78 protein-coding genes and 1 pseudogene are annotated in these 84,031 nt (G+C 61.5%); 38 read left to right on the top strand and 41 right to left on the bottom strand.

Annotated features, from left to right (window positions below):
* Positions 1-511: 511 nt before the first annotated feature.
* The 9 genes from Q7C33_RS25650 to Q7C33_RS25610 all read left to right on the top strand — a co-directional run bounded on the left by Q7C33_RS25650 (position 512) and on the right by Q7C33_RS25610 (position 11,665).
* Positions 512-994 carry a sigma-70 family RNA polymerase sigma factor gene (locus Q7C33_RS25650; protein WP_269807987.1) on the top strand — a complete coding sequence of 161 codons (483 nt, stop codon included), beginning with the start codon at positions 512-514 and terminating at the stop codon, positions 992-994.
* 144 nt (positions 995-1,138) lie between these two features.
* Positions 1,139-2,473 (top strand): lysine N(6)-hydroxylase/L-ornithine N(5)-oxygenase family protein, encoded by a 1,335-nt coding sequence (locus Q7C33_RS25645; protein ID WP_407684344.1) that lies wholly within the window; start codon positions 1,139-1,141, stop codon positions 2,471-2,473.
* A 261-nt stretch (positions 2,474-2,734) separates the two neighbouring features.
* Complete coding sequence (locus Q7C33_RS25640) at positions 2,735-6,016, top strand: transporter substrate-binding domain-containing protein (RefSeq protein WP_407684343.1); 3,282 nt, start codon at positions 2,735-2,737, stop codon at positions 6,014-6,016.
* A 140-nt stretch (positions 6,017-6,156) separates the two neighbouring features.
* Positions 6,157-6,591 carry a response regulator gene (locus tag Q7C33_RS25635; protein WP_217861595.1) on the top strand — a complete coding sequence of 145 codons (435 nt, stop codon included), beginning with the start codon at positions 6,157-6,159 and terminating at the stop codon, positions 6,589-6,591.
* A gap of 113 nt (positions 6,592-6,704) precedes the next feature.
* Entirely contained in the window at positions 6,705-7,319 is a 615-nt protein-coding gene (locus Q7C33_RS25630; RefSeq protein WP_407684342.1) for a response regulator, read from the top strand.
* 127 nt (positions 7,320-7,446) lie between these two features.
* Positions 7,447-8,313, top strand: coding sequence for a pirin family protein (locus Q7C33_RS25625; RefSeq protein WP_407684341.1), 867 nt, complete (start codon positions 7,447-7,449; stop codon positions 8,311-8,313).
* A 100-nt stretch (positions 8,314-8,413) separates the two neighbouring features.
* Complete coding sequence (locus Q7C33_RS25620) at positions 8,414-9,856, top strand: mechanosensitive ion channel domain-containing protein (RefSeq protein WP_407684340.1); 1,443 nt, start codon at positions 8,414-8,416, stop codon at positions 9,854-9,856.
* 286 nt (positions 9,857-10,142) lie between these two features.
* Positions 10,143-10,583, top strand: coding sequence for a carboxymuconolactone decarboxylase family protein (locus tag Q7C33_RS25615; protein ID WP_407684339.1), 441 nt, complete (start codon positions 10,143-10,145; stop codon positions 10,581-10,583).
* A gap of 173 nt (positions 10,584-10,756) precedes the next feature.
* Positions 10,757-11,665 carry a 1-aminocyclopropane-1-carboxylate deaminase/D-cysteine desulfhydrase gene (locus Q7C33_RS25610; RefSeq protein WP_030140048.1) on the top strand — a complete coding sequence of 303 codons (909 nt, stop codon included), beginning with the start codon at positions 10,757-10,759 and terminating at the stop codon, positions 11,663-11,665.
* A 6-nt stretch (positions 11,666-11,671) separates the two neighbouring features.
* Here the strand turns inward: Q7C33_RS25610 and Q7C33_RS25605 are convergent, their stop codons facing one another.
* Together Q7C33_RS25605 and Q7C33_RS25600 are read right to left on the bottom strand one after the other, a co-directional pair.
* The gene (locus Q7C33_RS25605; RefSeq protein WP_030140049.1) at positions 11,672-12,220 is read right to left on the bottom strand and encodes a cytochrome b; all 549 of its coding nucleotides are present in this window, start codon (positions 12,218-12,220) and stop codon (positions 11,672-11,674) included.
* 186 nt (positions 12,221-12,406) lie between these two features.
* On the bottom strand, positions 12,407-13,807 hold the full coding sequence (locus Q7C33_RS25600) for a type VI secretion system Vgr family protein (protein WP_198798266.1): 1,401 nt from the start codon (positions 13,805-13,807) through the stop codon (positions 12,407-12,409).
* Between the two features lie 219 nt (positions 13,808-14,026).
* Here Q7C33_RS25600 and Q7C33_RS25595 point away from each other — a divergent pair, with 219 nt between their 5' ends.
* On the top strand, positions 14,027-14,731 hold the full coding sequence (locus Q7C33_RS25595; protein WP_030140051.1) for a YebC/PmpR family DNA-binding transcriptional regulator: 705 nt from the start codon (positions 14,027-14,029) through the stop codon (positions 14,729-14,731).
* A gap of 135 nt (positions 14,732-14,866) precedes the next feature.
* On the opposite strand, the gene Q7C33_RS25590 is transcribed toward Q7C33_RS25595, so the two are convergent.
* From Q7C33_RS25590 to Q7C33_RS25555, 8 genes are all read right to left on the bottom strand, one after another.
* Positions 14,867-16,219, bottom strand: coding sequence for a leucine-rich repeat-containing protein kinase family protein (locus Q7C33_RS25590; protein WP_407684338.1), 1,353 nt, complete (start codon positions 16,217-16,219; stop codon positions 14,867-14,869).
* Between the two features lie 90 nt (positions 16,220-16,309).
* Complete coding sequence (locus tag Q7C33_RS25585; RefSeq protein WP_030140053.1) at positions 16,310-17,371, bottom strand: ABC transporter substrate-binding protein; 1,062 nt, start codon at positions 17,369-17,371, stop codon at positions 16,310-16,312.
* An 18-nt stretch (positions 17,372-17,389) separates the two neighbouring features.
* Positions 17,390-18,505, bottom strand: coding sequence for an NAD(P)/FAD-dependent oxidoreductase (locus Q7C33_RS25580; RefSeq protein ID WP_030140054.1), 1,116 nt, complete (start codon positions 18,503-18,505; stop codon positions 17,390-17,392).
* Positions 18,502-19,857: an FAD/NAD(P)-dependent oxidoreductase gene (locus Q7C33_RS25575; protein ID WP_407684337.1), complete on the bottom strand. Its 1,356-nt coding sequence runs from the start codon at positions 19,855-19,857 to the stop codon at positions 18,502-18,504. Before Q7C33_RS25575 ends, Q7C33_RS25580 begins: the two co-directional genes overlap by 4 nt.
* 160 nt (positions 19,858-20,017) lie before the next feature.
* Positions 20,018-20,308, bottom strand: coding sequence for a (2Fe-2S)-binding protein (locus tag Q7C33_RS25570; RefSeq protein ID WP_030140056.1), 291 nt, complete (start codon positions 20,306-20,308; stop codon positions 20,018-20,020).
* Positions 20,309-20,315: 7 nt separating this feature from the next.
* The gene (locus Q7C33_RS25565; RefSeq protein ID WP_030140057.1) at positions 20,316-21,110 is read right to left on the bottom strand and encodes an ABC transporter permease; all 795 of its coding nucleotides are present in this window, start codon (positions 21,108-21,110) and stop codon (positions 20,316-20,318) included.
* A 6-nt stretch (positions 21,111-21,116) separates the two neighbouring features.
* The gene (locus Q7C33_RS25560; protein ID WP_030140058.1) at positions 21,117-21,986 is read right to left on the bottom strand and encodes an ABC transporter permease; all 870 of its coding nucleotides are present in this window, start codon (positions 21,984-21,986) and stop codon (positions 21,117-21,119) included.
* The gene (locus tag Q7C33_RS25555; RefSeq protein ID WP_030140059.1) at positions 21,983-23,008 is read right to left on the bottom strand and encodes an ABC transporter ATP-binding protein; all 1,026 of its coding nucleotides are present in this window, start codon (positions 23,006-23,008) and stop codon (positions 21,983-21,985) included. Before Q7C33_RS25555 ends, Q7C33_RS25560 begins: the two co-directional genes overlap by 4 nt.
* Positions 23,009-23,252: 244 nt before the next feature.
* Between Q7C33_RS25555 and Q7C33_RS25550 the strand changes: the two genes are divergently transcribed.
* Positions 23,253-24,089: an IclR family transcriptional regulator gene (locus tag Q7C33_RS25550; RefSeq protein ID WP_198798262.1), complete on the top strand. Its 837-nt coding sequence runs from the start codon at positions 23,253-23,255 to the stop codon at positions 24,087-24,089.
* Between the two features lie 112 nt (positions 24,090-24,201).
* On the opposite strand, the gene Q7C33_RS25545 is transcribed toward Q7C33_RS25550, so the two are convergent.
* Both Q7C33_RS25545 and Q7C33_RS25540 read right to left on the bottom strand, forming a co-directional pair.
* On the bottom strand, positions 24,202-24,954 hold the full coding sequence (locus tag Q7C33_RS25545; RefSeq protein WP_198798261.1) for an anti-sigma factor family protein: 753 nt from the start codon (positions 24,952-24,954) through the stop codon (positions 24,202-24,204).
* Positions 24,951-25,457 carry a sigma-70 family RNA polymerase sigma factor gene (locus tag Q7C33_RS25540; RefSeq protein WP_030140063.1) on the bottom strand — a complete coding sequence of 169 codons (507 nt, stop codon included), beginning with the start codon at positions 25,455-25,457 and terminating at the stop codon, positions 24,951-24,953. Before Q7C33_RS25540 ends, Q7C33_RS25545 begins: the two co-directional genes overlap by 4 nt.
* Before the next feature lie 165 nt (positions 25,458-25,622).
* Here Q7C33_RS25540 and Q7C33_RS25535 point away from each other — a divergent pair, with 165 nt between their 5' ends.
* Both Q7C33_RS25535 and Q7C33_RS25530 read left to right on the top strand, forming a co-directional pair.
* The gene (locus Q7C33_RS25535; protein ID WP_407684336.1) at positions 25,623-26,702 is read left to right on the top strand and encodes a catalase family peroxidase; all 1,080 of its coding nucleotides are present in this window, start codon (positions 25,623-25,625) and stop codon (positions 26,700-26,702) included.
* Positions 26,699-27,235 carry a cytochrome b gene (locus Q7C33_RS25530; protein ID WP_030140065.1) on the top strand — a complete coding sequence of 179 codons (537 nt, stop codon included), beginning with the start codon at positions 26,699-26,701 and terminating at the stop codon, positions 27,233-27,235. Before Q7C33_RS25535 ends, Q7C33_RS25530 begins: the two co-directional genes overlap by 4 nt.
* A gap of 70 nt (positions 27,236-27,305) precedes the next feature.
* Here the strand turns inward: Q7C33_RS25530 and Q7C33_RS25525 are convergent, their stop codons facing one another.
* Positions 27,306-28,457 (bottom strand): M14 family metallopeptidase, encoded by a 1,152-nt coding sequence (locus Q7C33_RS25525; RefSeq protein ID WP_407684335.1) that lies wholly within the window; start codon positions 28,455-28,457, stop codon positions 27,306-27,308.
* Positions 28,458-28,952: 495 nt separating this feature from the next.
* Positions 28,953-29,294, bottom strand: coding sequence for a DUF6124 family protein (locus Q7C33_RS25520; protein WP_030140067.1), 342 nt, complete (start codon positions 29,292-29,294; stop codon positions 28,953-28,955).
* Between the two features lie 128 nt (positions 29,295-29,422).
* On the opposite strand from Q7C33_RS25520, the gene Q7C33_RS25515 reads away from it, so the two are divergent.
* A complete protein-coding gene (locus Q7C33_RS25515; RefSeq protein ID WP_407684334.1) occupies positions 29,423-30,070 on the top strand; it encodes a LexA family protein in 648 nt (215 codons plus the stop codon).
* Positions 30,071-30,100: 30 nt separating this feature from the next.
* Here Q7C33_RS25515 and Q7C33_RS25510 read toward each other — a convergent pair whose 3' ends face one another.
* The 4 genes from Q7C33_RS25510 to Q7C33_RS25495 are packed head-to-tail and all read right to left on the bottom strand — an operon-like array spanning position 30,101 to position 35,662.
* On the bottom strand, positions 30,101-32,050 hold the full coding sequence (locus Q7C33_RS25510; protein WP_407684333.1) for an acetyl-CoA carboxylase biotin carboxylase subunit: 1,950 nt from the start codon (positions 32,048-32,050) through the stop codon (positions 30,101-30,103).
* Complete coding sequence (locus Q7C33_RS25505) at positions 32,047-32,865, bottom strand: gamma-carboxygeranoyl-CoA hydratase (protein ID WP_407684332.1); 819 nt, start codon at positions 32,863-32,865, stop codon at positions 32,047-32,049. The genes Q7C33_RS25510 and Q7C33_RS25505 overlap by 4 nt, the downstream gene beginning before the upstream one ends.
* Before the next feature lie 14 nt (positions 32,866-32,879).
* Positions 32,880-34,487, bottom strand: a complete 1,608-nt coding sequence (locus tag Q7C33_RS25500) for a carboxyl transferase domain-containing protein (RefSeq protein WP_030140071.1) — start codon at positions 34,485-34,487, stop codon at positions 32,880-32,882.
* An 11-nt stretch (positions 34,488-34,498) separates the two neighbouring features.
* Positions 34,499-35,662, bottom strand: a complete 1,164-nt coding sequence (locus Q7C33_RS25495) for an isovaleryl-CoA dehydrogenase (protein WP_030140072.1) — start codon at positions 35,660-35,662, stop codon at positions 34,499-34,501.
* Positions 35,663-35,852: 190 nt separating this feature from the next.
* Here Q7C33_RS25495 and Q7C33_RS25490 point away from each other — a divergent pair, with 190 nt between their 5' ends.
* A complete protein-coding gene (locus tag Q7C33_RS25490) occupies positions 35,853-37,550 on the top strand; it encodes an AMP-binding protein (protein ID WP_407684331.1) in 1,698 nt (565 codons plus the stop codon).
* Positions 37,551-37,621: 71 nt separating this feature from the next.
* On the top strand, positions 37,622-37,846 hold the full coding sequence (locus tag Q7C33_RS25485; RefSeq protein ID WP_148289965.1) for a hypothetical protein: 225 nt from the start codon (positions 37,622-37,624) through the stop codon (positions 37,844-37,846).
* Between the two features lie 369 nt (positions 37,847-38,215).
* Here the strand turns inward: Q7C33_RS25485 and Q7C33_RS25480 are convergent, their stop codons facing one another.
* The 3 genes from Q7C33_RS25480 to Q7C33_RS25470 all read right to left on the bottom strand — a co-directional run bounded on the left by Q7C33_RS25480 (position 38,216) and on the right by Q7C33_RS25470 (position 40,813).
* Entirely contained in the window at positions 38,216-39,115 is a 900-nt protein-coding gene (locus tag Q7C33_RS25480) for a hydroxymethylglutaryl-CoA lyase (RefSeq protein ID WP_217861607.1), read from the bottom strand.
* Between the two features lie 157 nt (positions 39,116-39,272).
* Positions 39,273-39,674: a MerR family transcriptional regulator gene (locus tag Q7C33_RS25475; RefSeq protein WP_407684330.1), complete on the bottom strand. Its 402-nt coding sequence runs from the start codon at positions 39,672-39,674 to the stop codon at positions 39,273-39,275.
* 206 nt (positions 39,675-39,880) lie between these two features.
* Positions 39,881-40,813 carry a LysR family transcriptional regulator gene (locus Q7C33_RS25470; protein WP_030140076.1) on the bottom strand — a complete coding sequence of 311 codons (933 nt, stop codon included), beginning with the start codon at positions 40,811-40,813 and terminating at the stop codon, positions 39,881-39,883.
* Between the two features lie 176 nt (positions 40,814-40,989).
* Here Q7C33_RS25470 and Q7C33_RS25465 point away from each other — a divergent pair, with 176 nt between their 5' ends.
* Positions 40,990-42,219 carry an acyl-CoA dehydrogenase gene (locus Q7C33_RS25465; protein ID WP_030140077.1) on the top strand — a complete coding sequence of 410 codons (1,230 nt, stop codon included), beginning with the start codon at positions 40,990-40,992 and terminating at the stop codon, positions 42,217-42,219.
* A 169-nt stretch (positions 42,220-42,388) separates the two neighbouring features.
* Here Q7C33_RS25465 and Q7C33_RS25460 read toward each other — a convergent pair whose 3' ends face one another.
* The 5 genes from Q7C33_RS25460 to Q7C33_RS25440 form a co-directional block, all read right to left on the bottom strand.
* Positions 42,389-43,258 (bottom strand): isocitrate lyase/PEP mutase family protein, encoded by an 870-nt coding sequence (locus Q7C33_RS25460; RefSeq protein WP_030140078.1) that lies wholly within the window; start codon positions 43,256-43,258, stop codon positions 42,389-42,391.
* A 164-nt stretch (positions 43,259-43,422) separates the two neighbouring features.
* A complete protein-coding gene (gene astA / locus Q7C33_RS25455) occupies positions 43,423-44,457 on the bottom strand; it encodes an arginine N-succinyltransferase (RefSeq protein ID WP_030140079.1) in 1,035 nt (344 codons plus the stop codon).
* 61 nt (positions 44,458-44,518) lie between these two features.
* The gene (locus Q7C33_RS25450) at positions 44,519-45,535 is read right to left on the bottom strand and encodes an arginine N-succinyltransferase (protein WP_323155071.1); all 1,017 of its coding nucleotides are present in this window, start codon (positions 45,533-45,535) and stop codon (positions 44,519-44,521) included.
* Positions 45,536-45,638: 103 nt separating this feature from the next.
* The gene (locus Q7C33_RS25445) at positions 45,639-46,391 is read right to left on the bottom strand and encodes an N-formylglutamate amidohydrolase (RefSeq protein ID WP_217861608.1); all 753 of its coding nucleotides are present in this window, start codon (positions 46,389-46,391) and stop codon (positions 45,639-45,641) included.
* Positions 46,384-46,587, bottom strand: coding sequence for a hypothetical protein (locus Q7C33_RS25440; RefSeq protein WP_407684329.1), 204 nt, complete (start codon positions 46,585-46,587; stop codon positions 46,384-46,386). The genes Q7C33_RS25445 and Q7C33_RS25440 overlap by 8 nt, the downstream gene beginning before the upstream one ends.
* A 295-nt stretch (positions 46,588-46,882) precedes the next feature.
* Here Q7C33_RS25440 and Q7C33_RS25435 point away from each other — a divergent pair, with 295 nt between their 5' ends.
* Both Q7C33_RS25435 and cobF read left to right on the top strand, forming a co-directional pair.
* The gene (locus Q7C33_RS25435; RefSeq protein ID WP_334597331.1) at positions 46,883-47,446 is read left to right on the top strand and encodes a histidine phosphatase family protein; all 564 of its coding nucleotides are present in this window, start codon (positions 46,883-46,885) and stop codon (positions 47,444-47,446) included.
* A complete protein-coding gene (gene cobF / locus Q7C33_RS25430) occupies positions 47,447-48,202 on the top strand; it encodes a precorrin-6A synthase (deacetylating) (RefSeq protein ID WP_030140084.1) in 756 nt (251 codons plus the stop codon).
* Positions 48,203-48,362: 160 nt separating this feature from the next.
* Here cobF and ftrA read toward each other — a convergent pair whose 3' ends face one another.
* Complete coding sequence (gene ftrA / locus Q7C33_RS25425; protein ID WP_030140085.1) at positions 48,363-49,322, bottom strand: transcriptional regulator FtrA; 960 nt, start codon at positions 49,320-49,322, stop codon at positions 48,363-48,365.
* A gap of 102 nt (positions 49,323-49,424) precedes the next feature.
* Between ftrA and Q7C33_RS25420 the strand changes: the two genes are divergently transcribed.
* The 4 genes from Q7C33_RS25420 to Q7C33_RS25405 all read left to right on the top strand — a co-directional run bounded on the left by Q7C33_RS25420 (position 49,425) and on the right by Q7C33_RS25405 (position 52,901).
* Positions 49,425-49,859, top strand: coding sequence for a rhodanese-like domain-containing protein (locus Q7C33_RS25420; RefSeq protein ID WP_217861611.1), 435 nt, complete (start codon positions 49,425-49,427; stop codon positions 49,857-49,859).
* Positions 49,860-50,123: 264 nt separating this feature from the next.
* The gene (locus Q7C33_RS25415) at positions 50,124-50,903 is read left to right on the top strand and encodes an ABC transporter substrate-binding protein (protein ID WP_030140087.1); all 780 of its coding nucleotides are present in this window, start codon (positions 50,124-50,126) and stop codon (positions 50,901-50,903) included.
* Positions 50,904-51,007: 104 nt separating this feature from the next.
* A complete protein-coding gene (locus Q7C33_RS25410) occupies positions 51,008-52,120 on the top strand; it encodes a succinylglutamate desuccinylase/aspartoacylase family protein (RefSeq protein ID WP_198798050.1) in 1,113 nt (370 codons plus the stop codon).
* Between the two features lie 64 nt (positions 52,121-52,184).
* Positions 52,185-52,901 (top strand): alpha/beta hydrolase, encoded by a 717-nt coding sequence (locus Q7C33_RS25405; RefSeq protein ID WP_030140089.1) that lies wholly within the window; start codon positions 52,185-52,187, stop codon positions 52,899-52,901.
* A 123-nt stretch (positions 52,902-53,024) separates the two neighbouring features.
* Here the strand turns inward: Q7C33_RS25405 and Q7C33_RS25400 are convergent, their stop codons facing one another.
* Together Q7C33_RS25400 and Q7C33_RS25395 are read right to left on the bottom strand one after the other, a co-directional pair.
* Positions 53,025-53,612 (bottom strand): hypothetical protein, encoded by a 588-nt coding sequence (locus Q7C33_RS25400; protein WP_030140090.1) that lies wholly within the window; start codon positions 53,610-53,612, stop codon positions 53,025-53,027.
* Between the two features lie 129 nt (positions 53,613-53,741).
* Positions 53,742-54,020 (bottom strand): hypothetical protein, encoded by a 279-nt coding sequence (locus tag Q7C33_RS25395; protein ID WP_030140091.1) that lies wholly within the window; start codon positions 54,018-54,020, stop codon positions 53,742-53,744.
* A gap of 152 nt (positions 54,021-54,172) precedes the next feature.
* Between Q7C33_RS25395 and selD the strand changes: the two genes are divergently transcribed.
* Both selD and mnmH read left to right on the top strand, forming a co-directional pair.
* The gene (gene selD / locus Q7C33_RS25390) at positions 54,173-55,207 is read left to right on the top strand and encodes a selenide, water dikinase SelD (protein WP_030140092.1); all 1,035 of its coding nucleotides are present in this window, start codon (positions 54,173-54,175) and stop codon (positions 55,205-55,207) included.
* On the top strand, positions 55,207-56,310 hold the full coding sequence (gene mnmH, locus Q7C33_RS25385) for a tRNA 2-selenouridine(34) synthase MnmH (protein ID WP_323155063.1): 1,104 nt from the start codon (positions 55,207-55,209) through the stop codon (positions 56,308-56,310). The genes selD and mnmH overlap by 1 nt, the downstream gene beginning before the upstream one ends.
* A gap of 154 nt (positions 56,311-56,464) precedes the next feature.
* Here the strand turns inward: mnmH and Q7C33_RS25380 are convergent, their stop codons facing one another.
* Positions 56,465-57,139: a histidine phosphatase family protein gene (locus Q7C33_RS25380; RefSeq protein ID WP_407684345.1), complete on the bottom strand. Its 675-nt coding sequence runs from the start codon at positions 57,137-57,139 to the stop codon at positions 56,465-56,467.
* A 286-nt stretch (positions 57,140-57,425) separates the two neighbouring features.
* Here Q7C33_RS25380 and Q7C33_RS25375 point away from each other — a divergent pair, with 286 nt between their 5' ends.
* The 4 genes from Q7C33_RS25375 (at position 57,426) to Q7C33_RS25360 (ending at position 61,368) form a co-directional block, all read left to right on the top strand.
* Complete coding sequence (locus tag Q7C33_RS25375; RefSeq protein WP_198798052.1) at positions 57,426-58,124, top strand: glutathione binding-like protein; 699 nt, start codon at positions 57,426-57,428, stop codon at positions 58,122-58,124.
* Entirely contained in the window at positions 58,121-58,972 is an 852-nt protein-coding gene (locus Q7C33_RS25370) for a PhzF family phenazine biosynthesis protein (RefSeq protein ID WP_030140096.1), read from the top strand. The genes Q7C33_RS25375 and Q7C33_RS25370 overlap by 4 nt, the downstream gene beginning before the upstream one ends.
* A 116-nt stretch (positions 58,973-59,088) precedes the next feature.
* Positions 59,089-60,063 carry a porphobilinogen synthase gene (hemB, locus tag Q7C33_RS25365; protein WP_198798054.1) on the top strand — a complete coding sequence of 325 codons (975 nt, stop codon included), beginning with the start codon at positions 59,089-59,091 and terminating at the stop codon, positions 60,061-60,063.
* 210 nt (positions 60,064-60,273) lie between these two features.
* Complete coding sequence (locus Q7C33_RS25360) at positions 60,274-61,368, top strand: DUF1615 domain-containing protein (protein ID WP_030140098.1); 1,095 nt, start codon at positions 60,274-60,276, stop codon at positions 61,366-61,368.
* Between the two features lie 235 nt (positions 61,369-61,603).
* Here Q7C33_RS25360 and Q7C33_RS25355 read toward each other — a convergent pair whose 3' ends face one another.
* On the bottom strand, positions 61,604-62,038 hold the full coding sequence (locus Q7C33_RS25355; protein WP_407684328.1) for a phage infection protein: 435 nt from the start codon (positions 62,036-62,038) through the stop codon (positions 61,604-61,606).
* 193 nt (positions 62,039-62,231) lie between these two features.
* Between Q7C33_RS25355 and Q7C33_RS25350 the strand changes: the two genes are divergently transcribed.
* A complete protein-coding gene (locus tag Q7C33_RS25350; RefSeq protein ID WP_198798056.1) occupies positions 62,232-62,861 on the top strand; it encodes a glutathione S-transferase family protein in 630 nt (209 codons plus the stop codon).
* 1 nt (position 62,862) lies between these two features.
* Here Q7C33_RS25350 and Q7C33_RS25345 read toward each other — a convergent pair whose 3' ends face one another.
* The 5 genes from Q7C33_RS25345 to Q7C33_RS25325 all read right to left on the bottom strand — a co-directional run bounded on the left by Q7C33_RS25345 (position 62,863) and on the right by Q7C33_RS25325 (position 66,817).
* Entirely contained in the window at positions 62,863-63,399 is a 537-nt protein-coding gene (locus Q7C33_RS25345) for a PqiC family protein (protein ID WP_030138499.1), read from the bottom strand.
* A gap of 17 nt (positions 63,400-63,416) precedes the next feature.
* Positions 63,417-65,072, bottom strand: coding sequence for a PqiB family protein (locus tag Q7C33_RS25340; RefSeq protein ID WP_030138500.1), 1,656 nt, complete (start codon positions 65,070-65,072; stop codon positions 63,417-63,419).
* Positions 65,053-65,697: a paraquat-inducible protein A gene (locus Q7C33_RS25335; RefSeq protein WP_085987035.1), complete on the bottom strand. Its 645-nt coding sequence runs from the start codon at positions 65,695-65,697 to the stop codon at positions 65,053-65,055. The genes Q7C33_RS25340 and Q7C33_RS25335 overlap by 20 nt, the downstream gene beginning before the upstream one ends.
* Before the next feature lie 11 nt (positions 65,698-65,708).
* Positions 65,709-66,305, bottom strand: a complete 597-nt coding sequence (locus Q7C33_RS25330) for a paraquat-inducible protein A (RefSeq protein ID WP_030138502.1) — start codon at positions 66,303-66,305, stop codon at positions 65,709-65,711.
* 71 nt (positions 66,306-66,376) lie between these two features.
* Positions 66,377-66,817 carry a CBS domain-containing protein gene (locus Q7C33_RS25325; RefSeq protein WP_030138503.1) on the bottom strand — a complete coding sequence of 147 codons (441 nt, stop codon included), beginning with the start codon at positions 66,815-66,817 and terminating at the stop codon, positions 66,377-66,379.
* A gap of 302 nt (positions 66,818-67,119) precedes the next feature.
* Between Q7C33_RS25325 and Q7C33_RS25320 the strand changes: the two genes are divergently transcribed.
* Positions 67,120-69,483: a DNA polymerase II gene (locus Q7C33_RS25320; protein WP_198798057.1), complete on the top strand. Its 2,364-nt coding sequence runs from the start codon at positions 67,120-67,122 to the stop codon at positions 69,481-69,483.
* A 148-nt stretch (positions 69,484-69,631) separates the two neighbouring features.
* Here Q7C33_RS25320 and Q7C33_RS25315 read toward each other — a convergent pair whose 3' ends face one another.
* Both Q7C33_RS25315 and Q7C33_RS25310 read right to left on the bottom strand, forming a co-directional pair.
* Positions 69,632-70,453: an aldo/keto reductase gene (locus Q7C33_RS25315; protein ID WP_030138505.1), complete on the bottom strand. Its 822-nt coding sequence runs from the start codon at positions 70,451-70,453 to the stop codon at positions 69,632-69,634.
* A gap of 172 nt (positions 70,454-70,625) precedes the next feature.
* A complete protein-coding gene (locus tag Q7C33_RS25310; protein WP_030138506.1) occupies positions 70,626-71,774 on the bottom strand; it encodes an aldose epimerase family protein in 1,149 nt (382 codons plus the stop codon).
* Positions 71,775-72,073: 299 nt separating this feature from the next.
* On the opposite strand from Q7C33_RS25310, the gene Q7C33_RS25305 reads away from it, so the two are divergent.
* The 4 genes and pseudogenes from Q7C33_RS25305 to Q7C33_RS25290 all read left to right on the top strand — a co-directional run bounded on the left by Q7C33_RS25305 (position 72,074) and on the right by Q7C33_RS25290 (position 75,830).
* Complete coding sequence (locus Q7C33_RS25305) at positions 72,074-72,823, top strand: hypothetical protein (RefSeq protein WP_030138507.1); 750 nt, start codon at positions 72,074-72,076, stop codon at positions 72,821-72,823.
* A 108-nt stretch (positions 72,824-72,931) separates the two neighbouring features.
* Complete coding sequence (locus Q7C33_RS25300) at positions 72,932-73,717, top strand: sulfite exporter TauE/SafE family protein (protein WP_198798058.1); 786 nt, start codon at positions 72,932-72,934, stop codon at positions 73,715-73,717.
* 69 nt (positions 73,718-73,786) lie between these two features.
* Positions 73,787-75,145 (top strand): annotated as a pseudogene (locus Q7C33_RS25295) (erythromycin esterase family protein).
* A 136-nt stretch (positions 75,146-75,281) separates the two neighbouring features.
* The gene (locus Q7C33_RS25290) at positions 75,282-75,830 is read left to right on the top strand and encodes a DUF4174 domain-containing protein (RefSeq protein ID WP_030138510.1); all 549 of its coding nucleotides are present in this window, start codon (positions 75,282-75,284) and stop codon (positions 75,828-75,830) included.
* 63 nt (positions 75,831-75,893) lie between these two features.
* Here Q7C33_RS25290 and ampC read toward each other — a convergent pair whose 3' ends face one another.
* Positions 75,894-77,042: a class C beta-lactamase gene (gene ampC / locus Q7C33_RS25285; RefSeq protein ID WP_407684327.1), complete on the bottom strand. Its 1,149-nt coding sequence runs from the start codon at positions 77,040-77,042 to the stop codon at positions 75,894-75,896.
* A 226-nt stretch (positions 77,043-77,268) separates the two neighbouring features.
* Between ampC and Q7C33_RS25280 the strand changes: the two genes are divergently transcribed.
* Positions 77,269-78,147 carry a Dyp-type peroxidase gene (locus Q7C33_RS25280; protein ID WP_407684326.1) on the top strand — a complete coding sequence of 293 codons (879 nt, stop codon included), beginning with the start codon at positions 77,269-77,271 and terminating at the stop codon, positions 78,145-78,147.
* A gap of 98 nt (positions 78,148-78,245) precedes the next feature.
* The gene (locus tag Q7C33_RS25275) at positions 78,246-78,992 is read left to right on the top strand and encodes an SDR family oxidoreductase (RefSeq protein ID WP_030138513.1); all 747 of its coding nucleotides are present in this window, start codon (positions 78,246-78,248) and stop codon (positions 78,990-78,992) included.
* A gap of 115 nt (positions 78,993-79,107) precedes the next feature.
* Here the strand turns inward: Q7C33_RS25275 and mapR are convergent, their stop codons facing one another.
* Positions 79,108-80,517 carry a GntR family transcriptional regulator MpaR gene (gene mapR, locus Q7C33_RS25270; protein WP_030138514.1) on the bottom strand — a complete coding sequence of 470 codons (1,410 nt, stop codon included), beginning with the start codon at positions 80,515-80,517 and terminating at the stop codon, positions 79,108-79,110.
* Between the two features lie 66 nt (positions 80,518-80,583).
* Complete coding sequence (ccoG, locus tag Q7C33_RS25265) at positions 80,584-81,996, bottom strand: cytochrome c oxidase accessory protein CcoG (RefSeq protein WP_198798063.1); 1,413 nt, start codon at positions 81,994-81,996, stop codon at positions 80,584-80,586.
* 441 nt (positions 81,997-82,437) lie between these two features.
* Here ccoG and Q7C33_RS25260 point away from each other — a divergent pair, with 441 nt between their 5' ends.
* Positions 82,438-83,868: an IS1182 family transposase gene (locus Q7C33_RS25260; RefSeq protein WP_407684325.1), complete on the top strand. Its 1,431-nt coding sequence runs from the start codon at positions 82,438-82,440 to the stop codon at positions 83,866-83,868.
* Positions 83,869-84,031 lie beyond the last annotated feature (163 nt).

The raw sequence follows: 84,031 nt of genomic DNA, 5'->3' as shown, positions 1-84,031 counted from the left end.
CGCGGCGAAGTCCACGGCCGGCGGCAGGGCAAAAGTCAGGAGGCAGGCGGGGCGGGGGAGGCGGGGACGTTTCATGCAGGGTTCCTGCCGGTGATGTCGGGCCCGTCGCACGGAGGGGCGGGACGGGAGGCTGTTCTGGTAGACGAGTGTTCGGGGCGGGAATTTAATGAGTTGAGACTGGGCAGTCCTTGAAACGACACCGATCCCGTGGCGAGGGAGCTTGCTCCCGCTGGGCCGCGAAGCGGCCCCAAGACCTGGGCTCCCGATCTCGAGCATGTGTCGCCTGCCTTGGGCCTGCTGCGCAGGCCAGCGGGAGCAAGCTCCCTCGCCACGAAAGCGGGTTCTGCTGCCCCATCAACTGAACGATTGAGGCCTGATGCAAACCAAAGCTTTAAATCTATATGAGAATTACTATAAATTACGCGATTGAATCTGCCACCATCGTGCCATGCGTTTTCCGGCATGCCGAGGGGCCCAGGGAAAGCTGTCGCAGTCACTGCGCACGGGAGTCATGTTGGAAAACTACTATCGCGAGCTGGTGTGTTTCCTGAACGCCAGGCTAGGCAACCGCCAGGCGGCCGAAGATGTGGTGCATGACGCTTATGTGCGGGTGCTGGAGCGCGCCAGCGATACGCCCATCGAGCAGCCGCGGGCGTTCTTGTATCGCACCGCACTGAACCTGGTGATCGATGGGCATCGGCGCAACACGCTGCGCCAATCCGAATCCCTCGACGTGCTCGACACAGAAGAACGCTTCTTCACCCCGTCGCCCCATACCAGCCTCGACCACGGCCAACGCCTGGACATGCTGCAACGCGCCCTGGCCGAGTTGCCACCGCTGTGCCGCGAAAGCTTCCTGCTGCGCAAGCTCGAAGGCCTGTCCCATTCGCAGATTGCCGAGCGCCTGGGCATTTCCCGCGCGCTGGTGGAAAAACACATCGTCAACGCCATGAAGCATTGCCGCGTTCGCGTACGGCAGTGGGACGCGACCTGATTCACCCGGCGTGAATCCTGCGGCGGTAAATTTTCTGACATCCTCTTCGTTCCTCTCAACAGACGATCTGGCGGCCCGATGCGCGCCGAACAGGTCACCCGGCTTTCGTGCCCTGTTGAGGGGCTTTTCCAGAGGACACTGGACATGACTCAGGCAATTGCAGCGCCCCACGTTCACGACTTGATCGGCATTGGCTTCGGCCCCTCGAACCTGGCGCTGGCCATCGCGCTGCAGGAGCGTGGCCCGGTGCAGGGCGAACTGGACGTGCTGTTCCTCGACAAACAGGCTGACTATCGCTGGCACGGCAACACGCTGGTGACCCAGAGCGAGCTGCAGATTTCCTTCCTCAAGGACCTGGTGACCCTGCGCAACCCCACCAGCCCTTACTCGTTCGTCAATTACCTCAAGCACCATGGCCGCCTGGTGGATTTCATCAACCTCGGGACGTTCTACCCGTGCCGCATGGAGTACAACGACTACCTGCGCTGGGTGGCGGCGCAATTCGCCGGGCAGAGCCGCTACGGCGAGGAAGTGCTGCGCATCGAACCGGTGCTGCATTACCAGCAGGTCGAAGCCTTGCGGGTGATTTCCCGCACCCGCGAAGGGGAAGAGTGCGTGCGCATCAGCCGTTCAGTGGTGGTCAGTGCCGGTGGCACGCCGCGCATTCCCGAGGCGTTCAAGACGTTCAAGGATGACGCTCGGGTGTTCCATCACTCGCAGTACCTGGAGCGCATGGCAAGCCAACCGTGCACGAGCGGCCAGCCAATGAACGTTGCGATCATCGGCGGCGGGCAGAGCGCGGCGGAAGCGTTCATTGACCTCAACGACAGCTTCCCGTCGGTGCAGGTCGACATGATCCTGCGCGGCTCGGCCCTCAAGCCGGCGGATGACAGCCCGTTCGTCAACGAAGTGTTCTCGCCGGAATTCACCGACCTGGTGTTCCAGCAGCCCCACAGCGAACGCGAGCGCCTGGTCAACGAGTACCACAACACCAATTATTCGGTGGTGGACATCGACCTGATCGAGCGCATCTACGGGATTTTCTATCGTCAGAAAGTCTCGGGCATCGCCCGTCATGGGTTCCGCACCCTGACCACGGTGGAGAAAGCCACCGCGACGAAGGATGGCGTGGAGCTGGCGGTGCGCAACAACGCCACTGGCGAGTTGTCGGTGCGCCGATACGACGCGGTGGTGCTCGCCACCGGCTACGAACGCCAGATGCACCGCACCTTGCTCGAACCGTTGGCGCAATACCTCGGGGATTTCGAGGTGGATCGCAACTACAAGTTGATCACCGACGAGCGCTGCAAGGCGGCGATCTACATGCAGGGTTTCTGCCAGGCCAGCCACGGGCTGAGCGACACCTTGCTGTCGATCCTGCCGGTGCGCGCCGATGAGATCGCCGGCTCGCTCTATGAGCATGGAAACAATCGCGGGCAGGCTCGGCCGGAGCGCGATTTGCGATTGGCCGCTGTGTGAGCTGCCGAGCGAAGCGAGGCTGCGATCTTTTCCCGACACCTGAGTTCCAAGAGAAAGATCGCAGGCTTCGCCAGCTCCTACAGAACAATCGCAAGCCCGCCAGGAAATTCCTCAGAAACTTCCTACACTCACCTCACGCTCCTCCTGGTTTTCCGGGAGGTACGTGGACGGTTCACTGTTCCCTCGCATTGGCAGTTTGAACCGATCAGCCGGTCGCTGATGTAGCGTCCGGGCCGATTTCGCCAAGCGAAACCTGATCGAATGATGCTGTTCCTGCGCACAGGCCTGGCGGCGATATGGCTGGGTCTATCAAGTGTGGCGCCCCAGGTGGGCGCGGCACCCGAGTCGCTGCATGTGCTCGGGCGTTCTGCTGTGAACGACTATTCGGTGACCCTGGACGAGGCTGACCGGACCTGGCTGCGACGCAAGGGCACGTTGCTCCTGGGTGCCTCGGCACCGGATTACCCGCCGTTCAGCATCACCGGCAATGGCAGCGATTATGAAGGCCTGACGGCTGACTATGCGCAGTTGCTGGGTCAGCTGTTGCACATCGACATACAAGTGCGGCGGTACGCGTCGCGGGATGCATCACTCCAGGCCCTGCATGGCGGGGAAATCGATCTGCTCGGCACCGCCAACGGTTTCGAGGCCGGCGACCCCGCATTGGCGATGTCACGGGCATATGCCGATGACGTGCCGACGCTGGTGACCCGTGTCGACGATAGCGAAGAGCTGCCGGCGGACCTGGCGGGCAAACGGCTGGCCATGCTTTATCACTACTTGCCACCGGAAACGGTCGAAGCTTTTTATCCGGACGCCACGTTGCAGCTGTTCCCCTCGACCTTGAGCGCCATCGGCGCCGTGGCGTTCGGCCAGGCCGACGTTTACCTGGGGGATTCGATCAGCGCCCATTACCTGATCAGCAAGAACTACCTGAACAACGTACAACTGGCGGATTTCTCCCGCATGGAAGTGCAGCCGTTCGCCTTTGCGGTCAGCCGCGAGAACGGGCGCCTGTTGCGCGTCGTCAATGCCGCGCTGCAGGCCATTCCCGTCGGCGAACGCATGGGCATCCTGCGGCGTTGGAGCGCCGGTGGGGCGAGCGTGCCGGGCCGGCAAGCGTTGCATTTCAGCGTCAATGAACAGCGCTGGCTCGATGCTCATCCGCGTATCAACGTAGCCGTCAGCGCGGATTTCCTGCCGTTGACCTTCTTCGATGAGCAAGGCCAATTGCGCGGCATCGGTGCCGATGTGCTGGCCAGGATCAGCTTGCGCACCGGGCTGAAATTCGACATCCAGCGTGGCGACTCGGTGGACGACCTGATCGCCCGGATCGCCACTGGCAAGGCCGATGTCCTGGCTACCGCGATCCCCAGCGCCGAGCTTGAAAATGAACTGCGCTTCACCCGCCCGTACCTGACAAGCCCTTTCGTGCTGGTGGTGCCGGCCAAAGCCTCGGACGCCCTGACCGTGGACCGGATGGCCGGCAAGCGGCTGGCGCTGGTGCGTGGCAACGTGTTGCGTGAGTACCTGTCGGAGCAGTTCCCCGGCGTGCAACGGGTGCCGGCGCAAAACATGGCCGATGCCATGGCCATGGTCGCCGCAGGTCGGGCGGATGGTGCGATCAATTCGCTGATCAGTGCCCGCTACATGATCTCGCGCCAGTACCGCGACACATTGCAAGTCACCAGCACCGTGGGCACGGTGCCCATCCGCGTTGCCTTGGCGACGAGCCGCAACGCGACCGAGCTCTACTCGATCCTGGACAAGGCACTGCTGAGCATTTCCCCAGAGGAAATGGACGAGCTCACCAACCGCTGGCGCAGTGAGGTGGTGATCAACGACAGCTACTGGCTGCGCCATCGCACTGCGATTGTCCAAGGGTTTGCCATCGCCGCGCTGCTCCTGCTGCTGGTGTTGGGCTGGGTTGTCTACCTGCGACGGCTGTTGGAACAGTTGCGCGTGGCCAAGGCCAGCGCCGACGACGCCAACCGGGCCAAGACCACGTTCTTGGCGACGATGAGCCATGAAATCCGCACGCCAATGAACGCCGTGATCGGCATGCTGGAACTGGCCCTGAAAAAAGCCGACCAGGGCGTCATGGACAAGTCGGCCATCGAAGTGGCCTCAGGTGCCGCCCGAGGCATGCTGGACCTGATCGGTGACATCCTCGACATCGCTCGCATCGAATCCGGCAAGCTGTCCCTGGTGCCGACGCGGGCCAATTTGCGGGAACTGATCGAGGCCGTGGCGCGGATGTTTGATGGCCTGGCCCGGGAAAAACAGCTGTCCTTGGATCTGGACCTGGATGCAGCCAGCGACCATGACGTTTTGATCGACCCGCTGCGCTTCAAGCAGATCCTTTCCAACGTACTGAGCAACGCCATCAAGTTCACCGAACAAGGCCAGGTACGCCTGAGCCTTGGAGCTGAGCCGGCTGGGGAGGACAAGCGCCTGGCCATCCGCGTGTTGATCGAAGACACCGGCCCGGGCATTTCGGCGCAAGACCAGCAACGCCTGTTCAGCCCGTTCACCCAGGTCGGCGACCACGCCCAGGGCGCTCGCGGTGGCTCCGGGCTGGGGTTGGTGATCAGCCGCACCCTGTGTGAAATGATGGGCGGCACCCTGGCGTTGAGCAGCGTGCCGGGGCAGGGCACGCAAGTCGAGATCCGGCTGGCGGTGCCGTTGCTGGAGGCGTTGCCCCGCGTGCCCGCAGTCGAGGTTCAGACGCCGCTGGGCCAGGTGCTGAAGATCCTGGTCGTTGATGATCATCCAGCCAATCGTTTGCTGCTGTGCCAGCAGATGAGGTACTTGGGGCACCCGGTGCAGCAGGCTGAAGACGGCGTCCAAGGGCTGCGTGCCTGGCGCGACGGGCAGTTCGACGTGCTCATCACCGACTGCAACATGCCGTTGATGAGCGGTTATGAAATGGCCCGTGCCATCCGCGAAGAGGAGCGGGCCGGGGCTTTGTCGCCGACGGTGATCCTGGGGTTCACGGCCAATGCCCAGCCCGAGGAAACGGCTCGCTGCATCGAGGCAGGCATGGATGACTGCCTGTTCAAACCCATCAGCCTGCAGCAATTGAACGCGCGCCTGGTATTGATCACGCCCCAGCGCGACGCGCCGGCCTCCACGGGCGACTTCGATTTGACCACCCTGGAACAGCTGGCCGGTGGCGACAGGCTGTCGATTCACCCGTTGTTGAAGGAACTGGTCGCCAGCAACGCCATGGACAAGGCGCGATTGCTGGATTTGTCTTCGCGCCATGACGTGTCCGGGTTGGCCGACCTGGCGCATCGGATCAAGGGCGGCGCACGGATTATCCAGGCAGAGCCGCTGGTGGTGGCATGCGACGCGCTGGAAAGCGCTTGTCGCGAGGGTATCAACGCGGCGCTCACCGAATCGGTGGAAGCGGTGTGCCGGGCGATGGAGCACCTCACGGAACGGTTGCACTCTTATATGGCTGGAGAGTCCGCCCCCTCCGGGCCTGCCGGCGAACCTCTTCAGGCTTCGCCCGATCACCGCCAGACCAAGGCGCCCTGAGCCGCAAGTCGGGCGCGGATTTTTCCGTGCTTTATTTGGGAATTGTCCTACAGCGTCCTAAAAAACCTTCCTCTAGCCTGTCGCGACTTAACGTTTCCGACCCGGTCTACACCTGCCGCGTTGCCATTGGAATGCCTGCCATGCCGAACAAAGCACTACGAATCATGATTGCCGACACGGAGCATTATCATCGGATGAAGCTTGAACGGCTGCTCAATCATCACGGCTATTTCTGCATCGCGCCGGTGGGTAGCCTGGAGGAATTCCTGACGTTGGTGGAATACGGCAGCAAGCCTTTCGACCTGATCCTGGTCAATGCCGGCCTTGCAAGCGGATCACTGGATCTGACCGGATTCTTGCGCGGCAACCTGCAGGTTCGTCATTCAATGATCTATAACGCCCAGCAAGCGCACCTGGAATCGGTGCCCGTCGCGCATCCGCCCTCCTTGCAGGTGACCACTGCCGCGTTGCCCGATTCGGCCGTGCTGGAACGCCTGATGACCTTCATTGACCCCGAGGCCAGCGAGTCGGCTCAGCCTTGGCCCCATGCCTGCAGGCGGGGCCTGGGAAGCTGATCGCACCGTTAGTCGGCACTGTCAGGTCTGACAGGTGGCGCGGCCTATCGCTTGTGTAACAGTCCGCTGCAGTTTGAGCATCGGCGTGGTTTGCATTCATTCGGGGAGCTGTCTTGAAGCATGTAATGATCGTGGATGATCACCCTGTCATACGTGGCGCTTTGCGGCTCGTGTGCCAGAACGAAGGGTTTACCAATATCAGTGACGTCAGCGGCGTGGCTGAGGCCAAGGCGCAGATCAAGGAGGCGCGGGCCGACCTGGTGATCCTGGACCTGGTGATGAATGGTTTCGATGGCCTGGACCTGCTGGTCTGGATCCTGATGGAATTTCCCGGCTGCGCGGTGCTGGTGTTCACTTCCCAGGATGCCCAGCATTTCTGCAACCGTTGTATCGCGGCCGGGGCGAGGGGGTTCGTCACCAAGAGAAGCGACCTGAAGGAGCTGATCAAGGCGATTCACGCGTTGAAATCCGGCTATTCCTATTTCCCTCAAATGCCTGTCAGGCTGGATTTTCAACAGCGTGGCGAACAGCAGGCCCTGGAAAGCCTCTCCACCCGTGAGCTGTCCATCCTGCGGATGCTGTCGATGGGCATGCGTGGCAAGGACATCGCCGATGCATTGTTCATCAGTCCGAAAACGGTCAGTACCTACAAGACGCGCCTGTTGGAAAAGCTCGGTCTCACTTCCCTGGTGGGGCTGTCGGAATTTGCCAAGCGCAATCATCTTTAAGGTAAAGCGAGCTTGTTGGCTGTTCTGTAAATAGAACGCTATGGCCGGTTTTTGCAGTCTGGTGCATCAACGGTACGGGTTTTAAGCTGTGTCCATCGAGTCGCAACACCTGATTTGGAGACACAGTTTGAAAAACATCATCGGCCTCTATACCAGCCCGCGGGCCCACTGGGTCGGCGACGGCTTTCCGGTCCGCACGTTGTTTTCCTACGACAACCTGGGCACGCACATCAGTCCGTTCCTGCTGCTGGACCACGCGGCGCCCAGCGAATTTTCCCCTACTTCAGAGCGGCGTGGCGTCGGCCAGCATCCCCATCGCGGTTTCGAGACCGTGACCATCGTCTATCAGGGCGAGCTTGAACACCGTGATTCCACCGGCAGCGGCGGCAAGATCGGCCCTGGTGATGTGCAATGGATGACCGCCGCCTCCGGGATCATCCATGAGGAATTCCATTCCGAAACCTTCGCTCGACAAGGCGGGTTCATGGAAATGGTCCAGTTGTGGGTCAACCTGCCGGCCAAGGACAAAATGGCCCCGGCCGGCTACCAGACCCTGCTCAAGAGTGACATCCCCAACATTGCCTTGAAGGATAACGCTGGCAGCCTGCGGCTGATCGCCGGGAGTTTCGAGGGGCATCGGGGCCCGGCGAAGACCTTCACGCCCATCGAGGTCTGGGATATTCGCTTGAATGCCGGCAAGGACCTGACCCTCGATTTGCAAGCGGGCCATAACACGGCGCTGGTGGTGCTGCGAGGTACGGTCCAGGTCAATGGCCGCGAGCGGGTCGAGGCGGGGCAACTGGCCTTGTTCGATCGGGCCGGCGACCAGGTGAATCTGCAAGCCGATAACGACGCCGTGGTGTTGCTGCTCAGCGGCGAGCCCATCGACGAGCCGATTGTCGGCCATGGTCCGTTCGTGATGAACAGCGAGCAGGAGATTCACCAGGCCTTCGAGGATTTTCATTCCGGGCGCTTTGGGCGGATGGATGGCTAGCTAAGCAGGCTCGCTCCCACAAGGAGTCTTGTGGTGATCTCTACAGCGTGTTGATTCTGTGCCAATCTTCACGCCAACGACCCTCCTGGAGCTGTCCCCGATGTTCTCCCTGATCACCGCCCACCCGCTGCTCAGTGCCTTGGCGTTGCTTGTGCTCGATTTGCTGGCGTGGCGGTTCGTCAGTGCCGAACGGATGTACTGGAAGATCGGCGGGCGGCTGGTGATTTTCATGTTGTTCAGCATGCTGCTGTTCAACGAAGGCCTCAACCCCATGCAGACCGCGCAGTGGGTCGATGACGTGCCTCGGCACCTGGCGGCTACCGGCCTGCAGATTGCGTGGTGGCTGTTTGCCGCGCGGACCCTGACCGTGATGATCGGTGCGGTCATGATGCAACGGGTCGGCCATACGGGGCGGCTGTTGCAGGATCTGCTCGGCGCGGTGATCTTCCTGGTCGCGGTCATCGCGGCTTTGGCATATGTGCTGGACCTGCCGGTCAAGGGCGTGCTGGCAACCTCCGGCGCGATGGCGATCATCGTCGGCCTGGCCTTGCAGAGCACCCTCAGCGACGTGTTTTCCGGCATCGTGCTCAACACCACCAAGCCGTATCAAGTCGATGACTGGATTTCCATCGACGGCACCGAAGGCCGGGTCACCGACATCGACTGGCGTGCCACGCGGTTGCAGACCTCCCAGGGCAGCATGGCGGTGATCCCCAACTCGCTGGCGGCGAAAGCCAAGATCGTCAATTTCAGCCGACCGAGCGACATGCATGGTTTGTCCATCAGCATTCAGGTCAGCCCCCATGCGCGACCGCAAAAAGTGATCGAAGCGCTGGAACGGGCGATGATCGGCTGTCGTGCACTGCTTGCCAGCCCGGCGCCCTGCGTCACGCTCAAGAGCACCAGCAGCGCCGGGGCGGAATATGAAATCAGCGGGTTCGTGGCCTCTATGGGACAGAAACGCGAGGTGCGCAATCAACTGTTCGACTTGGCGTTTCGGCATCTGCATGCATCGGGCGTGAGCCTGCTATCCACCAGCGAAAGCACTGCGGCCCTGGCGGTGTCGCGGCCCCGTGCGTTGCTGGAAAGCTCGAGCATTTTTTCCACGCTGCGCCCGGACGAAAAAGACACCTTCAGCCAGAACATGACCCTGCAGACGTTTCGCGCCGGCGAGGTGATCCTGGCCGCCGGGGAGGTCAGCGATCATCTGTTCATCATCGAGTCCGGCGTCGTCAGCGTGAGCCTCCTACGTAACGGCCAGCCTCTCGAGGGTGGCCGCATGGGGCCGGGCGAAGTGATCGGCGAAGCCGGGATCGTCGCCGAACAAGCGGCGTTGGCGAATTTCAATGCCAAGACTTTCTGCACGCTTTATCGCATCGAGAACAGCTACCTCAAACCTTGCCTCGAGGCCCGTCGCGACATCGGCGACGCCATGAAAAACCTGTTGGACGTGCGCATCCACCTGGCCCAGAACCTGACCCGCGAACTGCCCAAGCCGGTCGCCAAGAAACGCTTCCTGCAATGGCTGCGCAGCCGAGCGTGACACCCTTCGAAAGCACGCCGTGCCCTTGTGGCGAGGGAGCTTGCTCCCGCTGGGTGGCGCAGCCGCCCTGAAACCAGGCCCCTCGGTATATCTGTTAAACCGTGCCAACCGGTTTACGACTGCTACGCAGCCGAGCGGGAGCAAGCTCCCTCGCCACAGAAGCTTGCGTCATTTCCATAGGCGTCTCGGTCTCCATTGGCCACCCGAACTTCCCAACAATTGGCTATTTGTCCCGCGCCAGTGCAGGGCTAACGTAGCGCTACACCCAATTGTTCAGGAGTTCATCATGCAACCGCGTATCGATTTCTATGCCGCCTCCCCTGATGCCTATAAAGCCATGCTGGGCCTGGAGAACGCGGTCTCTAAACTGGGCCTGGAAAAGTCCTTGATCGAATTGGTCAAGCTGCGCTCTTCGCAAATCAATGGCTGCGCGTACTGCATCGACATGCACACCGCCGATGCGCGCAAGGACGGCGAGACCGAGCGGCGTTTATATGCCGTGACCGCCTGGCGCGAGACGCCGTTCTTCTCCGGTCGTGAGCGCGCCGCGCTGGCCTGGACCGAAGCCCTGACGCGCCTGAGCGAGACCCACGCGCCCGACGCCGACTACGAACTGCTGAACGAGCACTTCACGCCCAAGGAAATGGTCGACCTGACCGTGGCGATCAACGCCATCAACGGTTGGAACCGGCTGGCGGTGGGCTTCCGGAAAATGCCCGAGGCTTAAGAAGTCAGATCAGTACCTGTGCGAGCTTGCTCGCGATGGCGGTTAGTCAGTTTCAGAAGTGTTGGCTGACCCACCGCTATCGCGAGCAGGCTCGCTCCCACAGTTTTTTCGATGTCAGGGTGCGCGCGACCAGCTGTTAATATGCCGGCCTGTTTTCCAACCGGCCCACAGCCATGCTCCTTCACGCCCTCGACTGGCACCCCCAGCCTCGCCTCGAACCCCTTCACCTGGACTGGCTCGCCGATGCTGGCGTCGAGGTGGCGGTGTTGCGCCTGGACCGGATCGATTCGCTGATCAGTGGCAACAAGTGGTTCAAGCTGCTCCATCATCTGCGTGGCGCCCATGCGTCAGGTGCGGAGGGGATCATCAGCCTTGGCGGCGCCTACTCCAATCACCTGCACGCGTTGGCGGCGGCGGGCCAACGATTCGGTTTCCCAACGGTGGGACTGCTGCGTGGCCATCCTCAGGAAACGCCGACGGTACTCGACTTGAAAGCGTTCGGCATGACGCTGCACTGGTTGGGTTATGAAGGGTATCGAAGGCGCCATGATGCGGATTTCTGGACGCCCTGGCAGGCGCAATATCCGCAGTTGTGGCCGATCCCTGAAGGCGGCTCGGGGTTGCCTGGCGCGCAGGGCTGCATGATCTGGGAGACCAGCGTTCGCGATCAATTGGCGGGTTTGGGGTGGAGCGATTATCACGGTTGGTGGCTGGCGTGCGGCACTGGAACGTCGTTGGCCGGCCTGGTGCTGGCGGAGGCAGGAAGGCGTCCGGTCCATGGCGTCCTGGCGGTCCCCGAAAGCCACGGCGTGAAGCAGCAAGTCGAAGGCATCGTGAAAGAGGCGGGGTTGGGCAATCCGCTTTATGAACTGATTGACGGCAGTCGTGGCGGATTTGCCCGGGTTGACGAAGGGCTCACAGCCTTCATCGAAACCACAGCGCAGATCGAGCTGGAGCCGTTGTATACCGGTAAGGCACTGTTGCTGCTCAAGGCTCGGGTCGAGGCCGGGCAGTTTGCCGCCGGCACTCGGCTGATCTTTGTCCACACCGGCGGCTTGCAAGGCCGCCGGGGATTCCAGTGACTGTCTTCAGCCGCGCTTGGGCATCATCCGCAGCAACGTGTTATCGCGCACCACGTAGTGGTGATACAGCCCCGCCAGCGCATGCAGGCCAATCAACCAATAGCCAATGGTGCCGCCGAGCACATGCCAGCCTTCCACTTGCTTGGCCAACGCCTTGTCCGGTTCGACAAGCAGTGGCAAATCAAATCCGTAGAACATCACTTGGTGTCCTTCGGCGCTGGTGATCAACCAGCCCAGCAGAGGCATCGCGATCATGAACAGGTACAACGCCCAGTGCATCAGGCGCGCCAGGAATGTTTGCCATGCGGGCGAAGCCGGGAAAATCGCCGGGGCCTTGCCCATGCTGCGAGCAAACAGGCGTAGCCATACCAACACGAACACGGTCAGGCCCAGCATGAAATGCGCTTCCTTGATCAGCGTTCGGCCGCCGCTGCCCTTGGGGAAAATGCCTCGGAACTCAATGCAGGCATAAACCACTGCCAACAGCACCAGCATCAGCCAATGCAAGGTGACCGTGACGGTACTGTAACGGTTTGCGGAATTTTTCCAGGGCATGCGGGTATCTCCAGCCATCAGGGTAAAGCGCTGTCTAGAGCAGCGTTGTGCTTGCACTTTAAGCCCGTTTCGCTGGGTTTGCATGAGCCAGATCAGGTTGCGTCGATGAATTTATGATCCGCTCGCAAAATGCTCTCGCCATGCAGCCGGCGGGAACCCATTTTTCCGGCCAGCTCATGGGCTTTCTCAAGGGGTGATGTCTGGTGGGTTCAAGAGCCACTCGAACAATAAACCCGTATTGTCGTTGCTCGGCGCCAAGGGGCGGGGCGACGTGGGGCCACCATTGCCCGGGCCGGGCTCGAGCAATCCCACGCAAAGGACCGGTCGGTCGGGATCGCCGTCGAGGAAGCTCACCAGCACCTCGCTACCGGCCAGCAACGAAGGGTGATCGCCGGGCGTCAGGCACGACACGGGCAGCGCAATGCCTTCGTCGTCGCGGTTCCAGAGGCTGACCATGACCCGGCCCTGTAGGTCGGATGTCGCGGCCTGGCCAGGCGGACCGAGTACATAGGCGAGGTGATTGCCAGGTACGCATGGCTTGGGATGCACGAGGAGCGGTCGGTACACGGAGGACCAAGGAATCGCGCAGAACTGATTGCGGTAGTCCTTTGCCGCGGGTGGGGTTGGCAGGTTCGTTTCAAGAATCGAAAATTGTCGCCCGCGATGCCGAACCTCGGTAATCAGCCATTGGTCGTTGAACGTCGATACCGGGTGCCCATCGATCCGCGCGATATGACCGCTGCGCAGGGCCGGCGAGAGGGTGTGCCCATGGATCTCTCGTTTTCGGTAGCGCAACCGTTCCAGATGCCGCCGGCCTGCCTGGAAACGGTGAATCCGTGTCGGGTCGTCACGCTTTCTTTCGTGCGCCGCCTCGGATGCGGGGTTCGCGGTGTCGGCCGTTTCGGCCGCTGCACGATCGCGAAATCCGTGGGGCGGACCTGGAGGTATTGAATGGTGGCGTTGATACAACCGCGTAATGGCGCCGACTTTATCCGCCTCCATCAGGAGTTCAACCGCCTGTACGGGAAAGCTCTTCGGATCCTCGGCAAATACCATGACGTGACCCAGGGGGCTGTGTTCGAAGTGGTAATGAATGCCTTCTTCTTCGCATAGCCGCTGCAGCAGCGTCAGGTCGCTTTCCTCGTACTGGATACAAAATGGCCGACACGGGTAATGTCCATTTGGCAGTTCGAAGCGATAGCTGAGGGCGGGAATTGCGTTTTCTTCCAGCAGGCGCTGCAGGATCTGCACAACGGTGAGCCGATGAAAAACTCGACGTCGCAGTCCTTGTTCCAGTTGCTGGATGTACGGCACCAGCGTCAGCCGGTAGCCGACGCGGTGCGCAGCCTCGGCGCTCAGGCTCACGCTGTGCACGATCCCGTGTATGCCGGACTCACCGTCCAGGCGCAGGAAGGCCGCTTGGCCCAACAACGCGTCGGGACTGATCGGCGGCTCCTGGCCAATCAGGTCGAGGTCGAAGCGGTACGGCTGATTGAGGGCTTCCCGGCCGTTGAGCCCCAGGACATGCAGGCGCATGTCGCTTTGCATGATCGTCAGGCTGAAGGGATTTTCCATATCGTTGCGCATTGCCGCCCATATTTTCACGGAGAGAAGTGCGAAGGGTACGAAACCCCAGCGTATGACGCCGTGCCCGAATCGCTATTTCGGAAACGCCCTACAGCATGTAGTGAAAATGTCGATGAAGCGGGAACGATTTTTTGGTCGATCAGCTGGTTGTGGGCGTATAAACTTGCGCCACAGCGCCGGCCGGCAGATGTCTCGGCGCGTCAGACAAGAGAGTGAGTAATGGGCGCACAGTGGAAGGTTAAACACAAAGAAGCGGCTGCCAACGCCAAGGGCAAGATCTTCGGCAAGCTGGTGAAGGAAATCACCATTGCCGCGCGCAACGGCGCCGATGTCGCGACCAACGCGCACTTGCGGCTGGTGGTCGAGCAGGCGAAAAAGGCCTCGATGCCCCGCGAGACCCTGGAACGTGCGATCAAGAAGGGTTCCGGCCAGCTTGGCGAGACCGTGCAATACCATCGTGTCACCTACGAAGGTTTTGCGCCCCATCAGGTGCCGCTGATCGTTGAGTGCGTGACCGACAACATCAACCGTACCGTCGCCGAGATCCGCGTCGCGTTCCGCAAGGGCCAACTTGGCGCTTCGGGCTCGGTGGCCTGGGATTTCAATCACGTCGGCATGATCGAGGCCGCCCCGGACAGCCCGGACGCGGATCCGGAAATGGCCGCCATCGAGGCCGGAGCCCAGGATTTCGAACCCGGCGAGGACGGTGCGACGCTGTTCATCACCGAGCCTGCCGATCTCGACGCCGTACAAAAGGCGTTGCCGGAGCAGGGCTTCACGGTGTTGTCCGCCAAATTGGGCTATCAGCCGAAAAACCCGGTCAGCGGCCTGACCGATGAGCAGATGGCTGAAGTCGAGGCCTTCCTCGAAGGCCTCGACAACCATGACGACGTGCAGGACATGTTTGTCGGCTTGGCGGGTTAAACCCTCGTCCTGACGTAACGCTGTTCACTTAAGGTCGTCCAACCACCTGTGGCGAGGGAGCTTGCTCCCGCTGGGTCGCGAAGCGGCCCCAAAACTGCCGAATGTGGAGCTTTAGATACACCGCATTCGCCGGTTTTACGGCTGCTTCGCAGCCGAGCGGGAGCAAGCTCCCTCGCCACGGTCGTCCAGAAAGTCTTCAATCTCGTCAAACCCGGGCCGCGCCAGCACATCCGGCTGACAGCAGCGCGCCTCCAGGTCTTGCAGTCGTGCAAGGTCCTCGGTACCCAGCGCCGGATCGATCCGCGCAAGCAGTTCTCCCAGCAGAATCCCGAAGGCCCGCACCTCGATGCGTTGCAACGCGCGTGGCTGCCTGTCATCAACCGTGGCATGGAAAGACGCCGCGCCAAAATCCCCCAGCAGGCAATCGCCTTGGTCATTGCAGAGGATATTGTGGCCATACAGATCCCCATGGGTAAGGCCTTGCCGATGCAGATGACCCGCCACACAGGCAATGCCCCGGGCGATGCGCATGGCCACGTCGGCGCCCAGGCGCAGTTCATCGGCATACACGTCGCGCGTACAGGATTCCAGGCTCGGCAACCCGGCCAGGTTGCGGTATTCGGGTCCGATCAAGGCCATCACCAGTCCGGCCTGTTGCTCAGGGTGACCGGCAACCTGGCCCAACACTTCGATCAGGTTTGCATGCTTACCGGCGGTGATGCACGCATGCATCTCATGCAACGGCGAGCCGTCGCTGGTCATCTGGCCTTTGTAGAGCTTGACCGCGACGTTGCGCCCGGCCTGGCCCGGCGGTTGCCACAGTGCTTGATGGATCACGCCCGAAGCGCCTTCGCCCAATGAGGCTTGCAAGCTCAGTTGCGACCAGTCGATCGGCGTCGCGATATGCAGCGCCCGGGCGTCGGCTTCCGCTTCCAGTGGGTTGCCGGCGTAGGCCAGCCAACTGAGCCTTGGCAGTTCCAACAACCACGACGGCAGCTCGGCCAACTGATTGGCGGAAACACGCAGCAATTCGAGGCGATGACACTGGGCCAGGCTCTCCGGCAACGCGCGCAGGCGATTACCGGCCAGCATCAGTTTTTGCAGATGCGGGCGTTGGCCCAGCTCCGCCGGCAGTTGGCTGATGCGGTTATCGGTCAGGATCAGCCAGCGCAGCAGCGGCGGCAACGCCGCACCGGTGACGCGTTCGATTTGGTTGGCCTTGAAGCCGACCATGGTCAATGCGCTGCAACGGCCCAGGCATTCGGGCAGTTCGGTGAAGTGATTATCCGAGCAGAACAGCACCCTCAGGTGGGTCAGGCGGTGCAGATCGTCGGGCAACTTGTCGAGCTGGTTACCGCTCAGGTCGAGGATTTCCAGCGAGTCCGCCAGCTCGAAGATTTCCTGGGGGAACACCGTCAGGTCGCATGACAGCTTCAATCGGGTAATGCCCGATAGCTGGCTGGTTTGGAGTTGGGTGAGGGTGTGCATGGTGGAGGTCGCTGTCATCAAGGGGGCCGAGCGCCATAATGAAACCAGCGCAGGCCCGCATGATAAACAAAAAAGGCAGCGCCAGCGGTCCTAGCGCTCGATGCTGCGGTTCCACCGCGCGTTCCAGGCCGGACGTTGTTCGTTGACCTGATCCCAATCCACCGCAATCGCGGTTTCCAGGTATTTTTTCATTGCTTCCACCTGGCCGCGAGTCTTGTCGGTGGTCGGCGTGTTGGGGTTGGACGGGATCTGGTCGCCTTCTTCCAGGGCGATGGCCTGGGCTTCGGGGGTCAGCAGGAACGCGGCGAGTTTCTGTGCGAGTTCGGGTTCGCTGTTCTGGGCGACGGCGCATTCGGCGACGTTCAGCACCACCGCGCCTTCCTTCGGTTGCGCGTACTCGACCGGCATGCCCTTGAGTTTCAAGGCGGTGACTTGGGTCGGCGTCAGCGGGAACAGCGCCGCTTCATCCGTCTGCAACATTTCGGAGATTTTCGCCGAGCTGGGGATGTACTCCAGCACGTTACGCCCGACCGTGTTCGGCCACGCCTTGAAGCCCGGCTCGACATCGGTTTCGCTGCCGCCCTGGATCCGGTTGAACATCAGGAAACCGTGCAGGCCGAAGGTGGACGAGGCCATGGATTGGAACACCACTTTGTCCTTGAATCGCGGGTCGGCAAGGTCCATCCACGACGTCGGCGTGTTCCAGCCTTTTTCCTTGAACAGCCGCGTGTTGTAGGCCAGCCCGGTGACGCCGAGGCTGACGGCGACGGCCTGGTCCTTGATGCGCCCCTTGGCCGGAATCTGCGCCAGGGGCGCGCTGTCTTGCAGCTTGTCGCACAGCCCCATGGCGATGGCGCGGTACATGATGCCGTCGTCCAGGAACATCACGTGCATCTGCGGGTTGCCCTTGCTGGCCTGGACCTTGGCGAGGATGTCGGCCGAAGTGCCCGGCACGATCACCACCTTGACGTTGTTGGCCTTCTCGAAGGCGGGTAGGACCTTGTCGGCGTACAACCGCTCCATGGTGCCGCCGTTCATGCCCAGGTAAAGCGTCGGCTCGGCCAACGCCTGGGTGACCGGGAGCAGGGCGCCCAGGCAAGCGGAACCCAGCGAGCAGAAACCAAACAGTGCACTGCGTTTGACGTTATTCATTGGCGCGACCTTCCTCTATCAAGCAACGGAGATGGAGTGGAACCGGGTGATGGAAAACGCATCCAGCGGCGTGGACGAAGCCCCGCTGCAGATGATCTCGGTGAGCGCGTGGCCCACCGCCGGGCCGATCTGGAAGCCCGCGCCGGCAAAGCCGAACGCATGCAACAGGCCGGGTTGGGTGCTGCTGGGGCCGATCACCGGCTGGCGATCGGGCAGGTAGCCTTCGGTGCCGCTCCAGGTACGGATCGCCTGGGCGCCCTCCAGGAACGGGTAGAGTTCGACGGCCTGGCGCAGGATCTCGATGACCGCGTTCTGGCCAGGCCGGGCGCGGGCGTCGTCCAGCGCGAAACCCTGACCGCCGCCCAATACGCAATTGCCCCGGGCGACCTGGCGCGCATAGATGCCACCGCCCTCGACGCCGGTGCTGGCGTCCATCACCACCGGCAGCGGCTCGGTCACCAGCATCGCCGGGTGCCCGGCATGCATCGGCACTGCTTCGCCGAACTGCGCGGCAAACCGGCTCGCCCAGGCGCCGGCGCAGTTCAGCAGCCACGGCGCGCGAAATTCGAGGCCGGTTTCGGTGCGCACGACAAAGCGCTGGCCGTCGTGCGTGACCTGGCTGACCGGGCACTGTTCGTGCACCTGCGCGCCGTGCCTGCGAGCCGCCTGGGCAAATGCCGGCGAGACCAGGCGCGGGTTGGCATGACCGTCGTCCGGGCACAGCGAGGCGCCGACCGCGACGCTGCCGACCCAGGGAAAGCGCCTGCGCAATTCGTCGCGATCCAGCAGCTGCAAATCGAGGCCAAAGCCCCGGCTGCTGGCGGCGTAGTCCTGCAAGGAACGCAAGTCATCGAGGCTGCGGGCCAGCTTCAGATGGCCGCTGCGCTGATACTCGCCGTCGATGCCGATCAATTGCGGCAATTGCCCCCAGATCTCATGCGCCCGTTGCGACAGCGGCAGTTGCGACAACGGACGGCCCTGGCGCCGCACGCCGCCGTAATTCACGCCGCTGGAGTGCGAGCCACAGAAGTCCCGTTCCAGCAGCGCCACACGACGCCCGGCCTTGCTCAGGAACAACGCCGCCGAGGCGCCGACGATGCCGCCACCGATGATCACTGCATCGACCTCGATCATGGCTCGACCTCCAGGCCAAACGGCACCGGCTTGACCGGTGCCTGTGCCCGCAAGCGGCCAATTTCCCCGACGGCGCGGTCGCTTTCATGGGCGATGATTTCTGCTGCCGCGGCACCGCACATCCGCCCTTGACAGCGGCCCATGCCGACCCGGCAATGGGCCTTGACCCGGTTGATTTCCCAATGACCTTCCCGGACGACCTGGCGGATATCGCCGACGCTGACTTCTTCGCAGCGGCAAATCATCAGGTCGTCGGGAGCGACGCCGGCCCAGTCCTCGGGGAAGGCAAAGGCGCGCTCCAGGCCCTGGCGGAAATGGCCGATGCGGACGAGGGACTGTTCCAGCTGGGTGCAACGTTGCGGGTCGACTCGGTAGCCGAGGTCTTCGAGCAGCGCCAGGGCCGCTCGCTCACCCGCCATCTCGGCAGCGTCCGCACCCATGATTCCGGCGCCGTCGCCGGCCAGGTAGACCCCGGCTGAACTGCTGCGCCCGGCACTGTCGCGTTGCGGTAGCCAGGCGCGGTTGAGCGGGCTCCAGGCAAATTCGCAGTCCAGCAGATCGGCCAGTTGGGTTTCGCTGCGCAAGCCATGGGCGAAGGCGACCGCATCGCAATCGAGGGTGTGCTCGATTTTTTTGTTGCGCCATTTCAACGACTGCACCCGGCGCTCGCCCTCAATGCGCGCAAGGCTGGCACCTTGATGCACCGGGATTCCATGAGTCGTCAGCCAGGCGCGGTAATAAAGCCCCTTGGCGAGCGTGGCCGGTTGCGTGAGCAGACCGGGCAGGGCGCGGACCTGCGCGCTCAACGGCGAGCTGTCGAGCACGGCGACGACGTTGGCGCCGGCCTTGGCGTATTGGTAGGCGACCAGATAAAGCAGTGGTCCGCTGCCTGCGAACACCACACGTTCACCTACGGCGCAGCCTTGGAACTTCAGGGCGATCTGCGCCGCGCCCAGGCTGTAGACGCCTGGCAAGGTCCAGCCAGGAACAGGCAGGATCCGGTCGGTGGCCCCTGTTGCGACGATCACGCTGGCGTAATCCAGGCGAGCGGCGCGGCCCTCATGCAAGGTATCCAACTGACCGGCTTCGGCGTTCCAGACCAGCGTGTCGGGACGGTAATCGAGCTGCTTGCGCAATTCATCCAGAGTCTGGTGGATGGCGTTGGCCTTGGCTGCTTCGAAGCCATACAGCGTGTCCGCCGGCCGGGTGAAGTTCGCGGGCTGGCGCCGGTAAATCTGTCCGCCACCGCGCGCGGCTTCGTCCAGCAGGACCGGATAGAGGCCATGGGTGACCAGGGTTTGCGCAGCGCGGATACCAGCGGGGCCGGCGCCGATGATGACGATGGGTTTCATGGCAACCTCACCGGCAGCGGATTTTCGCTGCTGTCGAGGCCGCCTTCGCGAGCAAGCTCGCTCCCACATGGGATCTGTTGCGGATGCCGATTGCGCGTGCGCCACAGTTCCCCTGTGGGAGCGAGCTTGCTCGCGATGGGGCCATACCTGTCAAAGCCATTCATACCTGCCGCCCCGGTTCTCGGATGATCTGCTGGCCAGCTTCGAGCATCGTCGAGCAGGCGCGCACGCGGCGGCCGTCGCCCAGGCGGACCCAGCAATCCTGGCACGCGCCCATCAGGCAAAAGCCGGCACGGGGCTCGGCGCTGAAATCGCTGCCGCGCAAGTGTTCGCTGCAGGTCAGGACGGCGGTGAGCACGGTATCGCCGAGCAATCCCCTGGCGGGTTCGCCGTCGAGCAGGAAGTCCAGGGCCGGGCGGTCGCTTTCGGCCAGTCGTTTCAGCAGAGCCATGGCGCCCTCATTGTTTGCCTACCAGGACCCGATCCAGGCCATACACCCGGTCGAGCAGAATCATGGTCAGCGCGGTGAGCGCAATGACCAGCGCCGACACCGCCGCCATCATCGGGTCGATGGATTCGGTGGCGTAGACGTACATGCGTACCGGCAGGGTTTGCGTGGCCGGCGAGGTGACAAAAATCGACAGCGTGACTTCATCGAAACTGTTGATGAACGCCAGCAGCCAGCCTCCGGCCACGCCGGGCAAAATCATCGGCAAGGTGATCTGCCGGAACAGGGTGAAACGACCGGCTCCCAAGGATTGCGCGGCTTGCTCGGCGCTGCGGTCCAGGCCGATGGCCGAGGCCAGTACCAGTCGCAGCACATACGGCGTGATCACCAACACATGGGCGAAGATCAGCCAACTGAAGTTGCCGTTCACGCCCATCAGCGCGAACAGCCGCAGCAGCGCGACGCCCAGCACGAGGTGCGGAATGATGATCGGCGACAGGAACAGGCCGTTGAAAAAATCCCGGCCAGGAAACTCCAGCCGAGTGATCGCCAGCGCCGCCGGCACCGCGATCAGCGTCGCCAGCGAGGCCGCGCTGAACGCCAGGATCAGACTGTTGTAGAACGCATCGACAAAGTCCGCGCGCTCGAACACGGCACGGAACCAGCGCAGGGAGAATTCCGTCGTGGGCAGGCTCAAGGTGTTTTCCGGCGTGAAGGCGACCAGGCAGACCACCACCAGCGGCGCCAGCATGAACACCACTACCAAGGCATGGAACAACAGGGCGAAAGGACCGTTCCTGGACATGAAGAATTACCCCAATGACTTCTTGTAGCGGCCTTCGATCATGCGGTTCCACGACAGCATGATCAGCAGGTTGAGCAGCAACAGCGCGACGGCAATGGCAGCACCCATGGGCCAGTTGAGTTCCGACAGGTATTGGTCGTAGATCAGCGTGGCGACCATTTTCAAGCGCCGGCCGCCGAGCAGGCCGGGGATGGCGAACGAACTGGCGGCGAGGCCGAACACGATCAGCGTGCCGGACAGCACGCCCGGCATGATCTGTGGCAGCACCACCTTACGGATCACCGTGATCTGGCTCGCACCCAGGGAAAGGGCGGCCTGTTCGGCGGCCGGGTCGAGTTTTTGCAGCGAGGTCCACACCGGAATGATCATGAACGGCAGCATCACATGCACCAGGGCGATGACGACCGCGAACGGCGTATAGAGCAGCTTCATCGGTGAGCCGCCGAGGGCTTGCAGCGTCTGGTTGACCAGGCCGTCGGCGCCGAGCAGCAGGCTCCAGCCGAACGCTCGCACCACCACCGAAATCAGCAACGGCGTGAGGATCAGGATCAGGAAGATCGAACGCCACGGCGCGCCCATGCGGCTGAGGATGTAGGCCTCGGGTACGCCGATCACCACGCACAGCAGCGTGGTCAGGGCGCTGATCCAGAAGGTGCGCAGGAAGATTTCATAGAAGTACGGATCGCCCAGCAGGCTGGTGTAGTGCTCGAAGGTGTAGGCGTCGCCGTTGATGCCCGAGCCGTAGTCGAAGACGTTGAACGACAGCACCAGCGTCAGGCCGAGGGGAATCACCAGCAGACCCAGGTACAAGGCCAGGGCCGGGGCCGACATCCAATAGCCTTGGCGGCCACGCTTCATGGCGTCGATCAGCTTCATGCCGACACCTCATCCACGCTCAACACCCGCAGCAGCGCCGGGTCCCAGTCGAGGCCGACGGCAGTGCCTTCGGCCAGCGGCGCCGAACCGTCGTTGCGCCGTACCACGCTGAGTTCACCCAGGTGGGTGGAGACCCCATACAACCACTGGCTGCCGAGGAAGAAACGGTTGGTGATGGTGCCTTGCAGCCGTCCCGAGCCGGGGGCGCACAGGTCGATTTTTTCCGGGCGCAGGCTCAGGGTCAGTTCGCCTTTACCGGCGCTGCTGGCTTGCACGACTCCGGCGCTGTCACGTTCACCGGGCAGCAGGTTGGCCTTGCCGACGAAGCCGGAAATGAACTCGGTGCGCGGGTGCTCGTAAAGGGTGTAGGGCGCGTCGATCTGGGTGATACGGCCGGCCTGCATGACCACGACCCGATCGCTGATCGACAGCGCCTCGGATTGGTCATGGGTAACCATCAGCGTGGTGATGCCGACTTCGCGTTGGATGCGGCGGATTTCGAACTGCATTTCTTCGCGCAGGTTGGCGTCGAGGTTGGACAGGGGCTCGTCGAGCAGCAGCACCGGCGGTTCGATTACCAGTGCCCGGGCCAACGCGACGCGCTGGCGTTGGCCGCCTGAAAGCTCTCGTGGGTAACGCTCGGCATGCCGATCCAGGCGCACCAGCTTGAGCACGCGGTCGACCCGGGACTGCAGCTCGACGTTGGGCACTTTGCGCATGCGCAAGCCGAAGGCGATGTTGTCCTTGACGGTCATGTGGGGAAACAGCGCGTAACTCTGGAACACCACGCCCAAGCCGCGGCTGGCGGGCTTGGCGTGGGTGATGTCGCGCCCGTCCAGCAGGATGCGGCCGCTGCTGGCTTCGACGAAGCCGGCGATCATTTGCAACGTCGTGGTCTTGCCGCAACCGGACGGCCCCAGCAGCGAGACGAACTCACCTTTCTCCACTGAGAGGTTGGTGGCGACCACGGCGTCCAGGTCGCCATAACGTTTGCTCAAGTCTTCAAGTTGCACGAAAGCCATGACTGCGCTCCACCTGAGATTGTTATGCGTCGCCGCGAGGCGCGCTTTTTTGTATGGGCAGATACGAAAGATGTCGCGGGGTGCGTTGGCGCTCGACTTCAAGTCGGCTGCCGCTGTTGTTCGAATCGCCCCTGTATGGACGCAGAGTAGGACGAAGAATAGGATGGGCTCAATGGACTATTTCACTGAAGCGATGACTATTTTCAGTTTCATTCGGTGAGTAAATAACTGAGTAAAAAATTTTATGCCTGATTCCATTGAGCGGAATATCGAAAAGAACGAAGTGGGGGTTGGCTCGGTCTCCCGGTTGTTTGCCGTGCTGCGCAGCCTGGGCGAGACCGCTGAAGGGGGCGAGCGCGTCACGCAACTGGCCCAGCGCATCGGCCTGTCCCAGCCCACCACGCACCGCTTGCTGCGCAACCTGATGGACGAAGGCATGGTCGAGCAGGATGCGCGCAGCAAACGCTATCGCCTGAGCCTGGATTTCTTCGCCCTGGCCGCTCGCGCTGGCAACACCGGCAACCTGCGGGAACTGGCCAGGCCGGCGATGTTGCGGTTGTCGGCGTCCCTGGGGGATTCGCTATTCTTGCTGGCCCGTTGCGGCTTCGATGCGATCTGCCTGGACCGCAGTGAAGGTCCGTTTCCGATCCGCACCTTCACCGGTGACATCGGCGGTCGAGTGGCCTTGGGCGTGGGGCAGGGCAGCCTGGCGATCCTCGCGTTCCTGCCGGAGGAAGAGCGCGACACGGTGATTCAATACAACTTGCCGCGACTCAAGGATTTCCATCTCTACGATGAAGTCTTCCTGCGCACGGAAGTGGAGAACGTCCGCGCGCTGGGCTATGCCGGGCGCAACACTGGGGTGTTGCAGGGCATGGCCGGGGTGGCGGTGCCCATACTCGATCGTGAAGGACGGGCCGTGGCTGCCCTGAGCGTGGCGACGATCAGCGACCGGCTCGGGCCGGATCGCCTGCCGACCGTGGTGGAAATGCTCAAGCGCGAAGCGGCGGTGATCGGACCGCGGATCAATCCGTTCGACCCGCTGCTGCGCAGGCCTTCGCAGGTGTTCAGGCAGGGATAAATGAAGTCTTCCGGACTTTTGTCACTCTGTGGGAGATCACTTCCAACTGATCCACCGCTATCGTCGGATCGCCGCCCGGAGCAAGCTCGCTCCCACAGGGGAAGGTGGTGCGTCAGAAATCCAGGGTTTGCTTGAGCTTCTGCGCCGTCGGCGTATCACTGGGGATGACCATCGCATAGTTGTACCCAGGTCCAGACCAGTACTCGGCTTGCAGTTCGCCGTCGCGCCGGCTGCCACGGGGCAGCAGGAAATTCCTTGGACCCGGTGGGCGAATATAGAAGCTGATCTTCTGGCCGCTCGGATCCTGATAGACCACCATCGCCGCCGCGCCTTGTTCAGTGCTGAGCAATCGTCCGCTGACCGGCTTGAAGCCCGCCGCCGAAAGGTCCGGCAAACGGTCGGCCTGGGTGAAGTAACGGTCGAGCCAGCCTTGCATGCTGTGTTCGTCGCCCGTCTGGTAATCGGCCGGGAGCACGCCTTGCTGGGCAATCAGCCGGTACGCCTGCAATGCATCAGCCATGGGCGCTGCAGCGCTGAGCAGGGTTATTTGCCGGGCCTGCCAACCGCCCAATCCACCGACACCGACGGCCAGCATCAAGACCGCTGCGCTGGCGAGATGCCGACGCGAACGATGTTTCATGCGTTGTCGGATGACGGTCGGGTCGAGGCTCGGATTAAGCGGTTGCTGCAAGGTTGCGCTCAAGGTTGCGCGCAAATGCTGCGCATCTTGCTGCCAAGCTCGCACACGCTTGGCGACGGCGGGGTGGCTGGCCAGGTAGGTTTCCACCTGGCGCCGGTCGGCTTCGCTCAGTTGGTGATCGACGTAGGCGTGCAGATCGTTGTCACTGGGGGGCATGCTGATCATTTGAGTATCCGCAGGGCAGGGCGGGCGATTTCGCCTTCGCTGAGTTGGCGCAACGCCTGGCGCGCACGGGACAGGCGCGACATCACGGTTCCGGTCGGCACGTCGAGGATGTCGGCGACTTGCTGGTAGCTCAGGCCTTCCACGGAGACCCACAGCAGCAGCGCGCGCTGTTCGGCAGGCAGTTGATCGAAAGCCTGGAGGGACGATTGGGCAATGACGCTGCGCTCGGCGGACGGGTGTGCATCGTCGCGCCCGGTGAAGAATTCCAACATGCGCGCGTACCGCCGGGAACGGCGATGGGCATCGAGAAATTGCCGGTAAAGGATTGAAAACAGCCAGGCCCGCAGATCGCCTTCCGGGCGTTTGTCGTTCCATTTCGACAAGGCCCGTTCCAGGCAGGCCTGAACCAGGTCATCGGCATTGCTGGGATTGCGCGTCAGCGACACGGCAAAACGTCTAAGCCGCGGGATGAGCAGGCGCAACTGGTCGTCGAGTTCGTTCATGGGGGCATGGCTTCGTGGGTCCGTCGCTGCTTGTGACTGGAAAGACGATCCTGGAACGAGATTATTCCAGCGTAGGAAAAATAAATACGACGCGAGGGAATAAACCCATCGTGCTTTCGTCTGACGGATCCTTTCCACAAATGGCCCTGTGCCTCGGAGTCTCCTATGGTTGACCCTTCTCCTGAACGTCGGCCGCCGCTGAGCGCCGCCAGCCTGACATTGCGCCTGACGGGCATTGCCGTCGTCGTTGCGGCGCTGGCCGGAGCATTTGCCTACGTCAACGGCACCCTCGACCCGCATCGCCTGACGCCCAAGGCGTTGGTCAATGTCCTGGAAACAAACAACGGAGTTCATGCGGGTTTCCGGCGCAATCACTCCAAAGGTGTCTGTGTCGCCGGTTACTTTGAAAGCAGCGGCGAGGCGCGCGCCTATTCCAGCGCGCAGGTGTTCAACGATGCGCGGACTCCGGTGGTCGGGCGTTTTGCGCTGCCCAGCGGCAATCCTTACGCACCGGACGGCAGTGTGCCGATCCGAAGCCTGGCATTGCGGTTCACCCAGGCCAATGGGCAGCAATGGCGCACTGGCATGAACAGCATGCCAGTGTTTCCGGTGGGGACGCCCGAGGCGTTCTATCAGTTGCAACAGGCTCAATCGCCAGATCCGACCACGGGCAAGCCGAACCCTGCAGCGGTGCCGGCATTTTTTGCCGCGCATCCCGAGGCGATGCCGTTCCTGCAATGGATCAAGACGGCCAAGCCATCGGCCAGCTACGCCACCGAAACCTACAACGGGATCAATGCGTTCTATCTGGTCAATCCTGCCGGGCAACGCCAGGCCGTGCGCTGGGGTGTGGTGCCGATGAGCCAGGATGCGGCGGACGCGACACCACCCCAAGGCGCCGATTTTCTTGAACAGGACCTGGGCAAACGCCTGGCGGCCGGTCCCTTGCGCTGGCGGCTGGACATCACCTTGGCCAACCCGGGCGATCCGGTCAACAACGCCAGCAAGGCCTGGCCCAGCGACCGCAAGGTGATCAACGCCGGTACCTTGGTATTGGAGAGCACCCAGGCCCAGGACAACGGCGAATGCCGTGACATCAACTACGACCCGCTGATCCTGCCCAGTGGTATCGAAGGCTCCGATGACCCGCTGCTGGCCGCGCGTTCGGCGGCCTATGCCAGTTCTTATCTGCGGCGTAGCAGTGAAGTCAGCCAATTGCCCGCCACCCAGGAGTCTCGCCAATGAACGCGCCTCGACATTTCGCACCGTTGGCTCGGCTGCTGCATTGGCTGATGGCCTTGATGGTCATCGCCATGCTGTTCATCGGCGCAGGCATGGTTGCCTCAGTGTCCGAGCGCCATGAATGGTTGCTCCAGTTGCACAAGCCCTTGGGCATTGCGATCCTGCTGTTGGTGATTGTCCGGCTGGTGGTGCGCTTTACCACGCGAACACCGCCATTGCCGGCCGACCTGCCGGGCTGGCAGGCATTGGCGGCCAAAGCTTCGCACGTCTTGCTGTACGCCTTGATGCTGGTCTTGCCGCTGTTGGGCTGGAGCATGATTTCGGCGGCGGGCGACCCGGTGATGCTCAGCGAATCGCTTCGCCTGCCTTCCATCCTGCCGGCGGATGCCCAGACTTTTGCACTGCTGCGCAAGGCCCATGGCTACCTGGCCTATCTGCTGTTCCTGACCGTGCTGGTGCATCTGGCGGCGGCGCTGTTTCACGGGTGGGTGCGCCGGGATGAGGTGTTGGACAGTATGTTGCGTGGCAAGCGTTGATCCTGTGAACCTGCAACCCGTGGCGAGGGAGCAAGCTCCCTCGCCACAGGGGACGGGTGTTTGAGTGACCTCAGCGCAACTCGTCGACCATCGCCTCAATGGTGCTCAACACATCCTTGCCCAGTTGCATCGAGCGTTTGCCGGACCAGCCCGTGTGTGGGTTCGGGTGGTCGTTGTGGTCCTTGAATGGCATTTCCAGGGTCAGGGACAGGCAGTCGTATTTCTGGCCGACGGCGTTGCAGGCGAGGGTCATGTTGGCCTGGCCTGGTTCGTCACGTGTGTAGCCATAGGTCGTCTGGAAGTCCTTGGTCTGGTGTTTGAGGTGGCTGCGAAAACGCTCTTCGAGATCGGCAATCCGTGGCGTGTATCCCGGATTGCCTTCGCAACCGGCGGTGAAGACGTGGGGGATTTCTTCATCGCCGTGAATGTCGAGGAACAGGTCGACGCCATATTTTTCCATCTGCTGTTGTACGAAAAATACCTCGGGGCTGATTTCCGGGTTGGCATTCTGCCAAGCCCGGTTCAGGTCCTGCCCCATCGCGTTCGTGCGCAGATGCCCGTGGAACGCGCCATCCGGATTCATGTTGGGGACCAGGTACAAATCAGCCTTGGCGAGCAAGCGGTTCAGTTGGGCGTCGTCCTGGTGCTGGAGGCGTTCGATGACCCCCTCCATGAACCATTCGGCCATGTGCTCGCCGGGATGCTGCTGCGCAATGATCCAGATCTTTCGGTGTCCCTCGGCACCGCTGCCCTTGCGCAGCAATGGAATGTCACGGCCTTCGACGCTCTTGCCGGTAGCCAACAGTTCGGTACCGGCCTTGTGCTGCGCTTGCTCGATGAGCCAGTCATGACGGCCCCGGCTGTAGGGTTCGAAATAGGCGAACCAGGCGTGAGGCTGTTCGGCTTCCAGATGAAAGCGCAGGGCATCGCCTTCGAATTGCGTAGGAATACGGAACCAGTTGATGTGGTCGTAGGACGCGACTGCCTGATAGCCGGTCCAGGCCTTGTTATAGGAAGACTGGCTGGCGTTGAGCAGGCGAAAGGAATATTCCTGGCCGACGTGCAAGCCGCTGGCCTTGAAGTGGAACCACTGGAAATGCGCGCTGCGGGTGTCAGGCCGAATCTTCAACAGCGATTGCAAGGGGTTGCTGATGTCTACGACTTCAATGTTGCCACTGTCGAAACTGGCGCTGATATCGAAGGAGGATTTAGCCACGGTCACGGTTCCTGCAGAGGATTTTTGTGCCGTTACTTTACACGCAAGGCGGGGTAAATCGGGACGATTTGCATCGATGACAAGAGGGGGCGCCCTCCCTGGACGCTGAAGCAGAGTAGAGTCTCGCTGGCCGATTCTCAAGTGCTGCCTGTCGCGGGTTTGTCAGCGGGATGGCGCAGGGACTTCTGCAGGCGGATGGGCATTTGCTATCATCGCCAACATTGAGATCAACACCCTCCAAAAGACTTCATTAGCCTGAAGCCATAAGCCGAAAATCGGCAAAAAAAAAGACCCGGCAAAAAGCCGGGTCAAAAACCGTGATTAGCCTGATGAGGAGATATGCCAGAAGTCCGACCTAAGGTCTCCTAGCCTATCGACCGATCTCGCGATCAGTTGTTGCAATAATAATCATTATCATTTGCAAGTCAAATGATTTTATCGCATCGGTTGGAAAATTTTTTCCCGTGGCCCGCATTCGTGGCTCCATTCTGCGCGCAACGCTTAGCGAGTGGGGTAGCCGTCAAGGGATCGGTCGAGCATGACCTTGACCAGATCAATCATGTGCACGACAGAAAATGCCAGGTCACGGTTCGAACCGTTCAGTCTATTGGCAGATTCGTGGGCAGTGGCCGCAGCGCAGCGCAGCAGGTCGCAAGCATGGACCAAGGCTTCTTCGCCGCTGATGTTACGGTTCACGTCGAAAAAGCGCTGCTCGGCCTGGGCTGTTGCAACACCTGGTTTCAAGTAGTAATCCAAGGCGCGTTGGGCCGCCGGGCAATCCTGAAACGATGGGAATGCCGGGTCCAGGGAAGTGACGGGTTCGTGTTTGTTGGGCGTGTCCATGTGTCGAGTTACTCCGTGTGAGATGAAATCCTGTGCTCCCAGCTTAGTACGCAGCGTAATTGTGACGACAATTTAAATACTACAATTTGTGTTTTGATGGGCGTGGTCATCCACGTATCGTGCCGCTCATGGATAAATGGATAGAGTTGGTCAAGGCCAAGATGAAGGAGCTGCACATCACGCAAGTGGTGCTTGCAGAGCGTTTGGGGATGTCACAGGGCGGTATCGGCCATTGGCTGACCAAGCGCAGACAGCCCAGTCTTGAAGACATGAACCGGGTGCTGAAGGAACTGGGGCTCGAGTTTCTCGAAGTGGCCATGGTGATCCGCGAGCCGGATACCTCCACGGACGAGGGCATGGCCCTGGCGCAGAAGTACAACCCGTACTTCCGCTACCCGATCAGCGAATGGCACGACATCGGCACTGTTCGTGAAGGCGATCTCGCTGACTACGGACCGTCGCGCTATGAGTTGACGGACTACCACGCCCTGGGAGATGCGTTCTGGCTGGTGGTGGTGGGGGATGCGATGACCGCGCCGAGCGGGCTCAGTATTCCGGAGGGAATGTCGATCCTGGTTGACCCGGCGATCGAGGCGGTGCCCGGTAAGCTGGTGATCGCCCAGTTGCCTGGCAGCAGCGATGCGACCTTTCGCAAACTGATTGAAGAGAGCGGTCAGCTTTACCTGGTTCCGCTCAATCCTACTTACCCGAAAAGCTTGTACACCGAGCAATGCCGAATCATCGGCGTGGTCGTGCAGGCAACCATCAGGTTCTGAACCGGATCGGCCCGGACAACGGGCCGATGCCTATTCTTCCAGCGCCACCAGTACGCTGCCCTCGCTGACCATTTCACCTTCCTGGCAATACAGCGCCGTGACCACGCCGGCCTTGGGCGCACGGATGCTGTGCTCCATTTTCATCGCCTCCAGCACAACGAGCTGTGCTCCGGCTTCCACCGTCTGGCCGGCACTTACCAACACCCGAACAATGCTGCCGTTCATGGGCGCAACCAGGCTGCCATGAGGATTGTGACTGGCGTCGGCGGCGGCCAACGGGTCGTATGACTCGACGCGATGCAGATCACCCTGCCATTGCAGGTAGAGGCTGTCGCCCTGGCGAATCACGCGGTGGCCGCGACGCACGCCATTACGCTCGATCACCAGGTGCTCGCCCTTGAGCTCGGCACAAAGGGAGGCACTGTCCAACGTCACCGCGCGGTCCTGACCTTCACAGCTCAGATGCAGGGTGATTTCCCGTGGCAGTCCGAGGCGCAGCCCACCGGTGTTGCTCCAGGGAGAATTCGCGTCATCGGCGCGGACGTGCGGCTTGAGGCTCAAGGCGAAGGCCTGGGCGGCCGCGTGCCAGAAGTCGTCATCCAATTCGCCTGGCTCGGGCAGCAGTTGCGCCTGGTAACGTGGGATAAATCCAGTGTCCAGTGCCTCAGCGGCAAACGCCGGGTGACCGACGATGCGCCGAAGGAATCCGATATTGGTCTTCAGGCCGCCGATGGCGAACTCGTCGAGCATCGCCAACAGGCGCAAACGGGCCTGCTCGCGGTTCTCGCCCCAGGCGATCAGCTTGCCAAGCATCGGGTCGTAGAAAGACGAAATCTCGTCACCTTCTTCAACGCCGCTGTCGACCCGCCGCCCTTCGCCTGCAGCGGATTCGCGGTACAACGCCAGGCGCCCGGTGGCGGGGAGAAAATCATTGGCCGGGTCTTCGGCATAGAGCCGTACTTCGATGGCATGTCCCCGCAGCGGTACTTGCTCTTGCGTGATGGGCAGCGGCTCGCCGAGGGCGACGCGGATCTGCCAGGCGACCAGGTCCAGTCCGGTGATCGCTTCAGTGACCGGATGCTCGACCTGCAGCCGGGTGTTCATCTCCATGAAGAAAAACTCACCCCGCGCGTCCAGCAAAAACTCTACCGTGCCCGCGCCGACATAGCCGATCGCCTGGGCCGCACGCACCGCGGCTTCGCCCATCGCCTGGCGCAATTGCGGGCTGAGGCCCGGCGCAGGCGCTTCCTCGACGACCTTCTGGTGCCGACGCTGGATCGAGCAATCCCGCTCGTTGAGGTACAGGCAGTTGCCATGTTGGTCGGCGAACACCTGGATTTCCACGTGGCGTGGCTTTAGCAGGTATTTCTCCACCAGCATGCGCGCATCGCCGAACGACGATTGCGCCTCACGCTGCGCCGAAGCCAAGGCTTCGGCCAGTTGGCTGACGTTTTCCACGACTTTCATGCCTTTGCCGCCGCCGCCCGCGGTTGCCTTGAGCAACACCGGATAGCCAATGCGTTCGGCGGCGGCGCGGAAGGTTTCCAGGTCCTGGGCTTCACCGTGGTAGCCGGGCACCAACGGCACGCCAGCGGTTTCCATCAAGGCCTTGGCGGCGGATTTGCTGCCCATGGCGTCGATGGCCGAGGCGGGAGGGCCCAGGAAGATCAGCCCGGCTTTTTCGATGGCCCTGGCGAACCCTGCGTTCTCGGAAAGGAAACCGTAGCCAGGATGAATCGCCTGGGCACCGCTGGCCTGGGCCGCGGCGATCAATTTGTCGATTTGCAGGTAACTGTCGGCGGCCTTGCTGCCGCCCAGCTCGACGCAGATATCGGCTTCCCGACAATGACGCGCGTTACGGTCCGTGGCGCTGTGCACGGCGACAGTGGCCAGGCCCATGGCCTTGGCGGTGCGCATGACACGGCAAGCGATTTCACCGCGGTTGGCCACCAGTAGAGAGGTGAGGGCAGGGGCGCTCATCGACGCGGCTCCTTGTTATCTGACTCGGCTTGCCAGTTCGGCGGCCGCTTTTGCAGGAAAGCCCGCAAGCCCTCCTGGCCTTCGGGGCTGACGCGTATCCGGGCGATGGCGTTCTCGGTGTAGCGCCGCAACGCCGGGGTGAGTGCACCGTTGCCGACCTCACGGAGCAATTCCTTGCTCGCGCGCATGGCCGCCGGACTGTTGAGCAGCAGGTTGTCGATCCAATGCCCGAGTTGATCGTCCAACGCCTCGGCCGGGTAACTTTCCGACAGCAAACCAATCTCTTTCGCACGTTGTCCGCTGAAACGCTCCGCAGTCAGGGCGTAACGCCGCGCCGCGCGTTCGCCAATGGCCTGCACCACGAACGGGCTGATCACCGCAGGCGCCAGGCCAATCCGCACTTCCGACAGGCAAAACTGCGCTTCGTCGGCGCCGATGGCCATGTCGCAGGCACTGATCAGGCCCAGTGCACCGCCAAACGCCGCGCCCTGGACCACAGCCAATGTCGGAATCTTCAGTTTGGCGAGGTTGTACATCAGTTCCGCCAGTTCCCGGGCGTCGTCGAGGTTGGTGTGGTAGTCGAGCTCGGCGGACTGTTGCATCCAGGCCAGGTCGGCGCCGGCGCTGAAGTGTTTGCCACGGCCACGGAGCAACAGGAAACGCAAGGTCGGATCGCTGCCGACCTCGTCCAGGGCGAGGATCAGCTCGCGGATCATCTCGGCGTTGAACGCGTTGTTCTTTGACTCGCGGCTGAGCCACAAAGTGGCAAAGCCGCGTGGGTCGGTGTGCAGTTCGAGGGTGTTGTACTGAGTCATGGGCATTTTCCCGATTACATCCTGAACACGCCGAAGCGGCTCGATTCGATGGGCGCGTTCAGCGACGCGGACAAGGCCAGGCCCAATACGTCGCGGGTCTGCGCCGGGTCGATGACGCCGTCGTCCCACAGCCGCGCGCTGGAATAATAGGGGTGCCCCTGTTCTTCGTACTGGTCGAGAATCGGTTGCTTGATCTCGGCTTCCTGGCTGGCGCTGAACGGCTGTCCGCCGCGTTCGGCCTGTTCGCGCTTGACCTGCACCAACACGCCGGCGGCTTGTTCGGCGCCCATCACGCCGATCCGGGCATTCGGCCACATCCACAGGAACCGTGGATCGTAGGCGCGACCGCACATGCCGTAATTGCCCGCGCCGAAACTGCCTCCGATGATTACGGTGAACTTCGGTACTCGTGCGCAAGCCACGGCAGTGACCAGTTTCGCACCATGCTTGGCGATGCCGCCGGCTTCGTATTTCTGGCCGACCATGAAACCGGTGATGTTTTGCAGGAACAGCAGGGGAATCCCACGCTGGCACGCCAGTTCGATAAAGTGCGCGCCTTTCTGCGCGGCCTCGGCGAACAGGATGCCGTTGTTGGCGAGGATGGCGATCGGGTAACCGTGCAGATGGGCGAAGCCGCACACCAGGGTTGTTCCGAAGAGCGCCTTGAATTCATCGAATACCGAGCCGTCGACGAGGCGTGCGATGACTTCCCGCACATCGAACGGCTGCTTGGCGTCGGCCGAAACCACGCCGTACAGTTCGTCGCCCGCGTACAGCGGGGCGATGGGCGCACGCTGCTGCAGCTCGCCGAGTTTGCGCCAGTTGAGGTTGGCAACGCTGCGGCGGGCCAATGCCAACGCGTGTTCATCGCTGTCGGCGTAATGGTCAGCCACGCCGGAGATCTTGCAGTGCACATCGGCGCCGCCCAGGTCCTCGGCGCTGACCACTTCGCCGGTGGCGGCTTTTACCAACGGCGGGCCGGCGAGGAAGATCGTCGCCTGCTGGCGAACCATGATTGCCTCGTCCGCCATTGCCGGCACATACGCGCCACCGGCGGTGCAGGAGCCCATGACTACGGCAATCTGCGGAATACCCTGGGCACTCATGTTGGCCTGGTTGAAAAAGATCCGGCCAAAGTGCTCACGGTCGGGAAACACTTCGTCCTGGCGTGGCAGGTTGGCGCCACCGGAATCCACCAGGTAGATACAAGGAAGGCGGTTCTGTTGGGCGATGGCCTGGGCGCGCAGGTGTTTTTTCACGGTCAGCGGATAATACGAGCCGCCTTTGACCGTCGCGTCGTTGGCGACGATCATGCACTCGATACCTTCCACGCGACCGATGCCGGCGATCACACCGGCTGCCGGGACGTCTTCTCCATAGACTTCGTAAGCTGCCAGCGGACTGATTTCCAAGAACGGCGAGCCTGGGTCCAGCAAGCGATTGATGCGCTCGCGCGGCAGCAGTTTGCCCCGCGATGTGTGCCGCTCCTGGGCCTTGGGTCCGCCGCCTTGCTGGACATGAGCGAGCAAGGTGCGCAAGGCCTCGACTTGTCCGAGCATCGCATCGCGGTTGGCGATGAACTCCGGTGAGCGAGCGTTGAGCTGAGTATGCAGCGTGGCCATGGTCAGCTCCGTTAGCGGGTTTCGTTGAACAGTTCGCGGCCAATCAACATGCGACGGATCTCACTGGTGCCGGCGCCGATTTCGTACAGCTTGGCGTCACGCAAGAGACGGCCAGCCGGGAATTCATTGATGTAGCCGTTGCCGCCCAGGATCTGTATGGCATCAAGGGCCATTTGCGTGGCGCGCTCGGCGCTGTAGAGGATCACCCCGGCGGCGTCCTTGCGGGTGGTTTCGCCGCGCTCGCACGCCTGCGCCACTGCGTACAGATAGGCGCGACTGGCGTTGAGCTGGGTGTACATGTCGGCGACTTTGCCCTGGATCAGCTGGAATTCGCCGATGCTCTGGCCGAACTGCTTGCGGTCGTGGATGTACGGGACGATCAGGTCCATGCACGCCTGCATGATGCCGGTCGGGCCGCCGGACAAGACAACGCGCTCGTAGTCGAGGCCGCTCATCAACACTTTCACGCCGCCATTGAGCACGCCGAGGATGTTTTCCTCAGGCACTTCGACGTCGTCGAAAAACAACTCGCACGTGTTCGAGCCGCGCATGCCGAGCTTGTCGAACTTGTTGCTGCGGCTGAAACCTTTCCAATCGCGCTCGACGATGAACGCAGTGATGCCGTGGGCGCCTTTTTCCAGGTCGGTCTTGGCGTAGATCACGTAGGTGTTCGCGTCGGGGCCATTGGTGATCCAGGTCTTGCTGCCGTTGAGCACGTAGTGGTCGCCACGCTTGTCGGCCCGAAGCTTCATCGAAACCACGTCGGAGCCGGCGTTCGGTTCGCTCATGGCGAGGGCGCCGATATGCTCGCCGCTGATCAACTTGGGCAGATACTTGCTCTTCTGCTCATGGGTGCCGTTGCGGTTGATCTGGTTGACGCACAGGTTGGAATGGGCGCCGTAGGAGAGGGCGACCGAGGCCGAGCCGCGGCTGATTTCTTCCATGGTGACGACATGGGCCAGATAGCCCAGGCCGGCGCCGCCATATTCTTCGGGGACGGTGATGCCCAGCAGGCCCATGTCACCGAACTTGCGCCACATGTCGGCGGGGAACAGATTGTCGATGTCGATCTGTGCAGCCCGAGGCGCCAGCTCTGCCTTGACGAAGGACTGCACCTGGTCGCGCAACATGTCGATGGTTTCGCCGAGGGCAAAATTCAGGGATGGGTAGCTCATGGGGCACCTTTTGGATTTTTTGTCGGGTGTGGAGAGCGGCGTGGCGGCTCTCACCTTTACGTTAACGTAAGCTCGTGACGAATGGCTGTCAATCGCTCTTTACGTTAACGTCAACTTGGGCGAGAGTAAGGCCGCTCTTGCATGAGGTTCCACCGCTACACCCACTAATAAAGACAAGAGAGGGCGCGTTATGGATCAACCCGGTTCTCACCCGCAACTCAGCTACACCCGCGGTTCCCAGGCCAAGGCCTTGCTCGCGCAGACCATCGGCCAGGCGTTTGACCAGACTGTCGCCGAATTCCCTGATGGCGAGGCGTTGGTGGTTCGCCACCAGTCGCTGCGCTACAGCTGGCGAGAACTGGCCGAAGCGGTCGATCTGCACGCCCGGGCCTTCCTGGCGCTGGGCTTGCAGGCGGGCGACCGCCTTGGCATCTGGGCGCCGAATTGCGCGCAATGGTGCATCAGTCAGTTTGCCAGTGCGAAGATCGGCGTGATCCTGGTCAATATCAATCCGGCGTATCGCGCCTCCGAATTGGAGTACGTGCTCAAGCAATCCGGTTGCCAGTGGCTGGTGTGCGCCGGGTCGTTCAAGACCTCGGATTACCACGCCATGTTGCAAGCCTTGGTACCAGAGCTGGCAGAGCAATCGATCGGACAATTGCGAAGCGAGCGCCTGCCGGACCTGCGCGGGGTGATCAGCCTCGATTCGCAGCCGCCTTCGGGATTTTTACCTTGGTCGCAGATGGCTGCCCTCGGTGCAGCGGTGTCGCTAGGGCAACTGACTGAACGCCAGGGGAGCCTGCATTTCGATCAGCCGGTAAATATCCAGTACACCTCAGGCACCACCGGATTTCCCAAGGGTGCGACCCTCAGCCATTACAACATCCTCAACAACGGCTACATGGTCGGCGAAAGCCTGGGCCTGAGCGTTGACGATCGGCTGGTGATCCCGGTGCCGTTGTATCACTGCTTCGGCATGGTCATGGGCAACCTGGGGTGCGTGACGCACGCCAGCACCATGATCTACCCCAACGATGCCTTCGATCCCTTGCTGACCCTGCGCACCGTGGCCGAGGAAAAAGCCACGGCGCTGTACGGCGTTCCCACCATGTTCATCGCCATGCTCGACCAGTCACAGCGAGGGGATTTCGACCTGTCCAGCCTGCGCACCGGAATCATGGCGGGGGCCACTTGTCCCATCGAGGTGATGCGCCGGGTCATCAGCGAGATGCACATGGCTGAAGTGCAGATTGCCTACGGCATGACGGAAACCAGCCCGGTGTCGTTGCAGACCGGTCCCACGGATGAGCTGGAATTGCGCGTGACCACCGTCGGGCGGACCCAGCCGCAGCTCGAAAGCAAGATCATCGACGCGGCGGGCGATATCGTCCCCCGCGGGACCATCGGCGAACTGTGCACGCGCGGCTACAGCGTGATGCTCGGCTATTGGAACAACCCCAAGGGCACCGCCGATGCCATCGATCCGCAAGGCTGGATGCACACCGGCGACCTCGCGACCATGGACGAGCAGGGCTACGTGCGCATCGTCGGGCGTAACAAGGACATGATCATCCGCGGCGGAGAGAATGTTTATCCCCGGGAGCTGGAAGAGTTCTTCTTCACCCACCCCGCGGTGGCCGATGTGCAAGTGATCGGTATTCCGTGCTCGCGTTATGGCGAGGAGATTGTCGCCTGGATCAAATTCCATCCCGGCCACAGCGCCACCGAGCAGGAACTGCAGGCTTGGTGCAAGGAGCGCATCGCCCACTTCAAGACGCCGCGTCATTTCAAGTTCGTCGAAGATTTTCCGATGACGGTCACCGGCAAGATCCAGAAATTTCGCATGCGTGAAATCAGCATGGAAGAACTGCGCGGTAACGAAGGCTGAGCAAGATCCCCCGTGGGAGCGAGCCTGCTCCGGGCGGCGATCCGACGAAAGCGGTGTTCCAGGCGAGATAGATGTCGACGGTGACGCCGTCTTCGCGAGCAAGCCCGCTCCCACAAAAACCAAATCCTGGAAAGCACAAAGGGGAGCCGAAGCTCCCCTTTAATTTTGTCGTCGCGTGCTCTTTTTTTATTATTGAGGGGCGGCCTGTTGTTGTTTTTGGCAGCCGTGGCCCTTTACCGCTGTTTTTGGCGATCCCCATCCGGGATCAAGAGCAAACGTATTTTTTTGAGCGCTGATCTGCTTTTTCGCCTGGCGATCCAACCGATTCGGGAGCTACCTGAAGGTAGTTTTATTGTTCTCTGCCCGGTTGCGGGTTGCTCCTGGAAGCACCCTGAAAAGCACATCTTCTCCAAAAAAATCTGTTAGCTGCGTCTCTGCCGTGTTGTTTTTGTTATGTCAGAGTCGTTTCGTCTTGTTTTTATTGGGTTTGTCGCTTTTTTTTATTCTTGTTGTGCAAGAGATATAGCAGGTGCCGTGCCAACTTTAAAAAATACATATAAATCAATGGTTTGAGTTTTTTGTCGGAAAATCCATCCCGCGAAACCCTGACAAATTGTTTCCGTGTTACTCGTTTCACCCCCGTTACAAACGGGGGCGGTAACACCTCACTGCGCCAGCCGCGCCTTCGCAACGCGCGAACCGGTCGGACGGCCGAGCACGTCACAAATCTGCCGGCCCGCGGCGATGAGCGCGTCCAGGTCGATGCCGGTCTCGATGGCGAGGCCATTGAGCAGGTACAGCACGTCTTCAGTCGCGACGTTACCGCTGGCACCCTTGGCATAAGGACAGCCACCCAGGCCTGCGATGGAACTGTCGAACACGGCGATGCCCTCCAGAAGGCTGGCGTAGACGTTGGCCAGGGCCTGGCCGTAGGTGTCGTGGAAATGTCCCGCAAGTTTGTCCCGAGGGACGTCGGCGCTCACCACCTCGAACATCCTGCGCGTCGCGCCGGCTGTACCGGTGCCGATGGTGTCGCCCAGGGACACTTCATAGCAGCCCATTGCGTACAGCTCCCGGGCGACCCAGGCCACTTGCTCAGGCTTGACGTCGCCTTCGTAAGGGCAACCCAGCACGCACGATACGTAGCCACGCACGCTGACACCATTGCGCGTCGCCGCCTCCATGATCGGGGCGAAGCGCTCCAGGCTTTCCTTGATGGTGCAATTGATGTTGCGCTGGGAAAACGCTTCGGACGCGGCGGCGAACACCGCGACCTCTTTCACGCCTGCTGCCAGCGCGTCTTCAAAACCCCTCAGGTTCGGCGCCAAGGCGCCATACGTCACGCCGGGCTTGCGCTGGATTTGCGCGAAGACTTCGGCCGAGCCGGCCATCTGCGGCACCCATTTAGGCGAGACAAAGCTGCCGACTTCGATGTAACCGAGGCCGGCAGCGCTCAGTGCATCTACCAGGCGTACCTTGTCGGCGACGCTGATGGGGTGCGATTCATTCTGCAGGCCATCGCGCGGGCCGACTTCGATCAGGCGTACAAAGGAGGGGAGGGACATGGGGTTTGACCTGTAGTAGGTTGCAGAACATCGTGAACGTTGATGGAGACCCTTGTGGGAGCGAGCTTGCTCGCGATAGTGGTGTGACTGACAACATTGATATTGACTGACACACCGCCATCGCGAGCAAGCTCGCTCCCACAGGGTAACTGTTGTGTTACTGGACGATTTCCTCGCCCTTGAGCGTCTGTTCCAGCGCCTGGATGCAGCGTTCCTCGGCGGTGTCCAGCTCCAGCTTCATCTGTTCGATATCCAATAGCTGCTGTTCGAGCTGCTCACGGCGCTCGGCGATTTTCGCCAGCATGCTGTGGAGTTGTTTCTGGTTGCCGCTGCTGGGGTCGTACAGTTCGATCAGCTCGCGGCACTCGGCGAGGGAAAAACCAATGCGCTTGCCACGCAGGATCAGTTTCAGGCTGACCTTGTCCCGCGGTGAGTAGACACGCTCCTGGCCACGGCGCTCCGGGCTCAACAGGCCCTGTTCTTCGTAGAAGCGGATGGCGCGGGTGGTGATATCCAATTCGCGGGCGAGGTCGGAGATGCTGTAGGTCTGGCTGCTCATGGAAGCGCTCGAAACGAAAGAGATTGGCGCTAAGCTAAAGGCAGGTTGACGTTCACGTCAAGCAGTCGCGGGTGTGTTGCTTGCGCGGGTCTCTTCGCGAGCAAGCCCGCTCCCACAGGTTTTGCGTCGTACACAAATGCAGCGTGCACTCAGGACGAATGTGGGAGCGGGCTTGCTCGCGAAAAACGATGGCGCGGTTTATAGCCTTACACCACCCTATCGAGCTTCTTCTCATGGGCGGTCACCTGCTGGCATAGCTCGATCATCTGTTCGCGCATCCAGCGGTTGGCCGGGTCCTGGTCAGTGCTTTCATGCCAGTAGAGATGGGTTTCCACCGGCGGCACATCGTTGACGGGCACGTGGACCGCATGCAGATCGTGGCGGCGGGCAAAACGTTCAGGAACCGTCATGACCATGTCGGTCTGCTGCAGCACCTGGGAAGCCATCAAATAATGTTGCGAGCGCAGGGCAATCTTGCGCTGGATGCCTATTTTGCCGAGGGCCAGGTCGACATAACCCAGGCCGTTGCGGCGACTGGATATATGCACGTGGGTCTGGGCCAGGTAATCGTCAAGACTGAGCTTTTCCTTGCCTGCCAAAGGATGGCCCTTGCGCATGGCACACACGTAACGGTCTTCCAACAACTTGACGTGGCGCACCTGCGGATCGGTGTTGAGCGGCGCATCGACCGCGAAGTCCAGGCGCCCGGCGGCCAGTTCCTTGGTGGTTTCCCGGCGCTTGGACAGGAAACTCTCGATGGCCACGGTCGGCGCCAGTCGGCGCAAGCGCTGGAACAGCGGCGGCAGGATCACGCCTTCGGTGAGGTCGGTCATGCTGATGCGGTAGGTCTTGACGGCTTGCAGCGGATTGAAAATCCGGCTTTCCTGCACCGACACCCGTAGCAGCGACAAGGCGTTACGTACCGGCCCGATAATATTCTGGGCCATCGGCGTGGGCACCATCCCTTGGGCGGTGCGCACGAACAGTGGGTCGTTGAAGGTCTCGCGCAAGCGCGCCAGGGCATTGGACACGGCCGGCTGAGTGATACCGACGATCTGCCCGGCGCGGGTCAGGTTGGCTTCGGTGTAGATGGCATCGAAGACAATGAAAAGGTTGAGGTCGACCTTGCTCAGATTCATGGCGCTGCACTCTTATTCTTGGGCTTGTATGAGGTGCCGGGTGGCGATGCAAATCAGTGAACCATATATCGGTGATGAATGTTAATACACGCCGAGAATAGGTTAGGTAAATTTTCGTAGCTCAACTAGCATCGATTCCATGACCTAAAAACAACCTCTGCCAGAAGGTGCTGCCGATGGATTTTGCCTACTCCCCCAAGGTTCAGGAACTGCGCGAGCGCGTCACGGCGTTCATGGATGCCTACGTCTACCCGGCCGAAGCGGTGTTCGAGCGCCAGGTAGCGGAAGGTGATCGCTGGCAGCCCACGGCCATCATGGAAGAACTCAAGGCCAAGGCAAAAGCCGAGGGCTTGTGGAACCTGTTCCTGCCGGAATCCGAACTGGGTGCCGGCCTGACCAACCTGGAATACGCGCCGTTGGCGGAAATCATGGGACGTTCGTTGCTGGGGCCGGAGCCGTTCAACTGCTCGGCGCCGGACACTGGCAACATGGAAGTCCTCGTGCGCTACGCCAATGAAGAACAGAAGCAACGCTGGCTCGAGCCGCTGCTGCGGGGCGAGATCCGCTCGGCCTTCGCCATGACCGAGCCGGACGTCGCCTCTTCGGACGCCACCAACATGGCCGCCCGCGCCGAGCGTGATGGTGATCAATGGGTGATCAACGGCAAGAAATGGTGGACTTCAGGTGCCTGCGATCCGCGCTGCAAAATCCTGATCTTCATGGGCTTGAGCAACCCCGACGCGCCACGCCATGCCCAACACTCGATGATCCTGGTGCCGGTGGACACCCCCGGGGTAAAAATCGTCCGGCCATTGCCGGTGTTCGGCTACGACGATGCGCCTCACGGTCATGCCGAAGTGCTGTTCGATAACGTGCGGGTGCCGTACGAAAACGTCCTGCTGGGTGAAGGCCGCGGCTTTGAGATTGCCCAGGGGCGCCTGGGCCCGGGGCGGATTCACCATTGCATGCGCTCGATCGGCATGGCGGAACGCGCCTTGGAATTGATGTGCCAGCGCGCCGTCAGCCGCACCGCATTCGGCAAACCGCTTGCACGCCTGGGCGGTAACATCGACAAGATCGCCGACTCGCGGATGGAAATCGACATGGCGCGCCTGCTGACCTTGAAGGCGGCGTACATGATGGACACCGTCGGTAATAAAGTGGCGAAGAGTGAAATTGCCCAGATCAAGGTCGTTGCGCCTAACGTGGCCTTGAAAGTCATCGACCGGGCGATCCAGATCCACGGCGGCGCCGGGGTTTCCAACGATTTCCCGCTGGCCTATATGTATGCCATGCAACGCACCTTGCGCCTGGCCGACGGCCCGGATGAAGTCCACCGCGCTGCTATCGGCAAGTTCGAGATCGGCAAATATGTGCCCAAGGAGATGCTGCGTAGCGGGCGCTGAAAACTTTTTCTAATGAGACAGGCCCCATACTCTCGGTGGGAGCGGGCTTGCTCGCGAATGCGGTGTATCTGCAAAGAACATGTCGCTTGGCACTCCGCCTTCGCGAGCAAGCCCGCTCCCACAGGGGTACATCCGACAGGGCTTCGTTGCGAAGCCCGTGGTCGTCAGTTCACTCCTTGACGCTCATGTATTCCTCGGCCCAACGGATATATTCCTCGGGCTGGGTGTAGGTGTGGGTCAGTTCGGTGGCGCTCAGGTCTGATGCCTGGGTAAAGATCTGACGCTGCTCCCGCAGGCTGTCATAGGTGGCCTTGATCGCGGCAAAATAGGCGCCGTGGCCATCGATCGTGACGCGAACGCCCAGTTCGGCCAGGCGTTTATCATCCCGCAGCAACGGATTGCCATAGGTCACGAGCATCAAGGGGACGTTCAGGTTTTCGCTGATCTGCTCCAAATGCTCGAAGTCTTGCACGCCCACCATGCAGATCCCGTCCGCGCCGGCCCGTTCGTATTGCCGGGTGCGGCTGATGATTTCCTGGACCGGCAGGATCCCGGCATTGGTGCGGGCAATGATCGCCATTTCCGAATCGACCCGTGCCTCCAATGCCGCGCGGATCTTGCCGACGCCTTCGGCCACGCTGATCAGGTCGGTGGATTTGCGGCCAAACTGGGCTGGCAGCAAGGTGTCTTCGATAGTCAGCGCAGCCACGCCAGCGCGCTCGAGTTCGATGATGGTACGCATCACGTTCAGTGCGTTGCCGTAGCCATGGTCGGCGTCGGCAATGAACGGCAACTGGGCCACGCGGCCAATGCGAGTCGCCTGCTCGGCAAATTCACTGAGGGTGATCAATGCGAAGTCCGGCGCGCCCAATACCTGCAACGACGCCACCGAGCCCCCCAGGATGCCCACTTCGAAACCCAGGTCAGCGGCGATGCGCGCCGACATCGGATCAAACACCGAGGCGGTGTGATAGCAGGTCTTGGAAGCCAGCAATTGGCGAAAGCTGCGACGCAAATCTTGATGGGAAAGCCTGGACATATGAGATCCACCAATGGAATGGAAAGGCTTGAGCAAAAGTGTCAACGCCGAAAGATCCAAAGGCTATCACGTGGCAAGCGCAGAGATGATGACGAATGTGTATAGGCGATGCCGTTATGGCATCAGGCCAGAGCCCGCCGGCTGGGAAGCCTGTAACACGCCGCTTACGCTGCAACCGCTCGTTGTCCCTGCCAGGGCAATGTCACGGCGCGTACGGTGTCGCCCGGCTGCACTTGCAGGCGTTTGGCGGTGACGCGGTCGACGAGCAGGCTATGGCCGTGTTGATGGGCGCGGGCGCTGGTGACGCGGCAGTTTTCCAGGCGTCGGTTATGAATCAGCCAGGTCGGGGCCTGTTCGTCCGGTGTACCGATCGCCAGCGTCAGCGGCTGGCTGTCGCGCACGCTACGGATCTTCGACACCGGCGCCTCGACCACCGGGCCGCCGTCGAAAATATCAATGTATCCCTTATGGGCGAAACCCTCGGCACTGAGGATTTTCAAGGCCGGTTCGGTGTTGGGGTGAGCCTTGCCAATCACGGCCTGGGCTTGTTCGGTGAGCAGGCAGGTATACAGCGGCTGACGCGGCATCAATTCGGCGATGAATGATTTGTTACCCATGCCGGACAGCTGATCGGCGTAGCTGAAATCCTTCTGGAAGAAGTGCCTCCCCAGGCTGTCCCAAAAAGGCGAGCGGCCCTGTGCATCGGCGTGGCCGCGCAGTTCGGCAATCAGCTTTTCGCCAAACAGGCTGGGGAACTCGGCGACGAACAACAAGCGCGCCAAGGACAGCAGCCGGCCGTTATGGCCCCGACGCTGCTCGGGCCGCAGGAACAACGAGCAGATTTCCGATTGCCCGGTCATTTCATTGTTGAGGAACAATGTCGGGATCTGCCGCTGGATGCCCAGTTCAGGCGCTGAACTGACCGTCACGCCGACGCGATAGTTGTACCAGGGTTCACGAACCCCGACGGCCCCGGTCAGCGCGCTGATGCCCACCACTTGCCGATCATCGTCCTCGAGCACAAACAGGTAGTCGGCATCAGCCCGTTCGACCTGTCCGGCGAAGGTACGCTGGGCCCAGCGCAGGCGATGCGCCAGGCGCTCCTCGTTGGCCGGCAAGCTGGTGAAGCCCGGGCCGGCGCAGCGGGCCAGGTCCAGTAACGCAGGCAGGTCTGTCAGGGCGACGGGACGGACGATCATGAAGCGGCTCCTTCTTCATGCCCGGCGCGGTGTCGAGGGGCGGCATGCAATTCGATCGATCTCACAGGCTCACCACTCGGATCCGCTCACCCTCGGTGATTCCCAGCGCCACCAGCATGTCAGGGTGCAGTGCCACCGGGCCCTCGCCGCTGACGTCCAGGTCGGCGATGATGGCCCGATAACCCGCGAGGCCATCGTTGCTCACCAGATACCGCCCACGGGCATCGATTACTCGGCTTTGCCGGGTGATGACCGAGCGACTTTGGACGATCGAGCGAATGTTCGTGGTTCGACCGTGCAACGTCGGCCCACCGTCGAAGAGGTCCACATAGCTGTTGGTTTCGAAACCCTCGCGCTCGAGTATGTCGAACGCCTCCTGGCCGTCGGGGTGCACCCGGCCGATGCAGGCCTGGGCCGCCTCCGGCAACATCGGCACATAAATCGGATACTGCGGCATCAATTCAGCGAGAAAGGTGCGGCTCTGCAGGCCGCACAGGCGTTCGGCTTCGGTGTAGGGCAGGTCGAAGAAGTGCTGGCCGATGGCGTCCCAGAACGGAGAGCGGCCGTCTTCACTGCTGAAACCGACGATTTCCGTAATGACCGATTCGGCAAAGCGCCGGGGATGAGCGCCAATGAACATCAGCCGCGCCCGGGACAGCAACTCCGATTCCGGGGTGCGCACGCGAGTCGCGTCGATGTGGAAACCGCGCAGCAATGTCTGGCCGCTGAGGTCCTGGCACAACGACAGCGCCGGCACGCCGTGGTGGATGTTCAGTTCCCGGGACTCGCTGGAAAATGGTCGGTGGCGAAGGCTGAAGAACGGTTCGGTGCAACCGGTGCTGGCGATGATCTCCGAACAACCCACCAAGTGGCCGGACGCGAGGTTCTGCAAGACAAAGAAATAGTTTTCCCCGCCCGGCGCCTGCACGTCCGCTTCGAACGAGGCACACGAGCCGAGGATTTTCTCCCGCAGGCGATCCGTGTCGTCTGGAAGCGAAGTGACACCCACCAGGCTGTCGCGGGCCAGTTGCTGCAGTTGCGGCAAATCGGATAACTGAACTGGACGTAAGGCCAGCATGGATTGCACTCCTGTTCCAGAGAACCCGATGATCTACACCGGGCTTGACGATCACTGTCGATGTCCACGCGTTGAAGCTGAAAACTGATTGATCACCGTCGCGTCATAGCAGCGGTGCGAGATAGGCGCTCCAGGTCCGTATCGATTCTGGACTGCGCAGCAGGTCATTGCGCACTTCGATCAATACCGAATCGAGGCCGCGTCCGTCGCCGTGTACCGGTACTGTCATGTCACTCAGGGGGCTGACTTTGTAGGGCTGGTTACCGGCGGCCCGCAGCGAATGTCTTCCCAACCCTTCGACGATGCGCCGGGCATATTCCCCGGCGTCGCCAAACAGCACCCCGGCCTCGAGGGCGCGCGGTTGGCCGTAGAACACCGGTGTGAAACTGTGAATGCCCACTACCCGCACGGTCCGCTTATCCGCCAGGCGCTGGTCGATCAACGCCTTTAACTGATCATGAAATGGATGAAAGAGGCACCGCTGCCGGTATTCGCGCGTAGCGTCGTCCAGGGACTGGTTGCCGGGAATCTGATAAATCTCACTTTGGGCCGGGATGCTGTCGGCGACGTGAAGTGGACGATTCAGGTCGATCAACAGCCGCGAGTAGTTGGCGGACAGCAACGTTGCGCCGAGGGTTTCGGACAGCCGTTCAGCCAGGGCCAGGGCGCCGATATCCCAGGCAATATGTTCCTGGGCGGCCGTTTCATCCAGGCCGAGGTCATTCAGCGCGCTTGGGATGAAGCGGCTGGCGTGTTCGCATACCAGCAGCAACGGATGATCGGAATCTTCCCGCAGCAATCGGAAAGCAGGCTTGGTGTACAGACCCGCCTCAGCACATTCAATGGATTCACGCATAGTGTTTACAAGGCTCGGCAAATGACAGCGTCTGGGTCGAGGCCAATTTCCGGGCGTTAAAGGCGAACCAGGTCCCAGCCAACAGGCCGGGCAAGGCTTCGAGTACAGCCTGATCGCGCGGCGGTCCCATGACCTGGCGTTCCGATGGCGTCAAAACCAGGCATGGATCGGTGATCCGGTCTCTGGAGAGAGGCATCCGTGCTCCTTGCCTGGATGAGTGTCGAAATCTTTCATAACGCTCAAAATAGTATTTGGGCAGCAGGTGCTACGTGTCCAGAGGTTTTTACGTTCCGTTTAAAAAGCCAGAAAGTATCTACAGAAGCCTTGTAGGACAAGGGTTTGGCTGGAGCGTCGTCATATGTCAGGCATAGCCTTTTTCAGTGTCGGAAATTACGCCTTTTTGTCTCGGTTATTTGATTTCATATAAGGTGCTGTACAAGAAAATCAGGGATTGTTCCTGCCATGACTCTTCGCCAAACCGAGTATCCCGCGTGCAAGCCACTCGCCTGACCCTGATGTGCCACGGCCGCACCGCCGCCCAGAAAGCCGCGCGTTTCGGTTTGGATGAACCCTTGGATACCGGCTGGCTGGCGAAGCGCCCTGGCGTCGGGCGTGAGTACCGTAACGTCCGCCATCTGCTATGCGGGCCGGAGCTGCGGGCACGTCAGACGGCCGCGCTGCTGGGTGACGAGCCGCAGACGATCCAGGCCCTGGCCGATTGTGATTTTGGCCAGTGGCGCGGATTGTCCGTTGATGAATTGCTCAAGACCGAACCGCAACTGCTTCAAGCCTGGCGCGACGACCCGGATGCCGCACCCCATGGGGGTGAGTCGGTCTCCCGGCTGTGCCGCCGCGTCGGTGATTGGCTGGCAACCCTGGAAAACACACCGGGCCACTACCTGGCAGTGACCCATCCGTTCGTGATTCGCGCCGCGCTGGTGAATGTGCTGGGTTGTCCCATGGCCACGCTCAACCGGATCGACATCGAACCGCTGGGCGTCGTCGACCTGCGCTTCAACGAAGTCTGGCGATTGCGCCTACAGGAGCCAGCGTAAGTGAAGAAATTATCAGTGATAGGCATCGGCGCCGGTGACCCGGATCACCTGACGATGCAGGCGGTGAAGGCCTTGAACCAGGTGGATGTGTTTTTTCTCATGGACAAGGGGCCCGCCAAGGAGATGCTGCTGGATCTGCGCCGCGAAATCTGTCAACGCTACATCATCGGTCGTACCTACCGTTTCGTCGAAGCCTACAGTCCAGAGCGCCAACGCGACGACACGGACTACACAGCGAGCGTCGAAGCATTGAACCGTGCGAAGCAGACCACCTTCGAAAGGTTGATCGATGAAGAGTTATCTGACGGGCAGCATGGCGGTTTCCTGGTGTGGGGCGATCCGTCGTTGTACGACAGCACCTTGCGCATCCTGCAGGCGATCCTCGACGCGGGACGCTGTGCCTTCGAATTCGATGTGATCCCCGGCATCACCAGCGTCCAGGCCCTTGCGGCGAAGCATAAAGTGCCGTTGAACACGATTGGCGGTTCGCTGGAGATCACCACCGGACGTCGGTTGGCGGCGGGGCAGGTGGGCGACGCGGCAAGCGTCGTGGTGATGCTTGATGCCGGGGATGCCTACCAGTGCGTGAGCGATCCCGATACGCGGATCTATTGGGGCGCCTATGTGGGAACGCCAGATGAACGGCTGATCGCCGGGCGGTTGGGCGACGTGGCCGACGATATCGAGCGCACGCGTAAGGCGGCGCGAGAAGAGCATGGCTGGATCATGGACACATACCTGCTGCGCAGGCGTTGATTGCAGATTCGATCCAACCGTGGCGAGGGAGCTTGCTCCCGCTGGGTTGCGCAGCGACCCCGACATCTGACAGTCATACGCTTAATCTTGCGCCTGCTTCGCAGTTGAGCGGGAGCAAGCTCCCTCGCCACAAAGGTATGGCCTTGGACGCGGCGCATCTTCAGCCCCGGCCAAACCGCTCCCGATACACCGATGGCGCCACGCCTACCACGCTGCGGAACGCTACGCGAAAACTTTCCACCGAACGATAGCCACATAGCTGGGCGATGTTGTCGGTGTTGTCTGCGGTGCTTTCCAACAGTTCCCGGGCCCGGGCCAAGCGTTCATGTTGCAGCCAGGCCTTGGGCGATACACCGCAGGCTTGGGTGAAGCGGCGCAGGAAGGTCCGTTCGCTCATCGCCGCGCGGCTCGCCAATTCGCGCACGCCCAGCGGTTCGTGGAGATGCTCGCGGGCCCACTGCATGACGCTGGACAAATCACCGCGTGGCGTGCGGCTGACCGGTGAGGGGATGAATTGTGCCTGGCCGCCGGTGCGTTGTGTCGGCATGACCAGCCGACGCGCCACGGCATTGGCGACCTGGGCACCGAAGTCCCGGGCTACCAGGTGCAGGCACGCATCGATGCCCGCGGCGCTGCCAGCGGAAGTAATGAGCTGGCCCGAGTCGACATAGAGCACATCCGGGTCGACCCGAATGGCAGGATAGCCTTGCGCCAGTTCGTCGGTGTAGCGCCAGTGCGTCGTTGCCGCCAAGCCATCGAGCAGTCCAGTGGCCGCCAGGACGAACGCCCCGGAGCAGATCGACAGCAAGCGGGCACCGCGGGCGTGGGCACGGCGCAGGACGAGGAGCAGGGCATCGGAGGGCGGTTCGCTGCGGCTGCGCCAGCCTGGCACGATGATGGTCCGGGCGGTGTCGAGCAGCTCCATGCCGCCATCGGCCAGGACTTGGAAGCCGCCCATGGCGCGCATCGGACCGTCGTCGACGGCGACGATGCGGTGCTCATACCAGGGGAAATCGAACTCGGGCCGGGCCAATCCGAAGATTTCCACGGCGACACCGAATTCGAATGTGCACAAGCCGTCATACGCGAGGATGGCGACCAGGCCGGGAGCAGGCTGCATTTGGCGGAAAATTCCCACAGAGTGTCTTGTGCGCCACTGTAGCGGTTAGCGTCGGGGGGATAAAGTCTGTTCCAGTCTTCATTTGTCCCGGAGTAACCACGCATGACCAGTCTTGTTAGCGAAGTGCCTGCTGCCCCATCCGACCTCGCCCTGCAGCATTTCAGCCGTCGCCTGATGTTCGAAACCGATTGTTCCGATGTGCATGCCAGCCAAGCGGCGGGCACCATCGATTTTGTCCTGGTGGACGTGCGCGGACCGCTGGCTTACGAACGCGGGCATGTGCCAGGGGCGATAAATCTCCCAACCCGGACCCTCACCGCCGAGGCGTTGGCGGCCTACCCCAAGGCCACGCTGTTCGTGGTGTATTGCGCCGGCCCGCATTGCAACGGTGCGAACAAGGCCGCGGTGCGCCTGGCAACGCTGGGTTACCCGGTCAAGGAAATGATCGGCGGGGTCATGGGCTGGCTCGATGAGGGTTTTCGCCTGACCGGTTCCGTCGAGCGCGTGGCGGAAAAGGCGATCAGCTGCGATTGCTGAAAGCTTGCTCCCGCTGGGCCCTGTAGGAGCTGGCGAAGCCTGCGATCTTTTGATCTTTGATCTTTTGAAAAGATCGCAGCCTCGTTTCACTCGGCAGCTCTACGCAGCTCCCAGGCAGTATTTCTATAACTATTTGTCGCTTCGACGTAATTTCCCTCCTGGGTGCATCTCTAGACTCCGGGCCACTTCGGTTTTCATCGACCGAACGCTGTTTCCGATTCTGCCTATAACGATCAATAAATACCTGCGCACTCAGGAGCAAAAATGAAGAAGCTAGCCATGTTCGGTGCCCTCGCACTGTCCGTATTGTCATTCTCGGCCGTGGCCGAAGACGCCAAGCCGATCCGTCTCGGGATCGAGGCGGGTTATCCGCCGTTTTCGATGAAAACCCCTGATGGCAAGTTGGCCGGTTTCGATGTGGACATCGGCGACGCGCTGTGCGCACAGATGAAGGTCAAGTGCACGTGGGTCGAGCAGGAATTCGACGGCCTGATCCCGGCGCTGAAGGTCAAGAAAATCGACGCGATCCTGTCGTCCATGACCATCACCGACGATCGCAAGAAAAACGTCGACTTCACCATCAAGTACTACCACACCCCGGCGCGTTTCGTGATGAAGCAAGGCTCCGACGTCAAGGACCCGCTGACCGAGCTCAAGGGCAAGAAAGTCGGTGTGCTGCGCGCCAGCACCCATGATCGCTTCGCAACCGAGGTGCTGGTGCCAGCGGGGATCGACCTGGTGCGCTACGGCTCCCAGCAGGAGGCCAACCTGGACATGGTTTCCGGTCGCCTCGACGCGACGCTGGCCGACTCCGTCACCCTTGACGAAGGCTTCCTGAAGACCGACGCCGGCAAAGGCTTTGCCTTCGTGGGGCCGACCTATGAAGACGCGAAATACTTCGGCGGCGGCGCCGGTATCGCGGTGCGCAAGGGCGACCAGGCGCTTGCCGAGAAATTCAACGCTGCCATCACCGAAATCCGCGCCAATGGCACGTACAAGAAAGTCCAAGACAAATACTTTGCCTTTGACGTCTACGGGCATTAATCGCTGACGTCACCAGGTGGCCCGCCGCTGACCCGGCCGGCCACCTTTTTCATGGGCGATTGTCTTACCCTGCGCCTGTCGAGAAACCGATATCTGGAGAGCCTATGCAACGCATCGACCATACCTTGCCCTGGAGCCACCTGGGCACGGAACGTTCGCTCAGCGTGTTTTGTTACGGCCACGGCCCGCGCAAGGCGTATATCCAGGCCAGCCTGCACGCCGATGAATTACCCGGCATGCGCACGGCATGGGAATTGAAACAACGCCTCAACACGCTTGAAGCCCAAGGCCTGCTCAAGGGCGTGATCGAACTCGTGCCGGTGGCCAATCCGATCGGCCTGGACCAGCACCTGCAAAGCGCCCACATGGGGCGTTTCGAACTGGGCAGTGGCAAGAACTTCAACCGATCCTTCGTTGAACTCAGTGCCCCGGTGGCGCAGCGCGTCGGTGAACGCCTCGGGGATGACCCGGCCGCGAATATCACCTTGATTCGCCAGACCATGATCGAGGTGCTGGATGATCTCCCGCCGCCCCCGTCTCAGCTCGAAGCCTTGCATCGGCTGTTACTGCGCCACGCTTGCGACGCCGATGTCACCCTGGACCTGCACTGTGATTTCGAGGCTGCGATCCACTTGTACGCCTTGCCGCAACAGTGGCCGCAATGGCGCTCATTGGCCGCGCGGTTGAAGGCTGGCGTGGCGTTGCTGTGTGAAGATTCCGGCGGCAGTTCGTTCGATGAGTCTTGCTCGACGCCGTGGTTGCGCCTGGCGAAGATTTTTCCGCAAGCAGCGATTCCACCGGCCAACCTGGCGACGACGCTGGAACTCGGCAGCATGGGCGACACCCGGGTGGAGCAGGCCCAAGCCAATTGCGAAGCCATCCTCGGGTTCCTGGCGGAACAGGGCTTTATCGGCGGTGACTGGCCGGCCGCGCCGCAAGCGTGCTGCGAAGGTTTTCCATTCGAAGGCACCGAGTACCTGTTCGCGCCGCACCATGGCGTGGTCAGCTTTTTGCGCGAAGCGGGCGAATGGGTGGAGCGGGGCGATCCACTGTTCGAAGTGGTCGATCCGTTGAATGACCGGGTCACCGTTGTTCCTGCCGGCACGTGCGGGGTATTGTTCGCACTGGATCGCGGACGCTACACCCAGCCGGGCATCTGGCAGGCGAAAGTCGCCGGGCGCGAGCCGATTCGGGCGGGGAAATTGATCAACGACTGATGAGTGCGGTCTACCTCACCGCACGGTCGTTGCCGTGCGGCTATCCAATGATGGAGGAAGACTGATGCTCAAAGCGTTCGCCCTGTTTCTGCTGCTGGTATCCGTCGGCGTGCAGGCTCAACCTTCGCTGCATACCGACTTGCCACTCAACTACCTGGCCCGCGCTGACGAAAAGGCCGGGAACCGACCGCTGGTGATTTTCCTGCACGGGTCGGGCAGCAACGAAGAGGACCTGCTCAGGCTTGCGGACGAACTGCCCGAGCACTACAACTACCTATCGGTGCGGGCGCCCAAGGCTATGGAGCCGGGGCACTACCAGTGGTTTGCGAAAAAGGGCGAGGGTGCGTACGACGGTGACACATCCGACCTGAAGGCCAGCGGCCAGATGCTCCTGGAGTTCATCGACAAGGCCCGGGCCAAATACCCGACTGATGCGAGCAACGTCTACCTGGTGGGGTTCAGCCAGGGGGCGATGATGAGCTACGAAGTCGCCTTGCGACACCCCGAAGCCGTTGGCGGTATTGCCGCGATGGGCGGGCGGGTCCTGCCGGTGCTGCGGGCCGAACTGACCCCCGATGAATCGCGGCGGGCGCTCGCGGTGTTCATCGGTCACGGAACAGTGGATCCGATCATTCCCTACCGTGACGGCACCGACGCCGACACATTCCTCAAGACCCTGGCCCTGGAGCCGGAATTCCATGCCTATCCAGGCCTCGGCCACAGCATCAGTGCGCAGGAAGTGAAGGATCTGCGGGCCTGGCTGGAGCGCCTCAATCCCTGATATGCACCCCGGATCCCTGTGGGAGCGGGCTTGCTCGCGAAAGCGGTGGTTCAGCCGGAGTCGATGCTGAATGTGCCGCCGCCTTCGCGAGCAGGCTCGCTCCCACAAAACTGCAGCAAATCATCACTTGCCGCTGGCGATCTGCTTCACCAGCGCTTCATGACCGGCCTGGTCGCTGGCCCTGGAAATGATCTGCACCACGGCCATGCGCGTGCCGGAAGCGCCGATCAACGTGGTATCCAACGTTGGCCCGCCACCCTGCGTGGCCTTGGTATCGAGCTGACGCAGGCCCAGGCCCGTGGTTTTCTGGGTCAGGCTCTGTTCGCCGAGGATCTTGGCATCCGGTAGGGCCTTGGTTTTCTGGACGGCGAAGTTGGCGAAGGTGGTATCCAGGAAGGCGGTGTCGTTGTCCTTCACATTCGCCCCGTCGACCAAGGTGTTTTCGGCCGTGATCACCACCGTTCTGGTGGTGGCATTGCTGTACATCGTACCGGCGGCCCCGGCGGTCCCCTGCGCCACATCCCCGGCGGACAAGGGCGTCGCCGTGAAGCCCTTGGGCAGGCTGAAGCTGAATTTGCCGCCCAACATCGAGATCTTCTGGACGGGCGCTTGCGCCACGGCCTTGGGCTGGGCAGCCAGCGCAGGCAATGCGACGAGGCTGGCGATGGCCGTCAGCAGCAGGGCGGCGGCGTTTTGACTCAGCGATGACATTCAAATGCTCCACGGGTGGTCGTGCTTGAGGACCGATCATCCCATGGTCGTCGCCCCGGACTCCACTGCGCTGATCAAATGCAAGCGCGAACGCACTCCGTGATGGCTAGGGACGCCGGCCGGGGCGGCTCAGTCCGGTTCGACGTCCAGTTGCAGGCTGTCGTCGGCCAGGCGCTCGGTACGCCGGACGATGCCGCTGATGCGCCGGCCTTCGGCGCGGAACACCACGATTTGGGCTTTCGCCAGGTCTTCGGGCAGCGGCGGGCGTACATGCAGGGCAAACCACGGCGGCTCGCCATCGTCGAGACGCTTGACCTCGAATTGGCAGTCGACGCTTTTGGTCTCGCGGCCGAACAGCGTGTCGAGACCGTAATCAAGATGATTGTTTGCGGCGGGTTTTGGGTCCATCGGCAATCTCCTGTGGGGGCTCGGCTATTGTTCAAGTGAGTCTTCCCACGGCGGAAAAATTCCGTCGGATGCGCTGCGAATGATCGCGACTGGCGGTGGACGGTGGGGGTTGCTGGTAGAATCACCCACCTTGACTTACGAGAGGTATGCCCATGAGCGAGCCGATTCGCCTGACCCAGTACAGCCACGGTGCCGGTTGCGGCTGCAAGATTTCGCCCCAGGTGCTGGAAGTGATCCTGGCCGGCAGCGGCGCGCAGAATCTTGACCCCAAGCTTTGGGTGGGCAATGCCTCCCGGGACGATGCGGCGGTCTACGCCATCGACGAGGAGCGCGGGGTGGTCTCGACCACCGACTTCTTCATGCCGATCGTCGACGATCCGTTCGACTTCGGCCGCATCGCCGCCACCAACGCCATCAGCGATATCTACGCCATGGGCGGCGATCCGCTGATGGCGATTGCGATCCTCGGCTGGCCGGTCAACGTCCTGGCCCCGGAAGTCGCCCGGGAGGTGATCCGCGGTGGTCGCTCGGTGTGCGATGAGGCGGGCATTCCCTTGGCGGGTGGGCACTCGATCGATGCGCCAGAGCCGATTTTCGGCCTGGCAGTGACGGGGCTCGTGCAGAAGCGCCATATGAAACGCAACGATACCGCTGTCGCCGGGTGTCGCCTGTACCTGACCAAACCCCTGGGTATCGGCATCCTCACCACGGCGGAAAAGAAAGGCAAGCTGCGCGCCGCCGACGTGGGCCTGGCCCGCGATTGGATGTGCACGCTCAACAAGCCCGGCAGCCGTTTCGGCAAGCTCGACGGCGTGGCCGCGATGACCGATGTCACGGGCTTCGGCTTGCTCGGGCACTTGGTGGAGATGGCCGATGGCAGCCAGCTCACCGCGCGCATCCGTTATGACGCGGTGCCGCGCTTGCCGGGCGTCGAGTATTACCTGGACCTGGGCTGTGTACCGGGCGGCACGTTGCGCAACTATGACAGTTACGCGAGCAAGGTCGGCCGTGTCCAGGAGTTGCACAAGCGCGTGCTGTGCGACCCGCAGACCAGCGGCGGCCTGCTGATTGCCGTCACGCCAGAAGGTGAAGGCGAATTCCTGCAGGTCGCCGCCGAGCTGGGCCTTGCACTGGAGCCGATTGGCGAATTGGTCGAGCGACAGACCCACGCGGTCGAGGTGTCTTGATGCCCAACGACATTACCGATTACCGCGATATCTTCCTTAACGATCGTCCGATGATGGATACCCGTGCGCCCGTCGAGTTCGTCAAGGGTGCATTCCCCGGTGTGGTCAACCTGCCGCTGATGACCGACATCGAACGGCAACGGGTTGGCACCTGTTACAAACAGCAAGGACAGCAGGCCGCCATTGTCCTGGGGCATCAGCTGGTCTCCGGTGAAACCAAGGCCCAGCGCATCCAGGCCTGGGCCGACTTCGCCCGGTCTCATCCGGACGGGTTGCTCTATTGCTTCCGTGGCGGCTTGCGCTCGCAAATTGTCCAGCAATGGCTCAAGGACGAAGCCGGTATCGACTACCCCCGTGTCGGCGGCGGCTACAAGGCCATGCGTACCTTTTTGCTCGAAACCGTCGAGCAGGCCGCAACCCAGTGCGACCTGGTCTTGCTGGGTGGCATGACCGGCACGGGCAAAACCGAAGTGCTGGCGCAACTGCCCAATGCGCTTGACCTGGAGGGTTGCGCCAACCATCGCGGTTCGAGCTTTGGCAAGCGTGCCACCGGACAGCCGTCCAACATCGATTTCGAGAATCTGCTGGCGGTGGATGTGCTGAAAAAACGCGCTGCCGGCGTCGAGCAGTTCGTGCTGGAAGACGAAAGTCGGATGGTGGGCAGCTGCGCCGTCCCGCTGCCGTTGTACCAGCGCATGCAGCAGGTGCCGATGGTCTGGCTGGAAGACAGCCTTGAGCGGCGGGTCGAGCGAATCCTGCAGGACTACGTGATCAACCTGTGCGCCGAGTTCATCAACGTGCATGGCGACGAAGGTTTCGCTTTGTTTTCCGAGCGACTGCTGTCGAGTCTCGGCAACATTCACAGGCGCCTGGGTGGCGACCGTCATCGGCGATTGATGGACATCATGGAAGCCGCCCTGGGCGAGCAGGCCAGCACGGGTGCCGTCGATTTGCATCGCGGCTGGATCGAAGGCCTGCTGCGCGAATACTACGACCCGATGTACGTGTTCCAGCGGGAGAAGAAGGGCGGGCGGATCGAGTTCGCCGGGGAGCGGCTGGCGGTGTTGGAATATCTGACTGAGCGCGCCGCTCGAGGCGGATGAGGCAGTACTCTTTAGCAAGGGCACCGAAGCATTGTGGGAGCGGGCTTGCTCGCGAATAGGCCCGCATGTTCAACATCATCGCTGACTGTTACGCCGCCTTCGCGAGCAAGCCCGCTCCCACAGTCAGGGTTCGTCGACACATCGAGTTGGCGGTTTAGGTCGGGCACGTCTCCTGCCCGTTATCCAGCCCTTGCTTGTAGCTCTGGCTGGTCAGGCTGGCCTTGCCGTTGTGCCAGGTCAGTGTCAGCACGTACAGCGAATCGAAATCGCTCGACGCCCAGTCATCGGTGATCTTGAGCCGCTTGCCCACCGCTTCGCCCGCGACCTTGTTGATCAGTTCCGGCAAGTAGCCGTGGGACCAGGCGGTGTAGATGGTGGCGTTGTGGTATTTGTCGTGCAGCAGTTCGTCGGCCAGGTCGCTGGTGTCGTTGGCTGAATATTCGATGTTCACCGGCAGGCCCAGCTTGATGGCGCTGGGGCTGATGGTCATCAGCGGGCGGATGTAGCTGTAGGAATTGTCCAGCTCACCCTCTTCGACATTCCGGGTAGGGTTGGCGGCGAATACGTAGTCGGCCTTGCCGAATTTTTCCGGCAACAAGGTCGCCAGGTCGATGGCGCGATTCAGCCCTTGGCAATTGAGCTGGCCCAGGCCTCCGGCGGGTTTCTCGGCGTGGCGCAGGAACACCAGGGTCTGCACGCCATCGGCTGGCTGGGCGCGGCTCACGCTGGATTCCAGTGACAACACCAGTCCACAGACTACCAGTAGCGTCGGCAGCATCAGCCACGAACGGCTTTTGAAGTAACGGGCGAATTTCTGTGGCTTCATCATAGGCATCTTCGGTTTCGATTCAGGCTGACAAACCCCGGCACCACGAAGCCTGAGGGCTTGGGTGTTTCCCTGTCGTTACGCCGCTTCGATTCCTCGGGGCAGTTCTCTGAGTCCCTTTCCGCCCGTTGGTTCGATCCTGGCCGGTGCGCTGTGTTGTAACGGCATCCCGCCAGAGACTGAAGCGAATGTTAGCGACAGGATGTTGCGGATTTAAGAAGGGCGACGGCCAAAAGCCGATCAGCTGATTTATGCTTCAGCTTTCTGACTGACACTTGGAACCCATTTCATGCCCAACCTGACCCCGTTCCCCATCACTCAAAAATGGCCGGCCCAGTACCCTGAGTGGATTCAGCTCTACTCGTTGCCAACCCCCAATGGGGTTAAAGTCTCGATCATGCTCGAAGAGACCGGCCTGCCCTACGAGCCACATAAAGTCGACTTCGGTAACAATGACCAGTTGTCGCCTGAGTTCCTGTCGCTGAACCCCAACAACAAGATCCCGGCGATTCTCGACCCCCATGGGCCGGGGGATCAGCCGCTGGCGTTGTTCGAATCGGGGGCGATCCTGATTTACCTGGCGGACAAGAGCGGTCAACTGCTGGCCCAGGAATCGGCGGCGCGCTACGAAACGATCCAGTGGCTGATGTTCCAGATGGGCGGGATCGGGCCGATGTTCGGGCAGTTGGGGTTCTTCAACAAATTCGCCGGCAAGGATTACGAAGACAAGCGTCCGCGCGACCGTTATGTCGAAGAAAGCAAACGCCTGCTCAAGGTGCTCGACGGCCGACTCCAGGGCCGGGACTGGATCATGGGTGAGCGCTACACCATCGCCGATATCGCCACGTTCCCGTGGGTGCGCAATTTGATCGGGTTCTACGAGGCGGGTGATCTGGTGGGCATCCAGGACTTTCCCAACGTGACACGGGTGCTGGAGCGCTTCCTGGCGCGACCGGCAGTGGCTCGCGGCCTGAAGATTCCAGAATGACGACGACGCGTCGATTCGATTTCAAGCAGCTGGACGTGTTCAGCGAAGCGTCGCTCAAGGGGAATCCGCTGGCGGTGGTGCTGGGGGCCGATGGGATCAGCGAAGAACGCATGGCGACTTTCGCCAACTGGACCAACCTCAGTGAGACCACGTTCGTGCTGGCGCCGCAGCACCCGGAAGCCGATTACCGGGTGCGCATCTTCACCACCTCGACCGAATTGCCGTTTGCCGGGCATCCGACCCTGGGCAGTTGCCACGCGTGGCTGGAAGCCGGGGGCGTGCCGAAAGGGCAGGAAATCGTGCAGGAATGCGGTGTCGGGCTCGTCAGGATTCGCCGCAGCGACTATGGCCTGGCCTTTCTGGCGCCGCCCTTGCTCAAGTCCGGCCCGCTGGAAGTCGACGTGCTGGAGCGAGTGCGCAAGGGGTTGGGGCTTCCAGCCGAGGCGATAGTCGACGCACAGTGGGTCGACAACGGCGCCGGTTGGTTGGCCTTGCTGCTCAAGGATCGCCAACAAGTCTTGACGCTCAAGCCGGATTATTACCAATTGCGTGACCTGGCCGTAGGGGTTGTTGCGCCGTGGGATCCGGAGGTGGATGGCGATGCCGCTCAATTCGAAGTGCGTGGGTTCATCGCCGGCGATGGCATGCCGGAGGATCCCGCCACCGGTAGCCTGAATGCCGGGCTCGCCCAGTGGATGCTGAGCAAGGGCTTGGCGCCCAGCGCCTACGTGGTCAGCCAGGGCGTGACCATGGGGCGGGCCGGGCGGATTCATGTCGAGCGGATCGGCGATGAGGTCTGGATTGGTGGTGCCGTGGTGACCTGCATCAATGGCGTGTTGACGCTCTGAGCGGATTATTGCCTTGCCGGTAACACTCTGTTTTCCCGCCGATGTTTGTGCCCTGGCCGGCCAGGGCATAAGCTTTGCTCCCTGTGATCGAGCCCCATTTTTACCCCAGGAGTCCCATGTCCAGCCACTTCCCCGAAGCACGTCCACGTCGTCTGCGCCGCAACGCAAGCTTGCGCAGCCTGTTCCAGGAAACCGAGTTCACCCTGAACGACCTGGTACTGCCGATCTTCGTCGAAGAAGAAATCGACGATTTCGTGCCGATCAAGAGCATGCCCGGTGTGATGCGTATCCCCGAGTCGAAACTGGCTGGCGAAATCGAGCGCTATGCCCGCGCCGGCATCAAGTCGGTGATGACCTTTGGCGTGTCCCATCATCTGGACAGCGACGGTAGCGACACGTGGAGTGAGCGTGGCCTGGTGTCGCGCATGGCCGGGATCTGCAAGGACGCCGTGCCGGAAATGGTCGTGATGTCCGACACTTGCTTCTGTGAGTACACCGATCATGGCCACTGCGGCGTGCTGCACGGCCATGAAGTGGATAACGACCGGACCCTGATCAACCTGGGCAAGCAGGCCGTGGCGGCAGCGCGTGCCGGTGCCGATGTCATCGCGCCGTCAGCGGCCATGGACGGACAGGTCCAGGCCATTCGCAGGGCCCTGGACGAGGCGGGCTTCAGCCAGACGGCCATCATGGCGTATTCGACCAAATTCGCCTCGGCGCTCTACGGTCCGTTCCGCGAGGCGGGCGGCAGCGCCTTGAAGGGCGACCGCAAGAGCTACCAGATGAACCCGATGAACCGTCGCGAAGCGCTGCGCGAGTCGTTGCTCGACGAGCAGGAAGGCGCCGATGCGCTGATGGTCAAGCCGGCCGGGGCCTATCTCGACATCATCCGCGACATCCGCCAGGCGTCGAACCTGCCGTTGTCGGCCTATCAGGTCAGCGGCGAATACGCGATGATCAAATTTGCCGCCCAGGCGGGTGCCATCGACGAAGCTCGGGTGGTGCGTGAAAGCCTTGGCGCGATCAAGCGGGCAGGGGCGGACCTGATTTTCACTTACTTCGCCATGGACCTGGCGTTGAGCGGGATCTGATCAGGCATTCCACGCAGGGATGGACCGATGTGGGAGCAGGCTTGCTCGCGAAGCGGTATGCCAGTGCAGAAGGTAGTGACTGACACTCCGCATTCGCGAGCAAGCCCGCTCCCACAGGATCTTCCTTGTCATTCATCTGTTTCCCTTCAGTAGCCTCCCTGGGCTTTTGGTCGTATGGTTGCTCCCGAACAATGGATCTGATGGAGCACCATGCAATTCACTCGATTGACGATCAGTCTCGCCGCCTTGCTGGCCCTGGCCGGTTGCGGCACGCGCCAGGCCCAGGAGCCAGAGCGCCAGCCTGCCGAAGTCAAGGCGCAGATCGTTCGGTTATTGCCGGCCAAGACCGCTGACCGAGAAGGCTGGGCCAGCGATATCTACGTCGCCTTTTCGGCTCAACAGATCCCGCCGACCACCCAGAACATTTGTTCGGTACTGGCGGTGACCGAGCAGGAATCGACTTTCCAGGCCGATCCCACCGTACCGGGACTGGGCAAGATTGCCCGGCAGGAAATCGACCGACGCGCGGCGAAGGTTCATGTCCCGGGACTGCTGGTCAGCGCCGCGCTCCAGGTGCGCTCGCCGAATGGCAAAAGCTACAGTGATCGTCTCAGTGCGGCGCGAAGCGAGAAAGAACTCAGCGCGATTTTTGATGATTTCATCAGTATGGTGCCGCTGGGCAAGACGCTGTTCGATGGTTTCAATCCGGTGCACACGGGTGGCCCAATGCAGGTCAGCATCGCATTTGCCCAGGCCAATGCGCGGAATTATCCCTACACGGTGGATGGCTCGATTCGGCGGGAAGTGTTCAGCCGTCGTGGCGGCATGTATTTCGGCGTTGCCCATTTGTTGGGGTATCCGGTGAGCTACACCGAGCCGCTGTACCGGTTCGCCGATTTCAACGCCGGTTGGTACGCCAGTCGCAACGCGGCGTTCCAGCACGCGGTGAGCCGTGCTTCGGGCATCAGCCTGGCCCTGGACGGCGATCTGATCCTGCATGACTCAATCATGCCCGGCAGCACGGAGCTGGCGGTTCGCACGTTGGGCAAGTCGTTGGGGATGCGCAACCCGACCATCCGCGATCAGTTGGAGTTGGGGGACAGCCTGGCGTTCGAGGACAGCAAGCTCTACAAGCGTGTGTTCGAACTGGCTGAAAAGGCCGAGGGCAAGCCGTTGCCTCGGGCGGTGCTGCCGGGGATCGTGCTCAAAAGTCCAAAAATCACTCGCAAGCTGACCACCGCATGGTTCGCCAAGCGCGTGGACGAACGTTACCAGCGGTGCATGGCGCGGGCTTCGGGACGCTAAACCGCTGGCCATGAAAAAGCCCGGCGGATAAGGCCGGGCTCTTGCCGGGGTAATGTTGTTCGCTTGGGGTAAGCGATGAACCTGTGGCGAGGGAGCTTGCTCCCGCTGGGGCGGTCCGACGCTTCGGGCGGCCCCTTTCTTGTGAGCGCTTCGCGCTCAAGCGGGAGCAAGCTCCCTCGCCACGGATTCCATTGACCACTATTCGAGACTGCTTCAGGCACCGCCGACAGGCCACTCATGCACGGTTCTGAGCCAGACGATCGGAACCACCTTCAGCAACGCGGCGTTCCAGCAGACGGTCTGCACCGCCTTCAGCGACGCGGTTTTCGATCAAGCGGTCGGAGCCACCTTCAGCGACGCGGCGTTCCAGCAGACGGTCGGAGCCACCTTCAGCGACGCGGTTTTCAATCAAGCGGTCGGAACCACCTTCAGCGACGCGGCGTTCCAGCAGACGGTCGGCACCGCCTTCAGCGACGCGGTTTTCGATCAAGCGGTCGGAGCCACCTTCAGCAACGCGGCGTTCCAGCAGGCGGTCGGCACCGCCTTCAGCGACGCGGTTTTCGATCAGGCGATCAGAGCCACCTTCGGCAATGACGGGTTGGGAGGAGGCGGCGAATACGTTGGCTGCCAGGACCGAGAAAGCGAAGCTGAGGATGATTTGGCGTTTCATGATGGTGTGCTCCGGGGGTTGTTTGTTTGTGTGGGGCCATTGTTGCGCCGGGCACCGGTCAGGAGAACTTCATTGAAATGATGGTGAACATCGATGGCGGTGATAGCTGCTCGGGCTGTTGTCAATGAGCTTGATGGAACGCTGATGGGGCTGCGGGTTCTACCGGCTGAATCCCTTTGCAGGAGGCACGCATATGTATCAGCTGTTCGGCCACAGTCAGTCGGGTTCTTCTGCCGTGGAAATTGCCCTGTATCTGTGTGGGGTGCCTTACCGCCGGGTCGATACGTATTCGACCGAGGACAATGACGCGGCGAAAGAACTCGAGGCGTTGAATCCGCAGAAGCAGGTTCCGACCCTGCAACTGCCGGACGGCTCGGTCCTGACCGAGGCGGCGGCGATCCTGATCCACCTGGGGTTGTCTTTTCCGGAATCGAAGTTGCTGCCGGAAAACCCGGCCCAGCGCGGGCAGGTCATACGCGGCCTGGTCTATATTGCCGCCAATTGCTACACGCCCATCGGCATTATCGATTTTCCTGAACGCTGGTTGCCGGACGCGGACGAGGCTGTCCGGGAGCAACTGGTGGCAGGCACCAAGCAAAGGCTGTATCGCAATTGGGCATTGTTCGCCGATCAGTTTCCGGCGACACCGTTCCTCAGTGGTGCCGAGCCCGGGGCGCTGGATATCCTGGCGGCGGTGATCACGAAATGGGTCGAGACCCGTGAAGCGATGCTCAGCGCCCGTCCCGAGTTTTATGCCTTGCTCGAGCGCATCGACCGCCACCCCCGTGTCGCGCCGGTGCTTTCGCTCCACTGGCCTGGGTGAATCAAGGGCAGGCGTTGCGCGAGGCCGCTTGCCCGACGAGGTCGACAAACTGCCGGACGTTGTTCTGATGGCCCTTCACCAGGTCGTCGATATTGCCTGCGGCCGGCGTTTGCAAGCTGCTGCGACAGGTCAGGGTGCTGGCGGCGTTGCCAAGGCTGCGCAATCGCCATTGCACGTCCATGCGAGCGTACCGGCCGGGGATCGAGTCGAAGCGCTGCACGTCCACCCGTAGCAACCGCTTCGGCGCGCCGGGATTGCTCAGTTGTTCATCGAGGCTGCTGCGCAGTTCATCCGCCAGGCTTGAGCCCCACCATTCGGTCTCCAGGATCGCCAATCCGCTGTCGCCCTGGCGAATGACCATCTGGGTGCGATCCACCTGGGGCGGCACGCTGAGTTGCTCGATCTGGATATCCACCCCCGCGCGTGCCTGGCCGGCCGGTTGGGCCGGGCTCAGGGTGTGATAGTGAATGGGGTCGCTGCGGCAGGCACCGAGCAGCAGCGCCAGGGCGATCAACGAGCATCTCAGCGTCAGCGGCATCAGGCGTGCTCCAGGGGTCATTCTTTCACCGGGAAGGAAAGGTTTTGCGCCGGGGCGTCTTTCGGACGGCCGCGAAGCAACGATTCGGGGTGGCGGCTCAGGTAGTCGGACAGTTCGCGCAACGACCGCGACATGCGGCCCAGGTCGTCCAGGGTCTGGGTCAGTTGTTCGCGCTGTGGGGAATCCTCCGCCAGGGTCGAATTGGCCGACTGCAAGGTCTTGCTCACGTCCTGCAAGGTACTTTGCACGCCCGGAAGGGTCTTGCTGTTGAATTGCGACAGGCCTTTGCGCAGTTCTACGAGATTGCCGTCCAGATTGCTGGCAATGCTTTCCAGCGGCAGCTTGTTGATACGCTCGATCACCGTCTGCAGTTGTTCCTGCAATTGTTGGAGGCTGCCCGGAATCGTGGGGATCCGCAGGGGGCGGGCGGACGTGTCGAAGGCGACTCTTTCGGCCTTGGGGTAGAAATCCAGCGAAATGTACAACTGCCCGGTCAGCAGGTTGCCGCTGCGGGCCTGGGCACGCAGGCCCCGCTCGACGAAACTGCCGACCAGCCGAGCCGCGGCGGCTTCGTCTTCCGGGTCGTAATCCAGGGATTTGAGCAACTTCTCATGCGCCTTGCCCAGCAATTGGGGGTAGATCACGATGCCGACATTCACGGGGAACGTGCGCTGTTTTTCGTCGAAATCCAGGTTCATGGCCACCACCCGGCCGATCTCGATCCCGAGGAATTCCACCGGGGCCCCGACGCGCAACCCCCGCAATGCCTGGTCGAAGCGCAGCGCCAGGTACTGGGCCTTGCCACTGGGCGGGGCGAGGGCGCTCTGCTGGTCGGCGAACAGCTCGAAATTCTTGTCTTCGGCGGCTGGCGTGTCGTTGGGGCTGTATTCCGGTGCCCTGAAGGCAATGCCACCCACCAGCAAGGCGGACAGGGATTCGGTCTTGACCGCGAAGCCGTTGGCTCCGACGTTCACATCAACCCCGCTGACGTTCCAGAAACGGGTGTTCTCGGTAACGTAGGCGTCGTTTGGCGCATTGATGAATACTTCGATGTTGACGCCCTTGCCGTCGGCATCCAGCGCGTAGGACACCACTTGGCCCACCGGGATCTTGCGCAGGTAGACCGGCGAGCCGATGTCCAGCGAACCAAGGTCCTGTGAGTGCAGGGTGAAGCGCTTGCCCGGTTCGCCGTAGGTGATGGGCGGTGGCGCCTCCAGGCCGGTGAAGGACTTGGCGCGGACTTTCGAATGGCCGGCGTCGGCGCCGATGAAATCCCCCGACAGCAAGGTATCTATCCCGGAAATCCCGCCCGCGCCAATGCGTGGCCTGACCACCCAGAACACCGAGTCTTCGTGGGTGAACGTATCGGCGGTCTTGGCGAGCTTGACCGTGGCGGTGACATTTTTCTGATCCTCGCTCAGTTGCACGTCCGTCACCTGGCCGATCACCACGTTGCGGTATTTGACCGGGGTCTTGTTGGCCGTCAGGCCTTCGCCTGTCTTGAAGGTAATGGTGATGGTCGGGCCTTCCTGCAGCCAGTTATGCACCACCAGGGACACGCCCACCAACACCGCGATGATCGGCACGATCCACACCAGCGAGACCGTCCAGCGACGGCTGGTGACATGCGCGCGGCCCGGTGCGGGTTGTCCGTCAGTGGCTTGCGACTTCATCCATGGTCTCCTCGGAGGGTTGGGTGTCCCAGATCAAGCGTGGGTCGAAACTCATGGCCGACAGCATGGTGAACAGCACCACGAGGCCAAAGAACAGGATCCCCGGTCGCGGTTCGATATCGCTCAACGCCTGGAATTTCACCAGGGCCGCCACCAACGCCACGACCAGCACATCGAGCATCGACCAATAGCCGATGACTTCGACCAGCCGGTACAGCTTCGCGCGCTGGACCTGGGCCCAGGTGCTGCGCCGTTGCACGGTCACCAGCAGCAGCGTCAGCACGACGAACTTGATGCCGGGCACCGCGATGCTGGCGATGAAGATGATCAGAGCGATGTCCCAGGCACCGCTGTGCCAGAACTCGAGGACGCCACTGATGATGGTGCTGTCCGCGCCTTCGCCGAGCATCTGGGTGTTCATGACCGGCAGCAGGTTGGCAGGAATATAAAACACCAGGGCTGCCAGCATATACGCCCAGGTGCGCGTCAGGGTATCGGGTTTGCGCCGGTGCAGGCGGGCATCGCAGCGCGGGCAGGTCTCGGGTTCGTCGGCCATGTCGCACGCCAGGCCGCAACTGTGGCACAGGCACAGGTTCAGATCATCGGCCCGGGGCGGGTTGCCCAGCGGTGCGCCGTTCACAGGCGGTCCCACAGGTCACGGACGTCGCGGCCGGCGATGCGGATCATCAGCAGGCTCAAGGCTCCCAGGGCGAACAGGCCGATGCCTGGCAGCACGTCGAGCAGCCCGGCAAGCTTGATGACCGCGACCAGCGCCCCCAGCAGGCACACTTCCAGCATGCTCCACGGGCGCAGTGTTTCCAGGCTGCGCATACACAGGTTGAACGCCGGAGCCCGGCGGTTTGAATAGGCGTAGCCCAGCACCCAGAGCAAGAGCGCTAATTGGAAGGCGGGGGCGATGATGATCGCGATTGCGGCGACCAGGGCAATGAACGTAATCGGTCCCTGGCTCAGCGCCACGACGGAATCCCACAGCGTTGCGCTGTTGCTCAAGCCCTGGAGCCGGATGCTCATCACCGGATAGACATTGGCAAAGACCCACAGCACCGCCGCGGTGATGGTCAGGGCCAGGCGCTGCTCGATGGTCAGGCCGTCGTACCGCTGGATCACCGCATGGCATTGCACGCACAAGGCTCGTTGATGCGGGCCGAGCTCAATCGGCTCGTACACCGCATCGCAATGTTCACAAATGATCAGTCGGTCGGTGACGGCCATCGGGATGCTCGGGCAGGGACAACTCCTTCAATATAGAAGTGAGTCGCAAATGAGCAACCCGTCCGAGTCGATCATTCGCCGCGAATGTATTGCTCCAGTTGTCTGATCAGGTCCGCCTGCTCGGCAATGGCTTCCTTGACCAGGTCGCCGATTGACAACAGGCCGACCAGCTTGCCGTCCTCCACGACGGGCAAATGTCGCAAATGTTTTTCGGTCATGATGCTCAGGCAGGTTTCGACGTTCTGATGAGGGTCGATGGTGATCACGGGCGAAACCATGATGTCGCTCACTTTCGTGCCCACCGAGGAGCGCCCGTGCAGGACCATTTTGCGCGCATAGTCGCGCTCACTGATGATGCCCAGCACTTCGTCGTTCTTCACCACCAGCAGGGCGCCGACGTTTTTCTCGGCCATGCGCATCAGGGCCTGCAAAACCATGTCGTCCGGTGAAATGGTGTGCACTTGCTGGTTCTTCTCGTCTTTTATCCGGAGCAACTGCGCGACGGTTTTCATGGTGAGGCCTCGGGTGTCGTTTTTTGCGGGTGATTAAAGAATCGTAGACCCAACGGCGCAGAGCAAGCGATAAAGCGGCAGTCAGTCGTCCAAAACCGTCATGGCGGGTGAATTCACTCCTATCTAAAGTCATCCGCCGTTGTGGCGAGGGGATTTATCCCCGCTGGGCTGCGCAGCAGTCCCAAAAATGTCGACACGACATTCATCTAATGCAAGTTGCTGGGGCTGCGGTGCAGCCCAGCGGGGATAAATCCCCTCTCCACGGGTAGAATGCGTGACATCCAAGTTTCGAGGTTTCAGCGGTGAATCTACAGCAGGGCTTCGTCCTGACCCGGCATTGGCGCGACACCCCGGCGGGCACCGAAGTCGAGTTCTGGCTGGCAACCGATGCCGGCCCCCGGCGCGTGCGCCTGCCGGTGCAGCCCTCGGTGGCGTTCGTGCCGCAGGTCCAGCGCGGCCAGGTCGAGGCGTTGTTGCAAGGGGAAAAGGACGTCGAACTGCGTCCCCTGGACCTGCTGGATTTCGAACACCGCCCGGTGCTGGGCCTGTATTGCCGGCAGCATGCGCAACTGATGCGCCTGGACACCACGCTGCGGCGCGCCGGCGTGGAAGTATTCGAAGCCGACATCCGCCCGCCGGAGCGCTACCTGATGGAGCGCTTCATCACCGCCCCGGTCTGGTTCGGCGGCACGCCCTCGGCCGATGGCCTGCTGCTCGATGCCCAGATGAAACCGGCGCCCGAATACCGTCCGCCGCTGCGGCTGGTGTCTCTGGACATCGAGACCACCGCTCAGGGTGAGTTGTATTCCATTGCCCTGGAAGGTTGTGGCGAACGCCAGGTGTACATGCTCGGACCGCCGAATGGCGATGATCGCGAGGTGGATTTCCAGCTGGAATACTGTGAGTCCCGCACGCTGCTGTTGAAGAAGCTCAACGAGTGGTTCGCCCGTTTCGACCCCGACGCAATCATCGGCTGGAACCTGGTGCAGTTCGATTTGCGCGTGCTGCACGAACATGCCCGCCGGCTGGCCGTGCCGCTGCGCCTGGGGCGTGGCGGGGAGGAAATGCAGTGGCGCGAGCACGGCGCGCGCAACAACCATTTTTTCGCTTCGGCGGCGGGGCGGTTGATCATCGACGGGATCGAATCCCTGCGCTCGGCGACCTGGAGTTTCCCGTCGTTCAGCCTGGAAAACGTCGCGCAAACCCTGTTGGGCGAAGGCAAGTCCATCGACAACCCGTACCAGCGCATGGACGAGATCAACCGCATGTTCGCCGAGGACAAGCCGGCCCTGGCCCGCTACAACCTCAAGGACTGCGAGCTGGTGACGCGGATCTTCGCCAAGACCGACCTGCTCGAGTTCCTGTTGGAGCGCGCCAGCGTCACCGGCCTGCCGGCGGATCGTAGCGGGGGCTCGGTGGCGGCGTTCACGCACCTGTACATGCCGCTTATGCATCGCCAGGGTTTTGTCGCGCCGAACCTCGGCCAGCGTCCGCCCGAGGCCAGCCCTGGCGGGTTCGTCATGGATTCCCAGCCGGGGCTCTACGAGTCGGTTCTTGTGCTCGATTACAAGAGCCTGTATCCGTCGATCATCCGCACCTTCCTCATCGACCCGGTGGGACTGATCGAAGGCCTGCGCCATCCGGATGATCACGCGTCGGTGCCAGGCTTTCGCGGGGCGCGGTTCTCCCGTACTCGACATTGCCTGCCGGCCATCGTCGCGCGGGTCGCCGAAGGCCGGGAGACCGCCAAGCGCGAACACAATGCGCCGCTGTCCCAGGCGCTGAAAATCATCATGAACGCGTTTTATGGCGTGCTTGGCTCGAGTGGCTGTCGCTTCTTCGACCCGCGCCTCGCGTCGTCCATCACCCTGCGCGGTCATCAGATCATGCAACGCACCCGGCAGTTGATCGAAGCCCGCGGGCATGTGGTGATCTATGGCGACACCGATTCGACGTTTGTCTGGTTGCGCCGGGCCCATGGCCAGGAGGAGGCGGCGGGCATCGGCCGGGAACTGGTGGCGTACGTCAACCAGTGGTGGCGCGAGCAGGTGCGTGATGAGTTCGGGCTGGAAAGCGCGCTGGAGCTGCAATTCGAAACCCACTTCAAGCGCTTCCTGATGCCAACCATCCGCGGCGCGGAGGAGGGCAGCAAGAAGCGCTACGCCGGCCTGGTGACCCGTGCCGACGGCAGCGACGAGATCATCTACAAGGGCCTGGAAACCGTGCGCACCGACTGGTCGCCGCTGGCCCGGCAGTTCCAGCAGGAGCTGTACGGACGGATCTTTCATCGCCAGCCCTATCAGGACTACGTGCGCGATTATGTGCGCCAGACGCTGGCCGGCACGTTCGATGAACGCCTGGTCTACCGCAAGCGCCTGCGCCGCCCCCTTGACGATTACGAACGCAACGTGCCGCCCCACGTACGGGCCGCGCGGCTCGCCGACGAGTTCAACGAACGCCAGGGCCGTCCACGGCAGTATCAGAACGGCGGCTGGATCAGCTACGTGATCACCGTCGCCGGCCCCGAGCCGCTGGAAACCCGCAGCGCGCCCATCGATTACGACCATTACGTGACCAAGCAGCTACAGCCGGTGGCGGACGCGATCCTGCCGTTTGTGGGGGATGATTTTTCGACGCTGGTTGGGGGGCAGATGGGGTTGTTCTGACGCCGCTGAGTGATGGGCTGGAGGGGGAGGCTCTTGTGGCGAGATAGCTTGCTCTCGCTCGGTTGCGCAGCAGCCGCCTGAAAGCGAGGGCCGCTTCGCACCCCAGCGGGAGCAAGCTCCCTCGCCACGGAGCCTTCGATTCTCCAGGCTAAACCATCGCCAACCGCTGCTTCCCCTGAGGTTGCGGAAACACCAAGTCCAGCGCCGCCAGATCCTGGGGCTCTAGCCGCAGCTCCGCTGCTTCGGCATTCTGGCGCACGTGTTCGGGCTGCACGGCCTTTGGAATGGCGATGACGTTGTCCTGGCGCAACAGCCAGGCCAGGGCAATCTGGGCCGGCGTTGCGTGGTGGCGCTCGGCGATCTGCTGCACGGTGTGATCCTTGAGCAGATGCCCACCCTGGCCGACCGGGCAATAGGCCATGATAGGCATGCGCTGCTGCTGGCTCCAGGGCAGCAGGTCGAATTCGATGCCGCGTTCTTGCAGGTTGTACAGCACCTGGTTGGTGGCGCAGGCCGGCGCGGCCAGTTCCTCCATATCGTCGACGTCAAAGTTCGAGACGCCCCAGGACCCGATCTTGCCTTCTTCGCGCAGTCGCTCGAATGCTTCGACGGTTTCTTCCAAGGGGTATTGGCCGCGCCAGTGCAGCAAGTAGAGGTCGATGTAGTCGGTGTCGAGCCGCCGCAGGCTGCGTTCGCAGGCGAGCGGAATACCTTTTCGGCTGGCGTTGTGGGGGTAGACCTTGCTCACCAGGAACACTTGGTCGCGCAGCCCGGTTATCGCTTCGCCAACGACTTTTTCGGCGCCGCCCTCGGCGTACATTTCGGCCGTATCGATCAGGGTCATACCCAGTTCGATGCCCAGGCGCAGGGCCGCGACTTCCTTCTTGTGATGGGACGGTTCTTCACCCAGGCGCCAAGTGCCCTGGCCGATCACCGGAACGGATACGCCGGCCAATTCCAGAGTTTTCATTCACGTCTCCTGTCGTGCTGGTTGATTAAACCTGTGGCAGCAGGATAGACCAGGTGTTCAGGTTTGATTCGCGCGGGAAAGCAGCCAAGGATGCGCTGCGTCCCGAAAGCGTAACGCAGAGCGTCACAGGAGGCGTTCCCACGCAGAGCGCGGGAACGATCGGTCGATGGGATTATTCCGCCGAGAATTTCAGCACCATGGCCTGGGTGTAGGTCTGGCCCGGATTCAGTCGCGTGGTCGGGAAGTCCGGCTGGTTGGGCGAGTCGGGGAAGTGCTGGGTCTCCAGGGTGAACGCGCCCCAGTGCGGATAGACCTTGCCTTGCTTGCCCTTGACCGTGCCGTCGAGGAAGTTGCTGGTGTAGAACTGCACGCCGGGTTCAGTGGTAAAGAGCTGCAGGCGCCGCCCGGACTTCGGATCCTGGACATCGGCGGCGAGCTTGCCCACGTCACCCTTGGCGTCGAGCACCCAGTTGAAATCGAAGCCGCCCTGTTTAGGTTCGGCGAACTTCAACTGCGGATGGTCGGCCTTGATATGGGTGCCGATCGGGGTGGGCTTGGTGAAATCCATCGGCGTACCGGCCACGGGCGCGAGTTCGCCGGTGGGAATGAGCTTGGCGGTCACCGGCGTGTAGCGGGACGCATGCAGGGTGGCGACTTGCTTGAGAATGTCGCCATTGCCCGCACCTGCCAAGTTGAAATAGCTGTGGTTGGTCAGGTTCAGCACGGTCGGTTTGTCGGTGGTGGCCTTGTAATCGATGCGCAGCTCGTTTTGATCGTTGAGGCTGTAGGTGACGTCGGTCTTCAGGTTCCCTGGAAAGCCCATCTCACCGTCCGCCGACACATACGTCAGGGTCACGCCGACCGAATCCTTGCCATTGTGGGGTTCGGCTTTCCATACCCGCTTGTCGAAGCCTTGCGGTCCGCCGTGCAAGGCATTGTCCTTGTCATTCTGCGGCACTTGGTAGCGCTTGCCGTCCAGCTCGAAGGCGCCGCCCGCCAGGCGGTTGCCGAAGCGGCCGATGGTTGCGCCGAAGTAAACGGTGCCGTTCTTCTGGTAGCCCTGCACGTCGTCGAAGCCGAGCACGATGTCGTCGGTCATGCCGTTTTTGTCCGGCACGATCAGCGACTGGAGAATCCCGCCATAGGTGATGACGGTAGCTTCCATGCCGTTGCTGTTGCGCAGCACGTATTTTTCAACGGGCGTGCCGTCATTGGTCTTGCCGAAGGCAGCGCGTTCATTGGTCAGGCCGGCGGCCTGGGAAGACGTGGCAATCATCAGAGAAACTCCGAGGGCCGTGAGCAGATGTCTGGATTCCAGCATGGTGTGACCTTCCTTTCCTGTTGTTTTGTTGTTGTTTTTAACGTGGTCGAGTCCGTTACTTGGTCGGACAGCGATGAAGGTTTTTCTGTTCAGTAGTCTTTCTATTTGAGGGTGGAGAAGGGATTTATAGCTATAAATCGGGAATTATCAATTAAAAAGTAAGACTAATTGATCGATACGAAGCTCGCCCAAGCGTGAGCTTTTGCGTGGGGCGCCGCACTTTTACGGTTTTTGCCGCTCTATCCATGGCCAGAAAGCGGCAACCCCGACCGTTTTCCCCATGTCCAGACCGAGATTCGATGGCCGGTGTTTTAAATTCCGTGATGAGGTCGCCACGTCGCTGCGGCTTGCTGTTAGCAGGGCTGATACTGCTGCTTTGCGGCGGGTGCAGCCATCAGCAAGGCCAGGACATGGTCACGCAATTCAGCAACGCCAGGCCCCAGGAGTTCTTGCAGACCAGCGTCGACCGCATGGCCACCCTCTCGATGCATGACAACCTGCAGAGTCTGTACCTGTTGATGCATAAGCTTTACCTGCGTAACCCCGAAGAGTTGCGCAAGTCAGGCTTTCTCGACGCTCGCACGGCCGTGAAGCAGGTTCGCCAAGCCATCGAACAGCAGCAGCCCTTGCCGGCCCTGGGCAACAAAAAAGACCTGGCCGCCCTGAGCTATGCGATGAGCCCGGAGTTCCTCGGCGATCGCGTCGGCGCATTCATCTATGCCATTGGCAGCATGCTGGTGACGGCCCATGGCAACCGCCTCGAGTTCTACATGACCGACACCATCGATCCGCGCTTCGTCAGCAATGCCGCGCGCAATATCGAAAAAGCCACTTGGCTGCTCGGACAGCGCCAAAACAAGGACGGCACGCCGATGCTGTTTTCCAATGAAATTTCGGAGGAGGGCAGCAACCTGAGTTTCGCCGTTGAGTTCGGGAAAATCGTCGCCCGCCTGGACCTGTTGACACAGATGCTCGATGAGCGCTACCGGCGCATCGGCCTGAACTACGCCCAGAGCCTGTTGTTCCTCAATTTCCTGCCTGTCCAGTAACGGCGCAAGAAATGGAATAAAGATAGATCACATCGATATAGGGGGTTATAAGAAAAATCGCTATGCTCGCGGCCAGATTTTTCATGCGGTTGCGCTGAGACGGGTTTGATGGATTTCGGTAATGTCGGTTTAGTCGTAGCGGGCCTGGTGGTCGGTTTCATCGTTGGGATGACCGGTGTCGGTGGCGGATCGCTGATGACCCCCATTCTGTTGTGGTTTGGTATCAACCCCGCGACGGCGGTGGGCACGGATCTGCTGTACGCGGCCATTACCAAGTCTGGCGGCGTGCTGGTTCATGCCAAGAACCGCAATATCGACTGGGCCATCACCGGTTGGCTGACCTTGGGCAGCGTGCCGGCGGTGGGGCTGACGCTGTGGTTTCTCAACAGCCTGCACAGCTCGCCCGACGCCATGAACGCGGTGATCAAGCAAGCCCTGGGTTTCGTGCTGTTTGCCACTGCCCTTGCGATTCTGTTCAAGAAACGCCTCCTGCAATTCGCCCACGATCGCGCCGGCGGCCACTACAACCCCAGCGGCTCGCGGCTCAACGTATTGACCGTCATCACTGGCCTGGTGCTGGGCACGATGGTCGCATTGACCTCCATTGGTGCTGGTGCCCTGGGCACTGTCGCGTTGTTCATCCTCTATCCATTCCTGGTCACCAAGCGCCTGGTGGGCACTGAAATCGCCCATGCCGTGCCGCTGACCCTGGTGGCGGGCCTGGGCCATGCGAGCATGGGCAACATGGACTGGCACATCCTGGGCTTCCTGCTGATCGGTTCGTTGCCGGGCATCTACCTGGGGAGCCATTTGTCGGGACGCATTTCCGATGAACTCCTGCGCCCTTGCCTGGCGGTGATGCTGGCGATGATCGGCTTCAAGCTCGCGTTCTGATTTGATCGGAGTCATGCGTCCATAGCCACAGTCATACCTGTAAACCAGGTACTGATGAGGCCACGATCCATGAACAGCCCAGCCAGAGATCTGCTGCAACGCCTGCGCCGTCGTCGCGCCGAACCGCGCACCGACATCGCCGATATCCTGCGTCATCACGCCGAACCGCTGCCCGCCGAGGATAGTCCGGCCTTTTCCGAGATGTTCGATCGTTTCGCCGATGCCAAGGTCCTGTTGATCGGTGAAGCGAGTCACGGAACCCACGACTTCTACCGCACCCGCGCCGCCATCACCCGGCACCTGATCCAGCACCACGGCTTCGGCATTGTCGCCGTCGAAGCCGACTGGCCCGACGCGGGGCAAATCGACCGCTGTGTTCGCCACCTCGGCCCCTCGGCCTGGAAACAACAGGCCTTCGCGCGGTTTCCAAGCTGGATGTGGCGCAACACGGATGTCCAGTCCTTCGTCCGCTGGCTGCACGATTACAACCTTGGCCAGCCTGATGCCCGGCGCGTGGAGTTTCGCGGCCTGGATGTCTACAGCCTGCGGCACTCCATCGACGAGGTGCTCGGTTACCTCGACCAGGCACATCCTCACTTGGCCCGTGATGCCCGGCACCGTTATGGCTGCCTGACGCCCTGGCATGACGACCCGGCGCTGTATGGTCACTTCACCGAACGCGGCAACCTCGCGACCTGCGAGGATGCGGTGGTCGAGCAGCTCAACACGATGCTCGCCGAGCGCCTCGACCCGTTGATCAAGGATGATGAAGGCTTTTTCAGCGCCATCCAGAACGCCCGGGTGGTGCGTGCCGCCGAGCAGTACTATCGCGCCATGTATCGTGGCGGCAAGTCCTCCTGGAACCTGCGGGACCGGCATATGTTCGACACCTTGCAAAGCCTGCTGGAACATCGTGGGCCAGAGGCGAAAGCGGTGGTCTGGGCCCATAACTCCCACATCGGCAATGCCGCCGCGACACGCATGGGCTGGGAAGGCGAGTTCAACATTGGGCAACTTTGTCGCATGGCGTATGGCCGCGACGCGGTGCTTCTGGGCATGGGCACTGACCGTGGCAGCGTGGCGGCCGCCGATGACTAGGACGCGCCGATGAAAATCAAGCCAGTGGTTCCGGCGTTGGCCGGCAGTTGGGAGCGGGCATTTTTGCAAGCAGGCGTGCGCGCGTCGCTGACCGACTGGCGGACGGCGCCTGACGAAGCGCTGCTGGACGCGTTGTCCGAGCCGTTGCTCGAACGCGCCATCGGTGTGATCTACCGTCCTGAAACCGAACGCCAGAGCCATTATTTCGAAGCGGTGCTGGCCGAGCAGTTCGACGCCTGGCTCTGGTTCGAACAGACTGAAGCGGTTACACCGTTGCCGACGCCGCACACACAGGAGCATGAAGAGGACACGTTCCCGTTCGGCCTCTGATCGCGCTGTGTCGCGGTTGCGCTATGGGGCTGCTGGCCTAAGCTTCAAGACAGGCCTGCGCGGTAAAGGGCGACTCTCGCGGAACAATCGCCGCCATGTGCAATCAGTACAGCGTAAATATCAAAAGGAGAGGCGCATGCTCATTCGGTCGTTGACCTTCGCTACCTTGCTGGCCTTCGTTGGGCCCCTGTTCGCCGCCGATGGCGACTCACCCCTGGTGGCGGAGGTGGGCAAGGCCCGCCCCTTGATCGTCATCGCGCCCAGCACCGTCGACCCCGCCTGGGTCAGCCTGAAAAAATCCCTGGATGAACCGGCGGGCAAGCAGGGCTTCTCCGAACGCAACATGGTGCTTTACACCGTACTCAACACCATCGGCCAACGGGATGGCAAAGACCTCGACCCGCAAAGCACCATGGCGCTGATCCGCTCCCTCAAGCTGGGGGCCGGTGCGCAGACCAAGATCATCCTGGTGGGCAAGGACGGGGAGAAGAAGCTGGAGCATTCAGGCGCGATCGAGCTGAAGGAGCTGTTCGACACGGTCGACAAACTGCCCGCGGCTGAAAAAGAAGCGGCAGCGCCAACTCCGCCACCCGCGCCAGAACCGGCACCGGCCAAGGACACGAAAGGTGCCAAGTCGGGCAAGACGGCCAAGCCGGCGGCTGCGCCGCAGCCATTGGATGATTGAATTCCAACAGCAGCGATGTTCCTGTGGCGAGGGAGCAAGCTCCCTAGCCCCAAAAAGCGGACCTCATGGCTGTTCCAATACCATCAGGATTTTGTGCGCGGCCTTCACCCGCTCTTCATTCGGATAGTTTTTGTTCGCCAACATCACGATCCCCAAATCCTTTCCCGAGACGAACACCGCATACGCGCCGAAGCCGTTGGTAGACCCAGTCTTGTTGACCCAGGCGCCGTCCGGGGCTGGCCGCGGTGGGTCGAGTGGTTCGGCCTTTTGTGGGGTCAGGGCCATATGCGGCGTGTTACCGGCGAGCAGGCCATCCAGGCTGAACGGAGCGGGGTAATACTCCCAGCCCAACCCCTGGTGCATCCCGCCAACCCGGTAGAAACCGGTGTGTGTGGTGGCAATGGCCTGTTTCAGGTCAGCGTCCAGTTGCTCAGGCCGCAGGTTGGCCTCGACGAAACGAATCAGGTCCGCTGAACTGGTCTTTACCCCATATGCCTCGGAATCCAAGGCGCCAGGTCCGACTCGCACGGGCTTGCCATCCTTCGCATACCCCTGGGCGTATCGGCCCAATTGGTCTTGCGGTACCCGTACGTAACTGTGCTTGAGGCCCAGCCCCGGCATCAGCGTCTGTTCCATCACGTCATCAAACGGTTGGCCCAGGGCGCGCGCCGCCAGATGGCCAAACAGGCCGATGCTGGGGTTGGAATAGAGCCGTTGGGTGCCGGCCGGGTAGAGCGGCTTCCAAGACCTGTAATAGCTGAACATCCGGTCGGCCTGGTCTGCATCGTCGGGAAACTGCAAAGGCAACCCGCCTGCCGTGTAGGTCGCGAGATCCAGCAGGCGGGTGTTTGCGAGCGCTGCCCCGTTCAGCTCGGGGGCGTAGCGGCCGGCGGGGTCTGACAATTGCAGTTTGCCTCGGGCCTGGGCGTAGGCGCCGAGCGTGGCGGTGAAGGTCTTGCTGATCGAGCCGACTTCGAACAGGGTCTGGTCGGTGACAGGCTTTTTCGTGTCCTTCGCGGCGACGCCATAATTGAAAAAATGACGTTGACCGTTGTGGGTAATGGCCACCGCCATGCCCGCGATGTCCTGTTGCTGCATCAAGGGCTGAATGACGGCGTTGACCGTCTCTTCAATGCGCTCCTGGGCAAAGACCGCTGGCATCGCGCCAACCAGTAAAAATGTCCCGGCGAGTATCGATTTGACAATTTGCATGGTGGACCGCTCTCGTTGGCCTACTTGAGGGACGCCAATCTAGGGTGTTTGTGGCTGCGCGACAATCCGACGCCATAGGGCCAAGAGTCGTTTCCGAGCGGTCCGACAAGATCAACGGAAGGTTCCCACAAAATCGCCCGGTAGCCGGAAGCGATCGGACCTCAAGCCAAACCACACAAAGCGGCAGTCGCCGGGTAAACTCGCGGCTCTTTCTGAAGGAGTTCACATGAGTTACTACCAGCCCGGCATTCTCGCCACCCCTGTTCCGCCTCAGGCTCGTCATCTGTTTTTTGCCCTGGAATCGGTCGAGGCGCTGCCGGCTGCGATCGATAAATTGTTGCTGCAGTTGGATGGCCGTGCGGTCGTCGGCTTCGGTGAGTCGCTGGTGCAGGCCTTGGGGGCCCAGGTCGAGGGCCTACGCGCGTTTCCTGCGTTGGCCGGGGTCGGCGTGGATAACCCGTCGACCCAGCATGCGCTCTGGTGCTGGTTGCATGGTGAGGACCGGGGCGAGTTGATGCACCGCAGTCGCGCCCTCGAAGCGGCGCTGGCACCGGCCCTGCGCCTGGTGCAGATGAGCGAAACCTTCCGTCACATGACCGGCCACGACCTGACCGGCTACGAAGATGGCACTGAGAACCCCCACGATGAAGCGGCCGTCGCCGCCGCCCTGGCCCAGGGCGTGGATGGATTGCGCGGTGGTAGCTTCGCCGCGATCCAGCAATGGCAACACGATCTGGACGGATTTGCCGCGATGCAGCCCCACGAGCGCGACAACATCATGGGCCGGCGCCTGAGCGACAACGAAGAAATCGAAGAGGCGCCGGAGTCGGCCCACGTCAAGCGCACCGCCCAGGAGAGCTTCGCCCCGGAAGCCTTCGTCGTGCGGCGTTCGATGCCGTGGATCGAAGGTGATCGCGCTGGCCTGATGTTCCTGGCGTTCGGCTTCTCCCTGGATGCGTTCGAGGTGCAACTGCGCCGCATGAGTGGCCTCGAAGACGGCATTACCGACGGCTTGTACCGCATGAGCCGACCGATCACCGGTGGTTATTACTGGTGCCCACCGCTGCTGGACGGGCGCTTGGACCTGCGCGCACTGGCCCGCTAGGGAGTGCCGCCGCCCCGGTAAGCGGGGCGCGTTGTGCAAATCGTCGGGTCAACGCTATTCTTGGGCCCGACGTGTTTGCGTGGAACGGGAGAGCAAGCGTGGATAAAGTCATCGTCATCACCGGTGGCGGGCGCGGGATCGGGGCAGCCACGGCGCTGTTGGCGGCCGACCTGGGCTATCGAATCTGCATCAATTACCAATCCGATGAAAACGCTGCCCAGGACGTTCTCGAACAGGTCCGGGCCAAGGGCGCGCAAGCCATTGCGGTGCGGGCCGATGTGAGCATCGAGGATGAGGTGGTCGGCCTGTTCAATCGCGTTGACGTCGAATTGGGGCGTGTCACCGCCCTGGTGAACAACGCCGGTACGGTCGCCCACAAGTCCCGCCTCGATGAAATGTCTGAATTCCGCATCCTCAAGATCCTGAAAACCAACGTATTGGGCCCGATCCTGTGTTCCAAGCATGCGGTGCTGCGTATGTCGCCCCGGCATGGCGGGCAGGGTGGCAGCATCGTCAACGTCTCGTCGGTGGCTGCCCGCCTGGGCGCGCCGGCGGAATACGTCGACTATGCGGCCTCGAAGGGCGCGCTGGATACGTTCACCGTGGGTCTGTCCAAGGAAGTGGCCGGCGAAGGCATTCGCGTCAACGCGGTGCGTCCGGGCTACATCTACACCGATTTCCACGCCCTGAGCGGCGATCCGGACCGGGTCAGCAAGCTGGAGTCGGCGATTCCCATGGCGCGCGGCGGACGCCCGGATGAAGTGGCCGAAGCGATTATCTGGTTGTTGTCGGACAAGGCTTCGTATGCGACGGGGACGTTTGTGGACCTTGGGGGCGGGCGCTGAGAACTGGGCGGTCTGCCCTGGCCTCATCGCGAGCAAGCTCGCTCCCACAGGGGATTGCGTTCCAAATGTGGGAGCGAGCTTGCTCGCGATGACGGTAGTGCTGGCAAACCAAATATTAGAACGACCGAATAATCCGCCCCAACGTCTCCATGGCCTTTTCCGACACCTCGGTCCAAGGCCCGCCATAGTTCAGTCGGATGCAATTCCTGAAGCGCCGGGTCGGTGAAAAGATCGGCCCGGGGGCGATGCTGATGCCTTGGGCCAACGCCATCTGGAACAGCTTCAGCGAGTCAATCTGTTCCGGCAGTTCCAACCAGAGAAAGTAACCCCCGGCCGGCTGGCTGACGCGGGTCTGGGCTGGGAAATACCGGCCGATGGCGGCAAGCATCGCGCTTTGCTGTTCTTCCAGGGCATAGCGCAACTTGCGCAGGTGCCGGTCGTAGCCGCCGTGTTGCAGGTAGTCGGCGATCGCGGCCTGGGCCGGCATCGAGGCGCACAGGGACGTCATGAGCTTGAGCCGTTCGATCTTCTGCGCGTAGCGTCCGGCGGCGACCCAGCCGATGCGATAGCCCGGGGCCAGGCTCTTGGCGAACGAACCGCAATGCATCACCAGTCCTTCGGTATCGAACGCCTTGGCCGGCTTGGGTGCCTGTTGGCCGTAATAGAGTTCGGCGTAGACGTCATCCTCGATCAGCGGCACCTGGTGTCGGCGCAACAACTCGACCAATGCCTGTTTACGGGCTTCGGGCATGGTCGCGCCCATGGGGTTCTGGAAGCTGGTCATGCACCAGCACGCCTTGATCGGATGGCGCGCCAGCGTCTGCTCCAGCACGTCGAGGTCGATACCGTCACGTGGATGCACGGGAATTTCCACGGCCTTGAGTTTCAGTCGCTCCAGTACTTGCAGGCTGGCATAGAACGCGGGTGCTTCGATCGCCACCAAATCGCCCGGCTCGGTCACGGCTTGCAGGCACAGGTTCAAGGCTTCCAGGGCGCCGTTGGTGACCAGCAGTTCCTCCATGGGCAGCATCAGCCCGCCAACCATGTAGCGCAAGGCTATCTGGCGGCGCAGTTGGGGATTGCCCGGCGACATGTCCGTGACCACCATGCGCGGATCCATTTCACGCGTGGCGCTGGCCAGCGAACGGGACAGTCGTTGCAACGGAAACAGTGTCGGGCTGGGAAAGGCCGAACCGAATGGCACGGTGGCCGGGTCCTTGATCGAGTCGAGCACCGAAAACACCAGTTCGCTGACGTCGACTTCGGTGGACTCATGCACCTGGGTGCTGATGACCGGCTCGCAGAACGGGCTTGGTGCATGATTGTTGACGAAGTAACCGGAACGCGGCCGCGCCCGGATCATGCCGCGTCGCTCGAGCAGGTAATAGGCCTGGAAGACGGTGGATGGGCTGACGCCGTAAGTCTGGCTGGCGAAGCGCACCGACGGCACGCGCTGGCCGGGCCCGAGCATGCCGGAGCGGATCAGTTCAGCGATGTCATCGGCGAATTTTTCGTAGCGTTTCATGGCTGGCCCGGTATTGGATAACGCGTGGTTTGCGCTTTTGACTGTGGAGCGAGGCATCTTAAGGCTTCATCGATTCATCGGTGCTACAAAACGGCTTTTTGCTTCGCTGTAGATATCAGGTTCGTCACTGTCCGCAACCTTGAAGGTCATCTCTTGGGAACCGCTCCGCGGCCGTTCGCTGAGCATCGCCACCGATACCGGTACGTCAATGATTTCTCCTGGCGCCAGGCTCAGTTGCGTCTTGCCCTGCAGGACGAAGCCGTCACCGTCCACCAGGGACAATTGATAGGCTTGGCGTTGCTGGGTCTTGTTGATGATTTTCAGGCTGTAGATGTTCTCGATCTGGCCTTGGCTGTTTTCACGGAACAGGCCACGGTCCTTGCTCACGTCCAGCGACACCATGGGCCGCTGCACCAGCGCCACGGCCAGCGCACCGATCATCACCAGCAGCACGGCGGTATAGCCAATCAGCCGTGGCCGCAAAAGGCGAGTCTTCCCGCCTTGCAGCTGGCGTTCAGAGGTGTATTTGATCAAGCCGCGGGCGTAACCCATCTTGTCCATGATCGAGTCGCAGGCGTCGATGCATGCCGCGCAACCGATGCACTCCATTTGCAAGCCATCGCGGATATCGATGCCGGTGGGGCAGACCTGCACACACATCTGGCAATCGATGCAGTCGCCCAGGCCAATATCGACAGGATTCACCTCGCGTTTGCGCGGCCCGCGAATTTCACCACGGGCTACGTCGTAGGAGATGGTCAAGGTGTCCTTGTCGAACATCACGCTCTGGAATCGCGCATAAGGGCACATGTGCATGCATACCGCTTCACGCAACCAGCCGGCGTTGAGGTAGGTGGCCCCGGTGAAGAAAAGCACCCAGAACAGGCTGACGCCGCCGATTTGCAAGGTGAGCAGTTCCTCGGCCAGCGGACGGATCGGCGTGAAATAGCCCACGAATGTCAGGCCGGTGAGCAGGCTGATGGCGAGCCACAACGTGTGCTTGGCCGAGCGCCGCACTAACTTGTTCAAGCTCCACGGCGCGGCCTGCAGCTTGATCCGCTGGTTGCGTTCACCTTCGGTGATTTTTTCGACCCACATGAAGATCCAGGTCCACGAGCTCTGCGGGCAGGTGTAGCCGCACCACACGCGCCCGGCGAACACGGTGATCGCAAACAGGCCGAAGGCGGCGATGATCAGCAGCGCCGACAGCAGGATGAAGTCCTGGGGCCAGAAGGTCGCGCCAAAAATGTGGAATTTGCTTTCGGAGAGGTCCCAGAGCACCGCCTGGCGATCGCCCCAGTTCAGCCATACCGTGCCGAAGAACAGCAGGAACAGGACGCCGGCGCCGCTGATGCGCAGGGTGCGGAACAGGCCGGTGAAGCTGCGGGTATGGATCAGGTGGTCGGTGGTCCTGGATTTTATCTTCGTCGGTGTGGGATCGAAGGTCTGTATCAACTGGACGGGGATTCTTTCGCTCATGGTCGGTCGCTCATCAGCCGCTATCTGGCCGGGGCACTATGACCATTGAACTGATTGCATAACAGACTCAGGTGGCTTGATAAAAACCGGATCAGATGGTTTGGAGGCCTTGTTCTGCGACAGTTTGAAGCACCTTTGGATAGGCGAACAACCTTGAGGCTTCCGTTCGTAGGCTTGGTCCAGGATCGAGTGAATATCCTTTTTTTTGTAACGGCGGCTGGCGGTTCCGCTCTTACAGCGGGTCACTTTTTTCAGACGCCAAAAAAGTAACCAAAAAGGCTTTGCCCCACCACTCGGCACCTCGCCTAGGCTCGGTGTGCCCTCACTCCGGCCTTGCTCCGTGGGCCCGCCGCGATGGGCCATCCATGGCCCAGAGTGTGTAAAAACTCCGAAGCCAACCCTTGCTATGATTTCCCCAGGATTTCATTGCAAGGGCTGCCCATGAAACGCTTCATCCAAGGTGAGCACCGAGATCAAACTACCTTGCTCCCCGAGAGCTTGGACGAGTACGTCAGCGATACCAATCCGGTGCGCGTTGTCGATGTCTTCGTGGATGAGCTCGACCTGATCAGCTTGGGTTTTGAAAGCGCTGTCCCCGCTAAAACAGGCCGACCGGCTTACCATCCTGCAGTCATGCTGAAGATCTATATCTATGGCTATCTCAACCGTATCCAGTCAAGCCGGCGCCTTGAGCGCGAGGCGCAGCGCAACGTCGAGCTGATGTGGCTGACCGGTCGCCTGATGCCGGATTTCAAGACCATCGCCAACTTCCGCAAAGACAATGGGAAGGCCATTCGAGGAGTCTGTCGGCAGTTCGTCGTGTTGTGTCAACAACTGGGGCTCTTCTCGGAACACTTCGTTGCCATCGATGGCAGTAAATTCAAGGCGGTGAACAACCGCGACCGCAATTTTACCAGCGCCAAGCTGAAGCGTCGGATGGAAGACATCGAGTCAAGCATCGCCCGTTATCTGAAGGCCCTGGATGAGGCTGATCGGGAAGAGCCCAAGTCTTCAGGGCCCAAAGGCGGCCTGGAAGAGAAGATCGCCAAATTGAAGGAGCAGATGAAGGCGCTCCAGGCGTTTGAAATACAGCTTGAAGCATCGCCGGACAAACAGATCTCGCTGACCGACCCGGACGCGCGCTCGATGATGATGACGAGCGGTCATGGCATCGTGGGCTACAACGTGCAGACAGCAGTCGATACCAAACACCATTTGATCGTCGCGCACGAGGTGACCAATGTCGGTCACGACCGTGATCAGCTTAGCTCGATGGCCCAGCAAGCCAGTAAGGCGATGCAAATCGAATCGTTGTCGGTGGTGGCGGACCGAGGGTATTACAAAAGCGGAGAAATCCTGGCCTGTCACGAGGCAGGAATCACAGCTTATGTGCCAAAAACGCTGAGCTCGCGGGCCAAATTTGATGGCCGCTTCGGCAATGACGAGTTTGTTTACGACGCGGAAAAAAATGTGTACGTCTGCCCCGCCAAGCAAGTGCTGATCTGGCGCAACTTTTACGTCGACAAGGGCAAGAAGCTGGACGTTTACTGGCACTCCAACTGCAGAGCCTGCCCAATAAAGGCGCAATGCACACCGGCCAGAGAGAGAAAGATCCGGCGCTGGGAACACGAGGCGGTACTGGAGGAAATGCAGGCCCGCCTGAACAATGAGCCGCAGATGATGATCATCCGCAAGAGAACGGTCGAGCACCCCTTCGGGACGCTGAAGCAATGGATGGGGGCGACTCATTTTCTGACGCGACGGCTGGCTGGGGTGAGCACCGAAATGAGCTTGAATGTGCTCGCTTACAATTGGAAAAGAGTGATGAAAATCCTAGGTGCGCAAGGTCTGATGAAGGCGCTGACGGCCTGAAAGCCTGCCGTTTTGCCCCGTTAATCAAGCTTACTGAGCCTTGCTAGCGCTTGTAGGGGCCGTTTGGAGGTACAGGAGCGCTTTAGGTTTTTATCAGTTGGCCAACACCTGTCGGCACTACGTGCCGACGATGTTTATATCGGTTTTTACACACTCTGGGCCC

The organism is Pseudomonas sp. BP11-1-1, assembly GCF_052112105.1.
GTDB classification, from domain to species: domain Bacteria; phylum Pseudomonadota; class Gammaproteobacteria; order Pseudomonadales; family Pseudomonadaceae; genus Aquipseudomonas; species Aquipseudomonas alvandae.
Note: the sequence above shows the minus strand (reverse complement) of the source record. Positions and strands in the feature narration are given on the sequence as shown.

Coding starts and splice junctions, on each gene's coding strand:
- Q7C33_RS25375 (WP_198798052.1), top strand. CDS start 57,426: ATGCCCAACCTGACCCCGTTCCCCATCACTCAAAAATGGCCGGCCCAG.
- Q7C33_RS25550 (WP_198798262.1), top strand. CDS start 23,253: ATGCCTGATTCCATTGAGCGGAATATCGAAAAGAACGAAGTGGGGGTT.
- Q7C33_RS25420 (WP_217861611.1), top strand. CDS start 49,425: ATGACCAGTCTTGTTAGCGAAGTGCCTGCTGCCCCATCCGACCTCGCC.
- Q7C33_RS25360 (WP_030140098.1), top strand. CDS start 60,274: ATGCAATTCACTCGATTGACGATCAGTCTCGCCGCCTTGCTGGCCCTG.
- ccoG (WP_198798063.1), bottom strand. CDS start 81,996: ATGAGCGAAAGAATCCCCGTCCAGTTGATACAGACCTTCGATCCCACA.
- Q7C33_RS25535 (WP_407684336.1), top strand. CDS start 25,623: ATGGTTGACCCTTCTCCTGAACGTCGGCCGCCGCTGAGCGCCGCCAGC.
- Q7C33_RS25575 (WP_407684337.1), bottom strand. CDS start 19,857: ATGAAACCCATCGTCATCATCGGCGCCGGCCCCGCTGGTATCCGCGCT.
- Q7C33_RS25470 (WP_030140076.1), bottom strand. CDS start 40,813: ATGAATCTGAGCAAGGTCGACCTCAACCTTTTCATTGTCTTCGATGCC.
- astA (WP_030140079.1), bottom strand. CDS start 44,457: ATGATCGTCCGTCCCGTCGCCCTGACAGACCTGCCTGCGTTACTGGAC.
- Q7C33_RS25555 (WP_030140059.1), bottom strand. CDS start 23,008: ATGGCTTTCGTGCAACTTGAAGACTTGAGCAAACGTTATGGCGACCTG.
- Q7C33_RS25410 (WP_198798050.1), top strand. CDS start 51,008: ATGCAACGCATCGACCATACCTTGCCCTGGAGCCACCTGGGCACGGAA.
- mapR (WP_030138514.1), bottom strand. CDS start 80,517: ATGAAACGCTACGAAAAATTCGCCGATGACATCGCTGAACTGATCCGC.
- Q7C33_RS25510 (WP_407684333.1), bottom strand. CDS start 32,050: ATGAGCGCCCCTGCCCTCACCTCTCTACTGGTGGCCAACCGCGGTGAA.
- Q7C33_RS25645 (WP_407684344.1), top strand. CDS start 1,139: ATGACTCAGGCAATTGCAGCGCCCCACGTTCACGACTTGATCGGCATT.
- Q7C33_RS25515 (WP_407684334.1), top strand. CDS start 29,423: ATGGATAAATGGATAGAGTTGGTCAAGGCCAAGATGAAGGAGCTGCAC.
- Q7C33_RS25640 (WP_407684343.1), top strand. CDS start 2,735: ATGATGCTGTTCCTGCGCACAGGCCTGGCGGCGATATGGCTGGGTCTA.
- Q7C33_RS25650 (WP_269807987.1), top strand. CDS start 512: ATGTTGGAAAACTACTATCGCGAGCTGGTGTGTTTCCTGAACGCCAGG.
- Q7C33_RS25610 (WP_030140048.1), top strand. CDS start 10,757: ATGCTCCTTCACGCCCTCGACTGGCACCCCCAGCCTCGCCTCGAACCC.
- Q7C33_RS25330 (WP_030138502.1), bottom strand. CDS start 66,305: ATGGCCGTCACCGACCGACTGATCATTTGTGAACATTGCGATGCGGTG.
- Q7C33_RS25305 (WP_030138507.1), top strand. CDS start 72,074: ATGGCCGGTGTTTTAAATTCCGTGATGAGGTCGCCACGTCGCTGCGGC.
- Q7C33_RS25450 (WP_323155071.1), bottom strand. CDS start 45,535: ATGCTGGCCTTACGTCCAGTTCAGTTATCCGATTTGCCGCAACTGCAG.
- Q7C33_RS25440 (WP_407684329.1), bottom strand. CDS start 46,587: ATGCCTCTCTCCAGAGACCGGATCACCGATCCATGCCTGGTTTTGACG.
- Q7C33_RS25505 (WP_407684332.1), bottom strand. CDS start 32,865: ATGACTCAGTACAACACCCTCGAACTGCACACCGACCCACGCGGCTTT.
- Q7C33_RS25325 (WP_030138503.1), bottom strand. CDS start 66,817: ATGAAAACCGTCGCGCAGTTGCTCCGGATAAAAGACGAGAAGAACCAG.
- mnmH (WP_323155063.1), top strand. CDS start 55,207: ATGCCCAACGACATTACCGATTACCGCGATATCTTCCTTAACGATCGT.
- Q7C33_RS25495 (WP_030140072.1), bottom strand. CDS start 35,662: ATGAGCTACCCATCCCTGAATTTTGCCCTCGGCGAAACCATCGACATG.
- Q7C33_RS25590 (WP_407684338.1), bottom strand. CDS start 16,219: ATGCACACCCTCACCCAACTCCAAACCAGCCAGCTATCGGGCATTACC.
- ftrA (WP_030140085.1), bottom strand. CDS start 49,322: ATGCAGCCTGCTCCCGGCCTGGTCGCCATCCTCGCGTATGACGGCTTG.
- hemB (WP_198798054.1), top strand. CDS start 59,089: ATGTCCAGCCACTTCCCCGAAGCACGTCCACGTCGTCTGCGCCGCAAC.
- Q7C33_RS25520 (WP_030140067.1), bottom strand. CDS start 29,294: ATGGACACGCCCAACAAACACGAACCCGTCACTTCCCTGGACCCGGCA.
- Q7C33_RS25615 (WP_407684339.1), top strand. CDS start 10,143: ATGCAACCGCGTATCGATTTCTATGCCGCCTCCCCTGATGCCTATAAA.
- Q7C33_RS25355 (WP_407684328.1), bottom strand. CDS start 62,038: ATGAAACGCCAAATCATCCTCAGCTTCGCTTTCTCGGTCCTGGCAGCC.
- Q7C33_RS25300 (WP_198798058.1), top strand. CDS start 72,932: ATGGATTTCGGTAATGTCGGTTTAGTCGTAGCGGGCCTGGTGGTCGGT.
- Q7C33_RS25530 (WP_030140065.1), top strand. CDS start 26,699: ATGAACGCGCCTCGACATTTCGCACCGTTGGCTCGGCTGCTGCATTGG.
- Q7C33_RS25580 (WP_030140054.1), bottom strand. CDS start 18,505: ATGATCGAGGTCGATGCAGTGATCATCGGTGGCGGCATCGTCGGCGCC.
- Q7C33_RS25620 (WP_407684340.1), top strand. CDS start 8,414: ATGTTCTCCCTGATCACCGCCCACCCGCTGCTCAGTGCCTTGGCGTTG.
- Q7C33_RS25340 (WP_030138500.1), bottom strand. CDS start 65,072: ATGAAGTCGCAAGCCACTGACGGACAACCCGCACCGGGCCGCGCGCAT.
- Q7C33_RS25475 (WP_407684330.1), bottom strand. CDS start 39,674: ATGAGCAGCCAGACCTACAGCATCTCCGACCTCGCCCGCGAATTGGAT.
- Q7C33_RS25350 (WP_198798056.1), top strand. CDS start 62,232: ATGTATCAGCTGTTCGGCCACAGTCAGTCGGGTTCTTCTGCCGTGGAA.
- Q7C33_RS25395 (WP_030140091.1), bottom strand. CDS start 54,020: ATGGACCCAAAACCCGCCGCAAACAATCATCTTGATTACGGTCTCGAC.
- Q7C33_RS25460 (WP_030140078.1), bottom strand. CDS start 43,258: ATGTCCAGGCTTTCCCATCAAGATTTGCGTCGCAGCTTTCGCCAATTG.
- Q7C33_RS25490 (WP_407684331.1), top strand. CDS start 35,853: ATGGATCAACCCGGTTCTCACCCGCAACTCAGCTACACCCGCGGTTCC.
- Q7C33_RS25315 (WP_030138505.1), bottom strand. CDS start 70,453: ATGAAAACTCTGGAATTGGCCGGCGTATCCGTTCCGGTGATCGGCCAG.
- ampC (WP_407684327.1), bottom strand. CDS start 77,042: ATGCAAATTGTCAAATCGATACTCGCCGGGACATTTTTACTGGTTGGC.
- Q7C33_RS25260 (WP_407684325.1), top strand. CDS start 82,438: ATGAAACGCTTCATCCAAGGTGAGCACCGAGATCAAACTACCTTGCTC.
- Q7C33_RS25565 (WP_030140057.1), bottom strand. CDS start 21,110: ATGTCCAGGAACGGTCCTTTCGCCCTGTTGTTCCATGCCTTGGTAGTG.
- Q7C33_RS25545 (WP_198798261.1), bottom strand. CDS start 24,954: ATGATCAGCATGCCCCCCAGTGACAACGATCTGCACGCCTACGTCGAT.
- Q7C33_RS25485 (WP_148289965.1), top strand. CDS start 37,622: ATGTCGACGGTGACGCCGTCTTCGCGAGCAAGCCCGCTCCCACAAAAA.
- Q7C33_RS25570 (WP_030140056.1), bottom strand. CDS start 20,308: ATGGCTCTGCTGAAACGACTGGCCGAAAGCGACCGCCCGGCCCTGGAC.
- Q7C33_RS25380 (WP_407684345.1), bottom strand. CDS start 57,139: ATGATGAAGCCACAGAAATTCGCCCGTTACTTCAAAAGCCGTTCGTGG.
- Q7C33_RS25405 (WP_030140089.1), top strand. CDS start 52,185: ATGCTCAAAGCGTTCGCCCTGTTTCTGCTGCTGGTATCCGTCGGCGTG.
- Q7C33_RS25560 (WP_030140058.1), bottom strand. CDS start 21,986: ATGAAGCTGATCGACGCCATGAAGCGTGGCCGCCAAGGCTATTGGATG.
- Q7C33_RS25345 (WP_030138499.1), bottom strand. CDS start 63,399: ATGCCGCTGACGCTGAGATGCTCGTTGATCGCCCTGGCGCTGCTGCTC.
- Q7C33_RS25400 (WP_030140090.1), bottom strand. CDS start 53,612: ATGTCATCGCTGAGTCAAAACGCCGCCGCCCTGCTGCTGACGGCCATC.
- Q7C33_RS25600 (WP_198798266.1), bottom strand. CDS start 13,807: ATGCGCAACGATATGGAAAATCCCTTCAGCCTGACGATCATGCAAAGC.
- Q7C33_RS25290 (WP_030138510.1), top strand. CDS start 75,282: ATGCTCATTCGGTCGTTGACCTTCGCTACCTTGCTGGCCTTCGTTGGG.
- selD (WP_030140092.1), top strand. CDS start 54,173: ATGAGCGAGCCGATTCGCCTGACCCAGTACAGCCACGGTGCCGGTTGC.
- Q7C33_RS25480 (WP_217861607.1), bottom strand. CDS start 39,115: ATGTCCCTCCCCTCCTTTGTACGCCTGATCGAAGTCGGCCCGCGCGAT.
- Q7C33_RS25635 (WP_217861595.1), top strand. CDS start 6,157: ATGCCGAACAAAGCACTACGAATCATGATTGCCGACACGGAGCATTAT.
- Q7C33_RS25370 (WP_030140096.1), top strand. CDS start 58,121: ATGACGACGACGCGTCGATTCGATTTCAAGCAGCTGGACGTGTTCAGC.
- Q7C33_RS25465 (WP_030140077.1), top strand. CDS start 40,990: ATGGATTTTGCCTACTCCCCCAAGGTTCAGGAACTGCGCGAGCGCGTC.
- Q7C33_RS25280 (WP_407684326.1), top strand. CDS start 77,269: ATGAGTTACTACCAGCCCGGCATTCTCGCCACCCCTGTTCCGCCTCAG.
- Q7C33_RS25445 (WP_217861608.1), bottom strand. CDS start 46,391: ATGCGTGAATCCATTGAATGTGCTGAGGCGGGTCTGTACACCAAGCCT.
- Q7C33_RS25500 (WP_030140071.1), bottom strand. CDS start 34,487: ATGGCCACGCTGCATACTCAGCTCAACGCTCGCTCACCGGAGTTCATC.
- Q7C33_RS25605 (WP_030140049.1), bottom strand. CDS start 12,220: ATGCCCTGGAAAAATTCCGCAAACCGTTACAGTACCGTCACGGTCACC.
- Q7C33_RS25310 (WP_030138506.1), bottom strand. CDS start 71,774: ATGCTGGAATCCAGACATCTGCTCACGGCCCTCGGAGTTTCTCTGATG.
- Q7C33_RS25415 (WP_030140087.1), top strand. CDS start 50,124: ATGAAGAAGCTAGCCATGTTCGGTGCCCTCGCACTGTCCGTATTGTCA.
- Q7C33_RS25540 (WP_030140063.1), bottom strand. CDS start 25,457: ATGAACGAACTCGACGACCAGTTGCGCCTGCTCATCCCGCGGCTTAGA.
- Q7C33_RS25585 (WP_030140053.1), bottom strand. CDS start 17,371: ATGAATAACGTCAAACGCAGTGCACTGTTTGGTTTCTGCTCGCTGGGT.
- Q7C33_RS25595 (WP_030140051.1), top strand. CDS start 14,027: ATGGGCGCACAGTGGAAGGTTAAACACAAAGAAGCGGCTGCCAACGCC.